Source organism: Pelosinus propionicus DSM 13327, assembly GCF_900114615.1.
GTDB lineage: Bacteria > Bacillota > Negativicutes > DSM-13327 > DSM-13327 > Pelosinus > Pelosinus propionicus.
In genome coordinates this window covers 1-106568 of record NZ_FOTS01000016.1, presented here as the reverse complement: position 1 = coordinate 106568, position 106568 = coordinate 1, and the positions used below count along the sequence as shown (strand labels likewise).

Genomic DNA, 106568 nt, shown 5'->3' with positions numbered 1-106568 from the left:
CTGGCATATTTCCTGCAAAGAACCTTTTCCAGCCAAATAATCAAAAACCGCCGATAGCTTCGTTTCCTTGCTATATGCCCGATCGTGCTTTTGGGGCAGAAATCCTGCCGGCCCTTCCGACTTATATCGGCTGACCCAATCTGCAATCGTCTTATGATTTACTCCTGCCAATCGTCCCGCTTCACAACATCCGACCTTTCCGAATAGATATGATTCTACGATACGTATTTTTTCTTCTGCCGCTAGCTTTCCTTTTTTCGGCATAATATTACCCCCAGACTGAACAGTGTTTTTTATTTCACTGTCCTGTCTAGGGGTAGCATATCACAAAGGCGAGAGTTCTATTTACTATCTTATTTATGTCCTGGGCAGCTGTCACCACTTAAACGATCCATCCAATTCAGCTGCTGGTAATTGATTTTTTCATTTTCATCTGCCAGAGTAAGTTGATTCATACAATCCTTACATATCTTTTGCCCAGCTGCTTCAATGAGTGCTGAAGGTATTCCTAAACGCCTTAATCGGCTGCTCCGGTCTTCGACCTCAATATCCTGTATATCTACAGCTTCATCACTGATCACAATAAGTCCCGTATCCCCTTGGAAGCTAGGATCGCTGCGCACAGTACTTATTTTATTGCAACTCACTGCCAAGGCTTTATATTTTTCAATAAACCGATAATCGATGTTCCCATTAATAATCAGTTTGCTTGCTCTAGACTCCCTAAGTACTTGAAGGATTTCTGGATAGATCGCTCTTTCTCGTACTTGCTCTATGGTTAATTTCCTTATAATTCGTTCTCTAAATTCTCCCAGATACTGTACCTTCTCATCATATTTCAATTCAGGTGCTCCATGCAGACCCACTAATAACGCCTGCTCAACTTTATCTTTTTGCACCATCCTGCTAATACTCTTTGATTGTTCTTGGCTATCGATAGCAATCCCTCCTAACTCTGCTAATAATATGATATAGAAAACTATATCATATTATTAGCTCCATTTCCAATCGCCGAAGAAAGATGCAGATCGATTGCACCGCCAAGGTATAAATCAAATTAAGAAGATGGCAGCGATCGTTGTTACCAAAAGACCAATCATCACTGGGAACAGATTGCGCCGTGCTAACTCGAAAGGACTCACATTACAAATGGCAGCAGCAGCGATTACACTCCAAGGAATTAACGTGCCTCCGCCAGTAAATATTGCTGCAATCTGCCCTAATGCAGTCAATGTTCCTATCCCGGAACCAATGGAAACCGAAAAAAGCTTTGCTAACGATCCAACGAGAGATATACCCGAAAACCCCGAACCATCAAGCCCGGTTATAATTCCTACAATCATGATTGTAAATGCCCCAATGGCGGGACTGATCGTAACCATTTGCGCCATAGCTAAGCCTAAATCATTCACTAATCCCTGTGATCCTACAGGTAGGATCTTGCCAAATATAGAAGTGAAGCCACTATCACCTAAGTAGAAAAATGCGGCAATGGGAATAATAGGTCCAAAGACCGTGATGCCAAACTTCAATCCCTCTAACAAATATGCAGTCGTTTGTTCGATACCTCTATTGCGGTGAGCTACAAGAGAAATGATACTCATAATAAAGATAGAGGTTCCGCCAATCAAAGCTGTTGCATCTGACCCTCGCAAATTAAAAGCGTACAGTGCAGCCACATCCAGTCCAAAGAGAACCGGAACCATAGCTGCGATCCAACCTTTTGTTTTAGCAGACAGAATGGAAAGAGTCGGCAGATCATCCTGATCATTGCGATCACTGACTACAACCATTTCGTTATCTGCCGTTAATTTTCCAAGAGCCATATCCCTTTTTAATAACCAATAGGCAGCACTTACTGTTACTACTCCCATTACAATCAATAAGGGAATACTTGCACTGACTACTTCCTGAACTGGAATTCCTGCGGCTGCCGCGGTCAATTTGGGAGCACCTTGAATCACCAAATCTCCAGAGAGCGCAATTCCATGCCCAAACAAGTTCATCGCAACAGCAACTCCCATAGCCGGCAAACCAACGCGGCGGCTGACTGGCAGCAGTACAGCACCCATAAGTGCCGCTGCTGGTGAAGGCCAGAAAAAGAAGGAAATAAGCATCATAAACAAGCCAATCATCCAATATGCCATACCTGGAGTACGAATAACCCTCGTAAAAGGCTCTACCATAATTTCATTGATCCCGGCATGAAGCAGAGCCTTACTCATAGCTACGATGAGGGAAATAATTAAAATCGTGCCTGACAGTTCATTGATCGCATACACAAAACTATTAAATATCCCAATAACAGCCTGATTCAATGTACCTGTTGCCACATACCCCAGCAAAAATATCCCGATAATGCAAATCAAACTTGTATCTCTGCGCATTGCCATAGTAAGGATAATCAAAAGAATAAAACTAGTGAAAATCCAATGTAAAGAAGTCAGCTCAAGCATGAAACCTCCCCCTCGAAATTCAGTACTATGACAGTGTATGCAAATCGTACAAAAAGAGCTACTATGCTTGCTGCTGCAAAACATAAAGCTCAGTTCTGCCTAATGCAGAACTGAGCTTCACTCACCTATTGATTATCGTTTTATTCATTTTTCGATTTCACTTTTTATCGCTGTAAACAAATTCAGTTTTTGTCATGCCTGATAATAAATTCGCTTCTATTCTTTTTTGCAATTCTTTAAAGAAGCTTTCACTCTCTGCCACAGATTTAGGAGATGCATTTTTCAAACTGTAGCTAAAGGAAATTTCCCCGATTTCCGGAGACTCCTTGCCATCGGTATACCATACAGATAGTTCAACCTTTGCTAGTAATCCCGAATGAAAGTCTAAGGAACCAGGTGAAATACTGTATTCATGGGCTGTTATATCATTAACAGGAAGTAATACTGTCTGATCATCACTCGCTAGTTTTGCAAGGCCTGGGAAAAATGCAGCATAATCTGCTACAGAATTCCCTACTGGCAGTTGTATTTTTTTTATCGAATTACTATGAGAAAATACCCCCTGCAGCGATCCAATATGATTACCATCCATATTGACATCCTGTTCCAGCTTATCTTTTGCCTTAACTCCAAGTGAAGAAGCTACATCTGCCGCCGCTGCCAAACTTACATCATCACTGCGATACTTCAGCATTAGCTCACCATGCTTCTTAGGAATTCCATCATCATATTGTATCCGTTTTCTAAGGATATAATTTTGTTTATAAAAATCATTCATCTGGGTATCAAGATACGTTACCGTACCTTCGTCTTCAAGGTATGGGTTACTATTCTCAGTTACTGCTATGCCTCTTTCCTTAGCTAGGGACGTTATGCATTCCCAAACAGATTGGTAGCCTATATTGCGCGTTGTGAATGCATCCGGTTTTAAAAGAAGCTTAAACTCCCTTGATGTAACCTGCTGCGGATTTGCTGCCACACTTGTATGTTTTTCCTTAGAAAAAGTAACTGCCCCAACAACAAGGATCAGACATAATAAAATCATCGGCATGATTCGTTTCATACTAATTCAACCCCTTCCAACATTCATTTTCATTTCTTTTTACAATGCAAAAGTCCTGCAAAATTTTTCAACTTTGCAGGACTTCGTACATTTTATTTTTATTGGGGTTTGCTATTCTCTTGTAAATTGCTATGAGAATAACCATATAATCCATAGATACCTAATCCAATTGCACTCCAAACCAAAAATCGAATCCAAGTGGCAAAGGCTAAGTTATACATGATATAAAAACAGCAAAGTACAGCTAGCACAACAACAACATTGACTGCGGGACAGCGGAAAGGGCGTTCCATATCCGGCTTTGTTCTTCGAAGAACCACTACGCCGATTGTGGCTATGACAAAGGCAAATAAGGTACCAATACTGCACATTTCAGCCACTATACCAATGGGAGTAAAACCGCTGATGAGCGCTACACCTATACCTACTATGATGGTAATAATATGAGGAGTCCGATATTTTGAATGGATTTTACCAATAACCGATGGAATCAGTCCATCCCGGGACATAGTGAAAAACACCCTGGTTTGTGCATACATCATAACTAGCAACACGGTAGAAAGTCCGCAAATCGCACCTGTACCAACTAAAGCCGAACCAAAATTATAACCAAGAGTTCGCAGAACATACGCTACAGGTTCTGCATTATTTAATTGATAATAGGGCACTACTCCTGTCATAACGGCTGCCACAGCAATATATAAAACCGTACATACAGCTAAAGAGCCAATAATTCCAATGGGCATATCTTTTTTGGGATTGCGGGTTTCTTCGGCAGCAGTAGCAATCGAATCGACACCTAAATAGGCAAAGAATATCACCGCAGCACCAGCAGAAACACCAGCAAAGCCGAAAGGCATAAATGGCGTCCAATTCGCGACATTCACTTTGGGACCCGCCATGAGTAAAAATATGAAAATCGCTCCCAGTTTGACGGCCACCAGTATCCGATTCACGGTTACACTTTCTTTGACGCCAAGCACTAATAAAAACGTCATAAACAGTGTGACTAAAACGGCAGGCAAATTCACAATACCCCCATCTGCCGGAACCGCCGTTAATGCAAATGGAATATCAATACCCGCTGATTTGAGCAGTCCAACGGTATACGCAGACCACCCGCCTGCAACAGCACTCGCTCCTACAGAATACTCCAGTACCAGATTCCAGCCAACCAGCCAGGCAATTCCTTCGCCTAAAGCCGCATACGTGTAAGTATAGGCACTGCCAGCAATAGGAACCATAGAAACGAGTTCTGCATAAGCAAGACATACAAAAGCACAAGTAAGCCCTGATATCACAAAAGATAGCATAATGCCAGGACCAGCATATTTAGCAGCTGCTACACCCGTCAAAACAAAAATTCCTGTACCAATAATTACGCCGATCCCGATTAATATAATATCTAAAGCTCCCATAGACTTTTTAAGAGAATGGGTTTTAGCCTCATGTTCCATTATCGAAATGCTTTTTGTGCGAAAAATATCCATTGGTCATCCTCCTATTAAATGAAATCCTTCTAATAGATATAACTTCCAGGCATATTGATCCTTTCCTGCATTTCTTTTCATCCTAAAATAGCTCTATTTGGAAAAGTAACACTTTTTCAAATAGAGCTATTAAACAACTTAATTAATTGCTATTCATTATGTGAGGGGCTTAAAGCGAGCTGTAAAGAAGCGTAATACTGGCGGTTCATAAATCATTTCTAACCCGGTAATTTGATTACGATTTTGATACAGCTCAATGACGGAGTCAGCGACTACATCCATATGAGCGTAGCTATATACACGACGAGGTATTGTTAAACGAACGAGCTCTAATTTAGGATAGTAGTGATTTCCTGTTTTTGCATCCCGCCCTGCTGAGATAATCCCCCGCTCCATGGAACGTACCCCTGAAAGAATATAAAGCTGAGCAGCCAAGGCTTGCGCCGGAAATTGATCCTGAGGGATATGGGGCAAAAATCGTTTCGCATCAAGGAAAACCGCATGACCGCCAATTGGCTTTACAATGGGCACACCAGCTAGATCTAATTTTTCCCCTAAATAGCGAACTTGTTCTACACGGTGTTTAATATAGTAATAATCGACGGATTCACGTATTCCGCGAGCCATTGCTTCCATGTCCCGGCCAGCCAAACCTCCATAGCTGGGCATCCCCTCAAATAGTACAACTAGCTGAGTGGCTTTTTGAAATAAGGCTTCATCATTCAGCGCAAGGAATCCGCCAATATTGACTAAGCAGTCTTTTTTGCCGCTCATGGTCGCGCCATCACCATAGCTGAACATTTCTTTTACAATTTCTTCGATGGATTTATCTTTATATGCTTCTTCTCTCTCCTTAATAAAATAGGAATTTTCGATACAGCGAGTAGCATCAAACATAATTTTTATGCCGTGTTTTTTGGTAAGCTCTCGTACTGCACGAATATTTTCCATGCTGACGGGCTGACCGCCTGCCAAATTTACCGTTACGGCTACGCAGATGTAAGGAATTTTATCACTGCCAACCCGATCAATTAAATCCTGCAGTTTCTTCAAATCTACATTTCCCTTGAAAGGATCTTCATTCTGCGAATCATGAGCTGCATCGACAATCACATCTACGAAAGTAGCACCATTCAACTCTTGATGAGCACGAGTCGTGGTAAAATACATATTGCCCGGAACATAGTCACCAGGTTTAATTGCTATTTGCGATAAAATATTTTCTGCACCCCGCCCTTGGTGAGTCGGTACCACATATTTGAAACCATACACTTCACGAACTGTTTTTTCTAACTCAAAGAAATTAACACTACCTGCATAGGCCTCGTCTCCAAGCATCATACCAGCCCATTGATTGTCACTCATCGCATTCGTACCGCTGTCAGTCAATAAATCAATATAACATTCTTTAGAATTTAATAGAAAAGTATTATACCCTGCACGTTCAATTGCCTCTTCTCGTTCTTGTCGAGTCGTCATTCGAATGGTTTCCACCATCTTGGTCTTATACGGCTCAGCCATAAATTTACGTTCCATCATCACATCATCCTCCTTGAAATCATTTCATTTTACGAATCCCATTCGCTGCTTCTTTGCACTTACTTTAAAATAGCGGTAAACTCATTATTACTAAATGCAAAAAGTGTGCCAAGTTCCAAGATACGATTGTTCTTGAATTGGCACACTTAGGATGTAATCATTTGGCAATCTTTTATTGTCAGAAAGTTTCCAACAGTGCAAAAAGTTTCCGCTATTCATTGGATAAATTATATTTTCGCAGCTTTTTTAATACTGCCGTGTGAGACAAATCCAAGACAGAGCCCACTCGCCTCGAAGTGCGATATCGTCTCAGCGTTTCCTTTAAAATAGCACATTCCGTCTCCGCTAAGCGTTCTTTTAAACTCTGATAGGTCTCGAATTGTATGCTTGCTGAGGGATTGCCTGTCACCGCAATTCTCCCCAGGCAGATGTGCTCGGGACGAACCTGGGAACCGTCTACCAGATTTACTGCCCGTTCAATTACATTCTCCAGCTCCCGCACATTGCCAGGCCAGTTATACTGCTCTAGTCGTTCTAGCGACTCCTTACTAAAGCCATGTACAGGACGACGCATTTTATCCGCAAAACGCTGTAAAAAATACTTAGCTAACAAACCAATATCCTCCGGGCGCTCCCGCAAAGGAGGAATCGTAAGGGGAATTACATTTAACCGATAATACAAATCTTCCCGAAAGGCTCCACGAACCACCATCTCTTCCAAATTGCGATTCGTAGCCGTAATAACACGCACATCTACCGCTACTTCACGAGAGCTCCCCAATCGCCGTACTCGCCGTTCCTGAAGTACCCGCAGCAATTTTACCTGCAAATGCACTGACATTTCTCCTATTTCATCTAAAAATAGAGTACCGCCATTGGATAATTCAAAGAGTCCCGGCTTCCCCCCTTTGACAGCTCCAGTAAAAGCTCCATCTTCATAGCCAAATAGTTCACTCTCCATTAATGTTTCTGGAATCGCTGCACAATTAATCGGTACAAAAGTGCCTTGGGATCTTGCAGAACCGCTATGTAGTGCTCTTGCAAAAAGTTCCTTACCAGTTCCCGTCTCCCCCCGAATCAAAACCGTAGAATCACTTAATGCATATCGGCGTGATTGCAGAATCAGCTCTTTCATGACCATACTGTCACAGGTAATATCGCCAAAATTGACAGGCAGGGATGCAGTCATCTTTTTCACCAGTTCCCTAACATCTCCAATATCGCGAAGTACCGTTACGACGCCAATCACCTCATGATTGGTATCCTTAAGAGGAACCGTACTCATTACACAATAACTGCTGATGCTTTCGACGAACATCTCCTGGTCCTTATATGAACATCTTGTTTTTAATGTATCTGCCACCAGCGTATTCCATAAGGAATTCTCCTCTAAGGATTGTCCGATGATTTTTCCTGGAGCACTCTTTAAAATGCGGGCAGCGGCAGCATTACATTGAATAATACTGCCATCGCAATTCACTACTAAAATTCCATCTCGGACAGAAGTCAATACCGCATCAAGCTGTTCCACCCGCTCTTTCGAAGGCATAAATCGAGTAAATTCCACATGATGTACACCATCCACCTTTTCAAGTGCTTCAATCAGTTCTCTCTCACCCTTTTGGAGTACCCCTTGGCACTCCAGAAAAACTGCCCCCTGCTCCACTTCAATCGTTACAATATTAATTTTACGTTCTTCCAGAATGATGCTAATATCACGGACTAACCCAATCCGGTCACAACAAGGCATGCGCAAACGCAAGCTTCTCACTCCTCTTTTATCACATGCAGCCAGATCCTATTGCTAAGACCTTGCCTAGCTGAATTCACTAAAACTTTGACGCCAAAAATCAAGGATTTTTTTATTCTTCAGCCAGTTTTCCTCCGAGTTAATAATGACTAGATTACAGATTTCCAACATCCCCTTAACGTCTTCATCATAAGAAGACAGCCTTTTCTCAACATTACTGTCACTCCGACTATAAATCCGCTGCCTGCATTCATCTTTTGAAGCAAAAACCCCCACTTGAAAAACACTTTCATTAAAATGTTTCTTTAACTCTCTGGCACCATGAACATCGACTACAATTGATCTTCTTTGCTGATTTGTTACAACTTCATGGATCGTCTTTAGATGGGATGCATACAGATTTCCGCTATATTCGGTGACTTCCAGCAACTCCCCCTTTTCCTTCATCTCCAGTATATTTTCACGAGTCGTAAAATGGTAATGTACACCGTCAATTTCACTCTTTCTTGGTTTTCGAGAAGTAAACGTAATAATAGGTGCAGTGCCTATATATTTTTGTATCGTTGTCTTTCCTGATCCGCTAGGACCTGTAAATGAAATAATTGAGAACATGATTCACCCCCGGATAATATAAGCTGACCATACTGTATATATATTCTTTGCGATTGAAATATATATTTTTTTATCAGCAAAGCCGATCCCCCTTGCAAACACCTTAATGAAAAAAACACTGCAAGAAGTCTCCTTCTATACCAAAAGATAGAAGGAAGATTCTTTTTTATTATCGAACTATAGTAAGTCATTATAATACTAAATTTGACAAATTTCTTTGAAATCCAGTCTACCTAGGAGGAACCCCATGCCAAGAGTCTATAAAAAAAAGGTTAGTAAAAACAATGCAGTAAGTAAGGCGATTTTGCCTCAAATAAATAGCAGTGCGGTTGCTACCAGTATTTTGTCTGCGATTCGCACCACTCCATTGGGAATTATACTGCTCGCAGGAATTGCATTTTTTCATTTTGATGAATTGCCAGCTTCCCTACTCTCTGCCATACCTACCATCTCTTATATGATACTTCTTTTTGGAATTGCAATTACCTCCTGCTTTAGTCGCAGCCGTGCATTTTTTATCCTATTTATTCTCTTTTTAAGTCAGTTAGGAATGTCCCTTCCGATTCCCGCACATCTAGATAAAGACTTTGCCCTGCACGGAATTTATTTAATGGTCAGCCTGCTGGTTCCTTTAAATCTGCTCTTTTTTGCCTCTTTCTCTGAACGAGGAATTCTTTCAAGCTGGGGAAAACAGTGCTTTCTCTTTATCTTTCTTCAAATCGTTTTTGTAATGGGTCTGGTCTTATCTGGCGATCGAGAGCTTTTTAACGAAATCAGTAAACGTATATCCGTTTTTTCTTTTATGCCTTCAACACCCATTCCAGATACTGCACTAGCTGCCTTTTTATTAGCAGGCATTTTGCTACTGACCAAACGCAGAAGAACGAACTCTCACTTCAAAACAACGATTTTTGGTGCCTTAACCGCAGTCGCTTTTGCTCACCATTTTAATTCTATTGAAATTGCAATCCCCTTCTTCTATGCTGTCGCAGGTTTAATGATTATTGTATCTGTCATTCAAGATTATTATGTTAAGGCCTATTTAGATGAGCTTACTGGCTTGCCCTCACGCCGTTCCCTTAACGAAGACATGCTGAAGCTTGACAGCCACTATACCATTGCAATGGTCGATGTTGACTTTTTCAAAAAATTTAATGACACCTATGGACATGATGCAGGTGATGATGTTCTTCGTTTAATCGGCAAGGTTATGAAGAACTTTAAAGGCGGCAAACCCTTTCGCTACGGCGGCGAGGAATTTACCGTATTATTTCCCGGCAAAAGCCTCAGCGAAGCAATCCCGTACTTAGAAACGCTGCGAGAAGAAATCGCCAAAAGTAAATTTGTATTGCGCCAAGATAGTAAACGCAAGAAAAGTACTCCTAAAAAGCTGAGTGTTACCGTCAGTATCGGTGCAGCAGATTCCAGCCATAAAGAAATAAGCCCTGACGAAGTCATTAAATTAGCAGATAAAGCCCTATACCGCGCTAAAGAAAATGGACGCAATTGCGTCAGTCAATGACAGTTCGCTAGTCATTATTAAAAAAATCCCTCCTAGATGTAAAAGCACTGTTACATCCAGGAGGGATTACGAATCACTTCCCCTACCGATTACATGATAAGCCCGACAATTTTTACTTCCTTATCTTTTATCATATCAATAAATTCATCTTCAACTTGCAGAATGGGATACGTTGGAGTTACATTCGGCAAGAATGCTACCTTTGCTTTGCGCCCGTCTTCTAAAAGTACAGAACTGCTAAGCAGATAGTCATTAATACGCCGGGAAAAAACATCACAGACCGTTGGGTCCAGCTTCGTAAACATTTTTAACTTAATCTCTTGCAATAGCGTAAAGGGATTGATACTTTCTGATTCCGCTATAATATTGCTTAAATGATTCACAACTCCGATCACTCGTGCGAAAACATGGATATTCTCGCTCGCTAGCTGACGAGGATATCCACTGCCGTCCATATATTCATGATGTTGAACAATTGCTGTTAAAATCGTAGGAGAAAGAGCCTTGATGTCTTTCAATAATCGGAACGTCAAAAGAACATGAGCTTGTATCTTTTCTGAATCTGCTGCAGCAGGATTTTTATCCATCAATAGTTCAAGTGGAAGCTGGGTTTTTCCCACATCGTGCAGCAATCCAGCAAAGATAATTTCTTTAATATCTTTAGAAGAAAAATTCATCCACTGCGCAAGCATACCTGATAAAGCTGCCACCATTACCGAATGGTAGGCCAATGAGTTATGTGGTGCTAAGCTAAATAATAAACGATTTACTGCCTCGGTTGGATACGTAAGATGTTCAAAAATTGCTGATGCTATCTTATGATAAGGAATAATATCAATCTTCTTATTATTCCTTATCTCATTCAATAGTTCCTCAACTTGGGCAATCGAATCCTGCAACGTATGATCAAAATCCATCGCCTTTTTTATCAATACCGGAGGTAATTCAGAGACTTCTTCTCCTTTTTCTTCAATAATGTCAGGCTCAGACTCCGTATCACTTTCAATTCTAACATAGGCGATATCCCAGTTCTTTATATTTTGAATCGTTTTATCGGTTAAGGTTCCTCCCTTTGGAAACAAAATTTGTTTCCCGCTCAGAGAGTGAATCGCTTCCGCAACAATCATACCCGGCTGCAGATCAGCACTAGCTACTTTTTTCATGAATGAATTCCTCCAATATTTCCATCTCTTTACTAAAAATTGCTTTTCGTATAAATAGACAATAAAATGGCATTATAAATTATTAGCTATCTATAGGATAAAGGATTTGGAAACTTTCTGCCACTACCGAAAGGTATAGAAAGAAACATTTATTTTTGTTGCAGCATCGCAAATAAAAACCGCTTTTCTAATGATGATTACTTCCATCTTAGAAAAGCGGTTTTTTTCTGATCATCTATTTTCGTATATTGGATTTCCTGTCTTGTGTTTTTTGCCTTGATCATTTGCAAGTATAACCCTCTTTTTATTAATGTACTCACTGCATTTGAAAAGTGCGCTATTTTCCCACTAATGCTTTCTATGAGAGAGCAGGGTTTAATGACAGGCATGAATGCCTAACGTGTGATTATGGCTTCTTTACTCTAGGGTGCTAACAGCATTCATCAGTTAGTTTAAATCTTTATCCTTAAAGTAACGAATTCCTCTGATGGTTAAGCTGGCTTCCAGTCCCTTATCGGTCAATTGATACATCCAAGTATCCTTGCCCGCTGAGACAGCTCCTTCTAAGGCTCCTCCACTTACACTATCTGTCGCTGCTGCAGTAGCCTGCCCACCTACATTCCATTTATCATTGATGAAATCTAAATACGCTTCTTGCGTTTGGAATCCTAAAACCACATCAAATTTTTTAATACCAAGCCCAAATCCAACCTGTACATCACCTGTTCTCATAAACGTTTCTTCTTGGGTAGCATTATGAATTGCCAATCCTTTGCCGCCTCCGCCTCCTAGGAAAACTACCTTCACGTCGGTAATACGAAAGACAGCATATCCTACAGCATTCTCAACAGCTTGTCTGGCACCTGGATGAACCGTATAAAGTTTATCCAAGGTTTCCTGCGCTGAATTTCGTATCGATTGACGCTTTTCTTCCTTGCTTGCGGCGCTTACTACAGAAACCATCAAACCTAAAATAAGCATTACGATTGTAATAACTCGCATAAATTTCATACTTTTTTCCTCCCTGGCACAGCTCTATAAGCTCCATCTTTCTGCCGCATTTATGTATGTCACATGTAAACCACTATTTTATTTACCTTTAAAGAAAATAGCTCGTACAATCTCAACAACGGCCTTAGCGTAAATAATTAGCGTTTCCCACTCTACTTTTACATCATCGATCACATCATTTGCCTGACTGGCTGTCTCCTTAACACTTGCGGCTATCTGATTGACATTTTCCAATACCGCAGGCAATAGTGATATCGTTTCTGTTAAACTTATTTCACTAACATTAAGAATTCGTTTAACATCATCAAGTATAAGTGCTATTTTTCGTAGGACATAAATCAAATAAATACCAATTGTCACTGCAATCAAAAATCCGATTGTCATTCCGATATCATATATAGATATATACACTCTTATCCCCACTTTCCAATGCGTTACTGCATCAACTGCAACTTATTAAGCATTCCCTAAGACCGATTACTTATATTTTTTTATCACCAGAGCAAAAGACTTCTTTAAGTTCTGTAAAACATCGCCAAGCACATCTTTCATCTCCTCCTGCTCACACTCGCTGCTTTCCTGCACTTTTCTGTAAGCAGCTTTAAAACGATTTTGCTCCACCTCAAGCCATTGAACTTGTTTAAGATAATCTAACTTCTGACTCGGGGAAATGGTAGAGGCCCTTCCTTTCAAATCCTGCAAAATTTGATTATACTGCATTAAATACGAATCCACCCATTCCCATTGATAGATTTGACTTTTCATCCATATCCCCTCCACATCCTAGAACGGATACGTCACCAATCTCTTCTTGCTAATTTACCCATTACCCAAAAAACAGAGCACAATAAAGCTGCTACTACTACTAAACTCACTGTTCACTCCCTCCTTAGCATTAAGCTCCACTCTTATCTGATTGATTAGGTATAACTGCACCGTTTTTCGACATAACTTGCCACTTCAATGACTTATAAATATATATTTCACTAAAATCTTCTTTTTCCTGCGATACTTGCAATAAGTTTTTCCATAGAAATAAGAATTATTTTATAATAATTGTATAAAATTAAACCACGGCGGAGCATTTCTGCCTGGCCGTGGTTTTACATGTTTTTATGTGCTTCTATCTTACTTTGCAGGTAAATCTTCATTTTTTTCCTTTTTTATGTCAGAAATCTTTTCTTTAACATCACTCATGATATCATGTGACTTTTCAGAAAGTCTTCCTTTGGTCTCAGCTACCAAATCCTGAGTTTTCGCAGATATCTCTTTAATTGTCTCTGTAACATTCTTTGCATTTTTTGCAAGACCGGCACGAGTTTCCTTCCCAGCCTTAGGTGCCAGCAAAACCCCAGCAACCGCTCCAATTGTCATTCCTAACGTAGCACCAATTGCTACCTTTTGACGTACTCGTTTCTCACGGTTTCGTTTCCCCTTCTGCAGCAAATCCAATATCGACATAGCCTCGTCCTCCCATCATGATTTCATCAATTAGTAGTAATGTAATATATAATTACATCTACTTCACTCTTTCCCCTGCGATAACTTCAATAAGGATTGTCCTAAAATAAGCTATCATTTTATCAAAAGTATATAAATTGATTACCATTTTGACAGTTTAGGATGTATTTTGAAACTTACTGTTCACTACCAGAAGAAGTTGTCTCCAGCAGCGATAAAAGTTTTAATGCAACGGATACATCCATGCGAACCTGTAATGAATCTAAATCAACGCCCATCATTTTTTCTAAATTTCGTTTGCGAAAAACAACCGTTTGGGGATGCACAAAAAGCCGTTTTCCAATTGTCTGGGCAGATGCTCCGGTAATGACTTCTTTGAGGGTGGCAAGCAATTCACTTTGATCTCCCTTGCCCTCAGGGTTTAACAGCGCTCCCAAATGATAGTTAATAAATTGCCTTGCCTGCTGGGAAGAGCAGTCATTAAAAATAAATTGATAACACCCCAGCTCCTCCCAATAATGCAGCAGATTTTCTGGATACAGTACAGGACTGCATAGAAGTGACAGACGTGCCTGATCATAGACATCGGCAATCAAAAATGTTGCTTCTGAAGAATGAGAAATACCACCGCGAATCTGCATTCCTTGCCAAAAGCGTGTCAGCTGCTCTGTAACCGCTTCTGCCACGACCTTAGTCTGCTTGAGTGATACCCGAAGCTCCTTAACCGGCAGAGGGTATAAAATGGCTATCCCCTCTTGGGTTTGCCAGGTCACGCCTCCGATTTGACGCTGGATGTTATCAACCAATCGATCGACAGAATGCTGCCGCTCCCCACTTTCCTCAATCGACGTATTTTGGGGCAGACTTTGCCAAGGAGTCGCCAGCAAAAGAATTACAAAGGGCGGTTTTATTTTCAATTCCAATTGAGCAGCTCCTGCCACTAATTCTTCTTGAGAAATTCTTCGATGAATTACATCATTCAACAATTCTCTGCGCTTGCGTCGTTCATATCCATATAATTGCTCTTGTTCTGCCTTTTTCGTAGCCGTAACGTCAAATCCAATTGCCGACAGCTGAAATTCACCTGTTACGGGATCAATTACCACACGATTTGTCCAATCAATCCATACTCGTCTTCCTGAAGAAGTCATATTTTCACTCAAATGACGCTGAAAAGAACCATTATTATTCTTTAATCCTTCAAATACTTCGCGCAGGTCTTGCCCCATTGAGTCATATTCCGGTGCGATCGTATCAAAAACAGACTGTCCAATCAGTTCATCTTTAGAGAACCCAAAAAATGACAGTCCCCATTCATTCATAAAAATAATTTCACCAGATGAATTGATGATCACAATAATGACTTTGGCTGCTTGAACCAGTTCTTTGTATCGTTTATCACTTTCCTGCAGCTTTTTTTCTGCCTCCATTCGTTTGGTAATATCAATATAAAGGATTGCCAGATGATCTTGAATCGGACTATAAGCAATAACAGAAAACCATTTTTTTAATGGAAAGGAATAGCACTCTATGGTAGTAGGCCCTTCATTTATTACCTTTTGGCATAAATTTACCCAACTTAATTCTGGCAAGATACTCGTTAAGGTAATCTCACTCGATTTCTTGCCGATAATATCGTTCACGGAACGGTTAGCCATACGGCAATAGGCAGCGTTTGCTTCTAAAATAATCGAATCTATAATGCTATGATCGTCATTGGTTATAATTCTTTCATAATTGAAGCCTTCGCTCATGTGCTCAAATAAATTCGTATATTTCAGCTCATTCCGGAACATTTCATCCTGCAGCTCACGAACCTTGGTAATATCACGCCCCACACACAGTACAGAGGCAATACTATTATCGGTATGAAACTCTGGCACAAGCTGCAAATGAAAAACCATTCTTCTATTGTCAATAAAATGCTCCAATTCCCGCTGAATCGATTGCCCCTTATTCAGCACACCTTTGATGCCCTGCCTAATAATGATGCAAAAAGCACGGGGCAGCTTAAGCTCTTCATTTGTCTTGCCTATAAATGCCTCTTTGGGCATTCCGGCAATCGGTTCAATTGCTGGATTCACATATAAATATCGGCACTCGCCATCATAGCGGGCAATAAGATCATTGGAATTCTCAGCAAGTGCCCGGTACTTGTTTTCACTGGCAAGAATCCCCTCTTCCCATAGCTTTCTTTCAGTAATATCAATACAAGTTGATAAACTTTTGTAATAATGACCACTATCATCTTTTATAAATAACGTACTGATCAAAACAGGAAAAACAGAACCATCTTTGCGAACCATTTCCAGATCCGTCTCACCAATCTGCCCCTTTTCTTTTACTCCGGCAGCATAGGCTTGGTATCTAGCACGGCTCTTTTCTGTCAATATATCCTCAAAGCAAAGGATTCCAATTACTTCTTCTCGTCTGTATCCCAGCCATTTTAGCTCTGTATCATTCATATAAATAAAGCTTCCATCTAAATGCAAGGAATGGTAACCGCCAGGAGCATTCTGAAATAAATTCATCCAATCCTCTGCCAATTGATTCCGTTCGTAATGACAGGTTTGAATGGCAGATTCTAACTCATTTACTTCTGTGATATTCCTGACACTAATCAGGTAAACCGCGTCCTGCTGAAATGCAGCACACCGACATTTCATTTCAACAGGAAATTCCTTCCCATCGCTGTGCAAATGGGTTGTACGATAAACCAGAGCACTTTGATTGGCCGTAAAACATTTACTCTTCTCCGTTTCTGCAAGCTCTTTCCCATGAAGATCCTGAATGCGAAGAGTCAGCAGCTCTTTGATCGAATAACCATAAGTCGATGATGCAGATTCATTGGCATACCAAATACGACCATCTGAACGGACTACCAAAATAATATCGGGCGTTTGTTCCATTACCATCTTATAAAACTCGTTATTCAATGGATCGATGCTTTCGCCTTTCAACTTACTATGCGTCATCCTGACCTCCTCTAAGTTCTTCATTTTTCAACTTGATGAGAAGTTAAGTGCTCTACCGCAGTTTATTGAGTTTACATATTGCACGATATCATTGTTGTATAAATTTGTCAATCTTTCTTTATTCTTGCCGTTTCAGCACTTTTTTTCACTAAAAAACCATTCCATTCTACTGTATCGTTCGAATGAAATGGCTATGTATTTTACCTATAATATTTGCCCGTACATTCCGTAACAGCAATCTCAATCACAGCAGTCCCCTTTACCCGCTGTTCTGAAAGTATTTCTCCTGCAAAATGCGGCGTGTATTTTGCAACGACTTTATCTAATATCTCTCTTTTAGCATCTAAGTCTTCCAGCACCACAGCATTTCCTAATGCAATAATACTCGTAAACTGGGTATTGGTATCACAAGCTTTTTCAACTCCATCATACATGAGACGCAACATTTCATCCACCTCAAAGCAAACCTTGGAATTTCGCTTGATATTGTCGATTTTCTGTCCCTTCGGCAGTCCATGGGTATAGATCTTTTCCTTGTGATATACGAAATGGATAGGAACTGCATAAGGAAATCCATCCTGATTTTGCGTTACGATTCTGCCAACCTGCGCTCTTTCCAATAGCTCCTCAACCTCCTTTTTGGTTAACGCATGGGTTTTCATTCGATGCTGCATAAGTGCTCCTCCTAAACGTGATGATCTTGTTGAAAGATCAAGTCATTCAACCATTTTATATGTCCATCTTGTCTCTATAAATTGATTGTGATAGTATCATAATATATAAATTGGCAGTATTAAAAGTGCCAATTTAAGATAATTAAATAGATACAATTTTAAAATAGCAGACTACTTCATGGTACTGCAAGGAGAAGATTTCATGATCCACATAGATGGCACATTACATATGCCTATGTATCAGCAGATTTATGAACAGCTAAAGAAAAAAATTCTGACAGGCACCTTCAAGGAAGGTGATCGACTAACACCCACACGAGTATTTGCAAAAAATTTTTGCGTTTCCAGAAACACAGTAGAAAACGCATACTCTCAGCTATGCCTTGAAGGCTATGTCTTAAATAAACCAGGTTCTGGTTTCATTGTTCAAAATATGAATGATCAAGTACTTATTGCTGAACAGCCAAAAGAGCCAGTCCATGAATCAGACGATGCCGATCAATCACCGCTCACTTCTGAGGAGTCTGAAAAATACCTCTATGATTTTCAATATGGAAATCTTGACATTCCATTTCCGTATTCCTTGTGGCGTCGCTTTACTGCGGAGGTTCTTTTGTCATTGGATGCGCGAAGAATCAATTCTTACAATGATAAACAAGGCGAGCTAGATTTACGAATTCAAATTATGAAATATCTGCAGGAAGCACGAGCCGTCTCCTGTACTCCTGACCAAATTGTACTCTGCTGCGGAACGCAATATGCGTTAGACTTGGTGTGTAAGTTATTCTCGGACGGCAATCGTAAGCTGGCAATGGAAGAGCCTGGTTATAATGGTGCACGAACCGTCTTTGAGAACAATGGATTTGAAATCCTGCCAATTCCAGTACAGTCAGATGGGATTCAGGTCTCGACTTTGGAGCGTTCCTCCGCGAAGCTGGCTTACATTACACCGTCCCATCAATTTCCGACTGGTGTGGTTATGCCTATTCAAAATCGCTTTCATCTCCTTCATTGGGCAACTGAAGCAAACGGCATCATTATCGAAGATGATTACGACAGTGAATTAAGATACCATGCAAGACCCATCCCTGCACTCCAGTCACTTGACACCAGCGGAAGGGTGATTTATATGGGCACGTTTTCAAAATCACTTTCTCCCGGACTTCGTATGGGGTATATGATTCTGCCTAAATGGCTGCTGCCCAAATATCATGCCATGTTTGCGAGGTACTCTTCTTCGATTCCATGGCTGGAACAAAAAATTGTCAGCTTATATATGGCAGGCGGTCACTGGGAACGTCACCTGCGAAAGATTTGCCTGTACAACAAGAAAAAACATGATATCATGCTGAAAACGATCACACAACTCATGGGCGACAAGGTCATCATACAAGGCAGCAATGCAGGCCTGCATATCCTTTTGGAATTTGCAAATGGAGAAAAGCAGAATTGGCTGATCGATAAGGCAAAAGAGTATCAGGTAAAAGTGTACCCGACTACGCCATTTTGGCACGCAACAGAAAATCGTCCTGAAAATACACTTCTACTTGGCTTCAGCATGCTAAATGAAAAGGAAATCTTCAATGGACTTACGCTTTTAAATAAAGCATGGTTTGGTCACAAATGACCAAACCATGCTTACTCATTAGCTATGAGCACTGCTTTGTTCCCGATATTTTTTAGGAGGGAATCCGACATATTTTTTAAAACATTCATAAAAAGTAGAAAGACTTCTAAAGCCGCATGCCAGTGCAATGTGTACGATGGTTAACTCGGTACTGACAAGCATCTGCTTTGCCTGTTCCACTCGCAGCTTATTCATGTATTCTACAGGTGTCATTTGAAATTGCTGGCGAAACAAATGAATACAATGGTTTTGACTAATTCCCAGCTTTTTAACTTCAGCAGTAAGCCTGTCCTTATCAGCAAAATGAGCATCAAAGATCTCTTTAATTTTTTCAATGATATCCAATACAGGGCAAAACTCCTTTAAATCCGGACGACATCTTTTGCAAGGCCGTAATCCATACGCATAGGCATCTTTAATTTCATCAAAAAATTCAACGTTGCTTCGCTTTGGTTCTTTGGATTTACACGATGGCCGGCAAAAAATGCCTGTTGTTTTCACACCATAAAAAAATCTGCCGTCATATGAATGGTCACAACCAACAACAGCCTTCCATTTTTCCTCTGTCGTTAATGCTGTCATACTGCTCCCCCTATCTTGCATCTCCTACATCTATCTTACTCTTATTATAGCAAAGATATCGCTACCGTCTTACGGTATTTCACTTTGTAATTTTAGGGACATTCACACCAAAGAATCCCTATGATAAAATAAATTCACAGCTATCGAAAAATTTGTCAGCTGCGATTTTATCGCGCTTTTAAACGAGAGGGAGGATGTATGGAGAAGACAATAAAAGAGCGTATCCGCAGCTTGGCTGATGAAGAGTATCGGCAGTTTCAAAGCAAGCTGGTACCAGGTGCGGACAATATTTTGGGAGTACGCCTTCCACGATTGCGAAAACTGGCAAAAGAACTTGCCAAGAACGATTGGCGCAGTACGATTGCTGTGGTGCAGGATGAGTATTACGAAGAAGTCATGCTCCAAGGCTTGATCATCGGCTATGCAAAGGCAGATATCGAGGAAATCTTGCAGGCAATTGCCGCCTTTGTGCCAAAAATCAGCAACTGGGCAGTCTGTGACTGGTGCTGCGGCAGCTTCAAAATTACCAAAGAGCATCCTGCAAGGGTTTGGGATTTTCTACAGCCTTTCCTGCTGTCGCAAAAAGAATACGACCTGCGCTTTGGCATCGTGATGCTGCTAACCTTTTACATCGAAGATGAATATATCGACAGAGTGCTCCTGCTTTTCAATCAGGTTCATCATGAGAGCTATTACGTTAAAATGGCAGCAGCCTGGGCCCTTTCCATCTGCTTTGTTCACTATCCTGAAAAAACGATGATCTATCTAACAGACAATGAACTGGATGACTTCACCTACAACAAAACACTGCAAAAAATCACGGAATCCTTCCGTGTAAGCAAAGAAACCAAGGTCATCATACGCAACATGAAGCGCAGCTGAGACTCTTGGGTCAAACCCATTGAATCCTATAAAAAAGGGCATCACTCCCTAAGAGTAATGCCCTTTTGTACTGCATTTAGTCTACCTGTAGTCCCTTATAGCCCTTTAAAATAGGCTGTAATACAGCTAGCATTGTTTTTATTCCGCCCTCGATATCAGACTCAAGATTCATCACTAGCAGCGGTTCATGCAAGGATATGCGCAGCATAAACCATCCATTACCGCTGGATTCATCAGCTGTTATCCGTATACCATCATAATTCTCAGCTACAAGACTCCATCCTTCTATGCCCTGTACCTGTTTTTCTATATCTTCAAGAATTGCAGTTCCGCATGCCTTAAAATCCTTGTCTAGAATCGGCATTCGAACCTCTTTCCCCTCATAAGGCATCTGCAAGGTTTCGATAACACTCTGGATTTCTTTGTTATCCTGACGCAGCATTGCTACCTTGATGAGTATCTTAGCAATCAAATAAGCACCGTCATCCAAGAAATAATTTTCTTTGCAGGCGGCATGACCGGAAGTTTCAATCGCTAAATGGCAAGGTTCTCCGGCAGCATTCAGGCGTTTTGCTTCATTGATTACATTCTTATAGCCCCGTTTAAACCGCCGCTGTCTTCCCCCCTGCTCTTCAATAAACTTGCGTAAGCCCGTAGAAGTGATGGAATCCGTAACGATCACCGTTTGAGGATGCTCTTCCAGAACAATGACGGAAAGCAGCGCAATCAAGGCATTGCGATTGATTTCCACACCGTTGCTGCTGACAATGGCAGCTCGATCCACATCGGCATCAAAGATAATCCCCAAATCTGCCTTAGTACCAAGCACTGCCGCTTTTAGCGATTCCATCGCTGCTTGATTCTCAGGATTGGGAGAATGATTGGGAAAGGTACCATCCGGTTCTAGAAACTGGCTTCCTGTTGTAATCGCACCTAATGGCTCCAAGACCTTTGCCGCAAAAAAGCCTCCTGCACCATTACCGGCATCCACAATAATATGGCAGCCGTGCAGCGGCTTTTCATAATTCTGCTGGGAGTTAACGCCCTTACGAATCGTCTGAACTAATAGCTCAGAATACTCTGCAATCAAGTCTTTCTGATGAATGGTGCCCTTTTCTTCACTGCAAGCAGAATCTGCCTGTGATGCATTCTCTAAAATAGCTGCAATATCTTCCTTTTCGCAGCCGCCGTCTTTAGTGAAAAACTTTAGACCATTATGGTAAAAAGGAAGATGGCTGGCGGTGATCATGACAGCCCCATCACACTGATAGTTCTTGAATATCGTAGTCATGAACATGGCAGGCGTTGTGCTCATACCGCAATCATAGACTTCACAACCTAATCCGGCTAATCGGTCAATCAAAGCTTTCTTTAATTCCGGACCCGACAGCCTAGAATCCATGCCAATCGCAATCTTACAACTCGTCGGCTGTACCTGTTTTACCTCTAGCAGCCATTGTCTAAACCCGGAACCAATCGCCTGTACAATCTCAGCTGTCAGATTTACTGCCTTCTCCGGCGTTGCAATCGCAATCCCCCGGATATCCGTACCATTCTGCAGCCGTTTCCAATTTTCCATCATACTAAACACCTACCTATTCTTCAAAATATCCTGAACAAAATCATACAAATTCCCTTCGGGAAAGAGATATCCAGGTATACCAGCGCCCTTGGCTGCCTCAATGTCCCGCGGCATATCTCCGATCAGAAAAGATGCGCTAAGATCAACGGGCCATTCCCTGCAAGCCTGCTCAATAAGTCCTGGTAACGGCTTGCGGCACGTGCAGACTTTTGCATACTTTTCTGTGATTCCTTCTGGATGATGAGGACAAAAATAAAAAGAATGAATCAGACCGTGCCGTTTCTCCACTTCTTCCGCCATATAGCTGTGAAGAGCATACACATCCTCTTCCTCAAAAAATCCTCGGGCAATACCACTTTGGTTGGTAACAACAAAGACAAAGTACCCCTGGTCATTGAGCATCTTGATGGCATCAATCGCCCCAGGCATCCATTCCAGCTCTTCCTGTTTATACAGATACCCTCTATCCAGATTCAATACTCCATCACGATCAAAAAAAACGGCTGGTCTTTTCTTCACATCGTCCCCTCCTATGCCAAGAAGTCCCTCATTATTACTTAGCTACTATTTGGAATTTTCCTGCAAATCTTTCTTCGCTAATTCCCCTCATAAAGAGACAAAAATAGCCGCTGCATCGCTAACGCAGCAATTTACTCGTTAACCCTTGCAAATTAAAACATTGCACATACCGGCTAATGGAACTTTTGAGCTTATCGATCAGATAGCGATTCCCGTCAATCCCCAGCTTCTGCATATTCGTATACAAGATTTTCATCTCTTGCTTTACTTCTTCCTGCTCATAGGTATAATGACCGCAGATCTCACAGATCGTTTCCATCAATTCTTCATCTTTGCGAATATCCTCCACTGACAAATGTACATCATCGCCAATCAGCCACTTCTTCCATCGCCCGCTGTTTACAGCATTTCTAGACATAACAGCCTTCAGATTGGATTTCTCCTCTAATCTGCCATTTTCAACTTCCTTTTCCTCCAATCGAATCAGTTCCAGATAAGCTCTGGTTTCGATATAACCGAACTCAGGCGCTACGTTCATAGCAGTAATACTTAAGGATGGATGGTCAAGAATAATGTAGTCGTCCAAATAATCTCCATTATGCTCTTTTAAACCCACTCCATATTTCTTGGCCGTATACGCCAGCAGTTTTGAACTCTGATAGCTGAACTCTCCCACATTTTTCGTCAGTTTTGTTAACGTACCGGTCTGTCCTACGATAAATACCGGAATGGGAAGTCCTCGTGCCGACAGTTCTCTCGTCAGCTGCAGAATAAAGCGTTCATAGGATTCCTGACTGGTCAGCCCTCCATTGGTTTCCTCCGTACCGACTTCATAGCCAATCTCCGGCAAGCCACGGGCTTTTCGCTCTTTCTCTACATATGCAATGAGGTGAATTGTTCTTCTCAGGACGACCTCCATATCAATGGACTTTCCAACAACATAAGGGTCTTTTGTGGGATCAATATGCAGTAAATCAAATCCATGAATCAAATCTTCCAGATACGACTTCTTTGCCAATTCCATAGCCGTGTCTTCGGGCAAATGACTGCTGCGCTCATTATCTCTTTGCCATGGTCCGCCATGATCCCGGCACAAATAATACAGACCTGTAAAACCTACCTCTTGGGCAATCCCGGCAATGGCCTCGCGAAATCCCTGCTGATCCCATCCGCATACATAGCCCCCGCCTAATTCCTTGGCATCCACTTGGTTGCGGCTGGCGATGAACAAAATCGGAAAATCTTTTTCCTTCGCCAATTCGAGAGAAGCAACGATGAGATTCCTCGACATAGGTCCGATGCCCAGCAGTGTCGTTTTGTGACCCGCCTCTTCCAAAACAAACATCTTATCAATGACTTCCCGCAAACTCATCTTCTGCATGATCCGAATCCCCCTCCTGCTGCTCTTGCAAATTCCTTCCTCACATCTACCTTCAAGAAATTAACCATCAAGGCAGTAACCACCGTCCCTAGAAAAATACCTATTAGATAAACTGCCGGATTATCCACCACCGGCAATACAATCGGTCCACCATGCGGCGCATGATCTCCCACCTTGCCGAGGGCGCCAATCACCGCACCTACAGCAGACCCCGTCATAATAGAAGGCAGCACTCGCAAAGGATCGGCAGCAGCAAAGGGAATCGCACCTTCTGTAATTCCGATCATTCCCATGGCTAAAGCAGCCTTGCCTGCTTCCATTTCTTCGGCACTGTATTTTCCTCTCGCCAGCAATGTAGCCAGTCCCATTCCTAAAGGAGGCGTACAGATCGCAATGCCGATCGGCCCCATAACCGTATATACGCCTTCTGCCATCAGTCCAAAAGCAAACATACAGGCGGTTTTGTTCACAGGACCGCCCATATCAAAGGCAATCATCAATCCTGTAATAATGGCAATCACTACCGCTCCCTGCTGACTGATACTTTTCAAGCCATCCGTAATCCCGCCCATCACAGAGGCAATGGGTTGTCCCAGTAAATAAATATAAGTAAGACCAACCATTAAGGAACTCAATATCGGAATGACAAAAATGGGCATGACAGGACGCAGGTAATTGGGAACCCTCCAGCCCTTAATCCATTTCACGATATAGCCTGCAAACAGCCCCATCACCAAGGCACCCAGAAAACCAGCTTTATAAGGACTGTCAGCAATGGGCTGATTTGCCAGATACCCTCCGATCATACCGGGAACCACTCCCGGCTTGCCAGCAAGGCTATAGGCAATATATCCAGCTAGGATCGGAATCATTAAGGTAAAACCTGCAATACCGATATTCAAAATGTGATTGGCTAAGACACTGGTGACCTCCATCCCCTTTTCTCCTGGAGTCCCCGTTGCCAAAGCACCAGCAATGCAAATCCCTCCCACTACTACCGAGGGAATCATATAGGAAACCCCTGTCATCAGATGGTTCTTTACTTTCTTGCACTCAGCCAGCAATGCTTCATTCATAACCCCATCCCCTTCATTTCTGCTTTTTGGATGATATCCATCGGATTCTCTATGGCTTTTCCGACCTCCACTGTCACCTTTTGCTTTCCGTCAAACCGCTCTTCCCCTTCTACATTCACGCCCACGGCAAAGATTACAACCCTTGCATCGGCAATCTCACCTGCTGACAGCTCATTCTCAATTCCCATCGCTCCCTGGGTTTCAACTTTGATCTCATGTCCTTTTGCCCTTGCCGCTTTCTCCAAAGCAGCCTGCGCCATATACGTATGAGCAATCCCCGTCGGACAGGCACATACACCAATCATTTTCACAATAATCCCCTCCTCTACAGCCCCATTTCCTCTACGATCTCCAAGACCTTGCGTGCATCTTCAGCTTGTTCCAGCCTTCTCCGATATGATTCCTTCATCAGCCCTCTACTGATATTGGCTAAGATCTTTAAATGCAGATCACTGGCCTGCTCTTCCGGTACACCAATCAGAAAGATCAGTCTAACTCCATTCTCCTCCCTGCTATCCCAGAAAAATGCCTCTTGGCTTCTGGCAAACGCAATAAAGGGTTCCTCCACAAAGCTGCCTTTACCGTGAGGTATAGCGATACCATAGCCAATGGCAGTAGAAAATAACGCTTCCCGATCAAATACAGCCTTTGTAAACTCCGCAGCATCCCGAATACGACCAAGCTCCCATCCCTTGCGGGCTAAGTTTTCGATGATTTCCGTTTTGTTTTTCGACTTCAAGTCTAATTCAATCAATGACTCATGAATGATCATGTTTCGCCTCCAGTATATTTTTTTTGCAAAACAAGGATGTAAGAAAATATTATGGATTGTTCACAAAATGAATTTAGGTTTTTCTTTTCGATATACTATAGGTAACCAACCTAGGGCGCAAATTTACTTATACGCTCTCTTCTTTTGCAAGATTGCTCATGCACCACAATTGCATCGTAGTTCGGACTTTAATGATAAGGATCGCTTATTCATAAAATTATTCATCCTCCTTTACGTAACTTTTAATCTCTTCATTTTTACGCGCTCGTAAATCATTGACTAAAAAAAATAAATCATTGAATTCTAAATATGGGAAAGCTGCTAATGCGCCTGCTATAAATTCTCCACCTGGATCATTATGACGATGATCCTCATCAGGCAATCGCGCTCGCCATATTTGCGTTGTTGAAACCCCCATTTTTATCGCTAGCTCTCCATCAGTCCATTTTTCTTTTTTAACTACCTCATTAAATTTAGCAAGTTTCAATTTAATTTTATTAGCCAATTCTATCACCTTCTTATTACGCCCTCGTAAATATAATAGCACAACCCTTACGAACTCGCAACGATATTGCAATAATTTTTACGTACTCGTAACATTACGTAGACGCAATAATCTTGTTATAATAAAAAGGGAGGTGTATCATGTCTGAAATAGGAAAAACAATTGACAAACTTCGCTTAGAAGCTGGATATGAAAGTTTAGGACAATTATACAAAGCCTCAGGCGTGACTATTGCCACTCTATCTAGAATAATTAATAACATTCAAAAACCAGGACCAGCGACATTAAAGAAGCTTGCTCCCTGTCTTGGTGTCTCACATGAATTTCTTTTAAATATAGCTGGACATATAGAGTCTAACGCCCAGTTCACTCAATCTACAAATAAAAAAGCCCCTAAAGATCTAATTAATTTTCTTGAACAGTCAGAAGTCCTATTCGACGGAATTCTGCTGACTAAAGAAGATAAAGCGAAAACCAAAGCGGCACTTGAAATTATATTTTGGGATAGGAAGCAAGAAAAGCAGCAGAAAAAATCGTAAAACGATTTTTTCTGTTGCTTTATTATATCTATTAATAAATTATTGCATTTAATTTCTTAAACAAATATTATTTTCATTACATGTCACCAATGGCACGTAAATCATAGTAACATCCTATCATTTGTTTTAAGCACAGCAATAGCCTACGGACAAAAATACAGGCAGATTCTCACGCTGTGCTTTCTGAAACGCTTCTGCTCATGAAAACTATACGCCAAATGAAACAAGAGTGAGACTAATTAAATCATATGTTTTTCTCCCCATTGAAACATGAGTTCCAATATTGGGATTAGTGTTTTTCCTTCTTCAGTCAGCCAATATTCAACTTTAGGAGGAACTTGATTGTATTGTTCTCTATGAATTAGTTGGTTATTTTCCAATTCTTTTAGTTGGTGGCTTAATGTTTTATGTGCAATCGGTTGTAATGTATCTTTCAATTTATTATATCTTATTACCTTAGCTTCATATATTTCCCATAATATAATCCATTTCCATTTCCCTTCAAGAATAGACATTGTATAGTACATTGGGCACTTTTCGTATTTCTCATTAAATTTTTCCACGACATACTCCTTTACTCACTTTTGAGTTAGTATCTAACAAACTTGTGCATACTTAACTCATTTCCCATAATGATATATAATGCAGTACATAAAGTCAATTTCAAAGATATTAATGGAGGGGTGCGTATGAGAATCTTAGCAATTAACGGCAGTCCACGAAAAAACTGGAATACTGCAACCTTACTGAGCAAGGCACTGGAGGGAGCAGCCTCACAAGGCGCTGAAACGGAGCTTATTCATCTTTATGATCTTAATTATAAGGGATGTATTAGTTGTTTCGCCTGTAAACTAAAAGGCGGAAAAAGTTACGGAAAATGCGCGTTTAAGGATGGCCTTACTCCTGTTCTAGAAAAGATTGAAAATGCCGATGCCATTATTCTAGGATCTCCGATCTACTTTCACAATATTACCGCTGCAATGCGGGCACTCATTGAGCGAATGGGATTCCAGTATCTACAATATGATGCAGACTACTCCTCTTGTTTCCAGAGGAAGATCCCTGTTGGCTTTATTTACACCATGAATCTAAACGAAAGTACGATGAAAGAGATGGGATATGATCGCATTCTTAAGTTAACAGAAATGGCAATGGGAAGGGCTTTTGGGACCTCAGAGTCCTTATTCGTTACAGACACCTATCAGTTCAGTGATTACTCTAAGTATCTTATAACGATGTTCGATGGTGACGATAAAGCCAAAAGACGACAAGAGGAATTCCCCAATGACTGTAAAAAAGCTTTCGAAATGGGCGTAAGGTTCGCAACTGGTAACGCTATAGATTTAAAAACGGAATCCTTTCCTTCTAAGACCTAAACTAAAAAAACAGCTTCAAGCTTTACATTACCGCAAGGCTTGAGGCTGTTTTTCGTTGTTATCAATGATACGTTCTTCCCCTGCTAAATTAGGTGTCACAATGACCAGCTGATATACACAATTAAAGAACATGTCGAAGACTCTTACTACACCTTATCGTTTAATAAAACCATGTGTATATGGTCTTCCCATTTTTGATTTATCTTTAAATATTTATAGGCTATCCCTTCATTGTAAAAACCTAATTTCTCAACTACTCGTAAAGATCTTTTATTTTGGGGCATAATATTGGCTTCAATCCTGTGCAATCCATGTTCATTAAACATAATTTCAGTTCCTTTTTGAATTGCCTCTGTTATGTAACCTTTATTAATTTCATCTTTATCTAATTTATAACCAAGATAACTTGATAAAAATGCACCTTTTACTATGTTAGTAAAGGCAATAAAACCTATTATTCTGTGTTTATCTTGCTTTTTAAATATCCATAATATCAATGAATTATTATTTTTACTATCTGTTAATGCTTTATCTAATTGCTCTTCCTGATATTGCTTTGTATAAAATTCTTCACTCCTCACAGGTTCCCATTCTTCTAAAAAAGACTTGTTTCTTAAATAATAATCAACAACCATTTCTGCATAAGATTTGTCTAAGACTTTTAACAAAAGTCTTTCAGTTTCATAAATTGTTTGCACTAAAATCACTCTCCAAATTTATCTGTAAGTCATTAAACTTGTTTTTGCAGTTCTTCGTAGAGAATTCCCATTCTTTATAAAAATCTTTTATAGATTGAAATCGCAGTTCCCTTTTTGACATCGCTTTACAAACAAGTTCATATTGTTCTTTTGAACCTTCCCATTTTTCAAACGAACGATCAGATTCACCACCGATTAGCCCAAATAGCAGTACACCCATTGTATATACATTTGTTATTGAATCTATCTGTGCCCCTAAAATATACTCTTCAGGTGATTTAAATCTTCGTGAGCCCCAAAAATTTTCACCGATATCGTTCACGGTAGGTTTCTTCCTGAAAAAATCTATATCACATATTTGGGTTCTGTCATTATTAAAATCATATAGGATACTTCCGTCATAGAAATCAATCGCAACATAATTCTGCTGCTCAGCAAACGATAAAAACTGAAAGATTGTATTTATCGATTTTAGCCGTTTTTCAAAGCTCAACATTCTGTATTTATGATACGGTGAATTGGGATGTGTATATCTGTCCCATTTATCAAATGTCCAATGAGCGAACAAGCACTCGCCATCAAACCAATCAAATACAAGTGCTATACCCTCATCCGTCTTTATTTTGCTTACAAAGCGTATTACATTTTCATGCTTTAAATCCTGATATACAATTACAGCTTTATTAAGATTATCGATTGCAGCTTGCGTAGTTCCTTGGTATTCAATAGTTTGCGCTCCTGCGTATTTTACAAAATATTTTTTCTCGCCATTTTGCACACCGAAGGAAATATTTCCTGAATCCTGCTGATCAAACACGCAGAAAACTTTTCCCAGTTCTTTCAACCATAAAAAATCTTGTTTCTTTCTTAATTCAAAAGACACATTATCAAGGTAATTTGTTACCATATTATTGACCTTCTTTCTTGTGCCCTAATAAGATTAAAAAAATTGTCATTAATAAAATATAGAAGCAGCTTATGATTTCTCGTTTTTGCAAAAACCATCGTATTTCGAAGTCGACCATCAGGTGTAAGTGTTTCATTAGAGGGGGACAGTACCACTATCTATTTTTATCGTATTCTTCTTTAAGAACGCTGTATATCTCTAAGTCAACTATCCCTTTACCAGACCATAAAGCTGCTTGCCTTAACAATCCTTCTTTAACGAATCCATTTTTTAAAAGAACCTTCTTTGAAATTTCATTTGCAGGCATAACTTCAGCCTGAATTCTATTGACATTAACTTTTTCAAATAAAAACTCTATTAATTTGCTAACAGCTTCAGAAGCAATCCTCTTTCCCCAATATGGCTGTGCCAAAAAGTAACCTATTGTTACCATATCGACTTTCTGATTGAAATCCATAGCTTCAATAATTCCAACCAGTTTGTTATTCACATTCTTTTGAAATATCCCCCACTTAATCCTGCTCTTTTTATAATAATCCCTCTCAAAATGACTAATCATATTACTTATTGTTTGAATATTATGCTTTGGAATAATACCGCAGAATTCAAATACGTTGTCATTGCTATAGATTTCATATACTTCTTGTGAATTAACATCTTCAATTTTTTTCAATACTAAATTCTTTGATTCCAAGACTGGAAACTCTTTAAAAACCATTTCAATATTCATGCAAATCTCCTTTATAAAGGACACGGGGATAGGTTCCTTGTCCCATTCAAAAACAATACGTTTCTACTTGTCTTTCTAATACTACTTCAACAAAAAGAGAAGCTGCTATAACAAAATTACTATAGTAGCTTCTCTTTATAAATACTAAATCCTGCTATATTTTTACATTATAAGCATTATTTTACGGAATTCCTTTAGTTTTCCTCAACTTGACTTCATATGACTTTCGTACTTTTCAATATCCTTTATCAGCATTTCAACATTTTTCTTCTTCGTAGCCCAGCTGGTACAAAATCTCACCGCGCTGTGCCCAGCATCGATTTTTTCCCAGAAAGAATAAGAATACTTTTCGCTCAAATCCCGCAGCACATCATCCGGCAAAATTGGGAACTGCTGATTCGTTGTAGAATCATATCGAAAAGAAAATCCTTTTTTAGCAAATGCATCCCGAATCATAATCGCCATATCCACGGCGTGCTTAGAAATTTCATAATATAAGCCATCTTCAAATAAGGTTTCAAACTGAATCCCCAATAATCTCCCCTTAGCCAGCATTCCTCCATTTTGTTTGATGAAATACCGAAAATCTTTTTTCAAAGCCTCATTTGTAATTACTACTGCCTCACCAAACAATGCACCAACCTTCGTTCCCCCTATGTAAAACACATCACATAGCTTTGCAATATCTGCTAACGATAAATCACTGCCTTTAGACGCGAGACCATATCCTAGCCTGGCTCCATCCATAACAAGCGGCAAACCGCATTCCCGGCAAACTTTACTTAATGCTTCCAATTCGGATTTACTATAAGTGGTTCCATTTTCGGTAGGGTGGGAAATGTAAACCAAACCGGGTTGTACCACATGCTCATGATTAACATCATTCCAGTGAGCATCATATAATTCTTTTACTTGTTCTGCCTGAATTTTTCCATCATCACTTGGCAACGTAAGTACTTTATGTCCAGTAGCTTCAATCGCCCCAGTTTCATGTACTGCGATATGTCCAGTAATGGCGGCAACTGCGCCTTGATGCGGGCGCAAAATGGAAGCGATAATAGTTGTATTCGTCTGTGTTCCTCCAACTAAAAAGTGTACCTCTGCATTCTCTGCATGACACTCTTTTCTAATATAAGCTCTGGCTTTTTCACAGTGTTCATCCATACCATAACCGGATGTCTGTTCTTCATTGGTTTCTAATAACCGTTTCATGATTCGCTCATGCGCACCTTCTGTATAGTCACTTTCAAATCGTATCATCATTATATCTTCTCCAATCGATCCAATTTCTTCTGAATTAACAACATAGAAGCATGTATTTCTTTTATTTCTTTTTGTGATAATCCTTGTACTAATCTCACTATCTGTTCATCTGATCTTTCATTCAGCTGGTGATATAGCGCAGCCCCTTTAGAGGTCAAGCTAATCAGACTTGTTCTATTATCCATGGTGACTTTTTTCTTGATAAGCAGTCCATCTTTACAAAGCTTGGCAATGATTCTACTCATGTAGCTGCGGTCAATGTCTAGAACATCGACTAAATTGTTTGCTATACACTGCCCCATAATACCAATTTCGATAATTACCCGTGCCTCTGTTAAGGAATATCCGGTATCCAATACATGCCTATCTAATACACAAAGTCTATTCGTGTAAAATCGATTGAATCGCCTTATATCCGCTATAATATTCTCATCTATGTTCATTGATATCCCCTCTTTAGTGGACATAGTCAACTATTACAATAACGGTTTTAGTGGATTTTGTCAACAATCTATTTTGTTCTATGGTGATACGGGGATAATACTAGATGAAAGGGAAGCTATCGATAATCTAACTTATTAACAGATTATCGATAGCTCCACACCAGTCCATATCCACTTATAAGTTATTGCCTTTGTCTATTAATAAAATCCATAGTTTTCCTACTTGCTTCTTCACTTACCTCTGAGCAATATTTACTGGACCATGGATCAGCAAAGCCATGTAATGCATTAACTTGTACGATTCTAGTATCTTCTTTGATTGATAGATCTTGCGCTAAGCTATTAACATCAAAATTTTCTTCGTTCCTCGGAAAGAAAAGTAGAGCAGGACACTTGGGGACGATATACTTATAGTCCCTTATTCGCGAACCGTAAAAACCGACTATTCCATTATACAGACCTTCTCGCTGACTACATAGCCAAGCTAACGTAGCTCCTATACTATAACCCATAATGAAACAGTACTTATAATCATTTCGAATTTCCAATGACAAATTTTCAACCTTTTGTTGCGCAAAGCTAAACCCTATATTTTGCATGAAATTATTATAAGCAATAACCTCTTCCTCGGGGCTAAACGATTGCCCTGGCAATAGCAGGCTTGGACATATCACGTCATTTTTTTCTTTCGCGAGCGTTTCGCAAATGCCTCTAATATGATTATTAATCCCATAGATTTCATGCAATACAATAATAACCGTATCCGAATTACATTTAAAAACTATAGTTTCATCCATTTAGTAACCTCCTATCACGATTTACAGGTGACGATTCCTTTTCTCCTGTCTTCCCACGTAAACATGGAGCGATATTAAGCGTCAGCAGGCACAATGTCACATACTCTTTGTAATCGACTTACAAATTTTGTGATAAACGGATCATATCCCTACACTGTATACCATTCTCATAGATTTCCTCTGCATAGTGTGTAACGAAGAAGTCTCGATCTATTCCATTTATTCTAAAACCACATTTTTGATAAAGAACAAGCTGACCTATGCTTGAATTTCCAGTTCCAAGTTCAATTGTCTTGTAACCCTTCACTTTGGCATTTTGGACTGCATGAATTACTAATTGCTTTCCAAATCCTTTACCTTGTTTTTGCTCCACCACTGCAATATTAACTAATTCTACAGTTTCAGGTCTTGTAGGAAGCAAAACATAAACGCCAATTATTTGCTCTTCAATTTCAGCTACATAACATTCTCCTCTTTTTAGGTACTCCTTAACAATTGTCTTGGATGGATCAGCTAATAACAGCAATTGCCATGGAGCTTCTTTATTTGTTTTTAATTTTCGAATTTCCACAGTATCCTCCTTGTTCATTCACTGCTTTTCTTGTCTATTTATTTTTCGATGTTAATTACTTGCTGCCATTCATTTAAAATATATTCTCTTAGAACTAATACTGGTTGCGAACCATCTACAAGCTCAACCCTCAATGCAATCCTTTTTGCATTCTTAATTTCAGCAATAATGTTTTGATCCATAGAAGTTTTAATATAATAAGAATATATATATGGATCTTCAGTTGGCATTGTTTGAAGATTTTGGACATCAAACTTATGCGAAGGATTATCGTCTACTTTAACTTCAATAGTAGTTTTGGCAAGAGCAAACATTTTTCTTGTACGTTTGTTAATTGAAAGTTCATACTCAGTCGAATTCGAATTTATAATCTTAGTCAAAGAAACTGAATCTATTTGTCCACTAGTATCATTTTCACTATTAATTTTCTGGCCTAGAGTAAAATTGTCAGTTTCTCTTGCTATGTGTGCATGCCCCACTGCCATTCCTATCAACATAACTAAGCCTAAAATCAGTACAATTTTTTTCAAGTATATCCCCCTTTTCAAATGACAGTGAAGCGTTAGTTCCGATCTGTCATATATTATATTTAAAAACTGTTCGTGACAGCTCTATTGGTGGAGGAGCCACTTCCTTCGCCCTGTTTCTTCGATCTTTTCTCTGCCACCCTAATTAACCATCACTCCAATTATCTTGTCTCCAATTATATCGCTGATTTATTTTAGTATTTACCTTGTGCTCCATTATTTCTTTCAAAAATTCATCAACATAGCATGTTACAGAAAAAGTACCATATTTATGATTTTTTAGTATTCTAAATCTTAAATAATTTGTTTCACTAGTTTTCACATTTCGAACAGGAACTGCAGCAAAACTTTCATGAACTATATAAGAATTAGAATTAGGATAAGTAGAACTATAGTAAATATAGCCTAAGTTAGCACTGCCTACAATTGGACCTTCTGAAGATTGTATCGCCTCTCTCAGTTTAAGAGGTATTGATTCTTCTGGTACACCACCAATCTCCCAATCACCAATAGTAAATATCGGCATACCACTTGTGACGTTAGGTTTTACTTCAATATTTTCTAAAACCCAGCTGATAAATTTTTCTTTAGGCATAATCTTCCCCGGTCTACTCAAACCGCCAATAGCATGGGGATCATTAAAGTGTATATATTCATCAAATTTTTTCGGAGTTTCTTTATTTTGCAAATCAATTACAACTTTGTGTAAAAAAGCATCAACATCATAATAACTTCTGGCATATATATTATTGAGTCCAAGTGTAATTATTTGTTGCTGAAGATTGTAGCAATAGTATCCTAATACACCTACAACCGTATACAGAACCAACAGACTAGCCATTATTACTTTGTATATGTTAAGTTCACTGGATTTTTTTATAAGATATTTTAAAATTAAGTATAAAGCAAATATTATTGTCAAAAAGTAGAATGAATATTTGATAGTCTGGAAAAAGATATCTCCAATCGCATAATAGGCATAATGGTTTTCTTGACTTAGCACATCTAAAGCCTTGAAATGGAATATTAACAAACCGTAAATACAGATGAGTGAACTGCCAAATAAAACACTTTTACTGATTGATTTAGTTTGGTTAAAGACTAATTTCCCAATACAACAACATGTGTATAAATTTATGAAAAGTAAAATGTATGCTAAACAATCAATGACCATAAAAACAAAAATCATACGCTGGTATCACTCCTATTTGGTGTCATGAAGACAGGTTCCTTGTCCTATATATTATTTTCATTACTTGGCATCACTCTCATTTAAGTTTGTCGCTTACCTATTTTTATTGTATTCTTCTTTAAGAACGCTGTATATTTCTAAGTCAACTATCCCTTTACCAGACCATAATGCTGCTTGCCTTAATAATCCTTCTTTAACGAATCCATTTTTTAACAGAACCTTCTTTGAAATTTCATTTGCAGGCATAACTTCAGCTTGAATTCTATTGACATTAACTTTTTCAAATAAAAACTCTATTAATTTGCTAACAGCTTCAGAAGCAATCCTCTTTCCCCAATATGGCTGTGCCAAAAAGTAACCTATTGTTACCATATCTACTTTCTGATTGAAATCCATAGCTTCAATAATTCCAACCAGTTTGTTATTCATATTTTTTTGAAATATCCCCCACTTGATCCTGCTTTTTTTATTATAATCCCTCTCAAAATGACTAATCATATTACTTATTGTTTGAATATTATGCTTTGGAATAATACCGCAAAACTCAAATACTTTGTCATTGCTATAGATTTCATATATTTCTTGTAAATCACCATCTTCAATTTTTTTTAATACTAAATTCTTTGATTCCAAAACCGGAAACGCTTTAAAAACCATATCAATATTCATGCAATTCTCCTTTGTAATCGACACTGAGGTTCCTTTTTTCTAGTACTACTTCAACGAAAAGAGAAGCTACTATAATAAAGTTATTATGGTAGCTTCTCTTTATAAATGCTAAATCCTGCTATATTTTTACATTATAAGCATTTTCTTACGTTTACCATTTGGTCTCTTTACCATCTTTCCCTTTTACCATTTCAAGCGATTGGGGCAGTTCATATACTGGAAATTGCCAAAAAAATCAAAGTACATTCCCTGATCCCTTTCGAGCCCTTTTTACTTCATACATTGATTTATCCGCTTTATCAATCAACTCTTCCAGTTCAAAACCGTCTTCATTGAAAAGAGCATATCCAATACTGGCTCTAAGGTTTATTTTCCAGCCTTCAAATTCAAATGGCTTTGTAATTTCAAAATCGATTCGTTGAATCAACAATCTAATATCATTCCGAGCTACGACTTCGCCAACAATGATTCCGAACTCATCTCCCCCAAGCCTGGCAACAGTGTCTGACTCGCGCAATGACTTGCTAATTCGCAAAGCAGCTTCCTTAATTGCTGCGTCTCCTGCCCGATGTCCGTAATTATCGTTGATCTCTTTCAATCCGTCCAAATCAAGTGCTATGATTCCGAATTTTTCCTTTTTCCTAGAAGCTTGTGACATTTTTTGCCGCAAACGATCATAAAATAAAGATCTGTTTGAGATTCCCGTCAGATGGTCATGTGTAGCTTTATGAAACAACTCACTTTCGCCATTACTTATTGCGTTAAACATCGCCGCTGCAATGAGTCCTGACATAAATTCCAGTATTTTAATACTGTCATCATTAAAATGACCAGCGTTTGCCGAAAGAACCTTTACTATACCAACAACATCATTTCTGCAGATCAGAGGTATTACAATCATGGAGTTAAGACCAATTTTCCTGCATGCCTCTTTATTAACTCTATCGTCATTTTCAATATCATTACTAATTAAAGGCATTCTGGTTTTTATACATTCACCAGACAAGCTATTTTCTATATTCAATCGTAAACCAAGGTACTTTTCAGCGATTCCAGATGCAGCGCTATACACGAGTTCATTTTTCTCAATTAATTCAACGGAAGCCCCATCTGCATTGGTAATATGCTGAGTTCGTCGTGTGACTAAATCCATAATACTGCTAAGATCTATTCCTTGCTGAACCACTTCGGTTTGTATATCAATAATTTCTATAAAAATCTTGCTACTTAAATTATTTTGATTCAAAACAAGCCAACCGCCCTCTTCTAAAATATTAAATTAGAATATATACATCAAAGTCCAGTAAGTTTTTTTCAGACCTTAAATATCCGATTTAATTCTTCATCTCTCTATTGATTTTTTCAAAAATCTGCAATAATATCCCTAAAGCTAAAAGATATTATTGAACAAATAAAGCAAATTATATCTTAATTTCTCTAAGCTGTCTATTGTTCTTTCTGGTTAAATTTTTGCTTTGAGTCATGGGGACAATCCTAAAATTACTGTAATGCAACTTGAGGTAATTTTTCTAATACCTTAGATCCTTAATCAAATTGCCCATATTTCACCACAATGTCAAATCCAAAGAGAAGCTGCCCATGAATCTACTAACAAGGTAGATTCTGAGCAGCTTCTCTTTCATATTTATTTATAATCGGGACAGCTCCATTGTTGCCATTAAGAATTTATCTATATCCGCAACTGAATGACAATGCAGTGGTGCAATTCTAAGGGTACCGTCTAATTTGAAGGAATCAAGCATCCTCTTTGAATAGGGACTAGAAGTCAGCCTTTCATATACAGCGACCCCTTTTTTATCATACTCTTGCACTGCTTGCTCATATCCCAAAAGTTCAAATCCCATTGCAATGATGAAATCTCTTTTGGTAAGATCTTCATAGTCTAAGAATGCTTTAACTCCTTTTATATTGCGAAGTCCAGGGATTTCATCGGTACCATTAAGCATTCTAGCCATTAAAGCTCTTTCGTGTAATGCAATCCTTTCCATGCCACAAATAATTCACGTCTGTCATTGCTATTCATAAATTTTGTGCCGATCCAGCACAGGAACACAGGAGACAGGTACTCTGTCCCCCAATCCTATCAATCACACTTTTTAGATATCTTAGTATCCTTGCCAATTTCCTTTTTCTTATCCTGTCGTAAGTAATTCTTGGTGAATAAGAAGCAAAGGGACCACCCAGCACTTCCCTCTTAAAAACCATGCCTTTTCTTTTTTTTCTCTTTGAATAACTTTCGTGCATTTTTCATTCCGCCCACTTCCGAGAACATGACAGTAAACTTTTCAGTCTCAATCTGTTTAGAAGTTAATCCCTCATACTTAGCCTCTTTTTTTAGTTTTAAATAATTTGCAAGCCGTTCCTCCGGCAATAAATCACATTTGATGGTCTGTTGTACCGCACAATTGGGCTCACTCGTATGAGTGCAGTCATGAAATTTACACTTTGTTGCTAGTTCATCAATATCAGCAAAGGTTTTTGATAAGTCAGCACTTTCAATCCCAAGTTCTCTCATCCCCGGGGTGTCAATAACGACGCCACCAGTTGGAAGAACAAAGAGTTCTCGTCTGGTAGTAGTATGCCGGCCTTTATCATCATTTCTTATTTTTTGAGTTTCAAGGGTATCTTCGCCCATGAGTCTATTAATCAAGGTTGATTTTCCAACACCAGATGAACCAATGAATGCAATAGTTTTGCCACTTTCAATGTAACTTTTAACAGATACGTATCCATCCTTACTCATACTGGAAGTAACAAGTACTTCAACACCACATGCAACAGCATTGAGCTCCAACATCTTTTGAGGGAGATGATCACATAAGTCAGCCTTGGTAAGTACGATAACCGGGATTGCCCGACTATCCCAGGCAACTGCAAGATAACGTTCTAACCTACGAAGATTAAAATCATTATTAAGCGACATGCAGATAAAAACTGTATCAACATTTGAAGCTACTAACTGCTCATCATTCGATGTCCCCGCAGCTTTTCTGATAAATACACTTTTTCTCGTCAGAACGTGGTGAATAATTACATTTCCGCAGATATCATTATTTCGATCAAGCATTATGAAATCACCAACTGCAGGATAATCCGATAAAGTTTTGACAGCAAAACGAAACTTCCCCGAAATTGTTGCTGTTAACTCACCATTTTCGGTTACGACCTTGTATAGATCCTTGTATTGAGAAATTACTCGCCCAACATAAAGACTATCATATAATGTAGACTCAGTAATAAATCTTTGGCTGAGTCCTAAATTCCCCATATCTATTTTGCTCAATTTTTTACCCTCCAAAAATGTTATATCATAACTTTTTGAGAGGTCTATACACTAAATTATTTTGTACACACCTCCCGCCTTGTTACAATATCCATTATATTTTTGTTAAACATAATAACACTCCTTTCGTTACTAATATGCAGTCTGCATTCGAAGACTGTTGTTCCATGCAAACTGCACTTTCAATAATGACATTATAACACACTAAAAAACACTTCACATTTAGCAACTGCATTTATAGGTTTTGAACACACAAAAGAGAATCTTATTAAATCGCAATATATTGCTGCAGTAGGCAAGAAACTATAACCCTATTTCTAATCCATCATACTTCTCTCACGTACCAATTTATAGGAAAAGTTTTAATTTTAACGCTATTATCAGGAGTTTGTATTATCATTTATTCTTTAGTTGATCATGATTGGCAAATCAATATGTTCGGATACGGAGGATATAAGTATTTCAACTAATTCCCTATCCATAAACTGATAGTCATCGGGAATATTGAGGCAGATAACCTTTTTATCAGAAAGCTCTTCTTTAAATCGCTCTTGCAATCTTTTCTTATGCTTCGTCTCCATTACAAAAATCAAATCTGCCCAGCCAATATGCCCGCTTGTTATTTTTATTCGAGCTTTATCTTCTGTACCCGCCGACCGAACATCATAACCATTGATACCATGAAATATTTTTTCGGCTGTTAAACTACGCCACTTATTCTTACTACATACAAATAATAATTTAATACGTTCAACCTCCTATAGTTAATTTAACACTTTTATCTTCTAAAGGTGCTCTTCATATGAGAAAAACTCAACGATTAGATTGTTTTGACTAAATGCTGGTAATAGTTTACTCAAATACCAATTAACATCCGTTATACCATCTAACGATCTTCGATTGATGGTTAAACAAACTGATACTTCTCCATTTTTCATTAGGAGGAACGCCCCTCCGATACCAGTATCTTTCCAAGTCATAGCAACACCGATAAGTTCACCTCTTTTTTCCTTCTCACCTAATGTCACCATAAGCGATTCCGTGCTAATGTTTTCCCTCTGCCAATCGAAGCGCCCTTCATCACCAACTGGTAAATACGAAACTTCTCCGCAATCATTAAGGGTCCAGCCGAAACCTAAAAGCAGCTTAATTAATTGCACCTTTGACATGGGTACATCTTTTCGATTTCCCAATTTTATATCAATAGACGCAGAAACAGACATTGGACCACCTCCTAATTGAAAACTGTATATGCCTTCTACTCATAACGATTGTCTCTCTAAAATCATCTTTATGCAAACTAAGGAACTAGGCTGTCGATAAGCCCCTCTAATTGTTCGAGCGATATAATCCCTGATGGCCGGTAACGTATTACACCATTTTGATCAATAATAACAAAAGTAGGACATGAGTATGTATACTTAAGATTAACCCTCGGATATTTATCATATAAAGAAGACACTGTACTGTTATAACTGTTCAAAATTATCTGGGCTTGTTCAGGATTACTCGCAAAATTTACAGTATAAAAATTAGCTTTATTGCCCCTACTTTCATAAGCTCCCTGAATTACAGGTATTGTATTATCTAAAGCTTGCGGTGCGTTAAAACCTGCCCAGAAAAGTAACACTGTAGGTTTTTCAGAATACTTAATCGTAATGTAATTTCCCTCAATATCATATAGGTGCTCATCTGTTATAACATCGCCAATATTCATTAAAGGCGGAGCAGGTTGAGCATAATTAGGTGGATCAAGCAAAAGAAATGGCAAATCTTTCGTTTTATCTGCCGTAAGTTCATTCATATAAACATTTAATGACGCCACATCAATGAATGCCGTACCATTATATCGTATAATACCTTGCTTATCCGTAATTAACATTGATGGTAAAGCTCTATTGAAATTATGTAAAAATTCGTTTTTACTATCTATTAATATAGGCAATATAATACCATTCGTATCAATGACCTGTTGAACGATCTTGGAATCACTATGGCAAACGACGTAAAAATTTACTGCTTGATTATACTTATTATAAAATTCCTGAAAGCTCAGCAGTCTTTTTATGCGAAACTCATGTAATGAAACAATTACGGTAGGTTTTCCCTTAAAATCGATGGTTACATTCTTTCCTTGCATATTAGGAAAAGTAATAGGAGCAGCACTTTCACCGATTTTTACCTGAGCAAACTCATCACTACTTGGTGCTGGCGCAGCGAAAACAAGCTGCTTCCCATCTAAAATCCCCCCAATTAATAGCATTCCAATTATAAGGTACCTAACTAAGTTTTTCTTCATAGATCGTTTCCACCTTTCAAAAATCCATTACTTCCCCTTTATTAATTCTCCATATAGAACTCAAGAAAACAGTCTTTTGAGTCATTACTATTTTATATCTTATATTTCTACTCTATTTACCATTAAAATACAATACTCCTGCAAGGCCTGCTATGCTCCTTTAACAGTGGACAGTTATAATAAAACTGTTTCTATAAAGAAAGCATATCAAAACTTACAGGAGTTTATTGCTAAAAATGTCCTTTGTACTGCCACGGATCGGCGATCAAACTAGCCCCCTCAATCGATTCTTTTTACCATTTCAAATACAATACAGATGTTTCTTTATTGTATCTAACCTTTCAAGAATTAGTTTTTTCAAGATAACAGGCTTGATAGAAAAAATAGTTTCACCGTAAGCAGCGAAATAACTGGCAATAAACCGTTCTTCTCCTTTGTTATAAAAACCTCTTATATAATACTTTTCATTTTCATGGTATAGCTCCATTGATGGATAATGCTCTTTATGAAATATATCTGCCCCTTTAGTTGAAATACCAATCTCAAAGGTAATCGCATCTTCCTCCCGAAACAGTTCCTGCGAAGAAATAAGAAATTCAAGAAGTGGTTTTGCTATATATTTATCCGATCGTTGCACAGAATGAATTTTATCACATCGGAATACTTGTGGTTTCTTCGTTTGAAAATTGTATGCTGATGCATACCATTGCCCATAGGCAGAGGTAATATCAAAGAACTGGACATAAAACTGTTTCTCAACTTCCCCTTTTGTATAACGCACTTCACATACGTTTTCTTCAATTGCCATGTTTAGGATATGCTCTAAGCAGCCACATTCATTCTTGTTCTGGTAACTGCCCAAACTAAAAATTAAATCCATTTTCCGCAGCCTTTTAATTCGTTCTTCGGATATACAACTCTCAAACTTTTGCTTTAACTTTTCTACGCTTAAGTGAAAGGGTGTAGATTGATAGGCATTAAGTGTCTGCATAGAAAAATACAATGCGTGAACCTCGTCAATTGTAAAAACAATGGGAGATAATAAACGATTAGGAAGAATGCCATAGCACCCATTACGCCCAGAATTTGAATAAATGGGCATACCAATTTCTTCTAAAGACTGAATATCTCGAAGTGCTGTGCTTTTTGAAATGGAATACCGTTCCATTATGTTTTTGAGATTAAAAGACTTTTTATCATTTAGATATATCATCATATCATTTATCCGCTCTGATTTTTTCATGTAGCTTTCCTCTTTTTAATTAAATGGTATCGTTCATTGACACCATTTAATATCATACTACAACCAGAACAACATATAAAGGAGAATAAAAAATGGATTCAAAACAAGATTTCCTCCGACTGATGGATACCCAAACCGAAATTGCTTTAGCTACTTGCGTTGATGGTCAACCCAATGTTAGGGTTGTAAATTTCTATTTTGACACAGCCGCCAATGTGGTCCTGTTTTCTACCTTTGGAGATAATAAAAAGGTTAAAGAATTTAAAGCTAATAATAAGATATCCTTTACGACAATACCCCACGAGGGTATTGAACATATTAAGGCAATAGGTATCGTACAAAAAAGTACCCGCACCGTGTTTGACGCAGCTGAACATTTTATCAAAAAAATACCCGGTTACAAAGATACAGTAGAGCAAGCCGGAGATGATTTGGTTCTTTTTGAAATCGCCTTTGAATCGGCTGTTGTCACCTTGGATGTTGATAATATTGGAACGTTCGAGCTTTCTGCCTGAGACCTCCACCTGAATGGCGGTTCAGAGAACCTTCCATTCATAATAATGAAATATTACTTGATTTGTCAACGTCAAAACGTAATCAACTTTTTCTGTTGTCATCATCGTTGTTACTTGCGTGCTTCAGTACTGGTGCGGCTATGAGCCTTGCAATAGGACACGATTTGAGGTTCTGTTTTCTTGGCGCTCCAGCCAATATGCCCGCTGTTATTACAATTGTAAAAGATTAGCTATATTTTCTCCTAGTACACGATCTAAAACGTAAGGATCTGTTATAATTTGCTCTATTATCGTTTTCGCTATTAATGGCGAAGAATAAGGTGCGTCCGAGCTGAAAAGGGTTCTCTCTGGAAATTCTTTGATCGCAAAGGAAGGAGCTATGGCAGTATAGGTGGCGGATAAATCTAAATAGGCGTTTGGTAACTCTTTGATTGCTTTTAACGTATCTAACCAATGTGTTCCGCCCATATGACCTACTATCGTCGGAACAGTAGGATATCGTTTCACTAAAGTCAATAATTCTTTGATATCTTCAGCCTTCAAAGGGAAAAAAGTGTGCACCCATAACGGTAAATTGCCAACTTCTTGTGATGCGCAAAACAATGATTCCATCTGCAATACTTGTCCTGCTCCTGGTGTCAGTTCCCCTATTCCTCTGAAGCCATTAGCAATTATGTGTTTTTCTATCCACTTCAGATTTTCTGAATAGGATAAACCAAAAGGAATCGATCCGAAACCGATATATTTTTCAGGATTTTCTTTAATTATTTGGGCAAGCTCCTCAATAGCATGAATTCTTTCATTAAGTGGATCTTTTATTCCATTCAAAATGTCATACAATTTATTCAGTTCTTCCTCGAACATCTTTATGTCGTTTGTTATTTCTGGGTGTACCATACTGCTGAAAAGAACCGTTCGATCAACTTTAGCTTCAGCCATAAGCATTATTTGCCGCTCTGGCGGAAGCATAACATGCGCATGACTATCGATAATCATACCAAACTCCTCCTTTTGCTTGTATTACTACTCTACCAAGAACTATTCAAATTCTTTCATTCTCTCCTGTAGACGCAATTGGATAGAATGCAATATTTCTAGTTGCTTATTTACTTCATCAAGCTTAACTTTGTATAATTTATAAGCTTCTTTACATAATGGACGATCATTCTGTGGCAAAGTCGGACAATTAATGATTTGCGCAATATTGTCGGTTGAAAATCCTAAATTGAGATACAACTGAATTGTTTTTACTTTTGCAATCGCATCCTCATCATATTCTCTGTAACCATTTGCCAACCGTCTAGCCTCAAGTAATCCTTTTGATTCGTAATGCCGCACTGACCGTATACTTGCACCCGTTCTGAGTGATAGCTCCCTAATTAACACAGCAAATCTCCTTTCTGATGCCTACGATAACATTATAAAGCATGACATTTATGTTATAGTCAAGGAAAATAAATATCCTGCATCACTTATTACAAGTACTGCAGGATATTACGTCACTTTTATGAACATGGCACCAATGGCAGGCAAATATAGGTTTCATCCTTACAGGGGTATCTCAGGGGCGGGGTTGCGTTTCCGGTCCATAATCAATTGCAGCTATTATCTCGACTGGTCAGATCGTTGGATTCCAAATATATCTTGCAGATAGTTATCAAGAATACGAAGGGTATCGTGTAAAGCCTGGTTGGGAAACTTGTGAGTTACCTTATAGCATATTCTTGAAGGCACCGGTGCCGATAATTTCTGAAGAACAAAATCTCCAATCCGCATCATATGTGCACCAATAGAGGCAGGAACTATCGTCCATTGTCTTGCGTCCTTCAAGAAAGTAGCGATAAGTCCCGCCGTGTCCAGATGAACACGGGAAGGACAAAGAGGGTCCCACCACTGGTCATGCCTGAATTGAAACTCTCTATTCCAATTGATGAATACTTCGTGCTCTGCCGATAATTCTCCTATTTCAACAGTATCTCCAGCTTGCCGCCCCGGCAAAGCCAGACGTAACAACACCATTTCTTCCGTAAAAAACGGTTTAACCGTGACACTAGGCGATACTATCTCTCGTACCACAAATGCCACATCCATCTCGCGTCGCTCAATACTATCAAACGCTTCCTGCGTATGTTGAGTACGAATTTGCAGTCGGATCGGCGGGGTATGCTGATTTAGCATTCTATATACAGGAGGCAAAACAAAGTGACTTATACTTTCGGCAGCGCTAATTGCCAGACTTAACTGAGAACCGCTTGCCTGCAAGATTTGGGTTTCCCTCCAGAGGGCATCCCATCTTTCCGCAATGCTAAAAAAGTTCTCCCCTTTTGGTGTCAAACGGATTTTGGATGCCCCTTTTCTTCGCTCTACCAAAATCCCACCCATTTCCTGCTCCAAGGTTTTTAACCGATAACTTACAGTAGCTTGCGACAAATGTAACAATTCTGCGGCTTTACTTATACTCTCGGTACGTACGATAGCTAAAAACGCCTCAATCCCAGGAAAATACATAGAACACCTCTCGATATATAGAAATAATTAATATAGTTCACAAAATATTTGAGTTTTACAACATCATTCTTTATGTTTAAAATTATCATTAATAGAGACGATGGTCAAACGTTTTTTACACTGGTGAAATCATATGACTAGATTGGATTTCGTCAGCATCAAACGGGTTTTCTTCGAAATATGGTATAGAGTATGAAAGGTGGTTTTGCAATGAAAATTCTCATAGTCGGCTATTTTACCGAGATCTCAAAATCAAATATTACAAGGCATTTCCCAGAAGACTGGGAAATTGTAATTGTCCCGCCCGGAAGAGAAATGCTGCATCACATTGAAGATTGCCAGGTAATCATACCGGAACATGTTAAAGTGGACTCCAGCCTGCTTTCTACAGCAAAAAAATTAAAATTGGTACAGACGGGTGCAGGATTTGATAATGTAGATATCGATGCCTGCACGCAGCTCGGCATTTGGGCGGCCAATGCTGCAGGAGTGAATGCACAGGCAGTGGCCGAACACGTAATGGCACTGATATTGTCTTATTATAAAAACATACCGTTTCTTGATGCTTTCATGAAAAACAGGATGGATCAAAATCAATTGGACTATGCTGGGAGTGAATTAAAGGGAAAAACGATTGGGATTATCGGCTTGGGTGCCATCGGCAAAAAAGTAGCTGCATTTTGCAGAGTTTTTGATATGAATGTGCTGGCTTATGCTAGAAATAACGCTCAACAATCTGACAGTTTTGTGAAAATGACAGATTTCAATAATCTTGTAAGCACATCAGACATAATAAGTGTACATATACCTCTGAATCAACAAACCAAACAGATGATCAACAAAGCGGTATTCAAAAAAATGAAGAATACCACACTTTTTATCAATACAGCCCGCGGAGGGATTGTCAATGAAAGAGACTTGATCGATGCATTAAAAAACAGGGACATTTCAGGTGCATGTCTGGATGTCTTTGAATCTGAACCGCTTCCAACTGACAGTGAACTCCGAAGCCTGGGTAATGTGATACTTACTCCTCATACGGCAGGTATGCCTGACGGTCTCAAATTCCATAAAAAAAGATATGATTTCTTTGTGAATAATATAAAACGTGTAGAGAATGGTGAAGATCCTGAAAGTAAGCTCAATCAGTTATTATAGTTTTGCTGCAATAAAAATAAGAGCCCTTTAGGCCTAATTTTATAGGGGTTTGAACTTTACAACATTATTCTATGTAAATGTACAATTACCATTAATAAAGCTAGTCAAATGATCATTTTCATTGGAGGGATTATATGACAGGATCGGCTATTGTTCTTATCCTGTTTGCCGCTTTCGGTCACGCCACATGGAATTATTTAGCAAAAAAAGCATGTGGAGGTACAGCCTTTATTTGGCTATTCGCCGCTCTTTCCACTTTGCTTTATCTCCCGTTAGCTCTCTGGATCATCGTCATACAAAAGCCGAATATCGGATGGCATCAATTGGGGTTTATGCTAGGCAGCGCCATATTGCACTCTTTATATTATATTATGTTAGACAAAGGCTATCGGATTGGTGATCTTTCGGTTATCTATCCTCTCGCTCGCGGTACGGGTCCTATGCTTTCGACGATTGCAGCCATTGTATTTTTAGACGAACATCCTTCGGCAATAGCGCTTGTCGGAACGGTATTGATTGGATTAGGGATTGTTGTAATCACGGGGAATCCCTTTAAGCTGGCGGATCCTACTGCCCGCAAACCAATGATATTTGCTATTCTCTGCGGCACTATGATTGCTGGATATACGCTCTCAGACAAATTGGCTGTCAGCACCTTCCTGATACCGCCTTTGCTTCTTGATTGGTCGGCAAACTTAGGACGAGTATTTCTCTTAACTCCATATGCGTTTAAAAATTGGGACAAAATAAAGGACCAATGGACCCGTCACAAAATGGAAGCTATTAGTGTGGCTATTTTATGTCCATTGGCGTATATTTTGGTTTTAACTGCTATGGTATTCAATCCTGTAAGTTATATTGCTCCAGCGAGAGAAGTCAGCATTCTAATAGGCACAGCAATGGGAGCCAGACTGCTATCAGAAGGAAATATAAAGATTCGTGCCATAGGCGCAAGCGCGATGGTCATTGGGTTAGGAGCGTTGTCTATCGGATAGTTAGGCGTGTCTTCAGGCAATAAATAATATTTTTTCAAAGGCGAACGAGGTTCGTACATTTGGCATGACGCACCATTAACAGAATGGAGGAGGAGATACTATGATAGAAGGCATCAGTCACGTTACTTTTATTGTTAGAGACCTTGAACTTGCGACAAAATTTTTCAAACAAATCTTTGAAGCAGAAGAAGTTTACTCTAGCGGAGATAATACCTTCTCGATATCGAGAGAGAAATTCTTCATGATTGGCGAGCAATGGATCGCAATTATGGAAGGAGAGTCCCTTCCAACTCGTACATACAACCACATCGCATTTAAAATATCAGAAGCAGATTTTGAAACATATAAATCACGCATTCGGCGACTAGGTGTAGATTTTATACCACCTCGACCACGCGTAGAAGGAGAAGGCAAGTCATTGTATTTTTATGACTTCGACAATCATTTGTTTGAAATACATACGGGAACACTTTCACAGCGATTAGAAAGGTATAAAATGAAGTGACAAAGCAAATGCGGGAACGATGAATATGTGATTGGCGTAAGTCAAATCTCCTATCAATTAACAATCTATAAGCCTTACTTTTCCTCACTTAAAATAGATCTTCAAATGTTTAAGCTTCTTCAATTCTTGTTAATCACTCATTAACTAAAGAATTAAATTTGACCAATTATCTCATAGTTTACAGATATATTTTTTATTTTACATTCCATATATTCAGCCCTCTCTTATCATCAGATACCCAACAGCTACACGCAAAACATTTATTTCTCGTATACTGTTAAGGTAAATCCAAAATACAAGTTTATTGTTTATGACTGCTCTTTTGCAATGGAAAATACCTTTTCAACTGCCAGTCTCATCACGATGGGCATTAGGATATAAATAGGCAATCCATAATAATGCTCCCATCTCACAGGGGTATATAATCCTAAAAATACTAATATCGGCTCAAAACAAAAAGAAAACACAAAACCTGTCACAATCGATACCTTAACAAAATCCTTCCATCTCGGAAAATATTGATATTCTAGCATATATATGATTGGCAATGGGCTAATATCAATGTAAGCAGTCAATGGACCAAATGGTAGTAATTTAAACGGATAGTACCATAATCCAAGCTCGAAGCCAGAGAGATCAAGAGTAATTATTAATAAAATAAGAAATGTACCGTACAATAATAATTTCGGTAATTGCTTTCTATTTCCTATATAGTAAAAGACGATCCAAGGAATGACCAATGCAGCTATTATAAGCCACCACTGCCATGTGAACACGTCTGTTCCCAGCCAATTTTCAACCCGCGCCCTTGTTAATTCTTTCGTCATCTGCGCGACTTGTTCATCCGTTGGAAATCCACTCATATTTGCCTCCCTGCAAAAAATCTTTTTTCCTATGAACTCTAGTAGAACCTGAAAATAAATTGCACCGGTAAGCATGGCTACTTAAAATCTGTAATACGAAAATCAAATACAACTAAGATAAAAATGGAAAATAAAGCACCTAGCAGCCATGCTAGAAGCGGGTTGGAAAAATGAACACGAATAACGGCAAACAATATGACGTTTACTAATACGGACCACCATAACGTCCAATCGTTATCATAGCTTCCGATTCCAACTACTAGACTTGCCGCTTCCATCAAAGAATAAATGCAAACCCATAGGGCAATATATAAGGCCTGTCGCGAATAAGATCCTACTGGATAACAGGATAAATATAAAAGTACAGTTGCTGGATATATAGTGAAAGCATAAAATAGTGCAACAGCGGTGTGGTTCGGGAAATTGGGGCTCGGACAATAGAACCATAATGAATGATTGTACATTAAGAAATCAGATATAAAGCTGAGGGCGGTCAGGAATAAGTAGGTTGAATAGTAGTCCTTCCAGTTTTTCCAATCTGACCACCGCCATGCTGCCAAGATAAATGCTGCCGCAAAAAGTATTCGCATAAGATCACCCCGATGTAGTTTTCCGCAGCGTAGACTAATCTATTCAATGAGGTCAATATAGTCATAAGCAATGTCGACAATATGCAAGGACGGTGTTTGTCATAGTTGATAGGTACGAAAAAAGTATCAGCATTACGCTGATACTTTTAAGATACAATCTAAATAGTAATATCATACTCCATACGTCTTGCAGTTGTTTCCACAACATCTTCCCCTAATAACCGCCTAATGATGTGAAAAGACATATTGATTCCAAAAGATAAATCGTTTAATAACTAAAACTCTTGCAGAATTATTTACAGATTCTCTTTCTGAAACTTAAACGAAATTGAGAATCAAAGAAACAGAGTAAATTATTTCAATAAGTTAGCATCTGTTGCAGCTACTATTTTTTCGATTTCTTCCAAATAATATTTAGTTTTTTTGGAATTTCGAATAGCTACACCGGTTACTAAAAAATCAGCCAGAAACATCGCACCGATTTCAGAATTGTGAAATGACAAACTTTCAAAGGCGCACGCTAAGAAAGCGTCAGATAACAGCGCAACTGGCGAAGAATATCCATCTGTAATTGACAATATTTTTGCGTTTTTTGTTTTTGCAACCTGAGCAACTTCGATGGTTCGTTTTCCATATCGAGGTAAACTGATAGGGATAACTAAATCTTCTGAAGAAAGCTTTACTAATATAGCCTGTAGTCTTCCTGAATCAGTATCCAGTAATTCACTGTCAACACCAAGACGATTTAACCCTTCGTTCAAATAATTAGCCACCGAGGAACTTCCCCGAATGCCAATAACATATATCTTCTTGGCAGCAAATATAAGATTAAAGGCGTTCTCAATCGCCTCATCAGACATAAATTCTACTGTTTTCTTGATATTATTCATTTGAACTTCAGCACATTCGAGCAAAAGCTTATTTTTTCCCATCTTTTTTATATTTGTTTCCAATCGTATTGGGGGTGACTCAACTCGGCTGCGTAACATTTCCTGTAAGTCTTTCTGGAACTGTGCATAGCCAGTATATCCAAGAGCATAAGCCAATCGCATAACAGTAGCTACGCTAACCCCAATAATTCCTGCCAATTGATCGGTCGTCAAAAATGCCACTTCATTTGGATTTTTCAAAATATAATCAGCAACTTTACGTTGAGCAGAAGTAAGGATTTCCATCTTCTCCCGCAATAACAGCAAAACAGTTCTCTCCATTTACACTCTCCACCATTCATCATCTATCGTAGTAGTATTATACTCGATTATATGAATGATTTACAAGAAACTTAGTGACAGCTTCTTGTAAATCTGACCAATTGGCTGTTATGCAAATGGGTCTGCCAGCTTACGAGTTTCAATTTTGTTGCTTCCTCAATTTCATAGGAAAAATCACTGCATATCTGAAGCTATTATTATATAAGTTTAATGCTGCTTATGATGCCAATAATGAACTTGATTTACTTTTTCATCAGAATTTTGGGTTGCTGAAGCAGTTTTACAAGATGAGGATATAGAAAAATTTATTAGCATCGTGCGATATGTTCAACAATCAAATCTTCTAGTCTTGAGATCGAAAGGCTATTCGAGGAATCCATAAAGCCTAGCCGGATTATCCACTAAAATGCGTCTTTGCAGAGCCTCATCTGGTGCCCACTCCGTCAACAAGCTCATTAGAATAGCGTCATCAGGCTTATTGTCAATTTTTGATGTAGGATGCGGCCAATCACTCCCCCACACCAATTGCCCTGGTACTTCATTTACATACGCTTTTGCTACTATTGTTCGATCTGCGTAAGTTGGGGAACCAACTTTACTAAGAATATAAGCACCAGATAATTTCACCCAGCCCTTGCCTTCCCGCAGCAGATTAAGAATGACTTCAAAGGCTGGCTGATCGACACTGGTAATATGTCCTAAGTGGTCGAATACTACTGGACACGGAACACTGCTCCACACGTCTTTGCCAGCTAAAATTTTATCCGGTTTGGCTACAACTTGAATGTGCCATCCTAGCTCATTAACCCTCTGCGCCAAAGTTTGCACCATATCCATATTCGTGGCTTCGCCAGGCACCGACATGTTGAAGCGAATACCGCGCACACCAACCTTATCTAATTCTGCCAGCTCAGCATCGGTGACACTGGTATTAACTACGGCAATCCCCCGAGTTGTTTTAAGACAGAATTCCTTGAGAGATTCAACAAGCCCACTGTTGTCCACACCATAGGTAGAAGGCTGCACGATTACATTACGCGTTGTGCCGAGCCGCTTTTGCAGAAGTCGGTAATCGGCAACTGTAGCATCAGGATGTCGAAGGGTAGAATTGGGATCAACAGGAAAGCGAGAATCATAGATATGATGATGACAATCTGCCGCATTCAAAGGCACCTTCAACTTCGGTAACTCACTACCAGATGAATAAGGCACTTTTTGTTCGGCGGAATCGCTTTCGGCGCTTCCCACTGGGATACGAATTCCGCTTAATGCCATAAAAGTCAATCCTGTTCCTTTAAGAAAAGTACGACGTGTGACTACTTTATTATCCAAGTAAACTTCCTCCTCTAATTGGTATTAGTAAATCATTGTTATACTAAGATGACTTCATTCATATACTCATTTTGAGAAACCATACAAATTTTCTGGATTTTCCACAAGAATTTTATAAATCGCAGCTTCTTCCATTGCCCACTTGGACAGAAGATCAAAGAGCACTGCATCATCAGGCTTTACTTTTTCTGTTGGATGCGGCCAATCACTCCCCCAAACCATTCGTTCTGGGGCTGCTCTGACAAACCCCTGGGCCACCTTCGTCACGTCATCATAGCCAGGTGAACCAACCTTTGTGTCCATATAAGCACCAGAAAGCTTAACCCAAGTCTGTCCTTTATCAAGCAATCTTAATATAGCCTTAAATGCTGGGTGATCCACACCTGCCGGCTCTGGTATGCGAGCCAAATGATCAATCACTATCGGCACAGGTAGTTGCTGCAAAACCCGCTCCATGGCAACGATCTGGTCGCCCAACATTAAAATCTGCACATGCCAATCGAAATTGCTTACGCGCTTCGCAAGGGTTTCGAGCATTTCCGCCGTAGTCAAACCCCAAGATTGGGGAGAAACAAAGTTAACACGAATACCGCATATGCCCAAACTATCCAGTCGTTTCAACTCGTCATCCGATACATCTATATCAACAACAGCCACTCCACGCGCCGTTGAACCAATTTGTTCGATTGCATCAAGGGTGCAGCGATTATCAATGCCATAGGTCGATGGAGTGACAACTACAGTACGTGTAGTACCAATCCGCTTTTGTAAAAGTCGATACGCATCCGCATTGGCTTCTGGCGGACGTTTGTCCCAATGAGGTGATGGTGGAAATCGACCATCATAAATATGCATATGACAGTCACAGGCATTTATCGGTGCTATGAGATAAGGAGGCCGTGCGCCACCAGAGAAAGGTACCTGATTGCTTACCTTTTCTTCCATAAAAATCATCCTTTACTCTAATCTCTTAATACTATCAGTGGTTTGCTGAGGTACTGTAACTTTTTATTAGATGCGAAACTTACTAACAGCGTCTTGTAAATCCTGAGCCATTTTGGCAAGACTTTGGCTAGAGGACGCAATTTCTTCCATTGATGCAGACTGTTCTTCTGTGGCTGCTGAAACAGTCTGTGCTTCCTCGGTTGTTGTCGCCGTTAGTTGATCAATTTGCTGAACCGACGACACAATCTTTTGACTGCCGCTGGCTAAATTCCTAATAGCTGTTGAAATTGCTTCGACCTGCTCTGCTAAACTATCTACAAGACTAACAATTTCTTGAAAAGCTTTACCTGCTTCATTTACTATCCCAGTACCGACTTTAACATCTCGTGTACCCTCATTCATGGCCGATACCGCCTTGTCTGTCTCACCTTGTATCGCGCTAATCAGATGTGAGATTTGCTTGGCTGCCTCTTGGGATTGTTCTGCCAGCTTACGAACCTCTTCTGCAACAACTGCAAAGCCGCGTCCCTGTTCACCGGCTCTTGCCGCCTCAATAGCAGCGTTAAGAGCTAAGAGATTGGTCTGGCCCGCAATTCCGGAAATAGTGTCTACAATTTGTCCTATTTCTTTCGATCGTTCCCCTAATTGAGTGACAACTTGGGCTGAACAGCTAACAGTATGTTCAATTTCAGTCATTTGTTTAACTGCACCCTCTACTGACTTGCCGCCTTCTTTTGCTGTTTCAGCAGCTTTAGTCGACTGCTGTGATAATACATTGGCATTTGCCGCCACTTGCTGGATACTTTCCGACATTTGTCCTACTATCTCAGCAGTCTCACTTACTACATGATGCTGTTTGTCGGTCCCTTGTGCCACTTCAGATATTGATGAAGCAACTTGATTGGCAGCCTGTGCGGATTGCTCAGCACTAGCAGTAAGTTCCTCCGATGCTGCCGCTACCTGCTGAGACTCATGTTGTACCTTTTCGACTATATTGATTAGAGAGTCCCTCATTATCAAGAAACTTTTTACCATCTGTCCCAATTCATCACTACTGGTGACAGCGATACTGTGTTTTCTTAAATCTCCTTGGGCAACTAACGCCATCTCTTGATTAATAGCCAAGATCGGCTTGGTAAATTTTCTCCCGAATGAATAGGCGATTGCTCCAGAGATAAGTAAGCCGATAAGAGATACTAGTAATATCCATTTCAATAAATTGTTTGCATCTTCATATATCTCTTTCGTTTCTGTTGTAATAACTAAACCCCAACGCTGCTGTTCACCCAGTTGTACAGGACGAAATACTGCATACTTAGAATTATTATCATAGTTGGTATAAGAAGTCTGAACAATCTTACCGCTAAGTGCTTCTTGGGTAGACTTCACTACCCTTTCATCAAGCTTCTTCTGGACAAGATTTAAACCGTCAGGAATGTTTTGCTTAAGAAAGCTAACTTTTCCAATTAAATCAGCATTGTCGCCATCTGCAACAACCAAGCCATCTCCACCTACCAGGATGGCATAGCCCGTCTTGCCGAATTTTGCTTGCTGAACCTTCTCCAGGATTTTGTCCGATGGGTAGATTGCATTAATCATACCATCCATCTTGCCGTTGCGAAAAACAGGGTATGCTACAGCAACAACGAACTTCCCAGTAACCTTGGAAATATAGGGATTAGAAACATAGGGTTTCTGGGTCCGCTTTACAATTTGAAAATACTCACGTTCATCACTTTTTGTTTCTAATCCTGTAGCATCAATGGAAATTCCGTCCAAATCAAAATACCACAGAGCACTAAACATCGGATACCGTTTAATTTCCTTACCTAATATCTGACGAATTTGATTTTTGTCAGTAGCATTAATCATTTGCTCCGCCGTAGCAATACAATAAACATCGTTTAATAATACATTGAATTGAAATTCAACTTCCCGAGCATAGTCCCGTGCAATGGTTTGTTGTAGGTCTGCTGAATTTTTTGCGAGAATTGTATCCGTCCTTTTGTAAGTAACAAATGAAACAATCCCAAGAGTCACAAGCAAGATCAGACAGATGACACCTATTAATTTGAACTGCAAGTGAGACAAAAGCTTTCTTAACATTTGTACAACCCCTCAATTCAAAATATTATCTTTCTCATTAAGCTCAATCGGCTTAATTTCCGGAACAATAAATAAAATTGAACATGCCGATATCAATATGCCTATGCCAGCAACCAATAGTGCCATTTGAAAACTGCCGGTAAATTTATAAATAAAGCCTGTAATCGTTGGAGCCAGTACACCAGCTATAGAACTAACCGTATTTATGGCACTGGAAACAGTACCGCCCATTCCTTTGGGTGAGACTTCCGCAAGAATTGTCCACATGATACCTGCTGATGCCGACTCACCTGCAATATTTACCGTCAATAGAATAACAGCAATGACTGGATCATCAACAAACCCTACTGCAATAACCAGCGCAGCAACTAACTGAGAACCTACCAATGTATACTTTCTGGCTTTGGTTACACTTGTACCTTTCTTAATAAGCCAGTCAGAAAAGTAGCCCATTGCCGGTTGAGCAACAAAACCTACAACCCAAGGGATAGAAGCATATACTCCCATCTTAATAATCGAGAAACCTCTCTCCATGACAAGATAAGCAGGAAGCCAGCTCACAAATAAGACCCATAGATAATCCAGGAAGAATTTAGTAACCATAAGACCAAGAACACATCGATTGGTCAAGAACTGTTTCCATGGTATAGCAACCCCTTGAGACTTAGAATCTCCCTCAGTTTGCTCTGAAGCGTCTTTATAAAAGTAATACCATAACACACACCACAATAAACTTCCCGCGCCTGTCACAAAAAATGCAACTCGCCAATTCCATTGAGTGATCAAAAAGCCCATTAATAGCGGAACAGCCGCCATACCAAGTTTAGTACCTGAAAGGCAGAAACCCGTCGCTGTAGCCCTCTGGCTTGACGAAAAGTTCTCACTTATTACTTTTGCACTCAACGGATTTCCTGCCGCTTCACCCGCACCAACACCCAGCCGAGTTAATATCAAGCCATAAAAGCCGTGCACAAAGCCAGTTGCCGCAGACATAAGGGACCAAAGCACCGCAGCCCAGCCCATTGCCTTCTTTGCGCCATATTTGTCCGCAAATCTTCCGACCGGAACCATACAAATAATATAGCTCCAATAAAAAACTGACAGCGCAATCCCCATCAAACCTGGATCCATGTTCAACTCTTTCAGCATAATTGGTGCTGCCACCCCAAGTGCACCGCGATCAATCGCATTAATAAACATTCCACCCGCGAGTAATGCAATGATCCCATCTTCTTAGCATCCATTATCGTCAATCCCTCCACATCATATTTCTGATATAACAATCTTTGCCGGATGATTTTCAATTTTCAGGAAACTCAAAACAAAATCTATGCTATCATTTTAGAAAAAGGGACTTGGCCCAGACGTGCCATGAGGTCCCTTTTTCATTCAACCTAATTTTAGCGTCATCAATTGGTTTCAGCCACCAATCCGCTCTGCTAAGCAAGTGCATCAAATCCGATGCGCAAAGCCTGCATATTTTTTTCTATCGTAGCCGGAGGTACTCTTTTGGCAACAGACTTTTGAATGGTTTCAAAAGATACAACTCCAGTTACTTTCACCAGAAGTCCTAATGAAACAATATTAGTAAACAAATCCTTGCCGAGTCCCTCTACGGCTAGACGCGTTAATGGCACCTTGATTACATTCGGGTGCTCAGGGGAATCTGGCACTAGATCTTCGTCAATCACAAGAACGCCATTATCACAAAGATCGGCTGAATATTTATCTGCTGCCTGTTGGGTGAGAGCTAAAACCACGTCTGGCGTCACTACTTTCGGATGATAGATGAACTCTTCAGATATAATAACTTCTGCCTTCGAGGCTCCTCCTCGTGCTTCTGGTCCATAGGACTGGGATTGTACTGATTCCTTGCCTTCCATTATGGCTGCTTCTGCTAGAATAATCGCGGCAGTAATTACTCCTTGACCGCCTGATCCGCATAGACGTATTTGTTGCATTATTTTCCCCCCTGGGCCAATTTAATGACCTTAGCATATTCTGCACTGTATTCTGGAGCGGTTTTTTGATATAAAACACCGATTGGGAATTTATCACCTTTTTGCTCTTCCGCTAGTTTTTCATAAGCAGCTAAAGGAACTGCGTTTTCACTCATCCATTTTAACATTCCTGCCGCATCCCCCATTTTATTTCTCCGACCATAGGAAATAGGACACTGGGTAATGGCTTCTACTAAGGAAAATCCGTTATTGGAAATTCCTTGAGCAATCAGATCAACCAGTGGCTTTGCATGAAAAGCAGTACCTCTGGCAATATAGCTAGCGCCTGCAGCCTTGGCAAGTTCACAAGGATCAAAGGCTGTATCAACACTGCCAAATGGAGCGGTTGTAGCTTTTTTTCCAGTTGGTGTAAGGGGAGATGCCTGTCCGCCAGTCATGCCATAAATATTATTATTAAACAGTATTACTGTTAAATCAATATTTCTTCTAGCACCGTGAATAAAATGATTACCGCCAATGGCCGTACAATCACCATCACCAGTGATTACAATGACTTTCAGTTTAGGATTTGCCAGTTTAATGCCCGTGGCAAAGGGAATTGCCCTGCCGTGGGCTGTATGCAACGTATCAAAGTTCATATAACCAGAAGCTCTTGATGAGCATCCGATACCAGATACGATTACTGTATTATCTTGATCAAGTCCTAATTGTTCCGCAGCTTTGGCAATGGATTTCATGACAATTCCATTACCGCATCCCGGGCACCAAATATGTGGCAGCCGATTCATTCGGAAATATTTTTCATAGCTTCTCATTTTACCACCTCTGTTGCAAGTTCTTCGATTGCTGTACATATTTCTTTAGGAGTAAATATTTCTGTATTATATTTAGGAAGGGAAATTACCGCTGCTTGTCCTGCAGCAGCACGTTCAACTTCCAAAACCAGCTGTCCGTAGTTCATTTCCGGTACAAGAATTTTTTTCACTTTTTGAGCTACTTTTTTGATAACCTTATCCGCAAAAGGCCATATCGTCATCAAGCGAACCATGCCAACTTTGATTCCTTGCTGCCTTGCCATTTTCACTGCTGCATAGGCGGTACGAGCTGTTCCACCGTATGTCAAAACTGCATACTCAGCATCTTCCATAAAAAACTCGTCATAATGAGTAATCTCATCTTGAACCCTTGAAATTTTTTGATGCAACCTTTGAATCGTATCCTCAGTTACCTTAGAACTTCCTGTTGGAAAGCCCGTTTCATCATGAATAAGTCCTGTAACATGAATATGATGTCCAGTTCCAAAATCTGCAGGATTTGGCACTAAATCTGCCATCGGAGTATATGGTTTATACCCCTCCTCCCTGGTACAATTTGGCTTGCGGCGAGGATATATTTCTATATCTTCCGCTTTCGGCAATACAACTTTTTCTCGCATGTGGCCTACTACTTCATCCAATAAAATAATAACAGGAGTACGGAACCGTTCTGCATAATTTACGGCCATTACTGCCACATCAAACGATTCTCGAACCGTCCAAGGAGATAGAGCAATCATAGGATGATCTCCATGAGTTCCCCACCGCGCCTGCATTACATCCCCTTGTGCAGGCGAAGTAGGCTGACCTGTAGCTGGCCCCATCCTCTGAACATTGGCAATAACAAGCGGTATTTCAGCTATACAGCCATAACCAATTAATTCTTGTTTAAGAGAAAACCCTGGTCCGGAAGTAGCGGTAAGAGCTTTTCGACCAGCTAAAGCTGCACCTAACACGACTGCGATCCCAGCAATTTCATCTTCCATCTGAATGAAAGTACCACCTAGGGCAGGAAGTTCTTTTGCCATAATTTCAGCAATTTCTGTAGAAGGGGTAATTGGATAGCCTCCAAAAAAATTCACTCCAGCAGCCATTGCGCCTTCGGCACAAGCTTCATTCCCTTGCATTAATCTAGCTTGGCTCATTTCTCCACCTTCTTTTCTACATAAATTGCATAATCAGGGCAACGTAGTTCACATTGTCCACAATTGATACATGCTTTTTCATCTGTTACATATACCTTTCCCAAGGTATCCATTGCTAAAATTTTCTTAGGGCAAAAGGCTGCACAAATATTACAGCCTTTGCATCTCTCCTTTAGTGTCGTGATTTCAATTCCCATAACTGTCCTCCTACTTTTCCTCTATTTATAAACGTCATCAATATATTCGCAGCCCACTTTTGTTAAAGCCTTATCTACCCATGATTTATCTCTAGGAACCCGATCCTTAATGCCCTGAATGATCGCCTGTTCTTTAGCTAGCTTCGCTATGGCCTTCTTCAAGGTTTCCGGTGCGTCTTTAGGACTAATAATAACAATGCCATCCGCATCCCCTACTACAATATCTCCCGGATTTACTACAACGCCTCCACAGCTAACAGGAACGTTAATTTCTCCAGGACCATCTTTGTAAGGCCCCTTTGGTTGTACTCCTGCTGCATATACAGGCATATCTAACTCTTGCATTTGCGCTGCATCACGAATGGCTCCGTCAATCACTACGCCAGCCAGTCCATTGACAGCAGCCTGAGTCATCATAATTTCACCTGTTATGGCATTTGCGGTATCGCCTTGTGCATCAACAATGATTACATCACCCGGCTGTGCCAGTTCTAAGGCCTTATGAAGCAATAAATTATCAGCCACTCTGGCCTTTACCGTAAACGCTGTACCTAATAACGGTCTATTATTATAAGGTTTGATCCGTGCATCTACGCAACTAAAGCGATTCATTTCATCAGCAATATTTGCAACTGGAATCCCTCTGAATCCTTCCACCAATTCCTTACTAGGGCGATTAATCTTCATAAAAACTCGACATCCAACATTAGACATATAAATTCCTCCTCTTTTCGTTAGGTTATATTTTTATACTCTAGGCTTAGCCATAATGACTACATTCAATCTTAGATTAAGCTTATAAATATCCCAAATGTGATTTAATGCTATCAAAATTCATCATATCAACTTTATTAATCACTACCCCCTCTGGACTACGTCTTGCCCCATCACCTTCATGAGCATGATTTGCAATGATGTGCGCAATATCAGTAGAAATACCATTACGCATCGCTATTACTGTTCCTGAAAATGGATGCCGTAAATCCTTACCTGCCTGGGACTTACCAAACTTACCATCAGGTCCTTTCTCCCACTCAACCAATTTACCAATGTCATGTAAAATCGCACCTGCGATAAGTCGGTCATGGTCCAGTAAAAAATCCCCATGTCCCTTGTATATAGAATTGTATTCTTCTAATATAGTGAGAGACATACGAGTTACGGCCCTTACATGTTGAAGATAGGAAGTAGGACAGTTAGGAAAGGCCAAGGCAAAAGGAATGTTTGTCATGTCCCCCGGTTCCCATCCTCCTTCCGTTAATGCGTCAACATAACTTTCAACAACAGCATCACGAAGTTTTACATCCTTAATCCAATTAATTTCCGGTAACAGTTCCATAATTTTTGCATGCATAGTAAAATACCATCTCCATTACCAACCTTCAGCAACCATCTTGCTATAGGTATTATTTAAAATTATATTTGTTGATTAACAAAGTACTGGGCATTTACAACATCTGTCTTAGGTAAGGCTTGACCATTGCTAATTTTCAGGATATTTTCAATACAGCGCTTAGCCATGCTAGCATTTATATCAGCTGTACTTCCGCCCATATGAGGCGTAACTACAATATTCTTTAGTTTAAGTAGAGGATTATTCTCATTAGCAGGCTCATTTTCCAAACAATCCAGTCCTGCACCCAATATTCTCTTATTCTGAAGTGCCTCTTCCAGGTCATCTTCTTTAATGATCGGGCCTCGAGCAGTATTGATTATAATTGCCATAGGCTTCATGAGTTCGATGGTATCCTTACAAATCAAATGCTTAGTTTTATCAGTTAATGGTACATGTAAACTTACGATATCAGATGTTTTTAGCAATTGCTTTAGCTCTACATATTGAATCCCAAGCTTCTCTTCTTCCTCTGGTGAAAGTCTAAATACATCATAATACTGAACAGTGGCACCAAAAGCCATTACTTTTTTAGCAACCTGTTTCCCAATACTTCCTAATCCAATCAGTCCAACTATTTTGCCGTCTATGGTATACGATGTGCTTCCAAGCCCTCCTTGCTGCCACCTTCCTTCAAGCACATTATTGTGCAGACAGATCAATTTTCGGTAAACGGCAAGGATAAGAAGTATAGCCATCTCAGATACAGATGAGGCATTCATTCCTGACGTAATGGCAACAGGAATATTGTTCTTTCCAGCTGCGATGATATCTACTTTGTCATATCCGACGCCCCATCTTTGAATTAATTTAAGATTAGGAAGAGAATTAATTACCTCTTCATTTAGGCTAAGTATTCTCAATATAATGTAATTTGCATCATGTAATTCATCATATTGGCTTGCTGCAGATATTTCTTTTAACTTAAATCCATTCGGCACCATCTTTGAGAATAACGCTTTAATTTCAGGATCATATTCTCCTGTAAGAGCAATAATTTCCACCTATTCTTACCTCCAATTATTACTTAAGCGCTAAAATAATCCCAACCAGCGCCAGTACGTTGTAGCACATATTGTATATACAATAACTCCGACTAGACATAATACACCGCCAACCTTAGGAAAATCTCCTACAGTCAAATAACCTGTGCCAAAGATAAGGATATTTGAAATCGTGTTATAAAACATTAAGAAAGGAAAGCCACCAATAAGCATACCTGCAGGTAAAGCCACAGCAGCAGCAGGAAGATTAGCAGTAGCAGCCAACGCAATAAGCACCGGCATAAACAATACGGTGAGACCCGTTGTGCCAAAAAAACCGATACGAGAAAACTGGACAATGAACAGTACAGCACCAATAACCACCAGCGATGATGCACCGGCTAAACCAAGAGAGTGGAAAACACTATTCGCAAGCCACTTAGCAGCTCCAGTCTTCATAAGAAATTCACCAACAGCAAGCGCCCCCCCACTCATCATTAAAATATGGTAGGCTGAATCCCTATTGGTATCCTTCCACTTAATAACTCCAAATTTAGGAAGAAACAATAAACTAACACCTAGATAACAAGCAACAGTAGTGTCCATTTTGGTTATGCCACCTGTCGCCCATAGCGCAACTACCAAAAGGAATACAAAAAGAGTACGCCATTCAGGTGAAGTCATGGCTCCCATATCATTAAGTTTTTGCGTTATGAGCTCTTTTCCGCCTGGGATCTCTTCACGTTCTGGCTTGAAAACTTTGCGCAAATACCACCAGCTAAATAACGTCATGACAATTGCCGGCGGAAAACCGTACATTAACCAATCCATATATGTAATTACGGTGCCAGCTTTGGCAATAAAATCCACAGTAATAGGATTAGGCACTGTAGCAGTCAGAACCCCAGCTGAAATGGTAGAATTTGTGAATGCTAATGTTAACAGTAAGCTTATGGCAAAATTCAATCGCTGACCTTTTTGATATTCACCCGTCTTTTCATACATGTGGATTATACTTAGACAGATTGGTAAAAGGATAGCTGTTCTAGCAGTAGTAGACGGAACCATAAAAGCAAGCGCAACATTAGCAAGTGTAACTCCTAAGCTAATATTCCGAGCCGAACAGCCAATGGTCGAAAGCAGCCAATAGGTGAATCTTTCGGCTAAACGAGTTTTTTCCATAGCAGCTGCCATCATAGTGGCACCAACTAATAAAAATATAGAAGAAGTAGCAAAGTTCTCTAATACAACTTTCGTGCTGCCCAACCCTAAAAAAACAGCAGTGGGTAAAATCATCAGGCTGACTACCGTCAGTTCAACAGGCTCGGTTAAATACAGGGTAACGAGGGCGGCAAGCAACGCCAGTGCTTTTTTGCCCGCAAGTGTCAATCCAACGGGTGTCGGCATCATTAATACTGCTGTGAAAATAATTATTGTTAATGGAATACCCGCACGCTTTCGCCAATAGTCAAAGCCAGCTTTTTGAGGTTCACTTTTAACCACATTAGCATTTGTAGACATATTTCACGCTCCTACATTTATATTATTTTCAACTTATTGCCAGGCCTTAACAACCTCTTGCCACTCTTTAGGCGTATTACCACCAAATTTTTGTTTCAGATTTTTTGATGCTAACCAAGTTAACCTTGCAAAGGTTGCCTTAGACATTGTTGGCTCAACCTTGATGCTTTCTAGCATTCCAATAACGTCCTTCATTTCATGAGCGCGTCGCTCTGCATGTATAGCGCTTCCCGTTACCAGACGATTTAAAGTTTGTTCAAAGGAGCATGCATTCATGGTCGCGGCTAATGACTTCAGTACTAAATGGTCAACCTTCATAATAGATGCCGCCTCTAGAACCTCTACCATTAAAGCTGGTAGGCCTTTCATAAAAATACTACGTACAAATTTTATTCCTGTAGCCTCACCAGGAGTATCACTGACTTTTTCAATATCCATTCCATACGGAACCATTAACTTTAATAACAGGTCACTTCCATTACCACTGGCTAAAGTAGGAACTTTATTCTTATATAGTGGTAATGAGCCAAGCATTGCAGCATCAACAAAAGATACGCCTGTCCCTTTAATTGACTCCCAAATGCCACGTTTCACTTCTGGCGAAGAAGCCGATACATCAACATATAATAGTGATCTTTTTAAGAATGGAACCAACTCTTTTGCTGTTTGTAGAGCTTTGCTACCAGGTACGGCCACAAAAACAACATCTACGTTCTCTAATACTTCCTGTGAGGAAGATACCAGCGTCACTTTGGACTTTTCAACGCGTTCCTTGACTAGCGGTCCATAAACGTCATGCCCCTGCATAACATCATAAACAAAAATCTGCTCTAACCCTGATGCTTTAAATCCCGTTGACATTTCAAAACCAACTTCCCCAAATCCAATAAATCCTAGTTTCATATAAAATTCCTCCTTACATAATAGGCTCAACACCAAAATGTGTGCTTGACAATAATTTTTTGAGAAAGAAGGCAAAAATTATATACCATCAAAGTTTATTTTGCAGATATAAGCTGATGATTTAGTCAAGCACACATTTTGGTGTTGAGCCAATAATATCTACCGCATCCGTAATATTTTTTTCATATTTTAATTAAATGTATTTTTTATTACATTAGGTGTAGACTTCTCCCTGTTCCAGTAAGAAACTATATCCCGGATAAACAACTATTAATTTCAATCTGCTATATATTTCTATAAAATTTTCACTATTTCACTTTTTTCATATTTTCACTTAGCTATGTCCTAAGATTGGCGACTAAAGGTTTGTCTTCTCCCCTAACTTCATAGGCCTAATAGCCGGTATAACAAATAATACTGTGCACGCAGCCAATAATAACAGACTGCCACTAAGAGCTAGTGCCATTTGAAAACTGCCAGTAAACTTGACAATAATACCCGTAATTGTAGGCGCAAGAATACCTGCTATCGCACCTACAGTATTCATACTTCCCGTAACGGTTCCCGTCATGCCTGGAGGCGAAACTTCTGTAACCAATGTAAACATCATTCCTCCTATAGTTGACGCTGCGGCAACATTAAGTGTAAGAATGGCAACTGCTACCATAGGATTTTCAACAAATCCAACGGCCATTATTGATGAGGCACATAGTTGCGCTGTAACAAGAACACCTTTTCTGGCTACGGTAAGGCTTGTTCCTCTTTTAACAAGCCAATCCGACAGATAACCAGCAACAGGCTGAACTACAAATGCAGTTAAAAAAGGCAAGGATGCATATATGCCCATTTTAAGAATAGAGAATCCTCTCTCCATAACTAGGTATGAAGGCACCCAGGTCAAAAACATATAATACAAATAGTCCCCACAAAACTTTGTTAAGAATATGCCTAAGGTGCACCTGTTGGTTAAGAGCTGTATCCATGGGATGATAGTTTTAGGTTTAGCTGCAATTTCCCCTGACTCTGATCGATTAACAGCATCTTTGTACCAGTAATACCAAAGAACGCACCATAGCAAGCTTCCTAATCCAGTGATTATAAACGCCATTCTCCAGCTATACTGGGCAATCAAAAACCCCATGACAATAGGAGTTGCGGCATACCCTAGTCTAGCCCCCGATAAGTACCACCCAATTGCCGTTGCCCGTTCCTTGGAAGGAAAGTTGTCACCAGCAATCTTCGCAGTCACCGGGAATACAGCAGCTTCTCCTAATCCAACACCCAACCGGGCTGCTATAATGCTTACTAAACCACTAGCGAGTCCAGTTGCTGCAGATGCCAACGACCAAATAACAGCTGCCCAGCCTAATACCTTCTTCGATCCATACATGTCTGAAAGGTTACCAGCTGGCAAGCTAAACAACGTATAAGTCCAAAAGAACGCCGACATAGCAACTCCCATTGTTGCAGGATCAACATTAAGCTCTTTCATAATTACCGGAGCTGCAATTCCAAGGCTGCTTCGATCAAGTCCCATTACAAACATGGCGCTGAATAGCACTAAGACTAACTTTATTCGGTACGACCTTGAATTCATGGCTGTCTCCCCTTCTTTTACGATTTCAAATATTCGTATTCAAAATTCACAATACATGTAAGTATCCTTCTAACCTATGGCATCAAAATTCCAAACTACGATACACCACCCTGCCATTGAGCACAGTCATCTGTGGTATGAAAACTTGGTCACAAGTCAGCACTTCGCCAAAGACATCTTGTATGTGTAGCGGAATTTCCTTTAATTGAAACACTGCAATATCCCCGTAGGCACCTGGAGCCAGAGTACCAATTTTCCCTTCCATTCCAATCACGCGGGCAGGTGCAGAAGTACAGGCTTTTACCACCTTTTCCAAAGAGATACCTAGATTTAAATACTTTGACATTATTAGTGGCAAACCAAAAACAGTCCGTTCGTATAAACTTCCCCTAACAATATCAGTACTGATAATGTCTGGTTCGAATCCATCAGCAATTGCAGCTTTAGCCACCGAAAATGCATAGTGTCCTCTCCCATCAGCAGTGTCAAACAATACACCTTTGGTTCGTGCCTCCCGAACAGCCTGACGAATTTTTCCTCTCTCATTAATGATATTGCTACCCTTACCTTGATAAACATGAGTAAATACGTCTCCTGAGCGCAATAATGATACTAGTTCTTCCACTTCTCCAGGGGGATTTGTCGTATGAACCACGACCCTGCACCCTAACGTATTTGCCATCTGAACGGTAGCTTTTAATGGAGCTAACCCCCATTCCCCAACAATTTCTTTACTTTGACGAATTTTTAAGCCAAGAAGTTCCTTATCATATTTTTTAAAAAGACTGCGCGCGCACTCTGCATCAAACAAATTTGGATCTATCGGTTCCAAAGAACGAGTTAGGGTTGAGAGCCCTGCCGGCGATGCATGAAGGTGCGCAAAGATCCTCATTTGACTATTGTTCACGACTGTCTTAAAAAAACTATCAAAGTTGGTAACACCTGCACTACCTTGATCAACGGCAGTAGTTACCCCTTGAGGCAATAGTGCCGAATCTGGGTATATGCCAATTTGAGTTCCACTATGAAAGAGGTGCGTATGATAATCAATAAGTCCGGGTAACACTAAACAGTTAGTTGCCTCAATTACTTTTTCGGCTTGGATTTTTTCATCTACAGGAATATCGACAACTCTATCCCCTCGGATTAAAATATCAGCTTTATCCAAAAAATTACGGGCTGGATCGACTATAGTCCCGCCACGAATTAATAAATCTCCTTTTATAGTCATATTACCCCTCCCTCTCTTCTTTGCTTGTTTCAGATGTCTTACGCAATCTAATTGCTAAGGTCATTAACTTTGCTTCTATTCCTTTAATTTATTGTAGTAATATTTATTACTTTTATAATAATGTTGTAAAATTTACTACATTCAATATATCACTTTATCTCTTCCAAAGTAAAACACATTCACCCTTGATAAACAGTTTTCTAGAGCAATTAGCACTTTCTTTTTGCAAATTTCTCACTATTTCACCTATTCTAATTATTTCACTTCTTCCACTAACGTAATCCTTGTACGTAATATAGTTAACCTTTAAGACATAAATAGCTACTTGTCCATCACTAGACACACAGCTATTTCTGCGTTTATGTAATGACTTAGAGGATTCTGTGAATTCGAAGCATTGAAATCAACAAAACCACGAGTGCCGTCCACTACAGCAGAGGATCCAGCTAAATTAGCCCTTAGAATTACAACAAACATATTCTTAATGGCACAGAAAAGTAGCTAATTGTCTCTCATCAGGCAACTAGCTACTTTCGTCTTATCGAAATAAAATTAATTGAACAAGGTAGAGGGGATAACTTCATAATTTTACGTTTAGCTAACGGAAAGTATCAGCATTACGCTGATATTTTTAAAATACAATCTAAATAGTAATATCATACTCCATACGTCTTGCAGTTGTTTCCACAACATCTTCCCCTAACAACCGCTTAATGATGTGAAATGACATATTGATTCCAGCAGAAATTCCGCCAGATGTAATAATTGAGCCTTCATCAACAAATTTACAATTTCTCTCGACTTTCACTTCGTGAAACTCCCTTTCAAGACGGTCAATATCCATCCAATGAGTAGTAGCTCGTTTGTCATTAAGCAATCCTGCCTTTGCTAGCAAGAATGCACCCGTACATACAGAAGCAGTTAATTCCACTTTATCTTGTTGTTTCTTAATCCACTGTAATACCGTTTCATTATTTATTTCTATTTCTTCCGCTCCATAACCACCTGGAACAATAAGAATATCAAAATCAGGAGCATTTTCAAAACTAAAACTCGGCTGCACCATCAGCCCATTTCGAGCCTTGATCATCTTTCCGTACTGTGATACAGTTTGTACTAAAAACGGTTTGTCCAATTGTTCAGGAACAGAAGCGATAGAAAAAACTTCAAACGGACCTGCAAAATCTAATACTTCAACCTCGTCAAACAACAGTATACCTACACGCCTATTTTTTTTCATTTGTATATCCTCCCATTCTAATATTCTTTAGCTATTACTATCCATTATTCAAGATTTATTTATTGGCATCAGTTAGTCCTATCATTAGTTCAATACATTCTATACTTATCCTTTAAATAATAAAACCAGCATACTAAAATGCTGGTTTTATTATTTAAGACGACTAAGGAACGGAGGTTGTGTCTATGCATAAAAAGCAGCAAGAAAGAAACTCAATGGGACGCTTCCGTTTCTGAAAAAGCCACCCGTAATCCAAAACCGATAAAGATTGCCCCTGTTACCCAATTTAAATATGCTTGTATTTTTTCATTTTTGGATATCCAGAAACGTAGTTTTTCGGCTACTACAGCATAGATACTCATTACTAAAAATCCCATAACAACAAATATCGCACCAAGCAAAAGCATTTGTTGTTGCGCATAAGCACTTTGGTTATCAATAAATTGAGGCAAAAAGCTCAAAAAAAATAATGTAGTCTTCGGATTTAGCATCGAAGTGAAGAAGCCAGTAAAAAATAGGTCTTTCGCTTTAGTTTCTTCCCCCGAAGATTTTAGGAACAGCTTCTGCTTATTCAAAAAGCATCGTATTCCGACGTAGAATAAATAGCTAGCACCAAGCATTTTAACGATGAAAAATGCTAACGATGACGCTTGCAATAATACTGCTAAACCTAATGAAGCTGCCAATACTTGAACCAAATCTCCCGCTGATGCCCCCGCTACCGCCTTAAAAGCTGCTTTACGTCCCTCAGTTATCCCCTTGGTAACAACGTATATCGTGTTTGGTCCAGGCGATATAAGTAGAATAAACGATATAGAAATAAATAAGTATATATTGGTTAATTCCAAAAATCTCTCTCCCTTTATTATAGGTTTGCTATATTATACCATGTTTAATACATTCGACAATAATAGCTATATGTATGCCAATTTAATAACGCTTGTTTCAAAAATTTTTTTTTTGAAACAAGCGTTATTAAAATACAAAATTTCTGCAAGGCGAAGATACTTACATACCTTTAAAATTCTCAATGGCTTCTACTTAAGAGCCAAGTACATCCATCCTTACTTTTAACAATATCTTTCTAACATTAACAGTCTGTTCATTGCTATTACAATTAGGGCGATGAACATCCCATGGGAAAAACACTGCGAACATTCCTTGGGTGAGAACAATCTGAGTCTCTCTGGCAACACTCTTATAAAAAATTATATCTCGTTCATTCCGACAATCCTCATCAATTTCACCAGCTTCTGTTATCATCGCTAAGCCTATCATTTCTTCTCCCGAGCAAATATATTGTATGTCAACATATTTTTCGTGGCTTTCTGGTCTTCGATGTTCTTTAGGTTCAGTTTGATATTCTGAAACTTTCGCATAAATTTGCTTGCCCTGGATTTCATGCTCCCCTAATGATAAGGAGGAAATATCTGTTTCTAAAAGAAACTTTAGACCCACTTGTATTCCAGGAGGATATAAGTTGATCTCTTCTTTCATGTTTAGCAAATTTCCTATAATCATTATTTTATACCTACTTCTTAAATATCTTTTCTTACATAGTCAAAAACTTTAGTCTCAACTGATTTATCCGATGACTACCGGTTCTAATACTCCCGCCTCTGCAGGCAGGGGTAAAGAACAGCTACGTCCTTGGATAATTCCAATTTACCTATAGACTGCTGCAATCGCTGTGCGACTGCAGAAAGTTCTTGGCTAGAAGCTTTAATCTCCTCTAAAATGGCTGCTTGTTCTTTGGTTATCGCAGATGTAGTCTGAGTATGACCCGCTATTTGTTTATTCTTGTTTAGATTATCAAGCGATTTCAAAAAAAGAATCCACGAAGTCTGCTCTACACAATCAAGCTTACTATCGTAAACAGCATCTTTATGAAATATTTCATTTAGCTTTTTTAAAAGTTGTTCAAACATTCATGCTCATCCGTTCTGCCTCTTTGCAAGATAGATATTTTGTTTACGCCTTTTTGATGTCTTCTTTACATGACATCAAAAAGAAAAAGTGCAGGACTACTACAATAAAAAGCGATCCTGCACTTTTACAACATCTTAGCGTTTATATTTGGGCACTTCTTGTTGCTGCAGGACATTCCCCTCTGTATCAATACCTACAATTACGCGATAGCGATCAAAATATAATTTTTTTATAGATTCTGTCCCCAGCTCTCCATATGCAACAATTTCAACTGATTTAACACGATCTGCATTAATTGCCGAAGCTCCGCCAATTCCTAAAAAAGATACGCCGCCATACTGCTTACATAGATCAGCGACATACTCGGCACGATCTCCTTTTCCGAGCATAGCAATCATTCCTTGCTGAAACATCATTTCAACAAAAGGATCCATGCGTGCTGCTGTCGTCGGCCCGTTAGAACCAAATACTTTCCCCGGTTTCGCCGGACAAGGACCTGCATAATACACTAACTGATCCTGCCAATCGACAGGCGATTTTTCACCTCTTTCAAGAGCTTCCTGAATTTTTTTATGCGCGGCATCACGACAGGTATAAACATACCCTGTCAAATAAGCGACATCACCGACTTTCAGTATTTTTACCTGCTCCTTCGTTAATGGCAATGTTAATTCCATAAAGATCCACCCCTTATCTGTTTAATTTTAAATGGTTTCCGTCGCCTGACGAGCTGCATTACATTGAAAATTTACAGCAACAGGCAATGCCGTAATGTGACAGGGATAATAATCAATGTGAACATCAAGAGCCGTAATTCGCCCGCCCATTCCTAATGGTCCAATTCCTGTGTTATTTACAGCATCTAGAATCTCTTTTTCCAACTCTGCATATAAAGGTTTGGCATTTCTTTTTCCAATTGGCCGAATCAAGGCTTTTTTAGCCATTACAGCACATTTGTCCATTGTTCCGCCAACGCCAATACCAATAATATACGGCGGACAAGGATTGCCGCCAACCCTTTTGACAACTTCTAAAACAAAGTCCTTTACGCCTTGTATGCCTTGACCAGGCAAGAGAGTTTTAAAGGCGCCCATATTTTCACTGCCGCCACCTTTTGGCATAACTGTAATCGTAACCGTATCACCTTCGACAATTTCCGTATGCAAAATAGCCGGAGTATTATCATTGGTATTAACCCGTTCTAAAGGATCGGCTACCATCGATTTTCGCAGATTTCCTTTTTCATAACCTTGACGAACGCCTTCGTTTACTTGTTCTTTGAGAGGTTTACCCTCCCAGGCGACATTTTGTCCGATTTCCATAATAACGACAGCTGCGCCTGTATCATGACAGCAAGCCATTTGTTCACGCTTGGCATATTCGCCATTTTCAATTAAGATCTGAATTGTTTCTTTACCCAGAACAGACTCTTCCTGTTCACAAGCACTGCGAAATGCCTCCATGACATTATCATTTAATTCACAACAGGCTTTTTTTACAAGTCTTTCAATAACTGGGACAACGACTTCTGTGTTTAAAATTCTACTCATCATTAAAACCTCCTAAAAAATATCTATTCGCTCGGAAACCCGAGATGATATATTGCTCAAGGCTTCTGGCCTTGGTCAATGGCTCACAAATCTAAACAGTACTATCACTGAGCGCAAGGTATGCTTTATTCTTTTCATAATCAAATTGGTTTTCCCATTTCGTAATGACTATGGTTGCTAAAGCATTTCCAAGTACATTAATAGTAGCCCGGCCCATATTTAAGACAAAATCAATGCCTGCGATAAAAGCTACACCTTCAAGGGGAAGTCCTGCTGATGCCAAAGAAGAGAGAAGTACCACGAATGCTCCGCCGGCAACTCCGGAGACTCCTTTGGAAGTAACCATAAGAACTACTATTAATAGGATTTGAGCACTTAGCGGCATGTCGATGCCGTAAAGCTGAGCAATAAAAACGGAAGCAAGAGACAAATAGATACAGGACCCATCTGTATTAAAGGAATATCCAATGGGAACAACAAATGCAACAATCGCTTTAGGACATCCATAATCCTCTAATTTTTGCATTACCTGAGGTAGAACCGATTCAGAACTTGCCGTAGAAAAAACAAGAATTAATTCCGCCTTAAGAATTTTCAAAAACTCGATTAAATCGATTTTAAATAATTTGGCTACTAATCCAAAGCAGACAACAATAAAGACTAGATACGCAGCATACGTTGCAAGGATTAATTTTGCTAATGGAATTAGTGCAGCCGCTCCAAACTTGGAAACGGTTACGCCGATTAAACCAAATACTCCAAACGGAGCAACTTTAAGGATCATTCTAACCATATAGACCATAGCTTCAGAAAAGCTTTTGAAGAACGCCAGCACAGGCTTTGCCTTCTCACCCATAGTGGCGAGACTTATACCTAACAGGACAGAGAAGAAAATAACAGGTAATAGCTCTCCTTTTGCCATCGCGCCAAACACATTCGTGGGAACAATATTGATAATAAAGTCCATATGACTGCCCTTAGCCATCTGCTGTTCAGTTGCCACGTATTTTGAAATGTCTCCTTTGGAGAGAGCACTCATGTCAACGCCTGTACCTGGGTGGAACATATTTGCAAATAAAAGACCGATTACAATCGCTACAGTGGTAGCGATTTCAAAATATAGAATAGTTCTAAATCCAAGTGTCCCAAGGCGCTTTGCACTGCCTAATCCTGCAACGCCAACCACAATATTCGAAAAAATAATAGGAATTACAATCATTTTAATTAAATGCAAAAAAATCTCGCCCATGGGTTTTAGATAAGTCTCGACCCCAGGATGTTTATAAAATACCACCCCAACGAGTACACCAAAGAAAAGGCCCAGAAAAATTTGAATAGGTAGTCCAATTTTTTTCATTCTAATTATCCCCCTTGTCTATTCTTTATCCGAAGTTATCCATCTTTGCAGCCTTTTCAAATGCCATCATGAATTGCAACTTGAAATATCCCCCCTCCTTAAATCCATACGCGCATAAATATATGCAAGTTATATGCCAATATTTAAATTTAAAAAATAGTCTGTTTTTTCTGCCTTTCTTATCTTTTCTCCTGATTTGCAAAAACAAAAAGCGTTGCAAGAAACATTTAAAATGTTTCTTGCAACGCTTTTTCAAGGAATTATTGTTTTTCATTCAACAGACGCCATAACGTACTTCTATGAATCCCGAGAAGTTTAGCTGCTTTTGTTTTGTTGCCTTGAACTTGAGAAAGGACTTGTTCTACTTTAACACAATCTAAATTTGCTATTTTTCCCCCTTCTTCTTGCAGCCCTTCCATTTCGAGAAAATATTCATGCAAATCATTTTCGGTGATTTTTCCAAATAGCGCTGTAATACTAAGCCTTTCCATAAGGTTTTCCAATTCTCTGACATTCCCCGGCCAAGAGTACTGCTTTAATAGTGTTTCTACAGCAGTCGAAAAAAGTAAAGGTTCGGCAAGTGCATATTTTTTCAAAAAAGCCTCGGCCAAAAGAACAATATCATTTTTTCGCTCTCTCAGCGGCGGAATCGTCAATCGCAAGACATTTAGGCGAAAAAATAAATCTTTCCGAAAGCGGCCTTCCTTTACCTCACGAACCAAATCTTTATTCGTAGCTGCAATAATTCTTACATCCACAGGGATAATTTTATCGTCACCTAGGCGCATTACAGAACGTTCCTGCAAAACACGCAGCAATTTTTCCTGCAAAGAAACTGTGATTTCCCCTACTTCGTCTAAAAAAATGGTTCCACCATGCGCCAGCTCAAAAACACCTGCTTTTCCGCCCTTTCTCGCACCGCTAAAGGCACCTTCTACATAACCGAACAATTCACTTTCTAAAATGGTTGACGCAAGAGCGGCGCAGTTAATGGCAACAAATGGCCCTTGCCTCCGATTGCTAGCATTATGAATGGATTGGGTAAACATTTCTTTTCCAGTTCCAGACTCGCTTGTAATAAGAACGGTCGAATGTACTTTAGCATAGTTTTGCGCAATCCGCTGCGCTTCTTTCAAGGAACTGCTTTTCCCTAGAATATCTTGAAAATAATATCGTGCATATAACCCGCTGTTATGCTGATTTAAACGAATTTTTCTTTCTTCCTCTGATAGTTTCTGGGCATCTTTCAAGGTTGCGATAGCGCCAATGATTTCACCACGATCATAAAGCGAAATTTTATTGTATAAAAACATCTTTTTTTCAGCAATAACAATTTCATCTTTCGCACTATTTTCCTGCTGTAACGAATCACTCAAGTTTGCAATAAGGGGTAAAGCGGTTGTAAGCGTTTGACCAATTACAGATTTTTTCTTACAATTTAACATTCGTAACGCCGACTGATTCACTAGGGTGATTTTATTTTTTTTGTCAATGGCAACAAAGCCTTCCCCTGTATTATCTAATAAAGTTTTCAATTCTTCTGTTTTACGTTCTTCATTGGATAGAAGGTCCAGCATAGCCTTGGCTTCATTATAAGCGTTATGAATCGCCTGTATGCCTGAATGTAAAAATACGGCAGGTATGTGCAGTTTTCGGGCAATTTCACATTGCACAGCTCCGCCAATAATGGCATGCACGCCTTCTTCTTTTGCCTTCGCAATAACCTCTTCCGCTTCGTGGTAGTTCTGAATTACAACTTGTGCAATATCTAATCCCATAAGAGGTCCCAGCGAATCTAACTCTTGTAAGTGATTTGAGAATCCAACAAACAAAAAACGGTTGCCGTATTTTTGCGCTTTTTGCAGTGCTAACGCCGCATCTCCCAAAGTCATCTTGATCTCGACAACAGGAAGATGTGATTTCTTCTTCAAACACAAAGCCGTTCCACCACGTGAAATAATAATTTTTGTTCCTTTATTTTTTAAAGAAAGAGCTTTTTGAACAGCTGCCTCCATTAGCTCAATGCAAATATCAAAATCCCAGTGATATAGTTCTTTTGCTTGAACAGCATATTCCGCTATTTCTTGATTGGGTGCAATTAAACTAATTTTAGCCATTTTCGCTCTCCTACATTCATTTTGAAAATCCCTTTAACTAGATCCAAATATCAGCCTAACCTTTCGTTTTACAAAACGATATGGTTTAAAATATGTCTCATATACTCCCCACGAAACATTCGTTGGCTTCGGAAGGTTTCGAAGTTTGGATAAAATTATAACATAGCTTTGTTGTTTACACCAGAAATCAATCTGCACCTAAAAAGAGATAGCGATTGTCCATTATTAGACAAATAGCTATCTCTTTTTAGGTGATCTTCTAAATTAGCAAGGTAGAGGCAATCCATTACATCTCCTCGTCTAAACGATACGCTAGGATTTGTTCCAAATTAACTGCAGCCATTGTAGAGTAGCGTAAGTGGGCTCTGCCAACTAAGTTTATGTCTCCAATTCCTACTACAAGCATTCCGGCTGATAGCCCAGCTTCAATCCCGGCTGCGGCATCTTCAAAAACAACGCATTCACGCGGCAGCATTCCTAAGCGGTGGGCAGCATCCAAGAAAAGGTCGGGGGCTGGTTTAGCATGCTGAATGATATTGCTGTCGGAAATCGAGTCAAAAAATTTGGCGATCTCCAACCGATGTAAGACTATTTCAGTATTCCTGCTTGACGATGCTACCGCCAATCTAAAACCAGCTTGTTTAATAGTGTTAAGCAGTTTACTGACTCCCGGCAAGAGATTGGCTGGTGAGAACTTGTCAATCAATTGCAAAAAGCACTCATTTTTCTTTTGCAATAATTGTTGAAATTCAGACTCGGTAGTCGGTCGTCCTTGAAGAAAGATTTTCATTGAATCCGGACGCGACAATCCCAATATTTTTTCGTTATCTTTTCTTGTAAAAGAAAGATTTAGTTCTATGGCGAGTTTTTGCCAAGATTGATAATGATATTCCACAGTATCGGTAAGTACACCGTCCATATCAAAGATAAAAGCTTTAAATTGGGTATTAATACAGTTCACCTCGATATCTATTGACTATAAAAACGATCAATACACATTTTTATAACTACAAAGTATAGACTTTGCTTGTTGCACAGGCATATGAGCAAAGGTATCATAATCGTTAATTTTCCCAATATCCCACCACTCATATTCACTAACAAAACCGTTGATCTGCTGCCCCTCTAGCAGTAATACCGGGAAAATATCGCCTGGCAAATCCACTTCATTCTTTGACGGATTAAACCGTTCAATATAGGGAAAAATCGATGATTCCAATAAGTACGATCCCGTACTTACAGGCCTATCAAGATTCGTTTTTTCAAGAAATGCTGTAATTCTACTGTCACTCGCTACTTCTGCCAGTCCAACCTCCAGCCGATATTTAGTAGATAAAGCCACCGAAGCTATACCGCCTTGCCGTTCATGAAAATCCATGAACGCATGGTAATTCAAGTGACAAATTGTATCTCCAGGTACAACAAGAAAATGGTGTTCATTCGTTAGTAGTTCGCGACAGCGCCAAATTTCTCCTGCTTTGCCGGCTGGCGAGAGCCCATGGCTATATTCTATACGTATGCCCCAGCGAGTGCCATCTCCAAAATAGTTTTCGATTTGTTCTGCAAAATAGCTGACAGCTACCACATACTCCTGTATACCATAGGACATTAGGTGGAGAATAACCCATTCCAGAAGTGGCTTCCCATGAATCGGTACCATGGGTTTGGGAATAAAATCAGTTATCGGCCGCAATCTTGTCCCTTTGCCAGCCGCCAAAATTAAGGCTTTCATTGAATAACCGCCTTTTGGGCAACGAATTTTTCTGCTAGTGAAGCAGCTGCCTCCGCACCGCCATATTTTTCCCCTAGGGACTTTAGTTTTTGGGCTTGCTCTCGATAGCCAGGATCAGTTACTATGGCCTGGACTGCATCAGCCAACATCTGCGGGGTCATCGTCTTCTTATCCAGAACAATTCCCGCACCGCTTTGTGCCAGCACAGCTGCATTATCTTCCTGCTCGGCCATGGAAGGTATCACCACTGCTGGTGTTCCACAAGCCACACAAGTCATTAGTGTAGACGATCCACCATGAAAAACAGTTACATCACTAGCCTTAATCATCTCAGTTCCTGGCACGAATCCTCTAATGACAACATTATTAGGTGGGTTGAATGATTTTATCTTGTCTGGCGATATAGCTATGCCCGTAGAGACAACTCCCGTCAACCATGGAAGCATCTTTAGACTCTCTAGGACAAGCTGCAGGAACTGTTCACCAATAAGCGACGAACCGCCTCCTATCGTCACATACACCATTGTTTTATTGCCAGCGCCGATATGTTTTTCCTTAAGCGTCTCTCGTAACGGCATCTCGTTAGGGCTTTCGTTTAACAGTGGTCCAGTAAAATATATCTTCTCTTTCAAGGTCTCATAATTCTCCCAATGATCCTCGAAGCTTACTCCGCCGCTTATTTCTGGCATCCCCTCAATAATGATAAGATCCGCTGCTTCCTGCGGTCTGAAAAGCTGATTTTTTATACCTTGCAGTCGCTGTGCAAACATAGCCAGCGTCTTGGCACCGTGCGCTTGCAACGCTACTAATAGGGAAGGAATGCCCAAACTTTTTCCTGTCTTTGGACCGCTGATTGTGCCGCAAAGCAAGAGATCAGGCTGCTCGCGAGCAGCAGCATTCGTTTCAATCTCGCCAATTCTAGCTATCAGCTGCTCCATCTTGTTGAAGTGCTCTTCCTTGTGCCGCAAGTCGTTTGCTTGGTTCCCAAACGTATCGAATTCAGGCATATCGGCAATTTCAATAACGTCAATACCAAAATTCTTGATAATGGGGATTAGCTTGCCACTAGCTAGAAATTTTACTTCATGCCCACGGCGTTGGAGAGCCTTAGCTATCGCTACCACGCGCATGGTCTGCCCCATGATTGTGCCGGTGCCCATCTGTGCTGTACAGAGAACTTTCATATATATGATCCTCCTTTATTTCGTGGACGACTACATGTTCTTGAGTGAGAAACTCATCAAGCATCGTATGGAGATAATTGCGATAGTGCTGATTTACTACATCACGCACTTCAGTCTTTGATGGAAATTCTTCAATGCCGGAAATTGACGCTTTTATTGAGCCGAAAGTATTGCCTAATACTACGGCTAATAACGGATTATGTAGCTTTGCATAAGAATATATAAATCCTGCTGAAGCAGAGTCACCACACCCTACAGTATCGACTATCTTCCCAAAATCGACCACCGGGACATTTGCCCAAAATATCCGGTCATTTCGCCGCCAGGCAATTAAGGAGGATTGATCACCAAAAGTGATCCAGCATGTGGATAAGCCCATATTTACCATGGCAGCTGCGTAGTGTGCATAATCTTCCTGTTTATCCAGCAAACGTCCCGCAGCCCACTGCGCCTCCTTGTCATTCATCTTTAAAAAGTTAATGTTTTTCAGCCACTCATCTGCATGTTCCCAGTCTTTCTTATAACGATTAGCGTTTTTATCAAGACCAGTTATCAGTCCGTGAACATCCAGGAAGATCTCTGCCCGAGAAGTTTCACGAAATTTTTTTATACAATCCAGGGGTATATCCGTTTCGTTCAGCGGCATCAATATAAGATAATCACAATCGGCGAGCAAATTTAGTTCTGCTGACTAAACGGGTGTCATCGTGCGCATCTGATGGCTAATTCGTTCATGATCGTTAATAAGTTTTAGCTCGATCTCCGTCCCGTTTTTACATGATGTATCAAGTATGGGCATTGTAATGTTTGGATGATTAAGCAACTCACGAGCTTCATTTATATCCTCTGGGGATAAATGGGACAGACAGACAACACCATCGGTTGTTCCCTCCAATAATTTTGCAAGTGCTGACACAGTATAAGCAACGGCTCCTAATTTACTTACCACCTTACCATCTGGTGATACCATCCGGTCCCTCGATATCGGTCCTACAATTCCAACCTTCATCTTCTTCACCTGCCAAAATAGATATAATCGTATTATTTCCCAAAAATCTATATTCATCAAAATAAATTCACGGCTAACGAGGAGAATGGAGCAGGTTCCTGCTATGCAGATTAAGCCAAGCTTCCCATCTATAACTAGATGGGAAGCTTGGCCTGTGCATGATTTCTGTACGGAGCGAACCTACTTTTGTTTTATCAATCGCTCTTGTTCTAGTTTCCTAGGCACCACGAACCATATAGACTATAACGACAAGTGCTGCTATTGCTAATCGGTATATTGCAAACACAGCAAAATTGTTTCTCTGAAGATATTTGAGTAAAAACCCGATACTGATAAGACCTACTACAGCCGATGTGAGAGTTCCAACCAAAAACAGCGGATTCGCAATATTATGAATGATGCCAGGCGTCTGCTTTAGTGCGGCACCGGCGATAATCGGTGTGGCCAGCAAAAAAGAAAACTTAGCTGCCGCTTCCCGTGAAAAGCCCAATAATCGACCTGTAGTCATAGTAATACCTGAACGGGATACTCCGGGAAACAGAGCCAGTGCCTGGGCTATACCAATTAAAATTGCCTGCCTAAAGGTGATTTCCTCAAAACTGACGATCTGTTCCGCTTTCTTGTCAACATAGTAAAGAATAATCCCCATAATCGCCAATCCTACGGCAATGATCAAAACCTGAGATCGAACAAAATTCTCAATCGTCGATTCCAACGCAAGCCCTGCGATTCCGCCGGGAATAGTAGCTGCCACAAGATACCAAAACATTTTTCCCTCCCGTGTTTTAATCCCTGTGGATAAACCGTTCCTTAGCAGTTGAAGCCAGTCTTGATAAAAATAGATAAGCACTGACAGCAGTGTTCCGACGTGGAGGGCCACATCTAACACGATATCAATATTTCCTCCTAACTGGTTGATAATAGGATCCCAGTCAAAAAACCAACGAGTCAGAATCAAATGTGCTGAACTGGATATGGGTAAGAATTCACCAATCCCTTGCACAATCCCAAGGATAATCGCAATATACCATAACATATATACATCATACTCCTTTTTAAATCAATATTCTCAAACTACCCCAACGCCACGAGTATCGCTCCTAGCGCAATTAAGGCCACGCCAGCGCTGCCTACCATACTAATTTTTTCTCCCAATAAGGTGACAGCGATGACTGTGGCGATCACCACGCTCAATTTGTCGATGGGCGCAACCTGAGATACATTGCCGAACTTGAGAGCCAAGAAATAAAACAGCCAGGATAGTGCCCCGGCAACGCCACTTAGAGCGATATACGTAATAGCTTTTTTGTCGGCAATAATTGCCGGGATTTCCTTTAAGGTTCCCTGACAAACAACAACTAAAATCAAAAATGCCGCCATTATGACCGATCTGATCGCCGTGGCGGTATTGGCATCGACCGATTGCAGGCCGATCTTGCCGAATATCGCTACCATGGCAGCCATAATAGCAGATAGCAATCCGAATACTAACCAAAGATTTTCCACGTGCATCCCTCCAACCAATGTTACAATCGTTTTTTTAAGATTGCGCCAATATAGAGATTCTTTTGCTGTCTCTCTTGTTGGCGCCATCGGTAGCAATCATAATTCCCTCTCTTCATTTATTAACCCAAGGCTAAAGAACCGGTGAATCTATTACAGAGGTAAATGAATAATAAAGGAGCTCCCTATTCCTGGAGTGTTTTCCACTTTTATTTTACCACCATGGGCATCCACTATCCATTTGGCTATAGACAGTCCAAGGCCAGTACCGCCCTCTTCACGTGACCTTACCTTATTCACACGGTAAAAGCGTTCAAAAATAAGCTTTCGCTCATTTTCTGATATTCCTTCCCCCGTATCGTGCACGGCAATCGTAACCATTGTTTTTGGAGTTACTGTTCTTGTGAGCGAAACCTCCACTCTGCCGCCTTTAGGAGTATATTTAATTGCATTATCAACCAGAATTAAGAGCAGTTGGCTTATTTTTTCACGATCAGCCATAATGGGAATCGTTTCATCACCGCTCATTTCCAAATGAATCTCCTTCACCATCGCTAACGGCTGTACTGAACGAATCAGCGGTTCTGCCGTGGCAGCCAGATCGAATTTCTCCTTTATAATATTAGTTGCTCCAGCATCAGCCCTTGCAAGAGTTAGTAAGTCAGTTACTAGTCTAGTCATCCTGCGAATTTCACTTTTCATGTCATCAAGCACCTGAATGGAGAATGCTGATAACTTTTGGTCATTATCAGTCTGCACTACCTCTACTGAAGTTTGGAGAATGCTAAGGGGGGTACGCAGTTCATGTGAGGCATCGGCGACAAACTCACGCTGCCGAGAAAAAGCTTGTTTAATGGGAATCATTGCCTTACCTGCCAATGAATGCCCCGCAAAAGCAGCGATGATCAAAAAGGTAATCGAAATGATCACCATCATGATCAATAACATTTTTAACATGTGATAATACGCACTGATATCTTCTCCCACATAAATGGTGCCCAGCACTTGAGAGCCGTCATATATTTTCATGCTGCATAACATGACTACCGCTCTGTCTCCATTAGGAAGAAGAAATTTCTTCAGTTTAACTTCTCCATCCGATGCGTCCCAGTTGTGGATAATGCGCAACACACCCGTGCGAATTAACTGTGATGGTTCCTCGGTAGCAACTATTTGCCTGCTTATATCAAAAACATAATAAAAGATCTTAGCACCATGATCTACATCCTCAGTTTCCTTCGGCGGCAGCTGAAAGAAGATGGTTTTCTCTTTATACATTTCCGCTTGCTCTCTGGCCTCTTCTTCTGTAAAAGACCGCAAGTCCTGCTGTTCTTCCTGATAAAGAATCCAAAGCAATCCTGTAGAGCTTACAACAATAAAAGCCATCATCATTAACATCATGACGATTGCATAGCGTAGAGTCAACTCGTTACGAATTTTCGCAAACATTTTGAACCTCCAGCCTATAGCCAACGCCACGGACAGTTTGTATGACGATTGCATCCCCAAATGGACTTAGCTTGCGCCGCAGTAACCGTACATAAGCATCTAGATTATTCGAGGACACCTCGGTTTTTAACCTCCAGATTCGCTCAAAGATAACTTCCCGTGGGATTATACGTTCCTGATTGCGGACCAACAGATCAAGCAGCTGAAATTCGCGGCTGGTAAGCTGTATTTCAGTATCGCCCCGCTGTACACAATGTGTTGAGCCATTAAGGACTATATTTCCAACTTGCAGGATATTCTCCATTAAGCTCACTCGGCTTCGCCGTGCCAGGGCGCGAAGCCGAGCCAGCAGTTCTGCAAATTCAAAGGGCTTGACAAAATAATCATCGGCTCCCGTATCCAGCCCCAGTACCCGGTCATCAAGGGCGTCTTTTGCTGTCAGCATTAAAACAGCTCCCTGATATCCGCGCTTACGCAGCTGATCACAGACGGCAATGCCAAGTTGCCCAGGCATCATCCAATCCAGAATAATCACGTCATACGAACCATAAAGAGCAGACTCCAGCGCCATATCACCGCTTACTACCCAGTCAACATGAATTTCATTTCTTTCCAGAAGATGTTTAATCAGTTTACCCAGCTTAACATCATCTTCAGCAAGTAATACGTTCACCCAGATCTCCTCCCTATCCAGCATAAGCAACACCATTATTGGGTCAAGGCTACGCCTAGGATATGTTTGTCTAATTTGTCAGAATGAGTGTAACAAGTCAATCTGAAAATACTATGAAAAAAAGACCGTAAGTAATTAATTTAAAGAAGCATCCATCTTAATCAAAGAATGGATGCGCCTTTTTCCTGTCACTGTCTATGCAATATTTTCCCTTTTTGATTCTGCCGTTCATCAGTGTTCCTTTCCCATGTGTTCTGGATGTTCTTTTATCCGAATACATTTCTGTGATGACGCATCCGCGCTGCCTTCGCCATTTGATTCTTCGAGGGACAAATCAGAGGTGCTCTGTTTCATTGAAGCTGCACCACTTACAATACGATCTGTTTTTACGAACTTAATGAAAAGTATTACCCCGGCAATACAGGCAAAGATCACTAATGCAACAGTTGTCGCGGAAGTTACTTTTTCCAAGATTGCAATGGTTTTGGGCCCAAAATAGTAAATCAGGACGCCTTCCAGTAAGAATCTCTTGGCCCTGCCTACAACGGACGCCAAGATAAAAATGGAGAGTCTGATGCGAAACATGCCGGAGGTCAGTGTAATCACTTTGTAGGGTATCGGTAACAAAGCGCCGACATATACCGCCCAGGCTCCGTGTTTATCAGCTAACAGCCGCATCTGCTGAATATAGTGTAATGGAACGAAGCGCTTGATCACAGGAAGTCCCCATGTTTTTCCAACTGCATAGCCGATCAATCCGCCAAGCACAGAGGCTATTGTAGCTACCATGCCATAATAAATAGCGTTTTGCGGATTTGCAATTGCCATCGGAATTAGTAAAAGGTCTGGCAGTATTGGAGAAAATATAGATTCCGCCAAAGCAATGATAAACAGACCGACAGTCCCATAATGATTAAAATATTGAATGATAAACTCCATAATAATTCTCCTTACTGTTTAAATAACTTGATAGATCGTCCATCAATATTTCCGATCTCACTGTAATGTATTAACTGAAGTTTGCATTTTCGAGCCTCCATTTCTTCCTGCCATTGATAACCCCAATGGATTGATCCAGTAATGAACACCTTAACTTGCCCTGCAAGAAACCGGTTTATATTTTAATTTCCATCCCTAGAAATCCGATAGGATCCGCTGGGATTATCCCCTGCTTTTGAATATAAACTATTTAAATTGCTTGAAGATAAGTTTAACCGATGATTCTGAAATTAGCATGAAAACCCAACAGCATTATGAAAGCCAAAAACGACAGGCAATGAATTGCCTGTCGCTCAAGACTTCCCTTTGACTCATTCTAGCTGCAGTGTATCCGATTACGGCCCAATGCTTTCGCTTTATACAAAGCAGAATCGGCCCTAGTCAAAATCTCCTCAAATGTCCTGTCGCTGTCAATGACCTCACTGATTCCAAAACTGGCGGTAACCATCAGCGTACTTGAATCCTCCAGTACATACTGGTATCTTTCTATAGCCTGTCGCAGTCTTTCTGCAACTTTAGCCGCTTCTTTTAGCGATATCTCCGGGAAAATGATAGCAAATTCCTCTCCACCGTATCGTCCAAAGATATCGATCCCCCTTAGCTCATTTGTTACTACTTTGGCAGTCCCTTCTAAGACCCGATCGCCAATATTGTGTCCAAACTTGTCATTCACAAGTTTAAAATGGTCAAGATCAAAAATTATGACACTCATACGGGTCTTATAACGCAAGGAACGTTCAAATTCTTTATTACCCATATCCATAATGCAGCGACGATTCCAAATTCCTGTCAAATAATCTACCGTCGCTAACTGTCTCAGTGTTTCTTCCATATTTTTGCGGTCAGTAATATCATTAATTGTGATCATCAGCGCTTCACTGCCAAACCAGATGGCCTTTACGGCAAAAAGCAGTACCCAGCATGCCTTGCCACGAACATCGTAAAATTGCATTTCTTTATCCAATGCACATCCGTTTTTCTCTATTTCGTCCAGAATTGATATCCATTCTTCCTGTTTTTGGTTATAATCGGCAACAGCACTTCCTATCAATGCTCCCTGTGAAACCTTAAAAAGTTCTGCTGCTCTTAGATTTCCGTACAAAATAGTACTATTCAGCTCTCTTTTAGTAACAAGCATAGGAAAAGGTGCTATCTCTACCATTGAGCGGAATTGCTCCTCACTTCGCCGCAGCTCGCTTTCTTGCTGTCGATTGTGCAGCACTATTGCGTATACTTCTCCCAAACGCTTTATTTCCTTAAGATCTTCTTCCGTATATTCACGCACTGAATTGGCAAGTGCAATCTGCCCTAAGATTTCATCTCCAAATATGATAGGCACCGACAGGAAATTTTTCAGAGGTACATGACCGGGCGGCATTCCTGTTGCTGCCGCATGAGACGAAGGATTGTTAGTAAAAAAACACTCCCGGACGTTGAGAGAATGTCCCCATAGACTGTTATAAAGCTTATGGGGTCCTTCTGGCAAAGAATAAAAGGCAGCATTAATGGTACATCCTTCATCCCGCATTTGAGTCAGTGTATTACTGACATGTGCTTTAGTCTTTTTTTCAATCGAAGAAACAAAACCATGCTTACTTTCCGTCAGCTCACGTGCTTTATCTAAAACAATCTGATACATCTCGTTAAAGGAAACCGTTGAATCTATTATAGCTGACAACAACTCAGCAATAACAACATGCAGCCTGTTCGCGCGATCCGATTTATCATCTGGCCTAGCAGTGACCTTCATTGTAAATCCTCCCTCGTCGGTACGTTCGCAAATACTATCGTAAATACTCATTTGGCTTAAAATCTCTTCAAATCACAGGGACGCTTCTTTTAAGTTACTCCTATCTTTTGTCTCATGTCATTAATACTGTAACATAATTTTCTTTTGAAAAGCAGTATTCCATATTTCTACTCTATTTACTATTAAAATACAAAATTCCTGCAAGGCTAAGCTGCTTTGCAGGAGTTCGTCATATAGAAAAGAAAAAAGACTCGCTTATGCGAGCCCTTTTGGGGTGGACAAGGGGACATAGGATCGATCTTACTGCTAATGGCTATACTAGAAAACGTCTTACCCATGTATCGATGACCACACCATCAGCGGATTTTTTTTGCCTTTACAACGGACTGTGGCAAGCATCGCAGCTACATTCTCTATTAATAAATGCCCTCCTCGTTTAATCACTTTTGCACCATTTCTTTTTTAGCAAACAGTCCTTTTAACATAGGTGGTGTTACCAGAGTGGTAAGAATAACGACGACAACAATTGCAGTAAAGTATTTTGACTGCAGTAAATCAGCCTCTAGGCCAATCGCTGCCAAAATAAGTGCAACTTCCCCCCGTGATACCATGCCCGCTCCAATTCCGAGGGATGATCTATTTCCAAAGCCAGTTAATCTTGCCCCTAATCCCGAACCTAACAGTTTGGTTAAAATAGCAACAACTGTAAGACCGACAATCATCCAAACTTGGCTGCCTGTTCCAGCAAAGGAAACAGAAAGCCCAATACTAACAAAAAACACTGGGACAAAAAAAGCATAAGCAATTGGTTGGATTTTAGTCTCGACTTCATGTTTATATTTAGTATGCGAGATCGCTATACCAGCAGCAAATGCTCCAATAATCCCAGCCACCCCAAGTGCTTCAGCCAGATAGGCAAAAAAGAAGCAAATGATTAGTGCTGCGCTGGTAATTGTTTCCGATACCCGCAGAGGGGCTGCTACTCTCAATACCCATGGTACACCTTTCCAGCCAAGCAAAGCGATTGCTGTAAAAAATAAAATTTTCTTACCGATAATTAAGCTGAGACTAATTTGCTCTGTCGTGAGCAGACTCATCATAACCGCTAACAGGATAACAACTAAAATATCATCCAGTACAGCTGCCCCCAATATGGTTGTCCCTTCGTGGCTTTTTAGCAGCCCTAGTTCTTTGAGCGTCTGAGCAGAAATACTTACGGAGGTAGCCGAAAATAGTAAACCCAAAAACAATGCATGGCTTTGTTCCAAGTCTATTAGTAAACCTCCCAGATATCCAAAGAGCAATGGCGCAGCAATTCCGCCTACCGCAACCGCAATAGACGAATTACGATTTTGATTAAGCGCCTTAATATCGGTTTCCAAACCAGCAATGAACATTAAAAGTAAAACGCCAATCTCGCTGATCTGCGAAATCATCTCAGAGGGATTAATCCATCCCAAGACTGCTGGCCCGATGATAATGCCGCTAACAAGTTTCCCCAATACTGATGGCTGCCCTAGTTTAACACTTAGTGCCCCCCCTAATTTGGTTGCTAGTAAAATGATCAATATTTGTAAAAATAAAAACACTGCTATCACACCTTTCCCTATCACATCCATGCAGATTATCCTGGCTCAGTTATCTCTGCCTTTATTCTTGCCATATAAACGCTCCTTTTATTTACTAACTTATCACATCCCTTTTATACATTCTTAATTAACACGGCCCAAAAGCACCCTATTTCGCATACAAAAAAGGAAACTGTTTTCAAGAAGTCTGGGCCCTCCCCCCTGAGTGACCCAGACGACTTGAAAACAGTTTCCTGTCCAACCGATGTAATGCATATTAATTTCGAAAATTGTATCAAAGACTGAGAATAATGTCAAGCTGTTCATACGTTGATTTCCCAAATAGGCAAGTACCCTTTTAGAATCATTCTATGTTCAACCACATCATCATTGTCACCAATCCATTAGTAATTTAGAGATATAAGAAAAGAAAAAATCACTTACCACGGCTCAAACCCTTTAAGAGTTCAACTACCTCGTAACGGTTGTTTCTTACCTGTCCAATACGAATATTGGGTTTATTTTTTCCATGAAAATCGCTACCACATGTAGCAACGATCTCGTTCTTCCGGCAAAACTGAAAATAATGATCTTCCTGTTCTTTCGTATGCCAAGTAGTGAAAGCCTCAATGCCCATAAGTCCGAATCCTAAGAGATCACGAAGCAAGGAATTATCAGAAATACTGAGAGTAGCAGCCGGATGTGCCAGAATAGGAACACCTCCGCTCTGTACGATAAGACGAATAACATCTTGCACCACTGGAATGTATTGAGGAGCATTATACGGCCGACCAGTAACGATCCAGTCAGTACAAAATCTTAACATATGGTTTTCCTGAAATCTGTACTGATTCACAAGCGGATTGTGGTTATTTCGGTCATCAAGAAAAATAGCCCGGCTATAACAAATTGGCATGGGCTGCGGGCTATCCTCCAATACCTTTTCCTTATCTAAATAAAATCCCGCCTCACGTAGTCTAGCAATCTGCGCATCAACGTTTTCCATTCTTCCTTTTTTAATTGTTTCACACCAATGCGCTATGTCTGGATCATTATAATCAATGAAATACCCTAGAACATGAAGCCATTTTTCTTTATATATAGTCGAAAATTCGCAGCCAGGTATGACTTCAATTCCACAATGTATGCCCCAATATATTGCTTCTTCAACATTAGAAACTGCATCGTGATCCGTTATTGCAATAGCCTGAAGCTGATTAGCCTTTGCTAATTGGATTATTTCTTTTGGGGAATATTCCCCATCGGCACTCGCGGCTGTGTGTATATGTAAATCTACCATTACTTTTTTCTCCCATATGCTACTAAAATACTCTCGATTAATTCCTTTGCTAGTAATTCATGATGTTCTCAAAAGCCGCCTTAGTATCCCAAGCAGCAATACAGCAATACAGCACTCCTAATCGACAAGCTTCTCTAATAAATCATCTCTCCTGGTTTATAGCCATCAGGCAATTCTTCTTCACTAAAAAATTTAAATTTATCATCCCGCAGTGTTGGTAAAAAAACTTCATATGGAATTCGGGAAAACTCACTGGCATAATTACTGGCTCCGAACCACTTCCCCTCTTTGCAGCTCAAATTCAAATCTCTAGCAAATTTCGTATGGTTTGAGCAATCATGTACTACTAAATCCCACTTATCTTCATCGGCTATCTTCATGAATTTCAAAGTTAATTCCCTGCTCCAAATTGGAGATATATAGCCATGTCTGGAGATATACATATTTTCCCCATAATAATTGTTTATGTTATTCTCATTTAAATGTAATTCTGCACAATTGATAAAATCAAGTTTTGTCTCTAAGATTGTCTGCTTTTTCTTAAAAAAGGCTTCAAAAAACTCAGGAGTCATAGGAGTTTCAATACCTACATTTTTAATATACTTTTTCGCAATTTTAATATTTTCAATAACTTTGTCTGAACACTTAGAAGCACCTAAATTGAAGCGTATCTCGTTAAGACCGGCTTCACCTAACGCTTTCAAGGTCTCTTCCGTAGCTAAAATACCATTTGTATATAAATGTTGATAAATCTGCGCATCACTAAATTTCTTTATTACCGAATAGTATTTTTCAATTTCCATGAATGGTTCTAAATAAACGTAGGAAATACCCGTGGGTTTCTGGTGGATGGAAAGAAGTAAATCAATATCCTTCTCATAAAATTTTGTTCCTCCAATTTCCCACATGCCTTCGCCAACGGGAGGAATATCTTCTAGTTCTCCATAATTATAACAGAACTTACACTCTATATTACATTTGTTCGTTTTCCTAATTGCACTGAGTCCAGTGCCTAACAAACAAGAACGACAGCCTTTTGCGAATTTACTTTCATTTCCCACAAAAAACGTTCGATTCTCCAACGTTTTTAAACCTTTAATTTCTGACATTAACGCATCATTTCTATGATCAACCGCTTCCTCAATTTGTGCAAAGGTAGCATAAATGATTTCTTGCTGTTTTATCATAAGTTCCTCTTCCTCTGGCAGTAGCGAAAAAAAATCAAACCATATCAACGCATCTTTCTTTGAAATTTTCAAAATATATCCTCCTCTAATTAATCCGTTAGTATAAAATTTTCTTATATATATCAAGGTTTGCAGAGTTTTTATACAAAAAAAATAATGATCCCCTTTTTGATATAATTGATGAACGCAATTATATCATTTTTATTCTTATATAATCAATATGTATTAGAACTGATAGATCAAGTACTTTTGAACTCCACCTTCAACCTTTAAAATTGCATCTACTATAAGTTCAAAACAATTATAAGCTTTTCTTCTAAAAGCAGTATCCCATATTCCTACTCTATTTACCATTAAAATACAAAACTCCTGCAAAGTTAAGCTGCTTTGCAAGAGTCTATCGTATCTATTGATTTTTGGCTAAAAACCCCACTGTATTCTAGTAAATCATAGTGTTCACATTTGTAAGACGTTTAATATAGTCTTCAAACACCGCTACCATGGAAAAGTCGGCAGATACTAAGCCTCTTAAGCAAAGTTTCATGAAAATCACCTCACTTTCATCATTTGTATCCGTATATTACGTATACGTATTAATTTCGTAAAAAAATATTAAGAAGTTCATCTCAAGTTAGTGCTAGCTGTAATACATTCGATTTGGACTTTTATTGTTTGTACATCCTTATGATTATTATAGAAAAAGAATTATGATATCAGATATTACGTATGCGTAATATCTGATATCATAATAGCATATCGGCGATACATTTTCAATACCCATTTTAAAAATGTATCATCTAATAACCGGCTACAGTTTATAAGTTACGATATATTTTTAGTAGCACCCTTTCAAATATAGATATTTCTTCCTCAGTACACTCCTTAAGCATTTCAGCTTGAACTAAACTCAAAACCTCTATCAATGAATTCTTCAAAGCAATCGCTTTCTCCGTTAAAAAAATATGGTATGCACGACGATCTTCCGGCGAATCGGCCCTATATACTAATTCTGAATTTTCCAGGCGATCAATAAGGCCGGTAAGGGTAGAACTATCTAAGTAACTACGTTTTCCCAACTCAGAAAGACTAATACCATCCCCCTTATAAAGGGTATAAAGAACCATCATCTGAACCGGTGTAATTCCAAGTTTCTTTTGGCTTAGTGTTTCTTTGGCGAATTGAGTATGCTTTTGTTCCGCTTTCGCGAACAGCATACAAATATTATCAAAAATCTGGAGCATGATTACCTCCGCATTAGCTTATACTTAAATTGAAATTACGTATACGTAATTTCAATTTAAGTATAAGCCAGCTGTGTTGAAAAATCAAGAAATCTCCGCACAAGCTTTAGTTTTACCAATTGAACGCTCACTGCTTCCATTGATGGGACGCGGGGCAGGCTCGTAATTCTCAATGCTATATCATCAATCATTTATTGTTTTAGAGCCATTGATTATATCTAAAGATCAGACAAAACAGCAACTTTGTCATAATTACCCATGAGTCGTGTTGCTGTATCGAGAAATTGTTCTACCAAGATTGAATTGTTATCTGTTCGCCAAGCGATACTCATTTCGACGTGGGGGGCCTCTCCTTCAATCGTAACATAAGCCACGTCCCGCGCATGCAATTTTGCCGTTGAGCTTGGTACGATGCTGATGCATAGTCCTGCCGCTACCAACCCAACAATTGTCTGAATTTCTTTCACGTGCTGACGAATGATTGGGCTAAACCCAGCATCACGGCATTTTGAGAGGATATCATCATACCAGCTCGGCCAAACCTCCCTCTCCACTAATATAAATCGTTCTGTACTCAGATCACCCATCGATATTGAATCTCGTTGTGCAAGTGGATGCAGCTTCGGTACGACGGCAATACATGTCTCTTGATGAACTGACCAGAGTGATATCAATGGATCAACCACAGGGGTTCTTACAAAGCCAATGTCGATGTCCTTATTGTGAAGTGCCTCAATTTGCATTGGCGTAGGCATTTCATGAAAAACCAAATCTACGGATGGAAACTGTTCCTGAAATGCCCTAACAATGATTGGAAGAATATCAAATGTTGCAGACCCGACAAACCCCAGAACTAATCGGCCAAGCATTCCCCTTTCTGCCCTTAGAGCTGCATCCTTAGCCCGCTCTAATTGGGTAAGTACGCGGCGAATTTCTTGCAAGAAAACCTTTCCTGCACTTGTAAGCTCTACATGTCGTTTTGTTCTCTTTAACAATTTTACTCCAAGTTCCCTTTCAAGTTGCAAAATTTGCTGACTTAAAGGCGGTTGTGTCATCTGTAACCGTATTGCAGCGCGGCCAAAATGCAATTCTTCCGCCACAACTGTGAAATATTCGAGCTGGCGCAGTTCCACTCTATGATTCCTCCTAATTAAGTCGTTTTCCGACTTACAAATGTAATATTTATATATTAGACGCGATTTCATTCTTATTGTAAAGTATTTTAATAAAGAGTCAAGATGTTAGTATGCAGCCAAAAGTCCCGATTTTTTTATCTAGAAGTCCGCAACTCCTTATAAAATAAACGTTTTAGAACTTGCGCAGCATCTTATCTCGATATGAACTATATCTACGAGGTGATGACATGCCTGTCCGAGGTACGCAAAATATCAATGGCACTGAATATGTTTACGAGTATATCTCGATCTGGAATTCCACTAAAAAACGTTCTGAACAAAAGCGCAATTATATAGGCAAAAACGTCGAGGGAATCTTTTTACCAAATAAGAAATATACACTTCAACAGCAGCTTGAGCATGCAACAGCGGAAACGGAAATAAAACCTGAACCTGTACCGGCAGCCGAATGCAAAAGACTGTTTTACGGCGCGATCTATCTTCTTGATTCCATCGGACAAGCTACTGGCGTCACAGAAGATTTGAAGCAATGCTTCCCGGCAGATTATAAAGAAATACTATCACTAGCTTATTTCTTGGTGCTCGAAGAGAATACTCCCATTTACAGATTTCACAGGTGGGCGGTTACACATGTTCATCCCTTTCGATTCAACATTCCGTCGCAGCACAGCACCAAGCTTTTTGGACGCATACAGGAAGAGCAGAAAATGAAGTTCTTTGCACTGCAATCCAAGCGAAGATTTGAACAAGAATATTTGGCTTATGACACCACTTCCATTTCATCCTTTTCCCAAGGTCTAACGTATGGCAGCAAGAAAGAGCATGGCTGTTTTCAGCTTGACCTTGCTTTGCTATACGGAGAATCGTCACGTCTTCCAGTTTATTACCGAAAACTTCCTGGCAGCATTACGGATGTAAAAACCGTTGAAACTCTGGTTAAGGATATCGACTTTCTGAAGATGGAAAAGTTGAATCTGGTAATGGACCGTAGTTTCTATAGCGAAGCAAATATTAACGAGCTCTTTCGAAAGCATCATAAGTTTCTCATTGGCGTAAAAACATCGCTGAAGCTGGTTCGTAATAAACTGGATGAAATCAGAGATGACTTTGTTTCACGACAATACTATAATTCGGAGAACCAGCTCTATATCAGAAGCTTTACCCAAGAGTGGGATTACATGGAAACTAAGTCGAGAACCGGAGAAGTTATCACCGATAAAAGAAGAATTTACGTTCACTATTACTATAACGACCAGCTTGCCACGGATGACAAAAAGCGGTTTAACCAGCTGCTTGATACCTTGGAAGAAGAACTTCTTAGCGGTAGAAAGAAAACTAAGCACGAAAAACTTTACCAGAAGTATTATGATGTTCTAGAAACTCCGGTACGTGGCAGAAAAGTCGTTCCCAAGCAGGACGCAATCAGTCAGGCAGAGAAGAATTATGGCTTCTTTGTTCTGCTGTCTAATGGCATAAAAGATCCAGTCGCAGCGTTAAAACTTTTCCGCACGAAAGATCTGATTGAAAACGCTTTTGGGGACCTCAAAGAACGGCTGAACCTGTGCCGCATTTCAGCAGCTGCTGAAGAAAATTTAGAAGACAAGCTGTTCGTCCAGTTTGTAGCACTTATTTATATTTCCTACATCAAGAAAGCCATGGAAGACAATGGGCTTTTAAAAAAATATACGATGAAAGAATTACTTGATGAGTTGGATATCATTGAGTATTATCATCAATATGGAAATTATTATCACTTAAGCGAAATTACAGAGAAACAGAAAAAGCTTTATCATTACATGAAGGTTGAACCTCCAACCTAGTTATCATTTCGCGGGACTTCAAGATGCGGCTTGGATTGTTTTCTCTCATACCCCAGATGTGTCTTGCGAAGCTCAATTGTTTGTAAAAAAACATTTTTATTCATTCTAAAATTGATTAGGAGAAGATTTATCGCATGAATGCTTTGATAGCCTTGTTATGTCTTATCTGGGGATTTAATTTTGTCATCATGAAATTAGGAAATGGTGCTTTTCCCCCTGTCATGTTTGCTGCATTACGGTTTTTGACCGGTGCTATCGTACTCCTTGGCATAAGCTTTATAAAAAAGATACCCTTGCCGAACAAATCGGATTTCAAGTGGTACTTTCTCTGTGGACTGTTGCAAACCACCTATTTCAATATTGCTATTCAAATTTCGCTTAACTATATTAGTGTCGGCCTTGCCTCTGTTTTGACCTATAGTATGCCACTTTTTCTATCGCTCATGGCCCATAGGTGGATTCCCGAAGAAAAGTTGACACCAAAGAAGACGTTTGGTATTCTACTCGGCATAATTGGTTTAAGTCTCGCAATGAATATCCATTCAGGAGGATTGTTGTGGGCTGTATTGCTGGCATTAAGCTCCGCTATTTCTTGGGCTGCGGCTAACTTGCTTTTTAAAATGAAATTAAAACATTGTGACACTATGCAGTATACCTCTTGGCAGATGACAATCGGAGCAGTGGGATTATTGCTATATTCTCTTGCATTTGAACAAGGCGAATCGCATTGGGGATTCATGCCAGCAGTTTATATTCTGTTTGCAGGGATAATTGCCTCTGCTTTGGCATTTGTGATATGGAGTCATATCTTGAGCCGTACGGAAGCTAGCAAAGCATCCATTTCCTTACTGCTTGTACCGATCGTAGGTGTCATTTCGGGATGCATATTTTTGCAAGAGAGCTTAAAAATCGTTACATTGGCAGGGATTTTACTTGTAATGATAGGGATATGGATTATAAATAGTAAAAATACTCACAAATCCCATAGGGCCGAATCAAATGTAGTGTAATAAATCTCTATAGCCAAGCGAAACTCCTCACTTCACAAGCTTGATTTTTTTATGCACTTATTGTATAATCAATTAACCTTAAAAGAAAGTATGGGCTTTTTCGTTATATACTATCCTAAAGGAGAGTTTGCTACATTGGATACTACTATTGTAGATATAAAGCCATTTGCATATGCTATATCATTAATCGATGGTAAGTGGAAAATGCATATCCTATTTTGGCTATGGAAAAAAGATATCTTACGCTATAGTGAATTAAAAAAAGCTTTAGGCACTGTTACACACAAAATGTTGAGCACTCAATTAAAGGAACTGGAAGCAGATGGATTGATTATTCGTAAAGAATATCCTCAGGTTCCACCGAAGGTTGAGTACAGCTTATCAAATACAGGGTTGTCCCTTATGCCGGTTTTGCAAGCGCTTTGCAATTGGGGACATGAGCATATTTAAAATAACTAGCTTTTTATAAAGTAGTCCGGACAAGATGATGCTTATCATCTTGTCCGGACTACTTTGCACTTTTATTAATTATGAGCTACGTCAATCGCTGTTATCATAAACTACAACTTTTTCTGTCAACTCAAAATATTGACAATCGATGAAAAACCGATTCCCTGTCCAGCCTCTATTTAACTGCTCAAGAAGAATCGATTCGCAATCAGCTTAGATACTGTTTTAAGATCTCTAAACCGCCTCTCAGCTCCTTTAATGAATTGGTAGACGATAGTGCAATACGCAGATACTGATCAGATGCAGTATGTCCACTCAAGAAACGATTGGAATGAAATACCCGAATACCGGCTTGCTCCAAATCTGCCACTATTTTCTCTGCATTACAATGTCCCTGAATTGGGAGCCAACGATAAAAACTGAGCCGATGACCGGAGCTGTTTTGCGGAAAGAATTCTTCATATACGGAATTCGCAGACTGCGCTAATTGCTTCTTGCGGGAAACAATCTCAAAAGCTTTGCCTGACAGGATGAGTTCTGTAATAATCTCTGCATCCAGTGAAGAAGTTTTAACATTGATATTAAAAATGGCCTGCAAGATCTTTTTGCGTAAGGCCTCGCCAAATACCATATAGGCGACTCTCAACCCTGAGCAGATCGATTTAGAAGTACCACAGATGTAAACAGTTTGCTCCGGGAGCAGTTCAAACATTGGCTGCTTGTAATCAGGCTCAATTCCCGCAGTCAAAAATGCATGAATATCATCCTCCAGCAAAATCAGACGGTGCTTGCGGATGACAGTCGCCAACTCCTGCTTGCGGGAATCCGAAATCATAATCGTGGTAGGATTCCCACAAGAAGGCATAAGAAAAATGCCATGAATATCCGTTTGGCAACACTGATTTTCCAGTTCTCCCGGCAGCATGCCAAATTGATCTCCGGGTATAGGCACTAATTTAATGTGAAGCATCTTAGCAAGTTCAATAAAATTAGCATAGGTATATGTATCGGTAGCAATTCGATTGCCCGGCTCAAATAAGGCAACCAACGCAATTGCCAATGCATTCTGCGAACCAGAAACAATTGCCATACATTCTGAATCTGAACGAATACCAAAAGACTCCATCCAATTTAATCCCGCTTTTTTTTGATGAGGAAGACCAGTCGGATCGTTATAATTTAACAGCATCTCCAAATAACTTTTATCAATGACTTTCTTAACCGTTTCTGCCACTATATCATTGCTTTGCTCAAAGGACGCAACAAAGCCTAAATCAATGCATTCACTTGAGATTTTGTCCGCAGAAATGGTGACAGAGCGAGCCGCATTAGGAGAGACAAAGGTTCCACTGCCAGTAACAGCATAAATTAACCCCTTGGCCATACATAATCGATAAGCACGGGTAATAGTTGTAAAGTTTATATCGAGAAAATCTGCCAATTCTCGTTGTGGGGGCAGCTTCGTTCCAGGCGCTAACAGACCGCTCATGATTTCCTGCTCCAATAAGGACGCAATTGACAAATAGAATGGACGCTTCAACTCCTTCTTGTCCGGTTTCCATGACATCGGAAAATTATCGAATGAATTTACCGGCATACTGCACCTCCAAAATTGTAATACATACAATTATATCATTGATTGTATGTATTTCTAGTGTTAAAATCGTATAAAAATCATTCAGTCGTTTAGGAGTACGAGAACATATGGAAAACAGAAAGCACATAATGATTGCACTTCGTGCGGCTTTTCCGCACACGGTACCAATTCTAGCAGGATTTTTATTTTTGGGTATAGCCTACGGGATTTATATGAACTCTTTAGGATTCAGCGCAATTTATCCTACATTGATGAGTCTTGCAATATTTGCAGGCTCGATGGAGTTTATTGCGGCAAACTTATTGCTCGGAGCGTTTGATCCAATCAACGCATTGCTGCTCACTTTGATGGTAAATGCACGCCATTTGTTTTATGGCATTTCAATGCTGGATAAGTACAAGGGCACAGGAAAGAAAAAGTTCTATTTAATTTTCGGACTTTGCGATGAGTCTTTTTCGATCAATTGCACAGCTGATATCCCGAAGGATGTGGACAAGGGGTGGTTTATGTTCTTCGTCACATTGCTTAATCATTTATATTGGGTTTTGGGAGCTACAATTGGAGGCGCCTTTGGATCTCTTGTGCAGTTTAACACCGAAGGACTGGAGTTTGTTATGACAGCCCTTTTTGTTGTCATATTTATCGAGCAGTGGATGAAAGAAAAGGAGCACTACAGTGCTCTGGTGGGACTTGGAATTTCGTTTGCCAGCCTGGTTGTTTTCGGCGGCGAAAAATTCATCCTTCCTGCTATGGCTGCAATCTTAGGAATACTCACTGTACTTAGAAAACCGCTTGAGAAAGAAGGTGCTATCGCCTCACTATGACGTTAACACAACAGCTTATCACAATCACTATGGTAGTCTTAGGGACAATGATTACAAGGTTTCTTACATTTGCTGCTTTTCCGACCGACCGACCAACACCAAAATATGTACAATTTCTTGGTACAGTACTTCCCTCAGCAGTGCTGGGACTTCTGGTAATTTATTGTTTTAAGAATGTAAAATTTTATTCTGGCAGTCACGGTGTCCCTGAATTGATGGCTTCGGCGGTAGTGGCACTGCTTCATGTTTGGAAAAAAAACATGCTCCTTTCTATTGCGGGAGGAACAATCCTCTATATGGTTTTGGTTCAACTCATATTTTAATCAACAGTCAGTACTAACCGAAGTAATTGCCAATGTATTCTGCGATCCGAAAATGATCCGCAATCGTCTGTATAATTTTGATGCAAGAGTCTTTAACGAATATATAAAACACCGCTGTATCAGCGAATAAGGAGCTGTAAGATGAAAGTTAGTATTCTCATGGGAAGTCCAAGAAAAAAAGGAAACACCGCAGCCCTATTGGAACCTTTTATAAAGGAATTAGAACAGCATTATGTCGAGCACAATCTGATTTGGCTTTATGACAAGCAGCTCGAGCCTTGTATCGCTTGTCGGGTTTGTCAGAAGGATTGGACAACCTTTGCCTGCCACTACAACGATGATGCACAAGAAATTTTTGATAACATTATCGCTTGCGATATCATTGTGCTGGCAACGCCGATCTACTCGTGGTACTGTACGCCGCCTATGAAAGCTCTGCTGGATCGCCTAGTATACGGTATGAACAAATACTATGGTGATAAAATGGGACCGGCACTTTGGGCGGGAAAACAACTAGCAATAGTCGCAACTTGTGGATACCGGCCCGAAAAGGGCGCTGATTTGTTTGAAGAAGGTATAAAACGATATTGTAAGCATTCTCAATTGCAATATGCAGGAATGCTTGTGGAAAGAGATTTAGGTTATCAATCTGTTTTTATGGATGCGGAAAAAGCACAGCATTCCTGTTTGTTTGCGCAAAAACTCATCAAGCAAACCTGTATATAATACCATTTTTACTGCTGTGGCCAGTGCATGCTCATGACCTCCTAATTGTGCTAATAGATCATCTAACGAAACCAGATCTATCAGCACAATTAGGAGGTCTTTTTTTTTGCTGGTGATTCCTTCATATTTTCAAAAGTATATTTACAATAAAAGCTCCTGCAATGCCTCCAACTACCACGAATATAAGATTCATTTCCCACCAGGCCAGCAGGATTGACACGATACATCCTGCAATTGCAGATTCAAAATTTCCAGCACCAGTTGAATGAAGAGCTCCTGGAAAAATAAGCGCTCCCAATGCTGCATATGGGATAAATCCCATAAAACTCTTTATATATCTTGGCAGGCAGACGTTTTGCAATAAAACCAGCGGTAACATACGCGGTATATAAGTAACGACAGCCATCGCCAAAACCAAATACGTTAAATTCATACTTGCTCCTTCCCTTCTGAATAGAAGCTTGCCCCCACGGCAGCACTAGCTATCGTTGCAATAATGATCCCCCAGCCGTTTGAAAATCCCCAAAGCATAGATGCCCAATACATCAAAGAGTTTATAACCATTGCCAACAATGAAACAACGACTACAGGCTTTGATTTTTTAATATGAGGAATTAACAAACCTATGAACATAGCATATAAAGCTATACCCATGCTTACTTTTATGACCTCAGGCAAACTGGCCGCAAAAAATAATCCAAGCCAAGTTCCAACATTCCATGATACAAAAGCTACTGTGTTAATACCTAAAATGAAATACTTAGATAATTCCTCTTCTTTTTGCAGCACACTAACGGCAAAAGTTTCATCTGTAACACCAAAGGATAATAGTGATCTCCATTTTTTCGATACTTCCCCGTCAAGCCGCTGTGACAGTGTAGCTGTCATAAGAAAGTGGCGTAAATTTAATAGAAAAGTGGTTATCACAATTTCTCCAAAAGAAGCTCCTAGAACTAATAGGTTAACTCCAATAAACTGACTAGCACCCGCATAAATCAGTAAAGACATTAAAACGCTTATATAAACTGGAATGTCTAGCGACTTTGATAATAATCCAAAGGCAACTGCAATCGGTATGTAGCCTAATGCAACAGGCAATCCAGCTTTTACTCCTTGAAAAAATTTCAATCGATTCTTAAACATATTCATCTTCTCCTTCCTGTATTTTCTTCTCACTTCGCCTTTATAGAAGTTAGTTTTATAACTACGCTTAATCATTTAAAATTAAAGCGATCCTTTTATTCGGATCGCATTCCCTCAACAACGTATCGTAAATCGGGATTATTCCGCCAAAGTTTATCTAACTGCTCTGGACCAAAGTGACGAGTAATTGTCTCTATCATAATATCATGACGAATAAATTCAGCAGCTACTAATACTAAGGCAGGGTCATGGGTTTTTACAGCCCAAGAATTTGAGTTATCAAGGAAATTTGCAATGATGACTTCTTCTTTATCACGAGCTGCTATGGTCAATTTCCCGCCTATACGATGCTTTACAACATCAGGCGGCATATAGTCATGATGGAAAGTAACTCCTAAATGGCACTCTTTATTGTCAAACACAATTGACAATACTTTTACATCACGTTTTTCAGCCTCTTTTACCTTCTCTGCCAACAATAATCCTTCTGGGTTCCAAACAGAAAGCCACAGCTCTTGTTTGGCTCCATCAATTATGCTTAGCAATTCATCCATTACAGGCTCATAACCATCAATATGAGAAATTAGATTTACATCTCCAGCCTGCTCTAATGAGCCTAATGATTTATCCAAAAAATCAAACGTAGCTTCTATATTTCTGCGCACACGTTTAAGAAATTCTCGTGCTGGCACTGGAGAATATTTAAGAGGATCAGAAGGTATTGTATATACAGCTCCCCGATCAATTAACTTACTAATAACCTCATAAATCATAGAACGCGGGACTCCTGAACGTTTACTAAGTTCATACCCGGTAACAGTAGAATTTTGTAAAAGTGCTATATACGCTTTTGATTCATATTGAGAAAAACCAAGCTTCTGTATTTCCGCCAGAATTTTTTCCATCGCGCCCTCTTTCTAGACGTTATTTATATAACTACTATATTTCACAACTATAAAGTTGTCAAGTATATTACTTCTCGCGCGACTTGGCAATAATGCAGCAAAGTGCCATATCCATTAAAAATATGTACTTGCTAAGTATAATGTACATGATATGATTATACCATCTTTTGGAAAATAAACTCCGAAAGTAAGACTTTTTAATGAATATTTGGAGGGGATGTTAATGAAAATATTAGGTATATCTGGAAGTCCTGTGCCAAACAGCAACACTGACCGTTTAGTATTACAGGTATTAAATTCAAGTAAGTTGGACTTTGAATTTGTGAAACTTAGTAATATCCACGTGGGACCATGTCGAGCCTGTAAAGCCTGTGTAGAAGATAACATTTGTAAAGTTAACGATGATTTCCCCGAACTAGCTAAAAAAATTCAGGAAGCGGATGCGATTGTAATTGGAGGCTATACCCCTTATCGAATGTTAGATGCTTATACAAAGGCTTTTTTAGAAAGACTTTGGTCAATGAGACATTTACATAGTTTGAATGAAAACAAATATGTCGTCACAATTATTTCAGGATTGGATAAGCAAACAAGAGAAACAGCCCTCAACGCAATAGCAGTAGAACTGTTCATGGAGAGAATGCACCATGTAGCAGAATTGAATATTGAGGGAAATGTACCTTGTCTTACTTGTGGCTATGGTGATGGGTGTAAAAACAGTGGAATTCCCTTTATATTTGGTAAAGAAGCAAAAGCTTCCGCCACTCATTGTATATCTGTTGAAAATCAACCTGTATGGGAAAAGGCTGCACAAACAGGACAGCTTATAGGTCAGTTAATTAATGGCGAGATAACGTCGATCCCTTGCGTTAAGATCGATAGATAATGTAAATAAGATGACGACTTTGTATATCCCATATTTCTAATCAATTTATATTAAAAATCCTGCAATGCTAAGCTGCTTTGCAGGATTTTCATTTCTCCCAAAAGTGATTAGAACCTTTTACAAGCCTAGTTCTTCAAAAATAGTTGACGAAGAAAATGAACACTTTCCTCTTAAAAAGAAGCACTGTACTCGACAATCTGAAATATAAAGAATTATAAAGAAATATAAAGAAATATAAAGAAATATAAAATATCCCCTTGTACTTATTTGTAATTGTTTACTTGAAACAGGCAAATAGTCCTATTATGATAAAAAAGCAATAACTTGTCAACAACGATAATGATACGTATTGCCTGGCGAAATGCCGAAAGATGTTTCGCCGACAAATGCTGCAGAATAACCTTAGTCATTACACTGGAAGTCCTATATGTCCAGTGCAGCATTCATCATGTCTGATCAAGAGAGGGGGCTTATCCAAAACAGTATTGCACTAAAATTAAAGCTAATTTATAAAAAGGAGGAATGAATTTGTTTCCTATATCTAGACGTTTCACAAAGCTAATAGCGATATTCTTGGCGACCTTAATGCTTGTGGGCAATCCAGCTATTATTGTTCCAGCAAGTGCTGCAGCAGATTCAGCAAGTAGTACACAAACCACTGAATTACCTGTATTGACTCTAGAAAAACCGACTGTTAATGAGACACCAGCAACGCAAGCCGCTTTTAATTCGGACTCCAGCAGGCTAAGCACCGACCAAAAGGCAGAACAATTCCTTAATCAACTCATTCCCTACTATCTTCAAAATGGTAAACGCCAAGGACCGCAATGGCTGAGAACAACCGATATTAACTTTTCTTTTACAGAAAACTATAAGCCGGTATTTTCTCTGGAAACCATTCAGCCTTTTTCTCAAACTACTAAAAACAGCGAGCTTTTGTTTTGGCAGGGGCGTTATTCCCATCAAAGCGATGCCGATTCTACCGCCAACTTAGGGATCGGCTGGAGAAAACTGTCAGAAGACAAAACAAGTCTTCTTGGCTTTAATGCTTTCTACGATTATGGCTTTAAACAAGATCTTTCTCGAGTTGGCATAGGTGCAGAATACTTTAATAAATTAGCCGAATATCGGGCAAACTTTTACTTCCCTACCTCGGGAGACCGACAAATAGGCGAAACCATTTCAAACGATGGCATCTTATATACCTACATAAGAGCAGTTCAAGGTCTTGACTATGAGGTAGGCTCAACATTGGCAAACGCCCAATGGCTTGGTTTTTATGCATCTGGGTTTTATTATGATAATAAACATAACGATGATGAAAAAGGGTATAAACTGCGCAGTACACTGCAGCTGTCTCCCCGACTTTCTATGGAAATGGGTTATACAAAATCCAATTTGTCAAGCGGAGACTTATACGGCAAGATCCAATATCAATTGGCAGACAAACTAGGCCCCTCTCTTTTCGGCGATAATCACAAAGATAAGAAATCCAACGATATCAGTTACAAACTGTTACAAAAGGTACAGCGAGAAAATCAGATCAAAACTGAGACCTTTACTAAATTTGTATCCTATATAGGCAGCATAGGCACGACTGTTACTAACGGTAGTGGACAACCTATTCAAGGAGCTCGCCTGCAGGCCTACCAAAACGGGAATCCGGTCGGAAGCGCCGTCATCACAAATGCAGCTGGAATCGGAGTTATCAGTGGTTTGAATGTCGGAACCTATACAATTAGGGCCACCTATTTCAACTACTCCAATGATAGCAGTGCCGTCACAGTACAAAAAGATCAAATGGCCAATACCGGTATTAGCCTACCGGTAGTCGGAGGCAATCTTGTCGTTAATGTTTTTGACGCACAAGGCGGCTCTGTAAGCGGTGCAACGGTTACCGCCAATGTAGTCAGTGAGTCATCAGAACATGCACGATCTGAGGGAAATCTCTTTGACCGCATCTTAGGTGTAAAAACAGCATTTGCTGCAGAAGCAGTATTCACACTTAGCATGACTACAGGCTCTGATGGAACAGCCCTTTTTACGAATCTGCCGCCGGGCAATTATCGTTTTACTGTGCAAGCAAACGGGCAAAGTATGAATAGTATTCCTGCTACCGTTCCGACAAACGGCGGTACAAGCAATGTGAATGTGGTATTGCCCTCGTCCAATAACACTATAGGCAGTGCAGCAATTACAGTCACCGACGGAAGTTCTCCAATGAGCGGTGCAGCCGTCAGCGTTACTGTAAACGGCACAACACAAACAGTTACCACCAATAGTGCAGGATTAGCAACTTTCAGCGATATGCCTGCAGGCAGTTATATCTTCTCCGTCAGTAAAGAAGGTTATATTAGCAGCACTGTTACTGTAGCCGTTAATAACGGTGTAACAGCCGCAGGGAAAATAGCACTGGCAAGGCAAGTCGGCACTATCACCATCACCATCACGGACGGAACTAGTACAGTCAGCGGTGCAACTGTCACGTTGAATGAAACGACATCCGAAACTACGGATGAAGCAGGTCAGGTGGTATTTGCATCCCAGCCAGTTGGTGTAACTAGCTATACAGTAACTGCGTTCGGTTATGACACTAAAAACGGCAGTATAACAATTGTGAATGGAACAAGTTCATCAGAAACAATTGCCATAACCAGACAAATCGGTAACGCTACCATTACCGTCACGAATGGAACCGATCCGATTAGTGACGCTACCGTTAGCATATCAGGTTTAGGTGATTGGACGGTGACAACGAACGAACTCGGTCAGACGACATTCAATAATGTGCCGACTGGTACGTATATCTTCACGGTAACAAAGACTGGCTACAGCAGCAGCTATACTATCGTAGAAGTAGATCATGGAACGACTGCGAGTGGAACTATCACGACAGTAAGGCAATCCGGTACCGCACTGATCACTGTCCGTGAAGGAAGCACTCCTATTCAGGGCGCCGCTGTCAGCGTAACGGTTGATGGCACGGAACATACAATAACAACGGATTCAGTGGGACGAGCGCAATTTGCCGGTCTCCCGACCGGCAGCTACACCTTTACAGTAACAAAGACTGGCTACAATACTACTACCTGCAGCACTACGGTAATACCTTCCGGACTTGTGACTGCAGCCGTTTCATTGACTCGGCAAACCGGTAGCGCAACGATTACAGTCGATGATGGTACTAACTCACTCAGTGGCGCTACCGTCAGCATATCGGGTTTACCTGCTTGGACGACAACAACGAACGAGCTTGGTAAAGTGACATTTACCAGCCTGCCGACAGGCAGCTATACAGTTACATTAAGCAAAGAGGGATACAATACTGCTACAACCACGCTTACAATCGCCAATGGTCAAGAAACGATTGAGAAAGTTCATCTTGTAAAGAAACTAGGTGACGTATTAGTTGCAGTAAGGGATGCCTCGACCAATACCCCTTTACCTACAGTTACAGCAACCCTAACAGGAAATGGTGTTAATGCAACTGGCACAACGGATATTTACGGTGTGGTCATTATCCCAGACTTGCCAGATGGTACTTACTCCCTGACAGTAACGAAAGCCGATTACTCCAGCATGACAACACCTGTTACAGTTTCAAATGGAGAAAGATCTTATAGCTCTATCAAGATGAGTCCAGTTCCAGTTACTGGCACTATAACGGCCATAGTATATTATTATGATACGGATTATCATGAACTGCCTGGTTTATCGGTTTCAACGACAATTAACGGTACTAACGTTACGGCAGTTACAAACTCAACAGGCAGAGCGATATTTACAAATGTGCCATATGGCTTATATAGTATCACTGTAAGCGATGGAACTCTTCAATATCCTTCTCAACAAGTAATGGTCAGCAGTCCTCAGCCAAACCCTATAATGGCTTTTATTATTGACCATTACGATTGATTTTGACTTATAAAGATTATAAAAAAGCCCTTCTCTATAGACCGCTCCCGTGGAAATAGACAGGCAGGAAACGCCCTGTCGTAGGATAGCTTAGAATTACACGGCCATGCTCCTGATTTGAAAGGGAGTATGGCCATTTTTTGTCTTGATGCGTTCGAAGTTGTAGAAGTGGATGTATTGGTCAATAAGATGACGTGCTTGGTGAATGGTCTGAATTTTTTGGCGGTAGATACACTCGGTTTTTAGAATGCCGAAGAAGTTTTCGGCAGGGGCATTATCCAGAGGTGTAGCCGCTCTTGACATGGACGGCAGAATGCCGTACTGTTTGGTTAGGTTCAAATAGCCGTGCGAGGTATATTGGAACCCTTGGT

110 protein-coding genes are annotated in these 106568 nt (G+C 39.8%); 17 read left to right on the top strand and 93 right to left on the bottom strand.

Annotation, left to right across the window (positions count from 1 at the left end):
- The 8 genes from BMZ99_RS10760 to BMZ99_RS10725 all read right to left on the bottom strand — a co-directional run.
- Window positions 1-264 (bottom strand): helix-turn-helix domain-containing protein (locus BMZ99_RS10760; RefSeq protein ID WP_139214759.1); only part of this gene is annotated, 264 nt, incomplete at its 3' end.
- Window positions 265-353: 89 nt separating this feature from the next.
- On the bottom strand, window positions 354-902 hold the full coding sequence (locus BMZ99_RS10755; RefSeq protein WP_090936568.1) for a YueI family protein: 549 nt from the start codon (window positions 900-902) through the stop codon (window positions 354-356).
- Window positions 903-1052: 150 nt separating this feature from the next.
- Window positions 1053-2456, bottom strand: a complete 1404-nt coding sequence (locus BMZ99_RS10750; RefSeq protein ID WP_090936565.1) for a hypothetical protein — start codon at window positions 2454-2456, stop codon at window positions 1053-1055.
- Window positions 2457-2613: 157 nt separating this feature from the next.
- Window positions 2614-3519, bottom strand: a complete 906-nt coding sequence (locus BMZ99_RS10745) for a hypothetical protein (protein ID WP_090936562.1) — start codon at window positions 3517-3519, stop codon at window positions 2614-2616.
- Between the two features lie 98 nt (window positions 3520-3617).
- The gene (locus tag BMZ99_RS10740; RefSeq protein WP_090936559.1) at window positions 3618-5009 is read right to left on the bottom strand and encodes an amino acid permease; all 1392 of its coding nucleotides are present in this window, start codon (window positions 5007-5009) and stop codon (window positions 3618-3620) included.
- A gap of 156 nt (window positions 5010-5165) precedes the next feature.
- On the bottom strand, window positions 5166-6548 hold the full coding sequence (locus tag BMZ99_RS10735; protein WP_245754917.1) for a tyrosine phenol-lyase: 1383 nt from the start codon (window positions 6546-6548) through the stop codon (window positions 5166-5168).
- 211 nt (window positions 6549-6759) lie between these two features.
- Window positions 6760-8310 carry a sigma 54-interacting transcriptional regulator gene (locus tag BMZ99_RS10730; RefSeq protein WP_090936556.1) on the bottom strand — a complete coding sequence of 517 codons (1551 nt, stop codon included), beginning with the start codon at window positions 8308-8310 and terminating at the stop codon, window positions 6760-6762.
- Between the two features lie 54 nt (window positions 8311-8364).
- Window positions 8365-8910, bottom strand: coding sequence for a guanylate kinase (locus tag BMZ99_RS10725; protein WP_090936553.1), 546 nt, complete (start codon window positions 8908-8910; stop codon window positions 8365-8367).
- 247 nt (window positions 8911-9157) lie between these two features.
- On the opposite strand from BMZ99_RS10725, the gene BMZ99_RS10720 reads away from it, so the two are divergent.
- Window positions 9158-10432, top strand: coding sequence for a GGDEF domain-containing protein (locus BMZ99_RS10720; RefSeq protein WP_090936550.1), 1275 nt, complete (start codon window positions 9158-9160; stop codon window positions 10430-10432).
- A gap of 89 nt (window positions 10433-10521) precedes the next feature.
- Here the strand turns inward: BMZ99_RS10720 and BMZ99_RS10715 are convergent, their stop codons facing one another.
- The 7 genes from BMZ99_RS10715 to BMZ99_RS10685 form a co-directional block, all read right to left on the bottom strand.
- On the bottom strand, window positions 10522-11595 hold the full coding sequence (locus BMZ99_RS10715) for an HD-GYP domain-containing protein (RefSeq protein ID WP_090936548.1): 1074 nt from the start codon (window positions 11593-11595) through the stop codon (window positions 10522-10524).
- 447 nt (window positions 11596-12042) lie between these two features.
- A complete protein-coding gene (locus BMZ99_RS10710; RefSeq protein ID WP_090936545.1) occupies window positions 12043-12606 on the bottom strand; it encodes a lipid-binding SYLF domain-containing protein in 564 nt (187 codons plus the stop codon).
- A gap of 78 nt (window positions 12607-12684) precedes the next feature.
- A complete protein-coding gene (locus tag BMZ99_RS10705) occupies window positions 12685-12990 on the bottom strand; it encodes a hypothetical protein (protein ID WP_090936584.1) in 306 nt (101 codons plus the stop codon).
- A 93-nt stretch (window positions 12991-13083) separates the two neighbouring features.
- The gene (locus tag BMZ99_RS10700; RefSeq protein ID WP_090936542.1) at window positions 13084-13371 is read right to left on the bottom strand and encodes a sll1863 family stress response protein; all 288 of its coding nucleotides are present in this window, start codon (window positions 13369-13371) and stop codon (window positions 13084-13086) included.
- A gap of 363 nt (window positions 13372-13734) precedes the next feature.
- Complete coding sequence (locus BMZ99_RS10695) at window positions 13735-14067, bottom strand: YtxH domain-containing protein (RefSeq protein WP_090936539.1); 333 nt, start codon at window positions 14065-14067, stop codon at window positions 13735-13737.
- A 176-nt stretch (window positions 14068-14243) separates the two neighbouring features.
- Window positions 14244-17042, bottom strand: a complete 2799-nt coding sequence (locus BMZ99_RS10690) for a PAS domain S-box protein (RefSeq protein WP_090936536.1) — start codon at window positions 17040-17042, stop codon at window positions 14244-14246.
- A 200-nt stretch (window positions 17043-17242) separates the two neighbouring features.
- Window positions 17243-17716 carry a pyridoxamine 5'-phosphate oxidase family protein gene (locus BMZ99_RS10685; protein WP_090936533.1) on the bottom strand — a complete coding sequence of 158 codons (474 nt, stop codon included), beginning with the start codon at window positions 17714-17716 and terminating at the stop codon, window positions 17243-17245.
- 202 nt (window positions 17717-17918) lie between these two features.
- Between BMZ99_RS10685 and pdxR the strand changes: the two genes are divergently transcribed.
- Window positions 17919-19343 carry a MocR-like pyridoxine biosynthesis transcription factor PdxR gene (gene pdxR, locus BMZ99_RS10680; RefSeq protein ID WP_090936530.1) on the top strand — a complete coding sequence of 475 codons (1425 nt, stop codon included), beginning with the start codon at window positions 17919-17921 and terminating at the stop codon, window positions 19341-19343.
- Window positions 19344-19361: 18 nt separating this feature from the next.
- Here pdxR and BMZ99_RS10675 read toward each other — a convergent pair whose 3' ends face one another.
- The gene (locus BMZ99_RS10675) at window positions 19362-19925 is read right to left on the bottom strand and encodes a bifunctional transcriptional activator/DNA repair enzyme AdaA (protein WP_090936527.1); all 564 of its coding nucleotides are present in this window, start codon (window positions 19923-19925) and stop codon (window positions 19362-19364) included.
- Window positions 19926-20123: 198 nt separating this feature from the next.
- On the opposite strand from BMZ99_RS10675, the gene BMZ99_RS10670 reads away from it, so the two are divergent.
- Complete coding sequence (locus BMZ99_RS10670; RefSeq protein ID WP_090936524.1) at window positions 20124-20807, top strand: DNA alkylation repair protein; 684 nt, start codon at window positions 20124-20126, stop codon at window positions 20805-20807.
- A gap of 76 nt (window positions 20808-20883) precedes the next feature.
- On the opposite strand, the gene BMZ99_RS10665 is transcribed toward BMZ99_RS10670, so the two are convergent.
- The 7 genes from BMZ99_RS10665 to BMZ99_RS26300 all read right to left on the bottom strand — a co-directional run bounded on the left by BMZ99_RS10665 (window position 20884) and on the right by BMZ99_RS26300 (window position 26642).
- On the bottom strand, window positions 20884-22389 hold the full coding sequence (locus BMZ99_RS10665; protein WP_090936521.1) for a phosphohexomutase domain-containing protein: 1506 nt from the start codon (window positions 22387-22389) through the stop codon (window positions 20884-20886).
- Between the two features lie 9 nt (window positions 22390-22398).
- Window positions 22399-22908 (bottom strand): D-glycero-alpha-D-manno-heptose-1,7-bisphosphate 7-phosphatase, encoded by a 510-nt coding sequence (locus BMZ99_RS10660; protein WP_090936518.1) that lies wholly within the window; start codon window positions 22906-22908, stop codon window positions 22399-22401.
- Between the two features lie 118 nt (window positions 22909-23026).
- Window positions 23027-24289, bottom strand: a complete 1263-nt coding sequence (locus tag BMZ99_RS10655) for a class II D-tagatose-bisphosphate aldolase non-catalytic subunit (RefSeq protein WP_090936515.1) — start codon at window positions 24287-24289, stop codon at window positions 23027-23029.
- Window positions 24277-25365, bottom strand: a complete 1089-nt coding sequence (locus tag BMZ99_RS10650; protein WP_090936512.1) for a PTS fructose transporter subunit IIC — start codon at window positions 25363-25365, stop codon at window positions 24277-24279. Before BMZ99_RS10650 ends, BMZ99_RS10655 begins: the two co-directional genes overlap by 13 nt.
- Window positions 25362-25670 (bottom strand): PTS fructose transporter subunit IIB, encoded by a 309-nt coding sequence (locus BMZ99_RS10645; RefSeq protein ID WP_217645078.1) that lies wholly within the window; start codon window positions 25668-25670, stop codon window positions 25362-25364. The genes BMZ99_RS10650 and BMZ99_RS10645 overlap by 4 nt, the downstream gene beginning before the upstream one ends.
- Window positions 25671-25690: 20 nt before the next feature.
- Window positions 25691-26137, bottom strand: coding sequence for a PTS sugar transporter subunit IIA (locus BMZ99_RS10640; protein WP_090936505.1), 447 nt, complete (start codon window positions 26135-26137; stop codon window positions 25691-25693).
- Between the two features lie 217 nt (window positions 26138-26354).
- Entirely contained in the window at window positions 26355-26642 is a 288-nt protein-coding gene (locus BMZ99_RS26300) for a hypothetical protein (RefSeq protein WP_175490528.1), read from the bottom strand.
- Between the two features lie 140 nt (window positions 26643-26782).
- Here BMZ99_RS26300 and BMZ99_RS10630 point away from each other — a divergent pair, with 140 nt between their 5' ends.
- Entirely contained in the window at window positions 26783-27181 is a 399-nt protein-coding gene (locus BMZ99_RS10630; RefSeq protein WP_090936504.1) for a helix-turn-helix domain-containing protein, read from the top strand.
- Between the two features lie 239 nt (window positions 27182-27420).
- On the opposite strand, the gene BMZ99_RS10625 is transcribed toward BMZ99_RS10630, so the two are convergent.
- Complete coding sequence (locus tag BMZ99_RS10625) at window positions 27421-27744, bottom strand: winged helix-turn-helix transcriptional regulator (protein WP_090936501.1); 324 nt, start codon at window positions 27742-27744, stop codon at window positions 27421-27423.
- Window positions 27745-27870: 126 nt separating this feature from the next.
- Here BMZ99_RS10625 and BMZ99_RS10620 point away from each other — a divergent pair, with 126 nt between their 5' ends.
- Window positions 27871-28557, top strand: coding sequence for a flavodoxin family protein (locus tag BMZ99_RS10620; RefSeq protein WP_090936499.1), 687 nt, complete (start codon window positions 27871-27873; stop codon window positions 28555-28557).
- 146 nt (window positions 28558-28703) lie between these two features.
- Here BMZ99_RS10620 and BMZ99_RS10615 read toward each other — a convergent pair whose 3' ends face one another.
- The 17 genes from BMZ99_RS10615 to BMZ99_RS10535 form a co-directional block, all read right to left on the bottom strand.
- Window positions 28704-29255, bottom strand: a complete 552-nt coding sequence (locus BMZ99_RS10615; RefSeq protein WP_090936496.1) for a GNAT family N-acetyltransferase — start codon at window positions 29253-29255, stop codon at window positions 28704-28706.
- Entirely contained in the window at window positions 29239-30162 is a 924-nt protein-coding gene (locus BMZ99_RS10610) for a protein kinase domain-containing protein (protein WP_090936493.1), read from the bottom strand. The genes BMZ99_RS10615 and BMZ99_RS10610 overlap by 17 nt, the downstream gene beginning before the upstream one ends.
- A gap of 154 nt (window positions 30163-30316) precedes the next feature.
- Window positions 30317-30892, bottom strand: coding sequence for a GNAT family N-acetyltransferase (locus BMZ99_RS10605; RefSeq protein WP_090936490.1), 576 nt, complete (start codon window positions 30890-30892; stop codon window positions 30317-30319).
- A gap of 204 nt (window positions 30893-31096) precedes the next feature.
- Window positions 31097-32152, bottom strand: a complete 1056-nt coding sequence (locus BMZ99_RS10600; RefSeq protein ID WP_090936582.1) for a threonine aldolase family protein — start codon at window positions 32150-32152, stop codon at window positions 31097-31099.
- A 2-nt stretch (window positions 32153-32154) separates the two neighbouring features.
- The gene (locus tag BMZ99_RS10595; protein ID WP_090936487.1) at window positions 32155-32598 is read right to left on the bottom strand and encodes a MarR family winged helix-turn-helix transcriptional regulator; all 444 of its coding nucleotides are present in this window, start codon (window positions 32596-32598) and stop codon (window positions 32155-32157) included.
- Window positions 32599-32780: 182 nt separating this feature from the next.
- Window positions 32781-33395 (bottom strand): dienelactone hydrolase family protein, encoded by a 615-nt coding sequence (locus BMZ99_RS10590; protein ID WP_090936484.1) that lies wholly within the window; start codon window positions 33393-33395, stop codon window positions 32781-32783.
- Between the two features lie 118 nt (window positions 33396-33513).
- Window positions 33514-33966 (bottom strand): GNAT family N-acetyltransferase, encoded by a 453-nt coding sequence (locus BMZ99_RS10585; protein ID WP_090936481.1) that lies wholly within the window; start codon window positions 33964-33966, stop codon window positions 33514-33516.
- 38 nt (window positions 33967-34004) lie between these two features.
- Window positions 34005-34496 (bottom strand): hypothetical protein, encoded by a 492-nt coding sequence (locus tag BMZ99_RS10580; RefSeq protein WP_090936478.1) that lies wholly within the window; start codon window positions 34494-34496, stop codon window positions 34005-34007.
- Between the two features lie 142 nt (window positions 34497-34638).
- Window positions 34639-35682: a hypothetical protein gene (locus BMZ99_RS10575; protein WP_090936475.1), complete on the bottom strand. Its 1044-nt coding sequence runs from the start codon at window positions 35680-35682 to the stop codon at window positions 34639-34641.
- A gap of 96 nt (window positions 35683-35778) precedes the next feature.
- Entirely contained in the window at window positions 35779-36354 is a 576-nt protein-coding gene (locus BMZ99_RS10570) for a GNAT family N-acetyltransferase (protein WP_090936472.1), read from the bottom strand.
- 235 nt (window positions 36355-36589) lie between these two features.
- Window positions 36590-37600, bottom strand: coding sequence for a sensor domain-containing diguanylate cyclase (locus tag BMZ99_RS10565; RefSeq protein WP_090936469.1), 1011 nt, complete (start codon window positions 37598-37600; stop codon window positions 36590-36592).
- A gap of 403 nt (window positions 37601-38003) precedes the next feature.
- Entirely contained in the window at window positions 38004-38330 is a 327-nt protein-coding gene (locus BMZ99_RS10560) for a hypothetical protein (protein ID WP_090936466.1), read from the bottom strand.
- A gap of 239 nt (window positions 38331-38569) precedes the next feature.
- Window positions 38570-39658, bottom strand: a complete 1089-nt coding sequence (rsgA, locus tag BMZ99_RS10555) for a ribosome small subunit-dependent GTPase A (protein ID WP_090936463.1) — start codon at window positions 39656-39658, stop codon at window positions 38570-38572.
- Window positions 39659-40065: 407 nt separating this feature from the next.
- Window positions 40066-40239: a hypothetical protein gene (locus BMZ99_RS26990; RefSeq protein WP_245754915.1), complete on the bottom strand. Its 174-nt coding sequence runs from the start codon at window positions 40237-40239 to the stop codon at window positions 40066-40068.
- A 204-nt stretch (window positions 40240-40443) separates the two neighbouring features.
- Window positions 40444-40881: a hypothetical protein gene (locus BMZ99_RS10545; protein WP_090936457.1), complete on the bottom strand. Its 438-nt coding sequence runs from the start codon at window positions 40879-40881 to the stop codon at window positions 40444-40446.
- Window positions 40882-40958: 77 nt separating this feature from the next.
- Window positions 40959-41957, bottom strand: coding sequence for a TlpA family protein disulfide reductase (locus tag BMZ99_RS10540; RefSeq protein WP_090936454.1), 999 nt, complete (start codon window positions 41955-41957; stop codon window positions 40959-40961).
- A gap of 301 nt (window positions 41958-42258) precedes the next feature.
- Window positions 42259-43200: a helix-turn-helix transcriptional regulator gene (locus tag BMZ99_RS10535; protein ID WP_090936449.1), complete on the bottom strand. Its 942-nt coding sequence runs from the start codon at window positions 43198-43200 to the stop codon at window positions 42259-42261.
- A gap of 92 nt (window positions 43201-43292) precedes the next feature.
- On the opposite strand from BMZ99_RS10535, the gene BMZ99_RS10530 reads away from it, so the two are divergent.
- Complete coding sequence (locus tag BMZ99_RS10530; protein ID WP_090936446.1) at window positions 43293-43715, top strand: pyridoxamine 5'-phosphate oxidase family protein; 423 nt, start codon at window positions 43293-43295, stop codon at window positions 43713-43715.
- Window positions 43716-43925: 210 nt separating this feature from the next.
- On the opposite strand, the gene BMZ99_RS10525 is transcribed toward BMZ99_RS10530, so the two are convergent.
- The 3 genes from BMZ99_RS10525 to BMZ99_RS10515 form a co-directional block, all read right to left on the bottom strand.
- A complete protein-coding gene (locus BMZ99_RS10525; protein ID WP_090936443.1) occupies window positions 43926-44711 on the bottom strand; it encodes an amidohydrolase family protein in 786 nt (261 codons plus the stop codon).
- Window positions 44712-44753: 42 nt separating this feature from the next.
- Complete coding sequence (locus BMZ99_RS10520) at window positions 44754-45101, bottom strand: MerR family transcriptional regulator (protein ID WP_090936440.1); 348 nt, start codon at window positions 45099-45101, stop codon at window positions 44754-44756.
- 219 nt (window positions 45102-45320) lie between these two features.
- Window positions 45321-46223, bottom strand: coding sequence for a LysR family transcriptional regulator (locus BMZ99_RS10515; RefSeq protein ID WP_090936437.1), 903 nt, complete (start codon window positions 46221-46223; stop codon window positions 45321-45323).
- A 210-nt stretch (window positions 46224-46433) separates the two neighbouring features.
- Here BMZ99_RS10515 and BMZ99_RS10510 point away from each other — a divergent pair, with 210 nt between their 5' ends.
- The 3 genes from BMZ99_RS10510 to fosX all read left to right on the top strand — a co-directional run bounded on the left by BMZ99_RS10510 (window position 46434) and on the right by fosX (window position 48881).
- A complete protein-coding gene (locus BMZ99_RS10510) occupies window positions 46434-47381 on the top strand; it encodes an NAD(P)-dependent oxidoreductase (RefSeq protein WP_090936434.1) in 948 nt (315 codons plus the stop codon).
- Between the two features lie 134 nt (window positions 47382-47515).
- Window positions 47516-48376, top strand: a complete 861-nt coding sequence (locus BMZ99_RS10505) for an EamA family transporter (RefSeq protein ID WP_090936431.1) — start codon at window positions 47516-47518, stop codon at window positions 48374-48376.
- A gap of 100 nt (window positions 48377-48476) precedes the next feature.
- Window positions 48477-48881 carry a FosX/FosE/FosI family fosfomycin resistance hydrolase gene (gene fosX, locus BMZ99_RS10500; RefSeq protein WP_090936428.1) on the top strand — a complete coding sequence of 135 codons (405 nt, stop codon included), beginning with the start codon at window positions 48477-48479 and terminating at the stop codon, window positions 48879-48881.
- Between the two features lie 308 nt (window positions 48882-49189).
- Here fosX and BMZ99_RS10495 read toward each other — a convergent pair whose 3' ends face one another.
- The 44 genes from BMZ99_RS10495 to BMZ99_RS10280 form a co-directional block, all read right to left on the bottom strand.
- Window positions 49190-49744, bottom strand: a complete 555-nt coding sequence (locus tag BMZ99_RS10495; RefSeq protein ID WP_090936425.1) for a CBO0543 family protein — start codon at window positions 49742-49744, stop codon at window positions 49190-49192.
- 77 nt (window positions 49745-49821) lie between these two features.
- A complete protein-coding gene (locus BMZ99_RS10490) occupies window positions 49822-50334 on the bottom strand; it encodes a CBO0543 family protein (protein ID WP_090936422.1) in 513 nt (170 codons plus the stop codon).
- Window positions 50335-50687: 353 nt separating this feature from the next.
- Entirely contained in the window at window positions 50688-51545 is an 858-nt protein-coding gene (locus BMZ99_RS10485; RefSeq protein WP_090936419.1) for a MurR/RpiR family transcriptional regulator, read from the bottom strand.
- A gap of 363 nt (window positions 51546-51908) precedes the next feature.
- Complete coding sequence (locus BMZ99_RS10475) at window positions 51909-52877, bottom strand: amidohydrolase family protein (protein ID WP_217645076.1); 969 nt, start codon at window positions 52875-52877, stop codon at window positions 51909-51911.
- Between the two features lie 66 nt (window positions 52878-52943).
- Window positions 52944-53822, bottom strand: coding sequence for an amidohydrolase family protein (locus tag BMZ99_RS10470; protein WP_217645075.1), 879 nt, complete (start codon window positions 53820-53822; stop codon window positions 52944-52946).
- A gap of 66 nt (window positions 53823-53888) precedes the next feature.
- A complete protein-coding gene (locus tag BMZ99_RS10465; RefSeq protein WP_090936409.1) occupies window positions 53889-55928 on the bottom strand; it encodes a methyl-accepting chemotaxis protein in 2040 nt (679 codons plus the stop codon).
- Window positions 55929-55940: 12 nt separating this feature from the next.
- Window positions 55941-57128 carry an MFS transporter gene (locus BMZ99_RS10460; protein ID WP_090936406.1) on the bottom strand — a complete coding sequence of 396 codons (1188 nt, stop codon included), beginning with the start codon at window positions 57126-57128 and terminating at the stop codon, window positions 55941-55943.
- A 239-nt stretch (window positions 57129-57367) separates the two neighbouring features.
- Window positions 57368-57892, bottom strand: coding sequence for a 2-oxoacid:acceptor oxidoreductase family protein (locus BMZ99_RS10455; protein WP_090936403.1), 525 nt, complete (start codon window positions 57890-57892; stop codon window positions 57368-57370).
- Entirely contained in the window at window positions 57889-58704 is an 816-nt protein-coding gene (locus tag BMZ99_RS10450) for a 2-oxoacid:ferredoxin oxidoreductase subunit beta (protein ID WP_090936400.1), read from the bottom strand. The genes BMZ99_RS10455 and BMZ99_RS10450 overlap by 4 nt, the downstream gene beginning before the upstream one ends.
- Entirely contained in the window at window positions 58701-59849 is a 1149-nt protein-coding gene (locus tag BMZ99_RS10445) for a 2-oxoacid:acceptor oxidoreductase subunit alpha (RefSeq protein WP_090936397.1), read from the bottom strand. The genes BMZ99_RS10450 and BMZ99_RS10445 overlap by 4 nt, the downstream gene beginning before the upstream one ends.
- Window positions 59846-60046: a 4Fe-4S dicluster domain-containing protein gene (locus tag BMZ99_RS10440; protein ID WP_175490527.1), complete on the bottom strand. Its 201-nt coding sequence runs from the start codon at window positions 60044-60046 to the stop codon at window positions 59846-59848. Before BMZ99_RS10440 ends, BMZ99_RS10445 begins: the two co-directional genes overlap by 4 nt.
- 21 nt (window positions 60047-60067) lie before the next feature.
- On the bottom strand, window positions 60068-60760 hold the full coding sequence (locus tag BMZ99_RS10435) for an RraA family protein (protein WP_090936395.1): 693 nt from the start codon (window positions 60758-60760) through the stop codon (window positions 60068-60070).
- Between the two features lie 82 nt (window positions 60761-60842).
- The gene (locus BMZ99_RS10430; protein ID WP_217645074.1) at window positions 60843-61385 is read right to left on the bottom strand and encodes an HD domain-containing protein; all 543 of its coding nucleotides are present in this window, start codon (window positions 61383-61385) and stop codon (window positions 60843-60845) included.
- 77 nt (window positions 61386-61462) lie between these two features.
- Window positions 61463-62443 (bottom strand): 2-hydroxyacid dehydrogenase, encoded by a 981-nt coding sequence (locus tag BMZ99_RS10425; RefSeq protein WP_090936389.1) that lies wholly within the window; start codon window positions 62441-62443, stop codon window positions 61463-61465.
- Between the two features lie 30 nt (window positions 62444-62473).
- Window positions 62474-63943, bottom strand: a complete 1470-nt coding sequence (locus BMZ99_RS10420; protein WP_090936386.1) for an SLC13 family permease — start codon at window positions 63941-63943, stop codon at window positions 62474-62476.
- A gap of 33 nt (window positions 63944-63976) precedes the next feature.
- On the bottom strand, window positions 63977-64846 hold the full coding sequence (locus tag BMZ99_RS10415; RefSeq protein ID WP_090936383.1) for an NAD(P)-dependent oxidoreductase: 870 nt from the start codon (window positions 64844-64846) through the stop codon (window positions 63977-63979).
- A 358-nt stretch (window positions 64847-65204) separates the two neighbouring features.
- Window positions 65205-66443: an MFS transporter gene (locus tag BMZ99_RS10410; protein WP_245754914.1), complete on the bottom strand. Its 1239-nt coding sequence runs from the start codon at window positions 66441-66443 to the stop codon at window positions 65205-65207.
- Between the two features lie 82 nt (window positions 66444-66525).
- On the bottom strand, window positions 66526-67674 hold the full coding sequence (locus BMZ99_RS10405; RefSeq protein WP_090936381.1) for a metallo-dependent hydrolase: 1149 nt from the start codon (window positions 67672-67674) through the stop codon (window positions 66526-66528).
- Between the two features lie 321 nt (window positions 67675-67995).
- Entirely contained in the window at window positions 67996-68151 is a 156-nt protein-coding gene (locus tag BMZ99_RS26295; RefSeq protein WP_175490526.1) for a hypothetical protein, read from the bottom strand.
- Window positions 68152-68317: 166 nt separating this feature from the next.
- Complete coding sequence (locus BMZ99_RS10400; RefSeq protein WP_090936378.1) at window positions 68318-68914, bottom strand: DJ-1/PfpI family protein; 597 nt, start codon at window positions 68912-68914, stop codon at window positions 68318-68320.
- A 212-nt stretch (window positions 68915-69126) separates the two neighbouring features.
- Window positions 69127-69762: a LysE family translocator gene (locus BMZ99_RS10395; RefSeq protein WP_090936375.1), complete on the bottom strand. Its 636-nt coding sequence runs from the start codon at window positions 69760-69762 to the stop codon at window positions 69127-69129.
- Between the two features lie 193 nt (window positions 69763-69955).
- Window positions 69956-70435 (bottom strand): YhcH/YjgK/YiaL family protein, encoded by a 480-nt coding sequence (locus BMZ99_RS10390; protein ID WP_090936372.1) that lies wholly within the window; start codon window positions 70433-70435, stop codon window positions 69956-69958.
- Window positions 70436-70518: 83 nt separating this feature from the next.
- On the bottom strand, window positions 70519-70842 hold the full coding sequence (locus BMZ99_RS10385) for a hypothetical protein (RefSeq protein ID WP_090936369.1): 324 nt from the start codon (window positions 70840-70842) through the stop codon (window positions 70519-70521).
- Window positions 70843-70977: 135 nt separating this feature from the next.
- Window positions 70978-71520, bottom strand: a complete 543-nt coding sequence (locus BMZ99_RS10380; protein ID WP_090936366.1) for a FumA C-terminus/TtdB family hydratase beta subunit — start codon at window positions 71518-71520, stop codon at window positions 70978-70980.
- Window positions 71521-71547: 27 nt separating this feature from the next.
- The gene (locus tag BMZ99_RS10375) at window positions 71548-72396 is read right to left on the bottom strand and encodes a fumarate hydratase (protein WP_245754913.1); all 849 of its coding nucleotides are present in this window, start codon (window positions 72394-72396) and stop codon (window positions 71548-71550) included.
- Between the two features lie 88 nt (window positions 72397-72484).
- Complete coding sequence (locus BMZ99_RS10370; protein ID WP_090936360.1) at window positions 72485-73750, bottom strand: cation:dicarboxylate symporter family transporter; 1266 nt, start codon at window positions 73748-73750, stop codon at window positions 72485-72487.
- A gap of 260 nt (window positions 73751-74010) precedes the next feature.
- Window positions 74011-75867: a sigma 54-interacting transcriptional regulator gene (locus BMZ99_RS10360; protein ID WP_090936354.1), complete on the bottom strand. Its 1857-nt coding sequence runs from the start codon at window positions 75865-75867 to the stop codon at window positions 74011-74013.
- A gap of 286 nt (window positions 75868-76153) precedes the next feature.
- Window positions 76154-76828 (bottom strand): beta-phosphoglucomutase, encoded by a 675-nt coding sequence (pgmB, locus tag BMZ99_RS10355; protein ID WP_090936351.1) that lies wholly within the window; start codon window positions 76826-76828, stop codon window positions 76154-76156.
- A 27-nt stretch (window positions 76829-76855) separates the two neighbouring features.
- Window positions 76856-77599, bottom strand: a complete 744-nt coding sequence (locus BMZ99_RS10350; RefSeq protein WP_090936348.1) for a nucleotidyltransferase family protein — start codon at window positions 77597-77599, stop codon at window positions 76856-76858.
- Window positions 77596-78783 carry a glycosyltransferase gene (locus BMZ99_RS10345; RefSeq protein WP_090936345.1) on the bottom strand — a complete coding sequence of 396 codons (1188 nt, stop codon included), beginning with the start codon at window positions 78781-78783 and terminating at the stop codon, window positions 77596-77598. The genes BMZ99_RS10350 and BMZ99_RS10345 overlap by 4 nt, the downstream gene beginning before the upstream one ends.
- Window positions 78707-79459 (bottom strand): carbohydrate kinase family protein, encoded by a 753-nt coding sequence (locus tag BMZ99_RS10340; RefSeq protein ID WP_090936341.1) that lies wholly within the window; start codon window positions 79457-79459, stop codon window positions 78707-78709. The genes BMZ99_RS10345 and BMZ99_RS10340 overlap by 77 nt, the downstream gene beginning before the upstream one ends.
- A gap of 15 nt (window positions 79460-79474) precedes the next feature.
- Window positions 79475-79792, bottom strand: a complete 318-nt coding sequence (locus BMZ99_RS10335) for a hypothetical protein (protein WP_090936338.1) — start codon at window positions 79790-79792, stop codon at window positions 79475-79477.
- A 217-nt stretch (window positions 79793-80009) separates the two neighbouring features.
- Window positions 80010-80828 carry an undecaprenyl-diphosphate phosphatase gene (locus tag BMZ99_RS10330; RefSeq protein ID WP_090936335.1) on the bottom strand — a complete coding sequence of 273 codons (819 nt, stop codon included), beginning with the start codon at window positions 80826-80828 and terminating at the stop codon, window positions 80010-80012.
- Window positions 80829-80866: 38 nt separating this feature from the next.
- Window positions 80867-81298, bottom strand: coding sequence for an EamA family transporter (locus tag BMZ99_RS10325; RefSeq protein WP_090936574.1), 432 nt, complete (start codon window positions 81296-81298; stop codon window positions 80867-80869).
- Between the two features lie 150 nt (window positions 81299-81448).
- Window positions 81449-82744: a sensor histidine kinase gene (locus BMZ99_RS10320; RefSeq protein ID WP_090936334.1), complete on the bottom strand. Its 1296-nt coding sequence runs from the start codon at window positions 82742-82744 to the stop codon at window positions 81449-81451.
- A complete protein-coding gene (locus BMZ99_RS10315) occupies window positions 82725-83417 on the bottom strand; it encodes a response regulator transcription factor (RefSeq protein ID WP_090936332.1) in 693 nt (230 codons plus the stop codon). The genes BMZ99_RS10320 and BMZ99_RS10315 overlap by 20 nt, the downstream gene beginning before the upstream one ends.
- Before the next feature lie 231 nt (window positions 83418-83648).
- Complete coding sequence (locus tag BMZ99_RS10310) at window positions 83649-84356, bottom strand: YqaA family protein (protein ID WP_090936329.1); 708 nt, start codon at window positions 84354-84356, stop codon at window positions 83649-83651.
- 376 nt (window positions 84357-84732) lie between these two features.
- Window positions 84733-86166: a diguanylate cyclase gene (locus tag BMZ99_RS10305; RefSeq protein WP_175490524.1), complete on the bottom strand. Its 1434-nt coding sequence runs from the start codon at window positions 86164-86166 to the stop codon at window positions 84733-84735.
- Window positions 86167-86606: 440 nt separating this feature from the next.
- Window positions 86607-87785 (bottom strand): cation:proton antiporter, encoded by a 1179-nt coding sequence (locus BMZ99_RS10300; protein ID WP_090936323.1) that lies wholly within the window; start codon window positions 87783-87785, stop codon window positions 86607-86609.
- 385 nt (window positions 87786-88170) lie between these two features.
- Entirely contained in the window at window positions 88171-89034 is an 864-nt protein-coding gene (locus BMZ99_RS10295; protein ID WP_090936320.1) for a PHP domain-containing protein, read from the bottom strand.
- 134 nt (window positions 89035-89168) lie between these two features.
- On the bottom strand, window positions 89169-90293 hold the full coding sequence (locus tag BMZ99_RS10290; protein ID WP_090936317.1) for a radical SAM protein: 1125 nt from the start codon (window positions 90291-90293) through the stop codon (window positions 89169-89171).
- A 153-nt stretch (window positions 90294-90446) separates the two neighbouring features.
- Window positions 90447-90575, bottom strand: a complete 129-nt coding sequence (locus BMZ99_RS27355) for a hypothetical protein (RefSeq protein ID WP_281246777.1) — start codon at window positions 90573-90575, stop codon at window positions 90447-90449.
- 461 nt (window positions 90576-91036) lie between these two features.
- On the bottom strand, window positions 91037-91462 hold the full coding sequence (locus BMZ99_RS10285; RefSeq protein WP_090936314.1) for a MarR family winged helix-turn-helix transcriptional regulator: 426 nt from the start codon (window positions 91460-91462) through the stop codon (window positions 91037-91039).
- A gap of 218 nt (window positions 91463-91680) precedes the next feature.
- Window positions 91681-92595, bottom strand: coding sequence for a LysR family transcriptional regulator (locus BMZ99_RS10280; RefSeq protein WP_090936311.1), 915 nt, complete (start codon window positions 92593-92595; stop codon window positions 91681-91683).
- Window positions 92596-92825: 230 nt separating this feature from the next.
- On the opposite strand from BMZ99_RS10280, the gene BMZ99_RS10275 reads away from it, so the two are divergent.
- From BMZ99_RS10275 to BMZ99_RS10265, 3 genes are all read left to right on the top strand, one after another.
- The gene (locus tag BMZ99_RS10275) at window positions 92826-94418 is read left to right on the top strand and encodes an IS1634 family transposase (RefSeq protein WP_090936308.1); all 1593 of its coding nucleotides are present in this window, start codon (window positions 92826-92828) and stop codon (window positions 94416-94418) included.
- Between the two features lie 134 nt (window positions 94419-94552).
- Entirely contained in the window at window positions 94553-95428 is an 876-nt protein-coding gene (locus BMZ99_RS10270; protein WP_090936305.1) for a DMT family transporter, read from the top strand.
- A gap of 60 nt (window positions 95429-95488) precedes the next feature.
- Window positions 95489-95878 carry a winged helix-turn-helix transcriptional regulator gene (locus BMZ99_RS10265; protein ID WP_245754912.1) on the top strand — a complete coding sequence of 130 codons (390 nt, stop codon included), beginning with the start codon at window positions 95489-95491 and terminating at the stop codon, window positions 95876-95878.
- A gap of 208 nt (window positions 95879-96086) precedes the next feature.
- Here the strand turns inward: BMZ99_RS10265 and BMZ99_RS10260 are convergent, their stop codons facing one another.
- Window positions 96087-97475, bottom strand: a complete 1389-nt coding sequence (locus tag BMZ99_RS10260; RefSeq protein WP_090936302.1) for an aminotransferase-like domain-containing protein — start codon at window positions 97473-97475, stop codon at window positions 96087-96089.
- Between the two features lie 107 nt (window positions 97476-97582).
- Between BMZ99_RS10260 and azlC the strand changes: the two genes are divergently transcribed.
- The 3 genes from azlC to BMZ99_RS10245 all read left to right on the top strand — a co-directional run bounded on the left by azlC (window position 97583) and on the right by BMZ99_RS10245 (window position 99348).
- Complete coding sequence (gene azlC, locus BMZ99_RS10255) at window positions 97583-98299, top strand: azaleucine resistance protein AzlC (RefSeq protein ID WP_090936299.1); 717 nt, start codon at window positions 97583-97585, stop codon at window positions 98297-98299.
- The gene (locus BMZ99_RS10250; protein WP_090936297.1) at window positions 98296-98622 is read left to right on the top strand and encodes a branched-chain amino acid transporter permease; all 327 of its coding nucleotides are present in this window, start codon (window positions 98296-98298) and stop codon (window positions 98620-98622) included. The genes azlC and BMZ99_RS10250 overlap by 4 nt, the downstream gene beginning before the upstream one ends.
- Before the next feature lie 141 nt (window positions 98623-98763).
- Window positions 98764-99348, top strand: coding sequence for a flavodoxin family protein (locus BMZ99_RS10245; protein ID WP_090936294.1), 585 nt, complete (start codon window positions 98764-98766; stop codon window positions 99346-99348).
- Between the two features lie 121 nt (window positions 99349-99469).
- On the opposite strand, the gene BMZ99_RS10240 is transcribed toward BMZ99_RS10245, so the two are convergent.
- The 3 genes from BMZ99_RS10240 to BMZ99_RS10230 all read right to left on the bottom strand — a co-directional run bounded on the left by BMZ99_RS10240 (window position 99470) and on the right by BMZ99_RS10230 (window position 101396).
- Complete coding sequence (locus BMZ99_RS10240) at window positions 99470-99781, bottom strand: AzlD domain-containing protein (RefSeq protein ID WP_090936291.1); 312 nt, start codon at window positions 99779-99781, stop codon at window positions 99470-99472.
- Complete coding sequence (locus tag BMZ99_RS10235; RefSeq protein WP_217645073.1) at window positions 99778-100491, bottom strand: AzlC family ABC transporter permease; 714 nt, start codon at window positions 100489-100491, stop codon at window positions 99778-99780. Before BMZ99_RS10235 ends, BMZ99_RS10240 begins: the two co-directional genes overlap by 4 nt.
- Window positions 100492-100586: 95 nt before the next feature.
- Window positions 100587-101396, bottom strand: a complete 810-nt coding sequence (locus BMZ99_RS10230) for a TrmB family transcriptional regulator (protein WP_090936284.1) — start codon at window positions 101394-101396, stop codon at window positions 100587-100589.
- Window positions 101397-101619: 223 nt separating this feature from the next.
- On the opposite strand from BMZ99_RS10230, the gene BMZ99_RS10225 reads away from it, so the two are divergent.
- A complete protein-coding gene (locus tag BMZ99_RS10225; RefSeq protein WP_217645072.1) occupies window positions 101620-102282 on the top strand; it encodes a flavodoxin family protein in 663 nt (220 codons plus the stop codon).
- A gap of 522 nt (window positions 102283-102804) precedes the next feature.
- The gene (locus BMZ99_RS10220; RefSeq protein ID WP_090936277.1) at window positions 102805-106197 is read left to right on the top strand and encodes a carboxypeptidase regulatory-like domain-containing protein; all 3393 of its coding nucleotides are present in this window, start codon (window positions 102805-102807) and stop codon (window positions 106195-106197) included.
- A 96-nt stretch (window positions 106198-106293) separates the two neighbouring features.
- Here the strand turns inward: BMZ99_RS10220 and BMZ99_RS10215 are convergent.
- On the bottom strand, window positions 106294-106568 hold a 275-nt coding region (locus BMZ99_RS10215), incomplete at its 5' end, for an IS3 family transposase (protein ID WP_139214757.1).

Bases quoted from the DNA above. Each gene is read 5' to 3' on its own strand.
- BMZ99_RS10755 (WP_090936568.1), bottom strand. From the start codon at position 902: ATGGTGCAAAAAGATAAAGTTGAGCAGGCGTTATTAGTGGGTCTGCAT.
- BMZ99_RS10750 (WP_090936565.1), bottom strand. From the start codon at position 2,456: ATGCTTGAGCTGACTTCTTTACATTGGATTTTCACTAGTTTTATTCTT.
- BMZ99_RS10745 (WP_090936562.1), bottom strand. From the start codon at position 3,519: ATGAAACGAATCATGCCGATGATTTTATTATGTCTGATCCTTGTTGTT.
- BMZ99_RS10740 (WP_090936559.1), bottom strand. From the start codon at position 5,009: ATGGATATTTTTCGCACAAAAAGCATTTCGATAATGGAACATGAGGCT.
- BMZ99_RS10735 (WP_245754917.1), bottom strand. From the start codon at position 6,548: ATGATGGAACGTAAATTTATGGCTGAGCCGTATAAGACCAAGATGGTG.
- BMZ99_RS10725 (WP_090936553.1), bottom strand. From the start codon at position 8,910: ATGTTCTCAATTATTTCATTTACAGGTCCTAGCGGATCAGGAAAGACA.
- BMZ99_RS10720 (WP_090936550.1), top strand. From the start codon at position 9,158: ATGCCAAGAGTCTATAAAAAAAAGGTTAGTAAAAACAATGCAGTAAGT.
- BMZ99_RS10715 (WP_090936548.1), bottom strand. From the start codon at position 11,595: ATGAAAAAAGTAGCTAGTGCTGATCTGCAGCCGGGTATGATTGTTGCG.
- BMZ99_RS10710 (WP_090936545.1), bottom strand. From the start codon at position 12,606: ATGAAATTTATGCGAGTTATTACAATCGTAATGCTTATTTTAGGTTTG.
- BMZ99_RS10705 (WP_090936584.1), bottom strand. From the start codon at position 12,990: ATGACAATCGGATTTTTGATTGCAGTGACAATTGGTATTTATTTGATT.
- BMZ99_RS10700 (WP_090936542.1), bottom strand. From the start codon at position 13,371: ATGAAAAGTCAAATCTATCAATGGGAATGGGTGGATTCGTATTTAATG.
- BMZ99_RS10695 (WP_090936539.1), bottom strand. From the start codon at position 14,067: ATGTCGATATTGGATTTGCTGCAGAAGGGGAAACGAAACCGTGAGAAA.
- BMZ99_RS10690 (WP_090936536.1), bottom strand. From the start codon at position 17,042: ATGACGCATAGTAAGTTGAAAGGCGAAAGCATCGATCCATTGAATAAC.
- BMZ99_RS10685 (WP_090936533.1), bottom strand. From the start codon at position 17,716: ATGCAGCATCGAATGAAAACCCATGCGTTAACCAAAAAGGAGGTTGAG.
- pdxR (WP_090936530.1), top strand. From the start codon at position 17,919: ATGATCCACATAGATGGCACATTACATATGCCTATGTATCAGCAGATT.
- BMZ99_RS10675 (WP_090936527.1), bottom strand. From the start codon at position 19,925: ATGACAGCATTAACGACAGAGGAAAAATGGAAGGCTGTTGTTGGTTGT.
- BMZ99_RS10670 (WP_090936524.1), top strand. From the start codon at position 20,124: ATGGAGAAGACAATAAAAGAGCGTATCCGCAGCTTGGCTGATGAAGAG.
- BMZ99_RS10665 (WP_090936521.1), bottom strand. From the start codon at position 22,389: ATGATGGAAAATTGGAAACGGCTGCAGAATGGTACGGATATCCGGGGG.
- BMZ99_RS10655 (WP_090936515.1), bottom strand. From the start codon at position 24,289: ATGCAGAAGATGAGTTTGCGGGAAGTCATTGATAAGATGTTTGTTTTG.
- BMZ99_RS10650 (WP_090936512.1), bottom strand. From the start codon at position 25,365: ATGAATGAAGCATTGCTGGCTGAGTGCAAGAAAGTAAAGAACCATCTG.
- BMZ99_RS10645 (WP_217645078.1), bottom strand. From the start codon at position 25,670: ATGATTGGTGTATGTGCCTGTCCGACGGGGATTGCTCATACGTATATG.
- BMZ99_RS10640 (WP_090936505.1), bottom strand. From the start codon at position 26,137: ATGATCATTCATGAGTCATTGATTGAATTAGACTTGAAGTCGAAAAAC.
- BMZ99_RS10630 (WP_090936504.1), top strand. From the start codon at position 26,783: ATGTCTGAAATAGGAAAAACAATTGACAAACTTCGCTTAGAAGCTGGA.
- BMZ99_RS10620 (WP_090936499.1), top strand. From the start codon at position 27,871: ATGAGAATCTTAGCAATTAACGGCAGTCCACGAAAAAACTGGAATACT.
- BMZ99_RS10610 (WP_090936493.1), bottom strand. From the start codon at position 30,162: ATGGTAACAAATTACCTTGATAATGTGTCTTTTGAATTAAGAAAGAAA.
- BMZ99_RS10605 (WP_090936490.1), bottom strand. From the start codon at position 30,892: ATGAATATTGAAATGGTTTTTAAAGAGTTTCCAGTCTTGGAATCAAAG.
- BMZ99_RS10600 (WP_090936582.1), bottom strand. From the start codon at position 32,152: ATGATACGATTTGAAAGTGACTATACAGAAGGTGCGCATGAGCGAATC.
- BMZ99_RS10595 (WP_090936487.1), bottom strand. From the start codon at position 32,598: ATGAACATAGATGAGAATATTATAGCGGATATAAGGCGATTCAATCGA.
- BMZ99_RS10590 (WP_090936484.1), bottom strand. From the start codon at position 33,395: ATGGATGAAACTATAGTTTTTAAATGTAATTCGGATACGGTTATTATT.
- BMZ99_RS10575 (WP_090936475.1), bottom strand. From the start codon at position 35,682: ATGATTTTTGTTTTTATGGTCATTGATTGTTTAGCATACATTTTACTT.
- BMZ99_RS10570 (WP_090936472.1), bottom strand. From the start codon at position 36,354: ATGAATATTGATATGGTTTTTAAAGCGTTTCCGGTTTTGGAATCAAAG.
- BMZ99_RS10560 (WP_090936466.1), bottom strand. From the start codon at position 38,330: ATGGCTAGAATGCTTAATGGTACCGATGAAATCCCTGGACTTCGCAAT.
- BMZ99_RS26990 (WP_245754915.1), bottom strand. From the start codon at position 40,239: ATGGAGACGAAGCATAAGAAAAGATTGCAAGAGCGATTTAAAGAAGAG.
- BMZ99_RS10545 (WP_090936457.1), bottom strand. From the start codon at position 40,881: ATGTCTGTTTCTGCGTCTATTGATATAAAATTGGGAAATCGAAAAGAT.
- BMZ99_RS10540 (WP_090936454.1), bottom strand. From the start codon at position 41,957: ATGAAGAAAAACTTAGTTAGGTACCTTATAATTGGAATGCTATTAATT.
- BMZ99_RS10535 (WP_090936449.1), bottom strand. From the start codon at position 43,200: ATGAAAAAATCAGAGCGGATAAATGATATGATGATATATCTAAATGAT.
- BMZ99_RS10530 (WP_090936446.1), top strand. From the start codon at position 43,293: ATGGATTCAAAACAAGATTTCCTCCGACTGATGGATACCCAAACCGAA.
- BMZ99_RS10525 (WP_090936443.1), bottom strand. From the start codon at position 44,711: ATGATTATCGATAGTCATGCGCATGTTATGCTTCCGCCAGAGCGGCAA.
- BMZ99_RS10515 (WP_090936437.1), bottom strand. From the start codon at position 46,223: ATGTATTTTCCTGGGATTGAGGCGTTTTTAGCTATCGTACGTACCGAG.
- BMZ99_RS10510 (WP_090936434.1), top strand. From the start codon at position 46,434: ATGAAAATTCTCATAGTCGGCTATTTTACCGAGATCTCAAAATCAAAT.
- BMZ99_RS10505 (WP_090936431.1), top strand. From the start codon at position 47,516: ATGACAGGATCGGCTATTGTTCTTATCCTGTTTGCCGCTTTCGGTCAC.
- fosX (WP_090936428.1), top strand. From the start codon at position 48,477: ATGATAGAAGGCATCAGTCACGTTACTTTTATTGTTAGAGACCTTGAA.
- BMZ99_RS10495 (WP_090936425.1), bottom strand. From the start codon at position 49,744: ATGAGTGGATTTCCAACGGATGAACAAGTCGCGCAGATGACGAAAGAA.
- BMZ99_RS10490 (WP_090936422.1), bottom strand. From the start codon at position 50,334: ATGCGAATACTTTTTGCGGCAGCATTTATCTTGGCAGCATGGCGGTGG.
- BMZ99_RS10485 (WP_090936419.1), bottom strand. From the start codon at position 51,545: ATGGAGAGAACTGTTTTGCTGTTATTGCGGGAGAAGATGGAAATCCTT.
- BMZ99_RS10470 (WP_217645075.1), bottom strand. From the start codon at position 53,822: ATGGAAGAAAAGGTAAGCAATCAGGTACCTTTCTCTGGTGGCGCACGG.
- BMZ99_RS10465 (WP_090936409.1), bottom strand. From the start codon at position 55,928: ATGTTAAGAAAGCTTTTGTCTCACTTGCAGTTCAAATTAATAGGTGTC.
- BMZ99_RS10460 (WP_090936406.1), bottom strand. From the start codon at position 57,128: ATGTTTATTAATGCGATTGATCGCGGTGCACTTGGGGTGGCAGCACCA.
- BMZ99_RS10450 (WP_090936400.1), bottom strand. From the start codon at position 58,704: ATGAGAAGCTATGAAAAATATTTCCGAATGAATCGGCTGCCACATATT.
- BMZ99_RS10445 (WP_090936397.1), bottom strand. From the start codon at position 59,849: ATGAGCCAAGCTAGATTAATGCAAGGGAATGAAGCTTGTGCCGAAGGC.
- BMZ99_RS10440 (WP_175490527.1), bottom strand. From the start codon at position 60,046: ATGGGAATTGAAATCACGACACTAAAGGAGAGATGCAAAGGCTGTAAT.
- BMZ99_RS10435 (WP_090936395.1), bottom strand. From the start codon at position 60,760: ATGTCTAATGTTGGATGTCGAGTTTTTATGAAGATTAATCGCCCTAGT.
- BMZ99_RS10430 (WP_217645074.1), bottom strand. From the start codon at position 61,385: ATGGAACTGTTACCGGAAATTAATTGGATTAAGGATGTAAAACTTCGT.
- BMZ99_RS10420 (WP_090936386.1), bottom strand. From the start codon at position 63,943: ATGTCTACAAATGCTAATGTGGTTAAAAGTGAACCTCAAAAAGCTGGC.
- BMZ99_RS10415 (WP_090936383.1), bottom strand. From the start codon at position 64,846: ATGAAACTAGGATTTATTGGATTTGGGGAAGTTGGTTTTGAAATGTCA.
- BMZ99_RS10410 (WP_245754914.1), bottom strand. From the start codon at position 66,443: ATGAATTCAAGGTCGTACCGAATAAAGTTAGTCTTAGTGCTATTCAGC.
- BMZ99_RS10405 (WP_090936381.1), bottom strand. From the start codon at position 67,674: ATGACTATAAAAGGAGATTTATTAATTCGTGGCGGGACTATAGTCGAT.
- BMZ99_RS26295 (WP_175490526.1), bottom strand. From the start codon at position 68,151: ATGTTTGTTGTAATTCTAAGGGCTAATTTAGCTGGATCCTCTGCTGTA.
- BMZ99_RS10400 (WP_090936378.1), bottom strand. From the start codon at position 68,914: ATGAAAAAAAATAGGCGTGTAGGTATACTGTTGTTTGACGAGGTTGAA.
- BMZ99_RS10390 (WP_090936372.1), bottom strand. From the start codon at position 70,435: ATGATTATAGGAAATTTGCTAAACATGAAAGAAGAGATCAACTTATAT.
- BMZ99_RS10385 (WP_090936369.1), bottom strand. From the start codon at position 70,842: ATGTTTGAACAACTTTTAAAAAAGCTAAATGAAATATTTCATAAAGAT.
- BMZ99_RS10380 (WP_090936366.1), bottom strand. From the start codon at position 71,520: ATGGAATTAACATTGCCATTAACGAAGGAGCAGGTAAAAATACTGAAA.
- BMZ99_RS10375 (WP_245754913.1), bottom strand. From the start codon at position 72,396: ATGATGAGTAGAATTTTAAACACAGAAGTCGTTGTCCCAGTTATTGAA.
- BMZ99_RS10370 (WP_090936360.1), bottom strand. From the start codon at position 73,750: ATGAAAAAAATTGGACTACCTATTCAAATTTTTCTGGGCCTTTTCTTT.
- BMZ99_RS10360 (WP_090936354.1), bottom strand. From the start codon at position 75,867: ATGGCTAAAATTAGTTTAATTGCACCCAATCAAGAAATAGCGGAATAT.
- BMZ99_RS10350 (WP_090936348.1), bottom strand. From the start codon at position 77,599: ATGAAAGCCTTAATTTTGGCGGCTGGCAAAGGGACAAGATTGCGGCCG.
- BMZ99_RS10345 (WP_090936345.1), bottom strand. From the start codon at position 78,783: ATGAAAGTTCTCTGTACAGCACAGATGGGCACCGGCACAATCATGGGG.
- BMZ99_RS10335 (WP_090936338.1), bottom strand. From the start codon at position 79,792: ATGAAGGTTGGAATTGTAGGACCGATATCGAGGGACCGGATGGTATCA.
- BMZ99_RS10330 (WP_090936335.1), bottom strand. From the start codon at position 80,828: ATGTTATGGTATATTGCGATTATCCTTGGGATTGTGCAAGGGATTGGT.
- BMZ99_RS10320 (WP_090936334.1), bottom strand. From the start codon at position 82,744: ATGTTTGCGAAAATTCGTAACGAGTTGACTCTACGCTATGCAATCGTC.
- BMZ99_RS10310 (WP_090936329.1), bottom strand. From the start codon at position 84,356: ATGGAGTTTATCATTCAATATTTTAATCATTATGGGACTGTCGGTCTG.
- BMZ99_RS10305 (WP_175490524.1), bottom strand. From the start codon at position 86,166: ATGAAGGTCACTGCTAGGCCAGATGATAAATCGGATCGCGCGAACAGG.
- BMZ99_RS10300 (WP_090936323.1), bottom strand. From the start codon at position 87,785: ATGGATGTGATAGGGAAAGGTGTGATAGCAGTGTTTTTATTTTTACAA.
- BMZ99_RS10295 (WP_090936320.1), bottom strand. From the start codon at position 89,034: ATGGTAGATTTACATATACACACAGCCGCGAGTGCCGATGGGGAATAT.
- BMZ99_RS27355 (WP_281246777.1), bottom strand. From the start codon at position 90,575: ATGGTAAATAGAGTAGGAATATGGGATACTGCTTTTAGAAGAAAAGCT.
- BMZ99_RS10285 (WP_090936314.1), bottom strand. From the start codon at position 91,462: ATGCTCCAGATTTTTGATAATATTTGTATGCTGTTCGCGAAAGCGGAA.
- BMZ99_RS10275 (WP_090936308.1), top strand. From the start codon at position 92,826: ATGCCTGTCCGAGGTACGCAAAATATCAATGGCACTGAATATGTTTAC.
- BMZ99_RS10270 (WP_090936305.1), top strand. From the start codon at position 94,553: ATGAATGCTTTGATAGCCTTGTTATGTCTTATCTGGGGATTTAATTTT.
- BMZ99_RS10260 (WP_090936302.1), bottom strand. From the start codon at position 97,475: ATGCCGGTAAATTCATTCGATAATTTTCCGATGTCATGGAAACCGGAC.
- azlC (WP_090936299.1), top strand. From the start codon at position 97,583: ATGGAAAACAGAAAGCACATAATGATTGCACTTCGTGCGGCTTTTCCG.
- BMZ99_RS10250 (WP_090936297.1), top strand. From the start codon at position 98,296: ATGACGTTAACACAACAGCTTATCACAATCACTATGGTAGTCTTAGGG.
- BMZ99_RS10245 (WP_090936294.1), top strand. From the start codon at position 98,764: ATGAAAGTTAGTATTCTCATGGGAAGTCCAAGAAAAAAAGGAAACACC.
- BMZ99_RS10240 (WP_090936291.1), bottom strand. From the start codon at position 99,781: ATGAATTTAACGTATTTGGTTTTGGCGATGGCTGTCGTTACTTATATA.
- BMZ99_RS10235 (WP_217645073.1), bottom strand. From the start codon at position 100,491: ATGTTTAAGAATCGATTGAAATTTTTTCAAGGAGTAAAAGCTGGATTG.
- BMZ99_RS10230 (WP_090936284.1), bottom strand. From the start codon at position 101,396: ATGGAAAAAATTCTGGCGGAAATACAGAAGCTTGGTTTTTCTCAATAT.
- BMZ99_RS10225 (WP_217645072.1), top strand. From the start codon at position 101,620: ATGAAAATATTAGGTATATCTGGAAGTCCTGTGCCAAACAGCAACACT.
- BMZ99_RS10220 (WP_090936277.1), top strand. From the start codon at position 102,805: ATGAATTTGTTTCCTATATCTAGACGTTTCACAAAGCTAATAGCGATA.